Genomic DNA, 115343 nt, shown 5'->3' with positions numbered 1-115343 from the left:
TGAGAGCAGCAACACCAGGGATTTTAACTGCGGTTGTCTTTGGTATGGCACGTGCATTTGGTGAAGCACTCGCGATACAGATGGTTGTCGGTAATGCAGCCATCTTACCAAAAGGGTTGACATCGCCTGCTTCAACTTTGACGTCTGTTTTGACACAAGGTATTGGCAATACAATCATGGGAACAGTTCAAAATAATGTGTTATGGTCATTAGCCCTTATTCTATTATTTATGTCTTTACTATTTAATATCGGTATGCGCGCAATTGCGAAGAGAGGAAAATTATCATGAATCCAAAGAAAGTTGATAAAATTGCAACAAACGTCCTCTACGGCATTTCTGGCATTATCGTTATCATTTTAGCTTCTTTACTACTTTACATTTTACTTAGAGGGTTACCAAACATTTCTTGGCATTTCCTAACTAGCCCTGCAAAAGCATATGAAGTGGGTGGTGGGATAGGTATTCAACTGTTTAATAGTATTTTCCTATTAATCGTAACGATGGTTATCTCTTTTCCACTTTCGCTTGGTGCAGGTATCTACTTATCTGAGTATGCCAATCAAAATTCATGGTTAACTAATCTGGTTAGAACATCTATTGAAATATTGAGTTCACTCCCTTCAGTTGTTGTTGTTTTGTTTGGATTTCTAATTTTTGTTGTACAATTTGGCTACGGATTTTCAATTATCTCAGGTGCTTTAGCCTTAACAGTGTTTAACTTACCGTTAATGACGCGTAATGTTGAGGAATCTTTAAGAGCTGTACATCACACACAACGTGAAGGTGGACTAGCACTTGGGTTATCACGCTGGGAAACTGTTTTACACGTTATCGTCCCAGAAGCATTACCTGGTATCATCACAGGTGTGGTATTATCATCAGGTCGTATCTTTGGTGAAGCTGCCGCACTTATCTATACAGCCGGACAATCAGCACCAGCTCTTAACTGGTCAAACTGGAATCCGATGTCTGTCAGCTCACCCATCTCTATTTTCCGTCAGGCCGAAACATTGGCTGTGCATATCTGGAAAGTAAATGGAGAAGGAACAGTACCAGATGGTGCAGCAGTCTCAGCGGGTGCTAGTGCCGTACTCATTATTTTTGTTCTCTTATTTAATTTTGGTGCTCGCTTTATTGGTAAAAAAATTCATAGTAAGTTGACAGCGTCGTAAGTCCTCTTTGGCAGATTAGGTGTTATCTCTTGATAAAATAAACGATAGTCATCAGATAACGACTAACTTGTAAGTAGTTTAAAGATAGACTTAAAACAGAAAGGAACTGAGTTATACTATGGCAACTTATGATTGGACACAACGTCACATTATTGGCCTTGAAGATAAAGAAATTGCGCTTGAAACAAAAGATTTGCATGTCTATTATGGGACAAATGAATCAATCAAGGGGATTGATATGAAATTTGAAAAGAATAAGATTACTGCTTTGATTGGCCCATCAGGATCTGGTAAATCAACATATTTACGTAGTCTTAACCGAATGAATGATACCATTCCTATCGCTAAAGTGACGGGAGAAATCAGCTACCAAGGTGTTGATGTTAATAAACAAAATGTTAATGTTTATGAGATGCGTAAGCATATCGGCATGGTGTTTCAAAGACCTAACCCATTTTCAAAATCGATTTATCGTAATATTACTTTTGCACTAGAGCGTCAAGGTGTTAAAGATAAGAAAACGTTAGATGAGGTTGTAGAAACAGCGCTACGACAAGCAGCATTATGGGACCAAGTCAAAGATGACTTAAACAAATCTGCTTTAGCATTATCAGGTGGTCAGCAACAACGGTTATGTATCGCTAGAGCGATTGCTGTGAAACCAGATATTTTATTGATGGATGAGCCTGCATCAGCACTTGATCCAATCTCAACAATGCAATTAGAAGAAACGATGATGGAATTGAAAAAAAATTATACCATCATTATCGTCACACACAATATGCAACAAGCAGCTCGTGCTAGTGATTATACTGGTTTCTTTTATTCAGGTGATTTGATAGAGTACGATAAAACTAAAAAAATCTTTACACTACCAGAATTGCAATCTACCGGGGATTATGTCTCAGGTCACTTTGGTTAATATAAAGAGATAACTGCCAACTCCTGTAAAGCAACATGACAGATTTCTGGTTTGACAGTTAGCGAATTGGCGTTAAAAAATTAAGGAAATAATATGACAGAACCTATTTTACAAGTTAAAGATTTGTCACTATTTTATGGCAAGAAACAGTCTTTATTCGATATTAATATGGATTTTTATCCAGGTGAGATTACAGCTTTGATTGGACCATCAGGATCAGGTAAATCAACTTTGGTACGCTCTATTAACCGAATGAATGACTTAGTCTCATCAGCCAAGGTAACAGGGGAAATTTTTTACAAAGGACAAGATATCTATAGCTCAAAAACAGATATGGTTGAGCTTCGTAAAGAAATCGGTATGGTATTTCAACAGCCTAATCCTTTCCCATTTTCTATTTATGAGAATGTTGTTTACGGCTTACGCTTAAAAAGTGTTAGAGATAAGGCGATTTTAGATGAAGCTGTTGAGGAGTCTTTAAAAGCCGCGAATATCTGGGATGAGGTAAAAGATAAGCTACATAGTTCTGCACTTGGTTTATCAGGTGGTCAGCAACAACGTGTTTGTATCGCTCGTGTGTTAGCTGTTAATCCAAAAATTTTGTTACTAGATGAACCTACCTCAGCATTAGATCCAATCTCTTCAGGGAAGATCGAAGCGATGTTACTAGACTTAAAGGAAAAATATACGATATTAATTGTGACGCATTCTATGCAACAAGCCAGTCGTATTTCTGATCGAACAGCTTTCTTTTTAAATGGAGAACTTATCGAGTATGATAAAACTAAGAAAATCTTCTTAGATCCAAAAGAGCAATCAACGTCTGATTATGTGACAGGCAAGTTCGGTTAAGTCACGATAAATAGCTATCAATTATTATTAGCACATTTAGGAAAGGAATCTTATGCTTAGAACACAATTTGAAGAAGAATTAAATAAGTTACATAATCAATTTTATTCTATGGGAACACAAGTTTCAGCACAAGTAAATAAAGCTGTTCGTGCTTTTGTCAGCCACGACCGAGATCTAGCTGAAGAAGTCATAGAAGATGATCAAGAAGTGAATGATCAAGAAACAAAATTAGAGAAAAAATCTCTAGAAATGATCGCGCTTCAGCAACCTGTTTCGCACGATTTGCGTACAATCATTACTGTTTTAAAAGCATCATCTGACTTGGAACGTATGGGAGACCATGCAGTTTCTATCGCCAAAGCAACAATCAACCTTAAAGGTGAAGAGCGTATTCATATTGTGGAATCTGATATTTCATTAATGGGTGAACGCGTTAAAGCAATTGTTGACGCATCTTTGAATGCTTATATTCAAGGTGACGATACACGTGCAAGAGAAATTGCAAGCTGGGATGATACTGTCAACCAAATGTACAGTGAAATTCAAAACAAAACGTTAACAGCTATGGAAGATAACAAAGAAACAATCACGACAGGTAAAGATTATTTGATGACAATCATTTATTTGGAGCGTATCGGTGATTATGCGAAAAACTTATGTGAGTGGATTGTATATCTTAAAACAGGTAAGATTGTAGAATTGTAAGCATCTAAAAAGACGACCAGTATCGCTTGGTCGTCTTTTTTTTATCTACTCTGTATTCAGGTCTGAGTCTTAGTGGTTGATTACTTTTAGACTATATCGTTTTTTGATGGTCTGAGTTGTAGTAACAAAATGACGAAAGTAAGGATGGTAAAGCTGATGTGAAGCCAAAAACCGTATAGATAAACGCCGAAAAAATCGTTATCTAGATATGTCCAGTTAATATAAGTGAGTATAAACTGTAAGTATGCCCCAAACAAAATACCGAGTGATAAATTGATTAACTGTTTCACCTTAAAGTAAGCCAACAATACGAATAAAATAGCTATGACGATAAAAGAGATGGCAGGTAGTTGCGACTTGATAATTTCGAAAAAATTGACGTTGTCTAACTGAAATGTTTGAGGATTTGGTTTTAAAGTAGCTGGTAAAAACAGCGAGAGAAACGAGAGGCTTAAGCATATGTATAATAATAAATATTTTTTCATAATTTTTTCTCCTATTTATACCTATGATAGATGATTTATATGATAATTGGTATTAGGATTATTAAAAGTGGTAATAGAAATAATTAATGACAGTATCGCAAAAAGTTGCCCATATTAAGATAGGATAGGAGTTAAGTTCACTGGCTGCTAGAGAGGTTAATGGTGTATCAATAAGAAAAAACACAGAGGACAGGTTAATGTCCTTTGTGTTTTTCATGCCGCTTTAGTTGTTTCAACTCAAATTTTCTTTGTTTTTGAACATCGCGCTGCTGCTTTGAGATGTGTTTTCGTAACATCTTTTGTTGCTCTTGTTGCAGTTTCAAGGCTTGTTGGGCCTTTTTACCAATACCTGTTTCACTTGCTTGTTTTTTTACCAACCTTTGCAAGCGTTTTGGGTTCAGCTTTTTATGATTAGCTAACTCTGCGGTTATTGGAGGGCTAAAGGTTAGGTGATGGAAATGGGTCAAAATAAAAGAATAAATCTCATCATCTTTAGGTTCCGAGCCAAAAGTTACTTTGGCTACCTCAAGCTTATCATCATACATTCTTTCAAAAATACCTACCCAAAAGGGATGTTCAAATACAATTGTGAGTCTAGCACTAACTCTAGTCACGACAATTCCTCCTATTTTCTTTTAATCAAAGAATGGACAACCTAGGAGGAGGGTTACTTACGATTGCTCGCTCTTGGACTACCAACCAAGACGTGTTTTTATCTTCAAGATAGATTATAACATATCATTAAAAAGAATGCGTCTCCTATTTTAAAACCGTAGTAGCTATCGACTGATGGACTAGATGATGTAAGCAGCAAGGTTTATATGCTATAATAATCATATGGAAAAATTAGAAAAATATGTAGCGTTTGATGTTGAATTCAACACGGTTGATGAGGTAGAACATCTCATCCAAATTTCTGCAGTCACTTTTGAGAATGGTGTTGAAATTGCAGCCTTTGACTCGTTTGTTTACTCAGATATCCCACTAAATTCTTTTGTCGTTGGCTTGACTGGGATTACTCAAGAAAAGGTTTTGACTGCACCAAAAGCATCAGTTGCGCTAGCAGAGTTAAAAGACTTTATCGGTGATCTGCCAGTTATTGGGTATAATTCCCATCAGTCAGACCTGCCCATCTTACTTGAAAACGGGTTAGATCTGTCTAAGGCATATCGATTAGATGTGTATGACATCGCTGATAGTATGCGCGATAATAAACTACACGGTATTAAAAATTTCCAGTTAAAATCGTTAGCCGAGTTTTTCGGTGTAGCAGAAAAAAATGCGCATAATGCTTTGGCAGATGCACGTATGACAGCAAAAATTTATGAAGCCATGAAAGACACGCAAGATGCAGAAGCGCTACTTGTTAAACAAAATGAAAAAATTGATGCTGATGACGATAATCCTTTCGCTAGTTTATCTGGCTTATTTTAACCTGTTTATCATAAGCATTAAAAAACGATCTGTTCAAGCAGATCGTTTTTTTTTTGATCAAATTGCGGTACTATCAGAAATAAAGAGCATATACATCTTAGTGATCTCTTGCGGACTTTCTTGTTTGCCACGTTTAATCCACAGCTGTAACATACCAAATATAGCATGAGACAGATAAGTTGTTCGATAGTCTATATTAACAGTAGACAATGATTTTTTACCATAATGTGGGATGATGACTGTTTCTAAGAATTTTTTTGTTTGCTGAATCAGATAGAGATGTATCTCTCGTGTGCCATTTTCTGAAAGAAAAGCAGATTCAAGTGAGTAGTCTGTTTCCAGTAAAGAAAATATTTCATAGATTGCAGTCGCTAAATCAGTACGATGTGTCTGAAATATGGTTGATATTTTCTTAAAAAAAGCCGATTGATACTCATCAACCAGTTGATACTTATCTTGATAGTGTGTATAGAAATTTGAGCGACTAACGCCAGCACGTTTGACTAATTCTGTCGTCGTAATTAAGTCAAAAGACTTCTCCTGTAGTAACTCAATCATAGCATTTTTAATGGCTTGTTTAGTTTTAATAATACGAATATCTGTCATATGAAACCCCTTTCTAATGCGGTTTATGAACAAAAGTGAACAGAGTGTCCAGTTATGCGTAGAAAAATCTTGAATTATCTTTTACAAGTATTATAATAAAAAAGGTAAACAAAGACAAGGTGTCCAAAAAATAAAAACAAGGAGAAAGTCATGTTCAAAAAAGAGTGGCAAGCAATACTAAAAAATAAATTGTTCATCGGCATTATCATTTCGCTGATGCTGATACCAGCATTATATAATCTTATCTTTTTAAGTTCTATGTGGGATCCATATGGTAAGCTATCAGATTTGTCAGTTGCAGTCGTCAATCAAGATAAATCCGCTCAGCTTAATGGTAAAGCAATTAATCTAGGTAAAGCAGTAACTGATAACATGGTTGAGGGTAAAGCATTAGATTACCATGTTGTGACAGATGATACGGCCCAAAAAGGTTTGAAAAATGGTGACTATTTTATGGTCGTAACTTTCCCTAGTGACTTTTCAGAGAATGCTGGCAGTTTAGTAGGAAATGAACCGAAGAAGACGACCATCCATTATCAAACATCTGTAGGGCATAACTTTATCGCCAGTAAGATGAGTGATTCTGCGATGGAGAAACTCAAACAAAGTGTTGCTAACAATATTACAGAAACCTATACAAAAACGATTTTTAAAAATCTATCTACACTATCGACAGGTGTAGGTAAAGCAGCTGATGGCAGTGGTCAATTGGTTAACGGTAGTAAAGACTTAGCATCAGGCTCAAATGAGATTACGACAAATCTAGCTAAGTTATCAGAGTCAAGTTTAGCCTTTAAAGATGGTGCAGATACACTAAACGTTGGTTTAGGACAATACGTGGCAGGTGTCAATACACTCAAAGCTGGTACAGGTGAGTTTAAAACAGCTGTATCTAGTTATACTGATGGTGCGGCCCAACTTGCTAATGGCACCAACCAACTCGCAACAGGTACAGCAGGTTTAGCAGCAGGTGCTGCAGAGCTGTCAAATGGCGTCTCACGAATCAATGAATTAGTTGATGGTAGTGCTAAACTGAGTAATGGTCTCCAAGAGTTGTCAGGTAATATTGATACCAATAAACTAAATGATTTGAAGAACGGGATTGCACAGCTTCAAACTGGACTTGATGCCTACAATGAAAGTGTACAACATGATCAATCTCCACAAGGACAAGCAATTGTCAATGATCTAAAAGTATTAGTAGTGAATATTGGTACAATACAAGCTCAACAGACAAATAAATTGACACAACTTAAAGCTACAAAAGCCTATCAGGATAATCCAAGTGAGCAAGCAACACTTGAAGGATTGATATCAGTATCTCCAGAACTGATTAATAATCTATCATCAGCAGTAGCAGATATACAAACACAACTGCAACAACTGCAAGATAAGCAAGTTTACAATAAAAGAGTAGTCGCAGACATAACAAATGGAGCAGCAGAAGCTTTAAAAGGTGCTACAGGGACGATTGATGGCTTGACAACGGTTAAAGCAACTCTAGATCAAGCACTCATACCAGGTGCTGGACAATTAGCTTCTGGTATTGCACAACTAAATACTCAGTTAACAACAGGTACAGCACAGTTATCTGCTGGTGCAGCGAAACTAAACGACTCAACTGCCCAGCTTAATACTGGTGCCCAATCACTAGTGAGCCATAATGCAGAGTTGACATCAGGTAGTGCAAAACTAGCAGACGGTGCCAACCAATTAACACAAAATGCTCCTGCATTACTTGGCGGTGTTGGCAAATTAGCGAGTGGTGCAAGTCAACTCTCTGATGGATCAGGGAAACTTGCGACAGGTAGTGGCACATTAACAAGTGGTATCAACTCACTCACAACGGGTGCCACAACGCTTAACAGTGGTCTCCTAGATGCCAAGACAAAACTTGCTGCAAATCAAACAACAGACACAAATGCGGCAAAAATCGCTAGTCCTGTTCAGTTAGCACATACCGATCAGGATAAGTCTGCTAATAATGGGACTGGTATGGCCCCTTATATGATGGCAGTTGCCTTATTTGTTGGTGCGATTAGTACGAATATGATTATCTCAGGCTCTTTATCTGGTGCTTTGCCTAAGAGTCGTAAAGATTATCTATTAGGCAGAATCGGGGTTAATGGCTTAATCTCATTGGGATCAGGTACGCTAGTTTATCTAGCAGTTCATATTCTTGGCTTATCAGCTAATCATGAGGTCATGATGTTTGGTTTTACACTACTCGTCTCATTTTGTTTCATGATGGTTGTCACATTCTTGAATACATGGCTTGGTAAACCAGGCGCATTTCTCACCTTGATCCTCCTTTTGCTACAATTAGGTGCAAGTGCTGGGACATATCCACTCGCCTTAACTAGCAAGTTCTTCCAAGTATTAAATCCTTGGATGCCAATGACATATGCTGTTTCAGGATTTAGAGAGGTCATTTCTCTGACAGGAAAAATCGGTCAAGAAACAACACTCTTACTCGTGTTATCAAGTGTACTTGTTATCTTAATCGGGTTAACAGGATACAAAAAAGCAAAATCTTAAGCAGATTTTGCTTTTTTTATATGATACCTATAACAATAAATTAGCTAATGTTTTCGCGACGCCATCTTCATCATTTGTATACCCGATTTGTTCAGTTGCATGAGGCAGTAGGATATCACTTGCGTTTTTCATCGCATAGCCAGTACCTGCAAATGATAGCATTTCGACATCATTGTGTTCATCACCAAAAGCGATTAGATTTGCAACATCTTGACCAGTCACGTCTAGATAATGTGCTAGGGCGGAAGCTTTTGACACACCTTTAGGCACAATCTCTAAAATACCATTTTCACCACCCCAAGCACTGATGTTGAAGCGATTGTTGAAATAGGCATTAATCTGTTTCGCGAGTGCCAGTTTATCAGTAAAACACGTCTGCAGTAAAATGGCATTTGGATCATCATCAAGCTTTGCGATCTGCATTTGATGGTAGGCTTGAAAACTATCTATTCCAAAAATGCGTGGATTTGCTTTATCAAAAGAATTGATGAAAAACTTACGACGGAATTCTGCAGCTAAAAAATCAAGTCCGAATTTTTCTTGAGCCTTAATCAGCTCAAACACGATGGCTTTATCCACGTGTTTAGCTTGTGCCTCAGGCCATTTTTCACCAGGAATTGAGATCATTGCACCATTAAAATTAATCATGGGTGTTTTGAGCTCTAGCTGATGGTAGATATCCACAGCCATACGATATGGACGACCTGTTGCGATAATAATATCATGACCTTTATCTTGCACTTGTTTAAAAATATGTTTTGTGTAATCAGAGACAGTGACACCATCAGAGTGAAGTGTCGTCCCATCAAGGTCAATTGCGATAATTTTTTTATCTAGCATGTGTTACCACTACATGAATCTAGTATGTCAAAAGATTCAAGCCTTTCTATACCTATGAGGTTGTTTGGTTACATGTTATGTCCACTGTAACACGTCATTTTTCTGTGCTTGAGTGACAAGCTAACAGTATTTATTATAGCATGTTTATGATATATCTTCAGGATATGCAAAAAATAAAGTAACATAGTTATTAAAATCCGAACAATTAACTTTAAATTAATCATCATCTAAGCCAATAGATTGCAACTGTATCAGGTATCTATTAAAATAGTTAAGTAATGAATTATTGAATTTTATTTATAGAAAAGGAATAGTTATGGATAAGTTTTTTAAACTTAAAGAGAATGGTACAACAGTTAGTCGAGAGATTATAGCTGGTATCACAACATTTTTTGCGATGAGCTATATCTTGTTTGTTAACCCATCGATTTTGTCACAGACAGGGATGAACTATCAAGCAGTATTTTTAGCAACAATCATTGCCTCTATCATCGGTACCTTAATCATGGGATTATTTGCCAATGTACCGTATGCACAAGCACCAGGTATGGGCTTAAATGCCTTCTTTACCTTTACAGTTGTATTTGGTCTAGGGTATTCTTGGCAACAAGCGCTTGCCATGGTTTTCATCTGTGGCTTGATTAACATTTTAATTACAGTTACAAAAATTCGTAAATTAATCATCCAATCAATTCCTGAAAGCTTACAACATGCTATCGGTGGTGGTATTGGTGTATTTATCGCCTATATCGGAATTAAATCAGCTGGATTACTACATTTCACGATTGACCCAGGAACATATACGGTTATCGGAAAAGGTGCTGAAAAAGGTAAAGCAACGATTGATGCTGGGGCATCTGCGGTACCTGCCTTGGTTAACTTTAACCAACCAGCAGTTTTGATTGGTATTGTTGGTATCATCATTACAGCTGTGCTAGTTGTCAGAAATTTCAAGGGTGCGATTCTGGTTTCTATCGTTATCACAACAATTTTAGCGATAATTTTTGGTGTTGTAGATCTAGGATCAATTGATTTTAAAGGAAATTCACTTGGTTCTGCGATTAACAGTCTTGGTGATACATTTGGTGCGGCGTTTAGCCATGCTGGTATGGGCTCATTATTCTCAGATTCTGCTAAAATTCCACAAGTCTTGATGACGATTTTAGCTTTCTCACTTTCTGATACATTTGATACAATCGGTACCTTTATCGGAACTGGTCGTCAAACAGGTATTTTCTCTGCAGAAGATGAAAAATCACTTGAAAATGGTTCAGGTTTCTCATCTAAAATGGATAAAGCCTTGTTTGCAGATGCAACAGCTACCTCTATCGGTGCAATCTTTGGGACGTCAAATACAACAACATATGTAGAGTCAGCAGCCGGTATTGGTGCTGGTGGACGTACTGGGTTAACTTCAGTCGTTACAGCGATTTGTTTCTTGTTATCATCTGTTTTCTTACCATTTATCTCTATCGTACCGAACGCTGCGACAGCACCAGTATTAATTGTTGTTGGTGTCATGATGCTTGGGTCATTTAAAGAAATCGATTGGACTAATTTAGAAGATGCGATTCCAGCATTCTTTGCTTCAATCTTTATGGGATTTGCATATAGTATCTCTTACGGTATTGCTGCAGGATTTATCTTCTACACAATCATCAAAGTGGCTAAAGGTAAAATAAAAGAAGTTAGTCCAGTTATCTGGGTGGTAGATGTCTTATTCATCTTAAACTTTATTATCCTGGCAACGATATAATAGCAAGCTAGTATAACTTACCGATATTCATACAATACTTAAAAAACGCACATTTTGTTTATTTAAATTTAAATAGGTGTGTGTTTTTGTATGGGAAAAAATATCCCATTTTTATAAGTGAACATTATTAATAAGAAGCATCTCAGGTATGGAATATCACATAAAATTAACCTTAAGATGGCATTTTCATTGATTGAGTAGAGTTGAGATGTTAGCGAATACTAATAAGAGTCAAAACTATAATGACTCATTGATCTACTAGGTATAATGTATCAATAGTTGATGTAATTGATGATATAATGGTAAAGTATTTAAATTATATAGTGGAGTGTATTATGGGAATCATATTTAAACTGTTGACGAAGAAAATAGCCTTAGGCTGGTTGATCTTAATTGCAATTTTATTTTTGCTTTATCCATCATATTTAGCGTATTCAGTAAAAGAGGGCGAAAAAAGCAAATCTTACTCAATGGTAAAATATCTTGAAGAAGCCAATGAGACTGTCTTTATTAATGTCGGGATACAGTCAATAGAGACTCAGTCGAATAATACGAGTATCCCTTGGACAAAGATTGGTATTCCTTTGACTGAAAAGAAAGCGATTATCATTCTAAACTATCAGGCAAAATTAGGTATTAAAAAACCAGTTAAAATTAAAAAAATCAGTGAAAATAAATATACTATTGTAGTACCTGCTTATGATGTTATAGGTATAGAATTAGATAAAAAAGTTCCTTATCAACTTTATGATATGTCTGGTGATTTGTTAAGTATATCAACTGAAGATATCGATACAGGACAACTAGTGACCAATAAATTGAGTACTAAAAAACAAAAAATGTATCTAACGAAGTATAAGGATCAAATGAATAGTTCAGCAAAGACGTATTATAAAACACTGTTTCAAGGGATTGATAAAAATGCAAAATTAGAATTTACTTTTGAATAAGCCGAATCAATTTTATCATGTTTAAAAATCTAACAATCGGTTATCAACGAGCATCATGTTTTAATTGATTAGCAAGTCTAGATTTTTTTCATTAGTTTTCAATTTTTATTAGCAAATAGTAAAGCACTTGTAAAGTTTTACAGGTGTTTTTTTGATATAATTTAGAAGATAGGAATTGTATTGTTAAATAAAGAAAGTAGGTCAAGTTTTGACTTTAACACATAGAAGAAAAACACGTGCTGTCATGGTCGGCACAGGTGAAAACGCAGTAGTAATCGGTGGACGTAATAAGGTTATCTTACAGTCCATGTGTATGACAAAAACACAAGATGTGGCAGCAACAGTTGAGCAAATTCATCAGCTGGAAGAAGCAGGCTGTCAGATGGTTCGTGTTGCGGTACCTGATATGGAAGCTGCACTTGCGATTAAAGACATTAAAGCACAGATTAATATTCCCTTAGTTGCAGATATTCATTTTGATTATCGCCTAGCCTTACAAGCGATTGAATCTGGTGTGGATAAAATTCGGATTAATCCAGGTAATATAGGTCGTAAAGACCGCGTTGCTAAAGTTGTAGAAGCCTGTAAAGCAAAACAAATTCCGATCAGAATCGGTGTGAATGCTGGATCATTAGAAAAGAAATTCTTACAAAAATATGGCTATCCGACTGCTCAAGGGATGTTAGAATCAGCGATTGAGCATGTAGAGATATTAGAAGAACTAGATTTTCATGATATTATCATCTCGATGAAGGCGTCTAATGTTGAATTAGCATTAGAAGCTTACAAATTAGCAGCAGAACGCTTTGAGTATCCACTTCATCTTGGTATCACAGAAGCAGGACCGTTATTTTCAGGCTCTGTGAAATCAGCTGCGGGTATGGGTGCATTACTCTCTTTAGGGATAGGGGATACCATGCGTATTTCTTTGTCAGCTGATCCTCGTGAAGAGATTAAAGTCGGCCGTGAGGTCCTAAAATCTTTCGGTTTGATTGATAATGCAGCGACACTTGTCTCATGTCCAACTTGTGGTCGTATCGAAATTGATTTAATTCCGATCGCTCAAGAATTAGAAGCGTATATCGAAAATATCAAAGCTCCGATTACAGTTGCGATACTTGGCTGTGGGGTAAATGGTCCTGGTGAAGCGCGTGAAGCAGATATCGGTCTTGCTGGCGGTGCTGGTAAAGGCATGTTGTTTAAAAAAGGTAAAATCATCAAAACAGTCGATGAGGCTGTGATGCTAACAGAATTTAAAGCAGAGATTGATGCCATGTATAAACTATATCAAGAAACTGGTAAACTACATGTAGAGACTGATGAGCCAGTGACATTAGATGAAGATTAATAAAGTGAGTCATCGTGTTCTAGCAGATTAGTTAGTCGAAACAAGGAGGAAAGTTTTGGACCAATTTAATGTCGATAACTTATTTTGGATACGACAACCCCAACAATTTACTATCTCTGATCAGGAAATTACGATAATGAGCGAGCCGCATACAGACTTGTGGCAACGTACCTATTATGGGTTTCAAAATGATAATGCACCCGTTTTACAGCTCAAAACTGAAGAAAAATATTTTTCATTTACTGTCAAAACGGTATTTAACAGTAAACAGCGTTTTGATCAATGTGGCATCGTTATCTATTTAGATGCGGAAAACTGGCTAAAAGCCTCTAGCGAGTATGAAAACGACCAGTTTCAGCGTTTAGGCAGTGTGGTGACAAATCAAGGCTATTCTGATTGGGCAACGCTTGATATCTCTTCTGATATCGATACGGTTTGGTATCGATTAAGTAGGCGAGAGAGTGATTATTGTATCGAATATAGTTTTGATGGGGTGAGTTTCAAACAATTGCGAATTTGTCATCTTGTCAAGGGAAATGCTGAGATCCAGTTTGGTCTTTATGCCTGTAGTCCAGAAGATAGTTCATTTGAAGCTAAATTTTCATCTTTTGATCTTGGTCCTTGTCTATGGGAAGCACACCACTAATATTAGTAAAACACAACAAACCAGCTATGTTTGGGATCAAGTGTCTATCACTTGATCTTTTTTTTTACATATATAGCACCTTTTTTCTAATTAAAAAATAATTAGTTTCTTATAAACTCTGTAGCAACTAGCTATTATACAAACAAAACAAATCATGAGGCTTAGTTAATGATATTAAACCCGAACAATAGGGGGTTGTTGTTGATAAAAATAAAGAAATTAAGTATGTTTCATGAAATGATAAGTGTAAAATAAGAGACATAGACTATTACTAAAGTATACGTTGACATGGTCAAAACATATGATCAAGTATCAGAAAAATAAAAGAATGGTGTAAAATGACTTACGAAGTAAAATCACTTAATGAAGAATGTGGCTTGTTTGGTATCTGGGGACACCCTGATGCTGCAAAACTGACTTATTTTGGCTTACATGCCTTACAACATCGAGGACAAGAAGGCGCAGGAATTATCGCTAATAATGACGGACAGCTTAAAGGACATAGAGATTTAGGGCTTTTATCTGACGTGTTTAAAGATGAGAAACAGTTTGATCGCCTAGCAGGTAAAGCTGCTATAGGGCATGTCAGATATGCAACAGCAGGATCTGCATCAATCGATAACGTACAACCTTTTTTATTCAATTTCCATGATGCTCAGTTTGGCCTTTGTCATAATGGTAATTTAACAAATACCAGAACATTAAAACGTGATTTGGAGTCAAAAGGAGCTATTTTCCATAGTAATTCGGATACTGAAATTCTCATGCATCTGATTCGACGAGGGTATTCAGTAGGCTTGTTGGATAATGTGAAATCAGCATTGAATACAGTTAAAGGTGGCTTTGCTTATCTTTTGATGACTGAGGATAAAATCATCGCTGCCCTAGATCCTAATGGATTTAGACCGCTTGCGATAGGACGTCTTGTCAATGGCGCTTATGTGATTGCTAGTGAAACTTGTGCACTAGATGTTGTTGGGGCAACTTTTGTTCAAGATGTCTTACCGGGTCAAATCGTAATTATAGATGATGCAGGGATTCATATCGATAGCTATACGACAGAGGCTGATCTAAAAATATGTAGTATGGAATTTATCTATTTTGCTCGACCTGATAGTAATATATACGGCGTTAATGTTCATACTGCTCGAAAAAATATGGGACGAATCTTAGCAAAAGAAAATCCAAATATCGAAGCTGATATTGTTGTGGGAGTTCCTAACTCATCATTATCAGCAGCTTCTGGATTTGCTGAAGAATCAGGCTTACCTTATGAAATGGGCCTAGTCAAAAATCAATATATCCAACGTACCTTTATCCAGCCAACACAAGAACTCAGAGAACAGGGCGTTCGAATGAAATTGTCTGGTGTTAGAAGTGTTGTTGCCGGTAAAAGAGTTGTCATGGTTGATGATTCGATCGTACGTGGGACAACCTCTAAACGTATCGTTGCTTTACTTAAAGCTGCGGGTGCAGCAGAAGTGCATGTCGTGATTGCGAGCCCACCACTTGCCTATCCTTGTTTTTATGGGATTGATATCCAGACACGTCAAGAATTGATTGCTGCAAATCACTCTGTATCTGAGATTAATGATATCATCGGATCAGATAGTTTACACTTCTTATCGATAGATGGCTTAAAAGCGGGGATTGGCTTAGGTGATCAAATCTGTACCTCATACTTTGATGGGATTTATCCAACGCCACTGTATGATTATGAAGCAGATTATAATCTTGGGTTAAAAGCAAAAGTATCATTTTATTAAGCGTTTAAAAGCTAGACAACTGCTTGCATCATTCACGCATATAGCTCATAAAAAAAGTTCAGGCTTTGTCTTATCAAGCTGAACTTTTTTAAGTTACGTAAACGGCTGAGAGGATTGCTATTACTGAGTTTGTGTGATAAGGCTATCTGCCTGTGTATGCTATAATAAAGGTATGAAGATTTTTCCAAAAGGCTTTAAGATAGGGGCTAGAACCATCAAAACTGTGATCGCAGCTAGCCTGGCTATCATGATTGCAGATATGCTCGGGTTACAATATGCAACAGCGGCAGGGATCATCGCTATTTTAAGTGTAGGAAACACTAAAAAATCGACTTATCAACTTGGTAAAAACCGCTTGTTGAATTTCCTCTTTGCCATGGTCTTTGCAACGATTCTGTTTAACCTTTTAGGCCATCATGTCCTAGTGTTTGCCTTATTTCTGTTGTTCTTTATTCCTTGTTCAGCTGCTTGGGGTATAGCGGAAGGCATTGCACCAAATGCAGTTTTGGTGACACATTTATTGGTTGCGCGAGATATTACACCTGATCTGTTACTCAACGAATTTTTACTGAATTTTATCGCGATTTCACTTGCTTTTTTAGTGAATTGGAAGATGCCTAATTTTCAAAATGAATTGACGATTAGAGAAAGACGAATTGAACATCATTTTCAAGATTTATTCAAACGGTTAAGTTTTATTTTGGATAAGCAGACAGAAAAAGAACACTTTCTACATAAAGTAGAAGATCTTGAAACCTATATCGCTGATAGTTTGGCACTCGCTAGAACACATATGGATAATAATCTGGTTGATCATGCCAGTCATAGTTATGATTATCTGACGATGCGAGCAAGACAAGTTGAGCTCTTTCGTGAATTAACTGAACTGCTTGTAGAGATTGATTTGCAGAGTCAGGCACAAACATTTGAGAAATTAAAAGGGTTATTGCTGGCTATCGGAGAAAATTATGGGCGAGACAACAATGCAAAGGCCTTGACGTCTCAGGCACAGGAAGTGCTTGCTTATTATCGTGCTAGTGACTTACCTAAAACACGACATGAATTCGAAGTACGCGCCCAACTGTTTCAGATACTACAACTGATTCAGTCCTTTATCCAAATCAAGTATGATTATGTTTTAGAGACGAGAGCGTGAAAGCTCTCATTTTATAGCTATACACATCAGATACTCATGAGTTTAGGTAATAGCTATTTTTGAATTTAGGGATAGAGATAGTCGCTAAGTTGTGAGGAGAGCATCACTCGAGGGAATGAATAAGTGCTTGAAAATGTCCCAGTTATCTGATAGAAGGAGACGAGACAAGATGTACGACTATGTTAATATGGCTTACCAGATCGCAAAAGCAGCACATAAAAATCAAGTCGATAAAGCAGGTGTTGCTTACATTCATCACCCAGAAACAGTTGCTGATCTTGTGACTGGAGATGCAGAAAAAGCAACAGCATATTTACATGATGTTTTAGAGGATACAAGCGTGACAGCGGATCAACTAAGAGAAGCAGGTATACCAGATGAAGTGATTTCAGCTGTAATTATCTTGACTAAACAAGCAGGTCAACATTATTTTGACTATTTGAAACAAGTAAAGGCTAATCAAATTGCCAGAGTTGTAAAAATCGCTGATTTGACACATAATAGTGATGTAGCTAGATTATCTAGCATGTCTGAGCAAGATAGGACTAGATTAGACAAGTATCGACAAGCACTCGTATTTTTAAAGCAAGTATGAGGCTATGAAGCAGTGTAGCTGTGTTGAGATAATCGCTATTGTTTAAGATAACAAAAAAAAGCGCTGGATAGCGCTTTTTGTTATTTCACAAACATGGCATCGCCAAAACTGAAAAATCGATAGTGTTCATCTATAGCATGTTGGTAGGCATCTAACACAAATTCCCGCCCTGCAAATGCTGAAACTAGCATGACAAGTGTCGATTTGGGCAGATGGAAATTAGTAGAGAATGCATCGACAACTTGAAATGTATAGCCAGGTTTAATAAAGATTTTTGTCCAATCACTATCAGCTTTAACTTGTCCATCAAATTTTTGTGCGACGGATTCAAGTGTACGGATAGATGTTGTACCAACGGCAATAACGCGTTTACCAGCTTTTTTAGTTGCATTAATCACATCAGCTGTTTCCTGTGGGAGGATATAGAACTCACTATGCATATCATGCTCTTCTATATTATCTACACTGACTGGACGAAAAGTGCCAAGTCCGACATGTAGCGTTACCCATGCAATATTAACACCTTTAGCTTTGATTTTATCAAGTAGGTCATCAGTAAAATGTAGGCCAGCAGTTGGTGCAGCAGCAGAGCCATTTTCCTTGGCATAGACGGTTTGATAGCGACCTTGATCAGCTAGTTTCTCATGGATATAAGGTGGCAGAGGCATCTCTCCTAAACTCTCAAGGACCTCCAAGAAAATACCATCATAATTAAATGTCACAATGCGACCACCATGGTCTAGCGAATCATCTATGACAGTAGCTGTCAGCCTACCATCCCCAAATTTTATAACTGTACCGTTCTTAAGTTTTTTTGCAGGTTTTGCAAGGACTTCCCAAGTATCATCGACTTTATTTTTTAATAGTAATAGCTCGATATGCCCACCTGTATCTGCTTTTTCTCCGTGAAGTCTAGCAGGGAGTACACGAGTATTATTTAGCACAAGTGTATCACCAGTGTGCAACTCATCGACAATATCAAAAAAGTGTTTATCTGCCATCGTATGTGTCGCTTTATCGATGACCAGTAACCGACTTTCAGAGCGATGTTCAAGAGGTGTTTGGGCGATTAGCGCCTCAGGTAAATCAAAATCAAATGCTTCAATATTCATAGTTTAAATTATATCATTTTTGATAAGTTAATGCTTGACAAATCACTAAAAAAGGTATATTATTGGTCTATACCAATAAACAATGTCAATTTATTAAGGAGACGATCATGAAAGTTATTAAAGTAGCGAACCAACTTGAGGGTGCTAAATTAGGATTAGAAATTTTGACTGAAAAAATAGCAGCAGGTGCGAAAACTTTTGGTTTAGCAACTGGCTCTACACCAGTAGAATTTTACAACCAAATCATTAATAGTGATCTTGATTTTACGGATAAAACGTCAATTAACTTAGATGAATATGTTGGGCTTGATGGATCAGATGAACAATCTTATCGCTATTTCATGAGTCAACATCTGTTTAATGAAAAACCTTTTAAAGAAAATTTCTTACCAAATGGTAAAGCTAAAGATTTGGATGCTGAGGTGAAAGCATACGATGACATTATTGCGACACATCCGATTGATTTACAAATTCTTGGGATTGGTCAAAATGGGCACATCGGCTTTAACGAACCTGGTACACCATTTGATGTGACAACACATGTTGTGGATTTAACTGAAAGTACAATTAAAGCAAATTCACGTTACTTTGAGAACGAAGATGAGGTACCAAGACAAGCAGTCTCAATGGGAATTGCAAGTATTCTTAAATCTAAAACATTGATTTTGATGGCATGGGGAGAAGCTAAAGCTGAAGCAATTAAAGGCATGATTGAAGGTGAAGTGACTGAAAGCTTACCAGCATCAGTCTTACAACAACACGATGATGTGATTGTGATTATTGATGAAGCAGCAGCTAGTTTATTAAACTAAAAAAAAAACCTTGATCATCATGATCAAGGTTTTTTTTGTTAGACATTTAAGACTTTCTCTAAGAAATCTTTCAAACGAGGATGTTTTGGATTACCAAATAGTTCCTCAGGTGTACTATCTTCTAAGATTTGTCCGCCGTCAGTAAAGATAACACGGTTGGCAACTTTACGTGCAAATCCCATCTCATGTGTGACGATTAACATTGTCATACCTTCTTTTGCAAGATCTTGCATCACTTCTAATACATCACCAACCATCTCAGGGTCTAACGCTGAAGTTGGTTCATCAAATAACATTAGATCAGGATCCATAGCTAATGCACGAGCAATGGCAACACGTTGTTTTTGACCACCAGATAGCATTTCTGGCATGGCATCTGCTTTATCAGATAACCCAACTTTTTCAAGTAGATCAAGTGCTTTAGCTTTAGCTTCAGCTTTGTTCATTTTTTTAAGTTCAAGTGGTGCATAAGTGATATTATCAATAACAGTCATGTTCGGGAACAAGTTGAATTGTTGGAACACCATACCGACTTCTTGACGCACTTGATTGAGGTTAGTGTTTTTATCTGATAAATCATACCCATCTACGATAACAGAACCAGATGTGATAACTTCTAACCCATTAAGTGTTCTAAGAAAAGTTGATTTACCTGAACCTGAAGGGCCAATGATACAAACAACATCACCTTCATTAAATTTAGTTGTAATGCCTTTAAGCACTTCATTGCTACCAAAAGACTTATGTAAGTCATTAATATCTATTTTTAATTTTGCCATTATTTCATATTCCTTTCAAGTCGACGTGCAAAGATTGTCAAAGCGAGAATAACAATGAGATAGATAATCGCAATCAATCCGTATACTTTAAACGATTGGAAGTTTCTGGCAACGATAATTTTACCAGTTTGTAAGAGTTCAATTAAGCCGATAGCTGAGATAATCGTTGTATCTTTCAACGAGATGATGAATTGATTGACCAAACTAGGAATCGTAATTTTAACTGCTTGTGGCAAGATGACACGTTGCATCGTTTTAACATATGACACACCAAGTGAGCGTGATGCTTCCATTTGACCAGTTGGTACTGAGTTAACACCACCACGAACGATTTCAGCGATATAAGCTGAAGCATTCAGTGTTAAGGCAATGACACCAGCAGCAAAGTCATTTAGTGGGCTAGTATGACCAGTAATTGACTCGATCAGATTAGGAATACCATAGAAGATAAAGATGGCTAAAACCATTAGTGGTACACCACGAACAAGGTCTACGTATACTTTAGTGAAGCCACGCAAGAATTTGCTAGGAGAGACACTGAATAAACCAAAGATAATCCCAACGATTAAAGCTAAAACAAATGAAATTAGTGTTAATGCAATTGTGTATCCAAGTCCTGATGCTAACTGTTCCCAGTTATTTTTGATAATACCTATCATAGTTGATTCATCAACTTTTTTATCATCAGATGCTTCATTACCCATATATTTGGCAACGATTTTATCATACTTGCCGTTTGCTTTAATTTTAGCTAAGCCGGCGTTGAACATAGAAATAAGTTCAGGATTTGTTCCTTTTTTAACTGCGAATCCATACTCACCAATTTTTTCAGGTTTAATCGGTGTTTCGAATTTTTGGCCTTGGAGAATTGCGTATTTAACAACGGGTTCATCATCCATGAAGGCATCGATAGAGCCTGTACCTAAACTAGCATACATCGTATCTGCTGCATCAAAGACTTTCACTTTGTAACCATATTTATCTTTGTTTTTAGTGATAAATTCTTGAGAAGCAGTACCGTTTTTTACACCAACTGTTTTATCTTTTAAAGACTTGTAAGAGGTGATATTTTTTGTGCCTTTTTTGACTGCAATTGTCGCATTTGCTGTAAAGTAAGGATCAGAGAAGTCAAAGACATTTTTACGTTCATCAGTAATTGACATCCCAGCGATCATCCCATCAGCATGACCAGCTTGTGTTTGGTCTACAGCTGTTTGGAAGCCAACGAAGTCCATAGAGATATTAAACTTTTCAGTTTTAGCAATCGCGTTTAATAAATCAACATCAATTCCGACGTATTTTTTTTCTGAGTTTTGAAACTCAAAAGGGGCAAATAGAGAATCAGAAGCGATTCTATAGTTGTTTTTAACGGGTTTATCGTCGGCTTTCACGCTAGTTATCGTAAAGAGTGCGATAAACAAGGTGAATAGCATCAATAAATTCTTTTTCATAAGTTGTTACCTTTCAATATTATTCTTTTCAATTCTACCATAAAATCTCTATAAAACAAACATAATTAGTGTTATGTTAGGTTTTATTACATAAATAGATGGTTTATATCAGCTATCACATAAAAAAATCAAGTATTCGTACTTGATTTCAAAAGTTTATATTTTGGTGGTTACATCTTTTTCAGTTGTGTTTTTATGTGTTGCTTGGAGGTTAATAGCTATAAATGATAGAGTTGAGATTAATATAGGAGTAGGTCTTTGGGTGTTTGTGTGAAGGATTTTGCACCTGTCTCAGTGACATAAAGACAATCTTCTATTCTGACACCAACTTTGTTTGGGATATAAATCCCTGGTTCGATAGAAAAACACATGCCTTTTTCTATCGTAATATCTTCACTACCACCTATAGAAGGAAATTCATGAACATCCATCCCAATACCGTGTCCCGTTCTATGTGTGAAATACTCACCATATCCAGCTTTAGTAATGATATCACGTGCAACTTGATCGATTTCGAAGGCAGTGACACCAGGTTTAACAAAGTCAAATGCTGCTTGTTGTGCCTCTCTTGTGATGTCATAAATTTTGCGATCAAAATCAGAAGGTTGACCAATGGAGATCGTTCTAGAGGCATCTGATGCATAGCCTTGTGACATTACTCCCAAATCAAACAATAGTAGCTTGTTTGGTTGGATGTCAACAGGTTCTGGTACACCATGAGGATTTGCTGCTCTAGCGCCTGTCAGGACCATCGTCTCAAAACTCATCTCAGAAATGCCCTGACGTTTCATCTCAAATTCGATTTTTGCCACTACATCCATCTCAGTGATATGTTGTTGAGACGCAGCAAATTCAAATCCAATGTCAAAACATCTATCAGCATATTGTCCTGCTTTAATCATTTTTTGAATCTCGTCATCAGATTTGATGAGTCGCAATTGGTTAATATACGGACTCAAGTTAGTAAAGGTGCTGTCGCTAACTACTGATTTAAGGCCATCTGATTTGCTTAGGATCAAGTGATCAAATTCTACAGCTATCGTCTTTATGTTTTGATGACTGAGTTGTGCATGAATTTTGATCCAAGGATTCTCACTGTCAGCATAGCCAATAACATCAAAATCGACAAAAGTTTTTGATTTTTCAACTTCAAGTTCAGGCGTAAACAAAAGTGGTGCCCGATCAGGGAAAATCATCAAGCCCATAATTCGTTCATGAGGGTCCATAGCAAAGCCAGTTAGGTAATTTACAGTGGTAGGATTTGTGATAAAGGTCATATCCCATTTTTTTTCAGTTAGATATTGGGCAATTTTTTTTAATTTAGTCATACTTCTATTTTGCCACTTTGCAATCAAAATAGCCATCTTTAAGGTAGATAATATTCAGCTATAAAACTCTAAAATGTATAATATGTTTTACAGTTGTGGTATACTTTAACTATGATGACAAGTTAACTTTATAGCATCATAAATAGAAACAAAAGAAAAAGGAGTGCCTATGAGCCAAATTACAACGACACTTAAAGCGTTACAAGATAGCATTCATGCAAAAGATGCGAATCAACCTGAGTTTTTACAGGCTATCGATGAATTTTTTGCCACCCTCTCTCCTTTCTTAGAGAAAAACCCAGATGTGTTGACGCACAATATTTTAGATATGCTGACAGAACCTGAGCGTATTATTCAGTTTCGAGTACCATGGCAAGATGATGCTGGGAATTTCCGAGTAAATCGCGGTTTTCGTGTCCAGTTTAATTCGGCTGTAGGCCCATATAAAGGTGGCTTAAGATTTCATCCTTCTGTCAATCTCTCTATTTTGAAGTTTTTAGGATTTGAACAAATTTTCAAAAATGCCTTAACTGGTCTACCGATTGGTGGTGGTAAGGGTGGGTCAGACTTTGATCCTAAAGGCAAGTCTGATCATGAAATTATGCGGTTCTGTCAAAGCTTTATGCTTGAATTACAAAGACATATCGGTCCAAACATCGATGTACCAGCTGGCGATATCGGTGTTGGTGGTCGTGAGATTGGCTATTTATATGGGCAATACAAACGCCTATGTGGGAATGATCAAGGCGTATTAACTGGTAAAGGGTTAACGTTTGGTGGCTCTTTAGCCCGAACTGAGGCGACAGGCTATGGGTTGGTTTATTTTGTAAAGCATCTCTTAGCAGATCAGCAAGATGACTTTAAAGATAAAAAAGTATTGGTTTCAGGCAGTGGAAATGTCGCAATTTACGCGATTGAAAAGGTGCATGAGCTAGGTGGTCGTGTGCTCACTGTTTCTGATTCTTCTGGCTATATCTATGATCCACAAGGCATTGATTTAGCGCTGTTAAAAGACATCAAAGAAGTTAAAAGACAACGTTTGACTGAATATGCTAAAGCTAGACCATCAGCTGAGTATGTCGCAGATCAATCTGTATGGACACATGAAGTTGCTGCTGATATTGCCTTGCCATGTGCCACACAAAATGAGATTTCAGAATCTCATGCGCAACTTTTGATTTCAAATGGCGTCAAGATTGTGGCAGAAGGGGCAAATATGCCAACCACTTTAGAAGCTGTTGCTGTATTAGAAAAAGCTCAAGTGACATATTGTCCTGGTAAAGCAGCAAATGCTGGCGGTGTAGCTGTTTCAGCATTAGAGATGAGTCAAAATTCAGAGCGTGCCGCTTGGTCTTTTGAAACAGTAGATAAAACCTTAGATACAATCATGCAGACAATTTATGAAACTTGTCGTGATACTGCTGAGGAATTTGGGTTTGAAAATAATTTATTAGCTGGTGCAAATATTGCTGGGTTAAAAAAAGTTTCCCAAGCCATGTTGGCGCAAGGTCTCGTATAATCATCTAAACACATTGAAGGGTATTAAGTCAAAGTTGAAGCGATTTTCAGCGCAAAAGACTTGATAACGACAATGTGTTTTTTTTGATTGTCTAAAGTTTAGAAGAACTTGTGTTTACTTAGGATGTTCGGGTAGTTTTGTTTTTGAAAAAAACAATCAAAACTATTGAAAACCTTTTCATAACATGATAAAATAGAACGATGAAATGAAAAAGTTATTTTCATGAAAAGAGATGTAACAAAGGAGTGGATTAAAAATGGATAATGAAACAATTACTATATATGACGTAGCACGCGAAGCTGGTGTCTCGATGGCGACAGTTAGTCGTGTTGTCAACGGCAATCAAAACGTTAAAGAAACAACACGCCGTAAAGTACTAGATGTCATCGAACGTTTAGATTATAGACCAAATGCTGTAGCACGTGGTTTAGCGTCTAAAAAAACGACAACAGTTGGTGTCGTGATCCCAGATATTGCCAATAGCTACTTTGCTAGTCTTGCGAGAGGGATTGATGATATCGCGACCATGTACAAATATAACATTGTCATCGCAAACTCTGATGGTGATGATAATAAAGAGATTAATGTTGTCAATACATTATTAGCTAAACAGGTCGATGGCTTGGTATTTTTAGGTCATGATTTATCTGACAAAATCCGAGCTGAATTTTCTCGTACTCGCACGCCTATCGTGCTTGCTGGTGCAGTAGATCATGAAAATCAGATTCCTTCTGTAAACATCGACTATAATAAAGCAACGAAGGAAGCAACGTTAGTCCTTGGGAAACATAGCCAAAAAATCGCACTCATCTCTGGACCGATGGTCAATGCAATTAATGGTAAAGAGCGGTTAGTTGGGTATCAAGCTGCACTGAAAGAGCTTAATCAAACTTTTTCAGAAGGCTTAGTATTTGAAACAAATTATAGCTTTAATGATGGTGTAAAACTAGCAGAACGTGTTAAAATCTCTGGTGCGACAGCAGCAATTGTCTCAGATGATGAAGTGGCTGTTGGCTTACTAAATGGCCTTGTAGATAGAGGCGTTAAAATTCCTGAAGAGTTTGAAATTATCACAGCCAACGATTCCGTTATTACAGAGTTTACACGACCTACTTTAAGTTCAATAGAACAGCCCTTGTATGATCTTGGTGCAGTATCGATGCGACTGTTAACTAAAATGATGCATAAAGAAGAAGTGAGTGAAAAATCTATTATCTTACCTCATGGTATCGTGATGAGAGGCTCTACAAAATAGTTAAGGTATCTCAAAATGACCTAGCAGTTAAGATATTCATATTTTAGCTAGGTTTTTTTTATTCATGCGTGTCAATACCCTTAATAACACAAAGTAAAGGTGGTCACTATGTCTAAAAGACTGACAATTTCAGCTATTGTCTTGTTAAATTTTATCATTTATATTTCGCTTGGCTTACCTGATTCAATTCTCGGCAGTGCTTGGCCTAGTATGCGCCAAAGCTATGGGATGGCAGCTGATCAGGTAAGCTATTTGACAACAATCATGTTACTTTTTTCTTTCTTATCTAGTATGCTCTATACTAAGATCTCAAAGTATTTGACAGTTGCCAAAGTTATTGTTATCAGTATGGTCTTCGTGATTATCGGCTTGATTTTGATGATGATAACCTCAAATCCAGTCATCCTTTTCTTGACTACACCTTTTTTAGGCATTGGCCAGGGTGCTATAGATGTAACGGTTAATCACTTTGCTGCAAAACACCTACCTAGCGCGTTGATGAGTTTATTACATGGGTTTTACGGCTTAGGCGTTAGTTTAAGTGCTGCCATTTTGACTTTTTTCTTGTCGACATTTGCGAGTTGGCGGTTAGCTATTTTAGCTATTGCTGTGATTGAAGTCTTGATTTTGCTCTTAATCGTCATATATCGTGATCAGTTTGCTGAGCGTGATACGTCTCATCAAGCAAATAAGGCTACAGATGCTTTATCACGAGATAGCAGATTTAACCTACGTCATTTACTTCATCCTATTTTCTACTTTTTTTATGCCATTGAAGGGATTGTGGGGATTTATATGGCTACTTACTATGTAGAAAACTTTCACGTCAAACCAGCCCAGGCTGCGTTCTATACGACATTATTTTGGTTAGGCTTGATGTTTGGTCGTTTTTTGACAGGTGCTTTAACACGGGTTCTGTCTGATAAAAAGATTTTATGTGCGCATCTGGTTTTATTATTAATCATGTCTGCGTTACTAGGGTTACCACCAAGTGCTTATACCAGTCTCATGATCTTTATATTTGGCTTATCGCTGTCACCGCTATATCCTTTGATGATGATGCTACCAAATCAACTCTATCCAGAAATAATCGCTAAGCGCGTCATTTCCTATAATGTTGGCTTTTGTTTACTTGGCATTCTTGTGTTTCCACTTATTTTTGGTGAAGTATTTAATCAGGTTGGTTTTGCAATCTTTCCGATATTAATTTTAGGGATTGCCCTTATTTTACTAGGGCTGGCTCTGCTTATTTTTAACCAAAAAACAGTAGATAAGTGATGGTCTTTCATCTACTTTGTTGCTATGTTCAATGTTAGAAAATGTTTCGTAACATAAATTTAATTGGGCTACATTAAGTAAATCGGTAATGGTATTACATTGCCGATTTTTTATATATCCAAAATATAATTATTCTTATTTTTATATTTGACACAATACTATTTTTCATATAATATAATACTATATACAAAATAGTATTGAAGGAGAAATAGTATGAGTATTCAGGTGCCGACACTTTTATTAGACGGTAGTGTCCTTGCAATTCTGGAAAAACAGGATATGTATGGCTATCTCTTAACAAAAGAAACACAAAAATATGTCCATGTTTCAGAATCGACCATGTATCCAGTTCTCAGAAGGTTACAAAAAAGTGGTGATTTAATCACATATGATGAGGCATTTGAAGGTCGTATGAGGCGCTATTATCAGATTACGCCTCTAGGTCTTAAGCATTTAGACGAGATTAAAGATGAATGGCAAAAATTTGCAACAAAAATAACAACACTTTTAGGAGGGATTTCATGAACTACATAGAAGATTTAGCAGAAAATCTAATTGGTTTACCAGAAGAAGAAAGACAAGAAGCATTGTTTTATTATGAAGCTTATATCTACGAGGGACATTTAACAGATGCACAAGCAGTTGCTGAGTTAGGTACACCTAAAAATTTGGCAAGAAGACTATTAGCTGATTATTATGTAGGCGATGAAAAAGAGGTAAGCTTTGAAAATACAAAATCACCTTTTAAACTTGCTCGGGTCATTATTCAGGCAGTGTTTGCCTCGCCTATTTTAATTCCAGTGATGATTGCTTTTTTAGCCGTCATATTTGCAGTTTTGATAATCTTTATAACACTTGTCTTAACAGTGTTAATTTTTATAGGAGCCATAGGTATTGCAGGAGTTATCAGCAGTATAGGTGGTATTTTAATATTAACTCAGTCAGTATTAGGAGGTCTGTTTTATATTTCCTGTGGTATCACCTTGATCGGCTTGGTAATGATTTTATCACCAATTAGTTTGATCGTCATTAACTGGTTAAAACTTATGTTTAATCTTGTCATAAAGTGGATAGGTAAAAAAATGGTCAATAAAAAAGGAGTGAGACATGAATCGTAAAAGCATATTGATAGTAGGCGTCATATTATTAATTATTGGTAGCGTAAGTGCTTATGAAATTTGGAAAGTTCACAAACCTAGTAGCTTATTCTGGCATAATGGGTTCAAGTATGCTCAAGCCAATACAATAAACCTCAACAGCACCATGAAAGCGTTTCCATCGGATGAATCAAAAGTTAACGCAATTCATATTGATGCGACTAATTCTGATATTGTTGTAACGACAGGAGCTAAATTTGAGATTAACCTAACCTATTATAGCCCTAAACAATCAGAAAAAGTCTTATCTGTATCGTTTAAATCGGATACACTAACGATCAAACAAAACAATACTGTAAATGATCAAACGATTTTTAGTTTAGGTGAACCGGCATCAAAAATTACCATAGTCATACCCGATAAGTCTCCTATTAAGTCAGTTTATGCTAGTAATCAATATGGTAACCTAACTTTTAAAAATCTGAATCAGATCCCATCAATTTCAGCAAATAATGAAAATGGTATCATTACATTTAATACAGTTTCAGCAACAAGTGCTAATATATCAGCACAAAATGAAGATATGTTAATGTATCGTGTGACGTTTGATCAAGCAACTTTTCAAAATATAAGCGGAGATATTGAAGTTGAAGACAGTAAGATCTTACTAGGTGGTAAAATCATTAACCAAACTGGTGATATTTATATTAAAGATACAGGTTTGCCACCATACTATTTGATGACGACCAATGGCGATAAAGAGATATCTCGGGAACAAATTGCGAACAAGACGACTAAGGCAAGAGCCGATTTATGCATTAGAAATGAAACTGGTGATATTTCTATAAATTAAAAAATATACAGCTTATCTGAGTTTTTAGGTAAGCTGTTTAATTTATCAATAAAAATAGAAACGTTTCCAAAAAAGTGTTGACACCCATTTATTCTTATGATAATATTAATTTATAGATGAAAGCGCATACAAATGAGCTATTTTGGAAACGTTTCCGTTAGAAGGAGAATGATATGAAAAACAATTTGGTGGAAAAATACCACTATGTCAAGAACAACTATATGTTATATTTACTAGTTGCTCCTGCAGTAATTTTGACGATTGTCTTTAAATATGTCCCGATCTATGGGCTTTTGATAGCCTTTAAAAATTATAATCCGCTCAATGGAATTATGGGAAGTGAGTGGGTTGGGTTAGAACATTTTAGTCGCTTTATCTCATCCCCAAATTTTCCTATTTTACTAGGGAATACCCTAAAGCTAAGTGTTTACGGATTATTATTAGGATTTTTCCCACCTATTATTCTCGCATTATCATTTAATTTGATTGCAAGTGATAAATTAAAGAAGAAATTACAACTGATTTTGTACGCACCTAATTTTATTTCTGTTGTCATTATTGCCGGGATGTTATTCTTGTTTTTTGCAAATAAAGGGCCTATAAACCATATCATTCAAAGTTTGACTGGTAAAACTTTACCATTTATGACGAGTGCAAATTATTTTAGACCACTATATATCTTTTCTGGCATATGGCAAGGCATTGGGTGGTCTTCAATACTATATACGGCAACATTAGCGAATGTCTCTCCAGAACTAGTTGAGGCGGCAGAAATTGATGGTGCTAATATTTTTCAAAGAATTTGGCATATTGATTTACCGGCACTAAAACCTGTCATGACAATTAGTTTTATACTCGCAGCTGGTGGCATTATGAGTATTGGATATGAAAAGGCATATTTACTACAAACAACGATGAATTTACCGAGTTCAGAAATTATAGCAACTTATGTGTATAAAGTAGGGTTGCAGTCTGGCGATTATAGCTATTCTACAGCAGTTGGCTTATTTAATTCAGTCATTAATCTTATCTTACTTGTCAGCGTAAATCAGGTCGTTAAAAAGTTAAATGATGGAGAGGGGTTGTAAACATGAATAAACATTATACTGCTTTTGATAAGCGAGTCCTTGTCGTTAATAAAATCCTCTTGTTTTTATTAGTGACCATCACTGTTGTGCCACTCTTATACGTATTAGCAGCGAGTTTTCAGTCACCAGATAGTTTGATGAGTAAAGGAATCAGTTTTCACTTAAGTGATTGGACGTTGAGTGGCTATAAAAAAGTATTAGCCAATGGCTCGATATTAAGAGGATTTATCAATTCACTACTTTATTCATTTGGGTTTGCCTTCTTCTCTACCGCTGTAACCATGCTATGTGCCTATCCGCTGTCTAAACCTGACTTTGTGGGTAGAAGAGTTATTACTTATTTATTTCTGATTACCATGTTTTTTGGAGGCGGTTTAATTCCGACATATTTAGTTGTTAAAGATCTAGGTATGCTTGATACTGCATGGGCAATTATCGTACCCGGTGCAATCAATGTTTGGAATATTATTTTAGCTAAAACTTATTTTCAAGGACTTCCCAATGAGATTGAGGAGGCAGCAGTAATTGATGGCGCAAATCAAATGCAAATTTTTTGGAAAATTATGCTGCCATTAGCTAAACCAATCATGTTTGTCTTGTTTCTATATGCGTTTGTCGGTCAGTGGAATGGCTACTTTGATGCCATGATCTATATTAAAAATACTGATTTACAGCCATTACAGCTCGTGCTACGTAATATTTTAATACAAAATCAGATTGATACAAATATGGTTGGGGCTCAAGCTGCTATGGCAGAAATGGAAAAAGTTGCTCAATTAATTAAATATGCAACAATCATTATATCGAGTTTACCACTTGTTGTCATGTATCCATTTTTCCAAAAATATTTTGATAAAGGCGTTATGGTTGGTTCGCTCAAAGGTTAACCAATTGAAATCATTAAAAACATTGAGACAATTTATAAAGGAGAATTTAGATGAAAAAATTACTTACAGCTAGTATTGTACTAATCTCAGCCGTTGCTTTAGTGGGGTGTGGGAGTAAGGCAAAAAAAGAGACAGCTTCTGAAGATTATGGGTTAAAAAATATTAGTTTTCCACTTAAGAAAAGCGTATCTTTGAATATACTGACATCGGAAAATCAGGTTGCGCCAAAAGATCCAAATGATATGACTATTTTTAAGAGAATTGAAAAACAAAGTAACGTTAAAGTGAATTGGACTAATTATCCAAATGACTTCGCTGAAAAACGTAATCTTGATATTGCCTCAGGAGCGCTACCTGATGCGATATTCAATGCACAAGCTAGTGAGCAAGATTTACTAACTTGGGCAAAAAATGGTGTGATTGTGCCACTTGAAGAGGCGATTGAAAAATATATGCCTAACTTACAAGCGGTTTTTAAAGCCTCTCCAGAGTATAAAAAAATGTTAACAGCACCAGATGGGCATATCTATTCTTTACCATGGATTGAAGAGTTAGGAAAAGGCAAGGAATCTATTCATACCGTAAATTCCCTGGGCTGGATTAATCAAAAATGGTTGAATAAATTAGGGTTATCACAGCCTAAAACTGCTAAAGACTTATACGACGTTCTAAAAGCTTTCAAAGAAAAAGATCCAAACGGCAATGGTAAGAAAGATGAAATTCCATTGAGCTTTATGTCAAGTGATGATGGGAATGATTTGAAAATGTTATTTGCAGCATTTGGAGATGGTAGTGGGGATAATGGACAGCATCTGATTGTTAATAACGATGGAAAAGTTCAATTTACAGCCAACACTAATGCTTATAAAGAAGCTATAAAATATTTGAACAAATGTTATAGTGAAGGCTTGATTGATACGGAAAGTTTTGAACAAGATTGGTCTAGATATGTTGCTAAAGGTGCTGATGAAAAATATGGTTTATACTTTACCTGGGATCCACATAATGTGACAGGACCTGGAGATGATTATGTCATGTATCAACCACTAGCAAGAGAAGATGGTAAAATTAACGTGACCAGAACAAATAACTTTGGATTTTCCCGAGATCGATTTGTGGTGACTTCTGCTAATAAAAATATGGAATTAACAGCAAAATGGATTGATCAAATGTATGCACCAGTGCAATCTATTCAAAATAACTGGGGAACTTATGGCGAAAAAGGTCAAAATATCTTTAAATATGATCAAGCAGCCAATAAATTAACACATGAGCCATTAGGCGGAACATCACCAGTTGAACTACGTCAAAAAACATCTGTAGGTGGCCCATTAGCCGTTCTAAATGCTTATTATGGTAAATATACTACCATGCCTGATGATGCTAAATGGCGCTTAGATTTGATGTCAAAATATATCTTCCCACATGTCAATAATGAATTCAATTATCCTAATATCTTCATGAGTAAACAGGACACAAAGAGAATTGCTGATATTGATGCCGATATGCAAGACTATATCACACAAAAACGTGATGAATGGATTACAAAGGGAACTATAGACCAAGAGTGGGATGTTTATATCAAACAGCTTAAAGCTTACGGTTTAGATGAATGGCTAAAAATAAAACAAACTAATTATGATAATTATATTAAATAAAAGGAAGTGTCTATGACAGTTAATGAGTGGATTGACAAACATCAAGGGGATGTGACGCAACGTTATAAATCAAAAATACATTTTTCAGCACCAATTGGGTGGATAAATGATCCAAATGGCTTTGTTTACTATAAAGGTGCTTATCACCTTTTCTATCAGTATCACCCTTATAGTGCAAAATGGGGACCAATGCATTGGGGACATGCAAAAAGTCATGATTTGATTCATTGGGAGCATTTACCTGTGGCATTGATACCGGATCAAGCATATGATAAAGACGGTTGTTTTTCTGGAACAGCTTTGGTTATTGATGATGAATTAGTACTGATGTATACAGGACATGTGGACAATGATGGTGAAATACGTCAAGTCCAATGTCTGGCAAAAAGTCAGGATGGTATTCACTTTAAAAAATTTAAAAATAATCCTGTCATTGATGAGAGACAAGTGGACAATACTAGAGATTTTAGAGATCCTAAACTTTTTAAACATGGGGAATTATATTATTCACTTGTTGCCTCAACAGAGAATAATGTCGGTAATGTGCTGTTGTTTGAAAGTGCTGATTTGGAAAATTGGACTTTTAAATCAAAATTTTTGGAGGCAAAAAAGGGTCAAGGCTTAATCTGGGAATGCCCTGATTTGTTTTCACTTGGTGATAAGGATGTTTTAATTGTTTCCCCCATTGGATTTGAAGCTGATGACTTTCGTTTTACCAACGTCAATAGTTCAGTCTGGTTTATCGGAAAAGTAGATTGGGAAACAGGACAATTCGTTACTGAATCTGTAGAGGAAATAGATGGTGGGTTAGATTTTTATGCACCACAAACGCTGTTAGATGATAAGAATCGGCGCATTATGATAGCGTGGGAGCAGATGTGGGGCAGAAATATACCGACTGATGATCTGGGGCATCTATGGGCTGGTTCTATGACTATCCCGAAAGTTTTAAACCTTCAGGATGGTATCATGAAACAAGATTATATCAGCGAATTTTATGATCTATTTAAAGAAGTAACCCATTACGATCATCAGACGCATTTTGAAACTGAACTAGTACCTTTGTTAACAGGGGAATTTAATCAAGAGTTTACAATTAAGATTGGTACGAAAGACGAGTATGTTAAGATAACATACTTGGACCAACTATTAACGTTTGATAGAAGTCAGATAGGAAATAAGATTAAAGATTCAGCAAATGATAAAAGTATTAGACAATGTCGTATACCCTGTGATAAAATCAAACTAACACTTGTGGTAGATGTTTCAAGTATTGAGCTGATCATCAATAATGAATACGTTTTTTCAAATACTTATTATCCAAAATCAGAAAATGGAAAAATACAAATCCAATCAGAATCTTTCCAAGTGTCAATATATAAATAGCATAAAAGTCTATTAGATAGCAGGGTATGACATGAAAAAAGCAACGATGAAAGATGTGGCCAATTTAGCTGGTGTAGGGGTAGGTACAGTTTCTAGAATGATCAATGGCACTAAAGTTAAGCAGTCTACTTATGAAAAAGTGACGCAAGCGATTCAAGCCTTAGATTTTATTCCTGATGAGACAGCAAGAGGACTCAAACGCGCAATGACTCATACAGTTGCGCTGATTGTACCAACTATTTGGCATCCCTTTTTTTCAGAATTTGCTTATCATGTTGAAAAATTTTTATCTCAACATGATTATAAGCTCTATCTTTGTAATAGCGATGGACAATCTGAAAAAGAGGTTGAGTATGTTAAATTAGTTGATCAAAATCGGTGTGATGGGATTATTGCGATTACCTATACTGATATTGAAAATTATATCAGTGATGGCATTCCATTTGTCAGTATTGATCGACTTTTTACACAAGATGTTGCCTATGTAGCCAGTGATAACAAAAGAATTGGACAATTAGCTTTTGAAGTCTTGGTAGGCAGTGAAGCAACCCACCTTGCTTATATCGGGTCGCATAACCTAATCAAAAATAGGACAATGGAGCGTGGTGAAAGTTTTGAAGGCGAAGCTAAAAAAGCAAATGTACGCTTTTCAAAACTTGATATGCTAGAACCTGTATTAGACAACAAATCGCAAATAAAACAATTTTTGATTGCACACCCAACCATTAATGGTATATTTGCAATCAATGACTACGAAGCGCTTGATGTATTAACAGTTTTGGATGAATTGGGGAGAAAAGTTCCTGAAGATGTGCAACTGATAGGCTGTGATGGCATCAAAATGAGTGCTGAACGTGATTATGTTGTCTCTACTATTAAGCAGCCCACTGAAGAAATGGCTAAATGTGCTGTAGATATGGTGATATCGTTAGCTAAGGGAGAAGAAATCCAAAAGGAACAGCTACTTGATGTGACATTTATTCAGCGTGGCACGACAAGATGAAAAAAGCCTTTGGCATTGTCCAAGGGCTTTTTTTCTTATGCTATATGTTAAACATCCTGTGTTGCTCGAGTATCAAAACGTCATCACAGATTGTTGACATCATATTGATTTCAGTTTATAAAAAAGCGTGCCAAATCATTTATAATGACGTAATAAAAGTCAATATCCCAAGAATAACACCTAACGTGTTGGGTACGATCAAAATATAATCTCTTTTAGGCTCGTTTGTGAGACCGTACAGTACCCAGATAAAACAAGAAATACCAGCGATTAGTGGTTGCCAAGGTTGGCTTTTGTCGCCTTGTAGATTAGAGATGATTTGTGGGATGTAAGCTAAAAATACTAATAAACCAATCGTTGCGCCTATTGAACCGACTAATGTGTGTAATTTTGATTTCATGAATTCTCCTTTTGATAAACACGGTTTCGTGTCATATATCACGACATCTATATGATGCGTGTATTAAATAATAAATAGAAAGTGTAACTATATTAGTTGCTTTCTAAAAGCCTATCAATTATTTTTGAACAGATACTTGTGATGATGGCATAGCACAAGTATAAAATAGGTAGCTGAGTATGTGAAAAGTGATGAAAGATGAGATAAGCAGCTGTAAAGATTACGATTTCTATAAAGCATTTTAGCAACATGCTTAGCACAACCTTTGCTTTTGGTGAGACAAACAAACCCCATATGACCAATAAACAAGCAGGTAGTAGTAAGCCTATTAATACATTCAACGGGAAAGCAAAACGGAGGCCGTAAGTGATAAGAATAATCAGAGTCATTACTTCCGCTATAAAGCGCAAAGCATTTACGATATAAAATGCGGTTTTCATTGTATCCATTTCTGTTTGGAAGTTGTTTTTAGTAAGTGATTGTTCAAAATATGAACAGTTTGAAGGCAAAATGATTAACCATCCATGCACACGTGATACGATAACGTATAGTAGCAAGTTATGATATATAAGCCTTGAATTAATAAAATGATATTTTCATGAGAATTACCAAATCTATTTAATTATAGCATGGAAATAAGTTTTTATCGTAAAAAAATGTCAGTTAAGTTATGATGCTTATTTTATTTTCAATGGAATAGATCTCTACTTAGCGATTGTATCTAGCAATATGCATGTGATATCATCAATAAAACACTAGGTAAAACAACACAGAGTGAAATACCTACCAAAAGTAACAGTTTATACGCTTGTAACGTTCTCTGTTGCGGTTTGATAAGGTTACATGGTATAATGTCTCTATGATTATCACGATTTTAATATTATTAATGTTAGTTTGGGCATTTTTTGTTGGCCGTTCAAGAGGTCTTGCGCTACAAACTTACTATACGATAGGATCCTTGGTTGCTATAGGTCTTGCACTTCAGAATTATAAAGCGCTAAGTGAAAAAATCACATTATGGATTCCTTTTGCTTCAGCAACAGCTAATAGTCAATTATCTTTTTATCCTGCAAAACTTCTTTTTGAAATAGACCATGTTTTTTATGCTGTTTTTGCATTCTTAGTGATTTATTTGGTCGTTTACGGGATTGTTAGATTTATTGGGATATTTTTAGGGGCACTCGAAAATAAGACGCTTTTTGGCTCATATGGTGATACTGTAGCAGGTGTTTTATCTATTTGCTCGGCTTATTTTGTTTTATCCTTGATGATGATGGTAGTGTCTACTGTTCCTGTTGCAACAGTTCAAAACCACTTATACGCGAGTGGTCTTGTGCGATTTATGTTGAACCAAACACCAATTTTTTCAAGTTGGTTACAAGAAACATTTATTAAACAGATCACCAATATCACGATATAGAAATTTAAATGAATAAAAAAATTCTCCATATATTAGAGTTTGACCAGATCAAGGAAAAAATTGCGCAAGCATTAGCCACTTCTCAAGGTCAAGCTGAATTACAACACTTAGGACCTGTTACCGATAAGGCAAGAATTCAAAAATGGTTCGATGAACTATCTGAATTTGGTCATATCGTTCAAGAAAATGGTCCTGTACCGCTCTCAAATACAGCAGATTTAACTGAAATTCTTCGTAGAATTGAGTTAGATGCCAGTTTGAGTAGCCAAGAATTTGCTAAAATAAAAAAAGTTCTGCGTTTAGTTAATGAAACGCGGCGTTTTTTTGAGCAAGCTGTTAATGTCAGCTTTCCTGTTTTATCACAAACAATAGATAAATTTGTAGATGTTGGGTATTTGTTAGGTTTGCTGCAAGTCATTGATTCAGCAGGTGCTTTATCTGATACTGCATCAGATAAGCTATTTAGTCTGAGACAAGGCATTAAAAAAAGTGATGCTGATGTCAAGAAAATCTTATCAGAAATTTTAGCTAAATCTCAGTCTAGTTTGACAGATAGTATTATCACGATACGCCAGGATCGACCGGTTTTAGCAGTCAGAAGTGATAGTAAAAATAAAGTACCTGGTGTCGTCCATGACATGAGTGCATCTGGTCAGACGTTTTATATTGAACCCAACCGTGTTGTGCAACTGAATAATGATATTGCACAAAAGAAAATAGAAGAAAAAAATGAGGTTGCACGTATTTTACGTGCGCTTGCTGAGGCAATCAAACCGCATATCGAGGATATTCGTCAAAATACGTGGTTGATTGGTCAGATTGATGTACTTAATGCCAAATATCGTTACCAGATTATGGCAAAAGCAACTGTCCCAAGTCTTTCAGAACATAAAGCTATTAAACTCTATAGTGCAAGGCATCCGTTAATTGACCCTAAAGTTGTCGTGTCAAATGATCTATTTTTTGATCAAACACTAGACACGATCGTGATTACTGGCCCCAATACTGGTGGTAAGACAATTACGTTAAAAACACTAGGTGTCGCACAGCTGATGGCTCAATCAGGTCTCCCAATTCTTGCAGAAATAGGTAGTCAAGTCGGTATTTTTACTGAAATTTTTGCTGATATAGGTGATGAGCAGTCTATCGCACAGAGTTTGTCTACGTTTTCGAGTCATATGACCAATATCGTGAGTATCTTAAATCAGGTTGATCATAAGAGTCTGGTCTTATTTGATGAGCTTGGGGCTGGTACTGATCCTAAAGAGGGTGCGGCACTGGCTATCTCGATTCTTGATTTTTTGAAATCAAAACATGCTAAAACACTTGCGACGACACATTATCCTGAGCTTAAGGCTTATGGTGTTGAGTCTGAGGGTGTCGAAAATGCATCTATGGCATTTGATTTAGAACAGTTTCGCCCAACCTATCGCTTAGTCCAAGGTGTACCTGGTAGATCCAATGCACTAGAAATTTCGAAACGGTTAGGATTGGATAGTACGATACTGACTGAAGCGCGTGGGTTATTAACTGAAGATGAGCATGATGTGAATGTCATGATTGCGTCCTTAGAACAAAAGAATCAAACCCTAACAGAATCAGTTAATCGGATTAAAGTACTTGAAAAAGAAAATAATCTCTTGCACCAAGACTTGACCAAGTCTTTTGATAGTTTTAAACGCGATAGAGAAAAAGAATTAAACAAAGCACGTCAAGAAGCTCAAGACATCGTTAAGGTAGCCATTAGTGAAGCTGATGATATTCTGAAAAATTTACAAGAAAAATCATTGCTAAAACCACATGAAGTGATAGATGCCAAGCATCAATTAGGTGAGTTAGCGCCTGATATTGTAGATTTGTCAAAAAATAAAGTCTTAAAAAAAGCAAAAGCGAAACGTGGCTTAAAACCAGGCGTAGAAGTGCTGGTCTTATCTTACAACCAACGTGGTAACTTGGTTAGACTAGCAAAAGATGGTCGTTGGGAAGTTCAGATGGGCTTGATTACCACAAAGCTTAGTGAAGACGAGTTTGAGCCGATCGAGTCAGAAAAAGAAAAGCAAAAAACAAAGACTCGAGCAGTTAAGAAGACAGTCACATCAAACGTCAAAGCACAACTCGATCTGCGTGGCACACGCTACGAAGAAGCTGAAAAAATGCTAGATGATTATATCGATCAAGCCTTACTGGCTAACTTACATCAAATTACCATCGTCCACGGTATCGGTACAGGTGTGATCCGAGAAATGGTCAGAAGCTATCTACAACGCTCACGTCACGTCAAATCTTATGCCTATGCCCCTCAAAACGCAGGTGGTAGCGGTGCGACTATTGTGACACTAAAATAATGATGCAAAAAACACTGAGAGTTCAGAGTTTTTTTGCATCATATTTTAATCATTAAATTTCTGTAATATTTATACAATTTACGTGTTTTAGTCTACTAACTTAAATAGTAAATGGTATACTTGAGGTGAGTAATGTAATTTTTAATTTTTGGAGGTATAAAGCAGATGAAGAAAGCGTATACAATTGGATTGGATATCGGGACGAACCCCATGATCTCAGTGAGTCTTTCGTATGAATAATTTTTGGGCAAAGAAAATAGAAAAAGATGGTAGATTATTTTGGTTACCACTCAATCAGCATCTTGAAGATACGGCTAATGTAATTGGACTATTGTGGGAACATTGGTTAAGTCAGGGGCAAAAAAACCTGATTATTAAAGATGTAGGTGATGACGAGAATGCTAAGAGGTTTACACAATTATTAGGATATTATCATGATATCGGCAAAGCAACACCTGCTTTTCAAACTAAAAAAAGCTACTATCAGTCGGATGAGTTGGATTTAAGTTTGATAGAAAAATTAGAGAAAGATGAGTTTAGTGATATTTCCTTACTAAATTTGACGCATCCTAATCGATCTTTACATGCATTAGCAGGTCAAGCTTTATTAGAGTCATACGGTGTAAATCAAAGTCTATCATCAATTGTTGGTGGGCATCATGGTAAACCAGTAGATGATGCATCATCTGTCGTAATGCAATTAAAGAGCTATAGAGCAAATTATTTTCAGGAAGAAAGAGAAAATCAGCCTGTACATCAGAAATGGAAAAAGTATCAAAAAGAGATTTTTGATACTGGATTAACTAAATTTGAATTTAATGATGTCAACGAGTTACCAGAGATCTCTCAAAGTAGTTGTATTATATTATCAGGTTTATTGATTATGGCAGATTGGATTGCTAGCAATGAGTCTTATTTCCCATTGATTAATCTTGAAGATGATGGTCTAGATATTGATCAAGAAACTAGATTAATGAACGGTTTTACGTCTTGGTTTAAAACATTTTTATGGGAACCTGAATCTATATTGGATGTTAGTACAACGTATCAGAAAAGATTTTCATTTTCTCCTAGAGAAGTTCAAGAAAAACTTGCATCTGCAATATCAAGCAGTAAGAAACCTGGAATTTTTATAGTTGAAGCACCTATGGGTGTGGGAAAAACAGAAGCAGCTTTAGTAGCAGTTGAACAATTATCTGCTAAAACGGGTCGTTCAGGTATGTTTTTTGGTTTACCGACACAAGCAACTTCAAATGGCGTTTTTTCTAGAGTGAAAAGCTGGTTAGATAGTATCACAAATGATACTAGACAAAATCAGTCTTTAAAATTACTACATGGTAAAGCAGCACTGAATGATGAGAGCAGTAATATACCAAGAGCTACAGGAATAGACATAGATGAAGAAATAGATGGGAGCGTTGTGGCTAATGATTGGTTTCAAGGTAGAAAAACAGGAATTTTAGATGATTTTATTGTTGGGACGATTGATCAATTCTTGCTAAGTGCATTGAAGCAAAAACATTTAGCATTACGACATCTTGGTCTAAGTAAAAAAGTAGTGATTATAGACGAAGTTCATGCTTATGATGCTTATATGGGACAATATTTATATCAAGCGCTTCGGTGGATGGGTGTATATGGAGTTCCAGTTATTATTTTATCTGCTACACTCCCTGGGAAACGTCGAGAAGAGTTGATTAAAAACTATATCTTGGGAAGTGGAAAAAAATGGCGTGATACGATAAAGCCTGACAATTTGACGACTCAAGAAACGTATCCACTTATTACATATAATGATGACGGTGTCGTGAAACAAGTGAGTGATTTTGAAAAAAAAGAAAACAAGTATGTCACTGTTCATAGATTAGAGGATGAATCATTGTTAACGGTTTTATTAACCTCTTTATCAGACGGAGGTGTTGCAGGTATAATCGTAAATACTGTAAAACGTGCACAAAAATTATATCAACTCATTAGTAAAAAAATTGGTGATAAAAACGTTGAATTACTTCATTCAAGCTTTATAGCAACTCATCGCATAAAAAAGGAAAAACAACTCATGGCTGAAGTAGGAAAAGGAGGGACTAGGCCAATTAAAAAAGTTATCATTGGGACACAAGTTATTGAGCAGTCTTTGGATATTGACTTTGATATATTATTCAGTGATTTAGCACCGATGGATTTACTGATTCAAAGAATTGGTCGACTACATCGTCACGATATTCACCGACCTCACAAATTACAAAAACCTCACATCTATGTACTTGGTACAAGTGAAGATTATGAGTTTGAAGATGGTGCGAAAGCTGTTTATGGAGAGTTTCTATTAATAAGAACGCAATATTTTTTACCAAATAAAATCAGTATTCCTTTAGATATTTCAACTCTTGTTCAGCAAGTCTATAAAGAAGATGATCTGGTTTTAGGTGAAGTATACCAAAGAGCAAAAGAAAAACAAAGGAAATTGTTATTAAAAAAAGAATGTCAAGCAAATACATATAGACTTGAAAACCCCAATACGCGTAGTCAAAAAAATATGATTGGTTGGCTAAAGGATTCAACTGTACATAATACTGAAGAATATGGTAGCGCTCAAGTACGTGATGGTGCTGATAGTATAGAGGTTATTGTTGTAAAAAAACAATTGAATGGTATCTCATTAATTCACGAAGACGTAAGTCTAGATATATCTGCAAAAGCAAAACAAATAGCGAGAGAAACTTTGAGGTTGCCTCTTGCGTTATCTGCTAAATGGACGATAGAAGATACAATAAAAGAGTTGGAAAAATACAATATGAAGTATTTGGCTAGTTGGCAAGAAGAACCTTGGTTAAAAGGAACACTGGCGATTGTTCTTGATGATAATAAACAGTTTACTTTAAATGGTTTTTTATTGACTTATGATGAACAGCTTGGTTTAATGTACGAAAAAGGAGGTAAAAATGGCTGAATTTAATCTAATAGATGAGCCATGGCTTATTGTCATGACTGATAAAAAAGGAACTACTCAAGAGGTTTCACTTAAAGATATATTTGAGAATGCACATGATTACAAGTGCTTAGCTGGTGAAACCGCTATGCAGGATTTTGCTATATTACGTCTACTACTTTCAATTTTGCATACTGTTTTCTCAAGATTTGATGCAAATGGTAATCCGTATGGTTATTTTGAATTGGATGAACAGTATCAACAGATTTCACCAGTTGATCAAGATGATGATATCGATGACTACCAAGAAGATTTATTTGCAACTTGGAAATCTCTGTGGCAAGCAAAAGTATTCCCCGAAATTATAGGAGAGTATCTAGAGAAATGGCGAGATCAGTTTTATCTATTTGGAGGTTCTACTCCATTTTATCAAGTAAGTAAAGATACTCTAGAATTAACTGGTAACAAGATTGATAAAGCAAAACCTAATCAAGTTTATGGAAAAACGGTTAACCGAACGCTTTCTGAAAGTGAAAATAAAGTTATCCTTTTTTCTCCACAGCATGATTCAATTAAAAATAAATTGAGTAAAAGTGAGATAGCTAGATGGCTTGTTTTATATCAAGGTGTGACCGGAACGGGTGATAAAGTAAAATTTGCTAATCAAGAAACAGATCAAAAGTTGAGTAAAGGGTGGTTATATGATCTTGGAGGCTTGTATCCATCAGGTGAAAATTTATTTGATACGCTACTATTAAATTTAGCATTAGTGCATCCGAAAAAAGAGTATATAAAAATGCAGACGCCAATTTGGGAAGTAGCAACAAATAAGGATCAGTTAGAAAAGTTTAGAACAAATGAAATTGTTGATAATTTGGCTTCACTCTATACCAACTGGAGTCGTGCCATAAATCTTCAAGACAATTGTAGTGATGAGACAGACTTTAGTATATCAATAATCAAACTTCCTGAGGTTGAACATCCAAATAATTTTCTAGAATTAATGACAGAATGGCGCTTTAATAAAAACGGAGATAATAAAGGGAAGTTTACTCCTAAAAAACATAACTTAAATGAACAATTGTGGCGCTCGTTTGGTTTGACTTTTATGCCAGGTACCGATGTCCATCAAAGGCCAGGGATTGTGAATTGGATTAATGAACTAGAAACTCAAAATGTTAGGTTAGGATCTTTAAAATTTAATGCGGTAAGTATGGTAGATGATGGGAATGCAACCTCATGGAATCCGATTAATGAAATATTTGATCAACTCGTCTTCGAAAATATTCTATCGGATGCAGATGATAGCTGGATACCACGGATTTCCGACGAAGTTGTTTTAACTAAAATGTTAATTGATAATGTATTAGGGTCATTTGCAAACAGTTTAAAAATGATCAGAAATTTGAATTCAAGTGAATTTGTAAATCGTGTTAAACAAGAAGCCTATTATCAAGTTGATGTACCATTTCGTGAGTGGTTAGCAAGTATTAAACCATTTGATGAAAAAGAGGTTAAAATAAAAGAATGGAAATATAAATTACATAAGGTTATAGAGTCTGAAGCACAAAAATTAATTGACCTATCTTGTAAAAGAGATATTTTAGGAGTCAAAGATGGAGGAAATATGAAAAATATTTTTACTGCATATAACCGTTTTAACTGGAAACTCAATGAACATTTGTCTAAAGAATAGGAGGGAAATATAAATGACAGATACAGTATTTAAAGTTACAGCTCGTATCATAAAACGATTATCGAGTATTGCCCAAACAAGTTCAGGTAAAGCTACTTTAGCTAAGCTACGTAACTCTATTGGTAGGAACTTGGCACAGACAGCAGAGGTATGGCCTGATGTTTTTGCTGAATTACCAGAAAGTTTTTTGAGTAAGACTGGTGAACCCACAAAAGAAGAGTTATCTATCTTTACAAGTCTACAATTATATGCACTTCAGCAACAAGGTAAGAGTGAATCTATTGAAAGCTTTGATGGAAAAGATAACATTGGAGAGGCTTTGAAATCATTACGCAACGCGGAGGATTCAAACGCAATTGATCGTCGATTTAATGTCATGATTACGGCCACTACATTTAATGAGTTAACAACACATCTTAGATATTTGATTAAGCTATTGAGAAAAGGGAATACCAAAGTTTCTTATGCAAAGTTAGCTGACGACCTATTTTGGTATCAAAACGGTTTTGAAGACCGAGTGAAATTACGTTGGGGACAAAGCTATTATACATATGCTGCTAAAACTAAAGAAAACACAGACAAATAAAGGAGAAATACTATGACAAAAACTAACTTATTTTTAGATATCCATGTGATCCAAACTCTGCCTCCTGCAAATATTAATCGTGATGATACGGGGAGTCCTAAAACAGCACAGTATGGTGGAGTTACTCGGGCTCGTGTAAGTTCTCAAAGTTGGAAAAAAGCTATGAGAGATTATTTTATTAGTAATGGTGTTGGTGCAAATGTTGGTACTAGATCTCTAGACATTGTTAACTATCTAGCGACTAAAATTCAAGCACTAGATGACGAATTAACAGATGAAAAGGCTTTGCAATCAGCTAATGAGACGTTGAATGCTGCAAAAATAAAAACAAAAGATAACCGTTTAAAAGCATTATTCTTCTTGGGATCATCTCAAGCGGAAAAATTAGCCCAAGCTGCTATTGATAAAGTAACAGATACGAAAACATTGCAATCTATTTTAAAAGAGAATCCAGATATTGATATTGCTTTATTTGGGCGTATGGTTGCAGATGATCCATTTTTAAATGAGGATGCGTCTGCTCAAGTTGCACATGCCATCTCTACACATGCTGTACAAACCGAATTTGACTTTTTTACAGCAACGGATGATTTAGCTGCAGAAGATAATGCTGGTGCAGGTATGTTGGGAACAATAGAATACAATTCATCAACTTTATATCGCTATGCAAATGTAGCTAGTCATGAATTGCTTAGACAACTGGGTGATAAAACAACAACAATTAATGCACTAAAATTATTTGTTGAGTCCTTTGTCAAATCAATGCCAACTGGTAAGATTAATACATTTGCTAATCAAACTTTGCCAAGTGCGGTCGTTGTTTGTTTGCGTAGTGATAGACCTGTTAATGTTGTCAATGCTTTTGAAAATCCTATCAAACCAGATGGGGGCTATGTTGATAATTCAATTAAACAGCTTGAAAATGGTTTAAAAGCAACGGACTGTTTCCTTGAAACTCCATTAACAACGTTAACCCTAGGGATGACTGAACATAATCAACCTAATTTTGATGCTTTATTATCAGAACTAGATAAAGTTTTAGCAGATATTTTGTAAATGGAGGAAGAGTATGACGACAATATTATTAAAGTTATCTGGTCCATTACAGTCATACGGTAATGATTCTCACTTTGAAACTAGACAAACTGCTCGGTACCCTACTAAAAGTGCAATAATTGGCATGATAGCAGCTAGTATGGGATTGAATAGAAATCAGGATCAGGAAGTTCAAGAATTGAATGAAATTGATTTAGCAGTGAGAGTAGATCAATCTGGAGAACTATTACGTGATTTTCATATGGCTCATGCAATAAAAAAAGATGGTAAACCAAAAAGAGCATATGTTACAAATCGTTACTATCTACAAGATGCAGTCTTTGTGGTAGCGATTAGCGCTAATGATGTGCTCATAAAAGAAATTACTAAGGCACTGAAATCTCCTTATTTTCAACCGTTTATGGGAAGGCGTTCACTACCTTTGATGAGTGATTTTTTCTTAAAAGTAGTTGACCAAAAACCAATTGTCGCATTACAGAACTTACCATGGCAAGCTTCAAATTGGTACCAGAAAAAAAATAAGACAATAACAAGATTAGACGTATATGCAGATGCTGATTTATTAAACTGTGATAGCTATGTTATGTCAAGAGAACGTGTCTTATCATTTTCTCAACAAAAAAGAGAACATGGATTTAGGCCTGTTAAACATAGTTATGTTTCAGTAATAAAGAGGGAATCAGCAACTGACCATGATATATTTTCTGTTATAGAAGGAGTTTTATGATGTATTTATCTCGAGTTTTAATTGATATTAATAACCGTAAAAAAATGAAGGATCTGACACACGTAGGTGCTTACCATGCCTGGGTAGAAAGTAGCTTTCCGAATCAAACACTTAATTCTGAAGGTCTATTTCCGCGTAAATTATGGCGTATTGACAAACTTAATGGTAATAGATATCTCCTTTTAATCAGTGAAGATAAGCCTGATCTCAAGCAATTAGAGAAATATGGCATTCATAACAGTGCTCAGTCAAAAGAATATCAATCATTTATTGATCGCTTGAAAATAGGAGATTACTTACGTTTTAGACTTGTTGCTAATCCGGTTATATCAAAACCAAATTCAGGGATACGTGGAAGGGTGTTACCCCATGTTACAAGTGAGTATCAAGAAAAGTTTTTGATGGATCGTTCAGAAAAAAATGGCTTTCTACTTAACCCTGATGAGTTTGCAGTATCAGAACATGAATTTGTAAACTTCAAACATAAAGGTAGTAAAACGCCTAGATTAAGTAAAGTGACTTACGAAGGTAAATTGACTATTTCTGATCTTGATAAATTTAAAAATCTACTATTGAAAGGGATGGGTAAGAAAAAAGCATATGGCTTCGGCATGATGACGGTTATTCCGATCGGAGAGTAAATGAAAAAACAAGTTGGTGCAAAGAAAACAAGTTTACAAGAATTGCCACGTGTCAAAGATCGTGTCAGTTTCATATATATCGAACATGCTAAAGTTAATAAGCAAGATTCTGCTATTACAGTTTCAGATGTAAAAGGCATTGTAAGAATACCAGCGGCTATGATAAGTGTTATCTTAGTTGGACCTGGTACTGATATTACACATCGTGCAATGGAATTAATGGGTGATACAGGGACAAGTGTTGTATGGGTTGGTGAACATGGTGTGCGTCAATATGCACATGGTCGTGCACTTTCTCACTCTAGTCGTTTTTTAGAAAAACAAGCAAAACTGTTTGGTAATACACGTTCTAAGTTAAAAGTTGCTAAAAAAATGTATCAGATGCGCTTTCCAAATGAAGAGGTTACTCACTTAACATTGCAACAGTTACGTGGAAGAGAAGGGGCACGGATTAGAACTATTTATCGTGAGTGTTCCAAAAAATATAATGTGACTTGGACCGGACGGGACTATAATCCAGAAAATTTTACAGATGGGACAGTCATTAATCAAGCGTTAAGTGCTGGACATGTTGCGTTGTATGGTTTGTGTTATAGTGTTATAGTTGCTTTAGGTATCTCACCTGGCCTTGGTTTTGTGCATATAGGTCATGATTTGTCATTTGTTTATGATATTGCAGATTTATATAAAGCTAAAACTACTATCCCAATTGCTTTTGAAGTTGCTCAAGAATATGAAACATCAGATGATATTGGTACGATTACAAGAAGGCGAGTCAGAGATGCATTTGTAGATGGTAAACTAATACAGCAAATTGTTAAAGATCTGCAATACTTACTAGATGTTGCAGAAGTGGAAGCGTTTGATGTAGATATTATTAATCTTTGGGATGACAAAAAAGAGAATGTAAAATATGGTATTAATTATAGTGAGGAATAATCTTTATGCCTATGACAGTTATCACAATAACGAAAGCACCTGCAAAATTACGTGGTGACTTAACAAAATGGATGCAAGAAATAGCTACAGGTGTATATGTTGGCAATGTAAATTCTAGAATAAGAGAGAAGTTATGGGATAGAGTGGAGGAGTCTATAGGAAATGGTCAAGCGACGATGAGTTTTGCGAGTCGTAATGAAATTGGTTATGATTTTAAAACACTTTATACAAGCCGAAAAAGTGTTGATTACGATGGGATACCTCTGGTATTTTTGCCAAAGGTTATTGATGAAGAACAACAATTAAACACTGGATTTAGTGATGCTTCAAGATTTAATAAAATAAAAAAATTTTCTAAAAATAAGACACTAAGCGACGAAGCAATACAGTCTTATGTTGTATTTGATATTGAAACAACTGGACTTAATACAGAAATAGATGAAATAATTGAAATTGGTGCAGTACGCGTTACAGGTAGTCAGCTTTTGGAATTTCATGTATTGATAAAATGTGATAAAAATGTTCCTGCATTTATAACTGATTTAACAGGGATAGATAATGATCTCCTATTAAAATATGGTATTGAGGTAAAAGATGCTATTACATCTTTTATGGATTTCGTAAAAGATTCTCCCCTAGTAGGTTACAAAGTTGATTTTGATAGAACTTTTTTACAAACTATGACAAAAATATACTGCTTACCGAAATTTGATAACCAGTTTATAGATTTATTGACTTTTGTAAAGAAAGAAAAACTGTTTTTAACAAATTATAAGCTTCAAACGGTACTAAAAGCGTATGGTATACTAGATAAAGTTCCTCATAGGGCATTATCAGATGCGAAGCTATCAGCACAATTAGCAAGTAAAGTGAATGGATTTTTGATTAGTATGAGAAAGAAACGTTGATTTTTAGGGGTTTTTTTAGTCTTTTACCCGCACCTGCGGGGGTGATCCCGGAAAAAAACCGCATTATGTAAGGAATGATAGCTTTTACCCGCACCTGCGGGGGTGATCCTTGTGCGACTTTATTGAATTTGATAGAGAGTATCTTTTACCCGCACCTGCGGGGGTGATCCAGGTCTAGTGCCTTTTTTTTGTTTAATGCCACACTTTTACCCGCACCTGCGGGGGTGATCCTATCTGCGTTAGCTGACACTACTTCTTTAGCTACTTTTACCCGCACCTGCGGGGGTGATCCTCATGCGTATCATATCCGCAACGCTTGCAGTATCTTTTACCCGCACCTGCGGGGGTGATCCCAGTCGCTGCGGTTTGTGGATTGCTTATAGATTCTTTTACCCGCACCTGCGGGGGTGATCCTCCACGTGACGTAATTAAATTTTAAGGAGAATACTTTTACCCGCACCTGCGGGGGTGATCCTGACAAGAAGACGCTAGCACTGTATGACAAGCTCTTTTACCCGCACCTGCGGGGGTGATCCTGTACGGCACTCTGATTGGAATTCTCCAATCTGCTTTTACCCGCACCTGCGGGGGTGATCCTGTTGACATAAGCGATACAGCACCGAACAAACACTTTTACCCGCACCTGCGGGGGTGATCCCACGCTTGAACAATCTATCTATGAGCAAATGAACTTTTACCCGCACCTGCGGGGGTGATCCCCGAAGAAAAAGCTCGTAAGCAAGCCAGTGAAACTTTTACCCGCACCTGCGGGGGTGATCCTATACCCAAAGACAAAATTTATAGAAATAATGTCTTTTACCCGCACCTGCGGGGGTGATCCCTGGCACAAGTTCGATAAGTGGGTTTATCCATTCTTTTACCCGCACCTGCGGGGGTGATCCTAGAAGTGTACAAAGTATACATTCATTTGTTGGCTTTTACCCGCACCTGCGGGGGTGATCCCTAAAGCCATATTCATCCATCCTCAACTGGCACCTTTTACCCGCACCTGCGGGGGTGATCCTACACCAAAACTAAGTTAGCTAAATTAATCTGTCTTTTACCCGCACCTGCGGGGGTGATCCTAACTTGATTAAGATTAGTCGTGTTTGTGGGTCCTTTTACCCGCACCTGCGGGGGTGATCCTGGTGTTGTCGAGCCGACGCAGGACGAGATCGACTTTTACCCGCACCTGCGGGGGTGATCCTTCTTGTTGTGAATTTTTCGTCTAAAATTGAATCTTTTACCCGCACCTGCGGGGGTGATCCTACAGCATCAATGCTGTTTGGTTTAGTTGGTGGCTTTTACCCGCACCTGCGGGGGTGATCCCGGTAGCACCGATGTTAATTGGGATGATAACGGCTTTTACCCGCACCTGCGGGGGTGATCCCGCTGCATCATCCTCTGGTGTGACCTTTGCTTTCTTTTACCCGCACCTGCGGGGGTGATCCTGGATCTTCTGTAAAGTAGGATGTTGAACCTGACTTTTACCCGCACCTGCGGGGGTGATCCTGGCTATACTCGTATCTCAGAAAACCAATCATGCTTTTACCCGCACCTGCGGGGGTGATCCCGGCATCTGGCAGTTTGTGAGCTATCAACTAAACTTTTACCCGCACCTGCGGGGGTGATCCCTGATACTAATCAATGAAAGCGAAGTACACAATCTTTTACCCGCACCTGCGGGGGTGATCCTGTACATTGACGGCTTTCAATCAACTCACGATTCTTTTACCCGCACCTGCGGGGGTGATCCCAAGTACATCTAATAACGGCTTTAACCCTGTAGCTTTTACCCGCACCTGCGGGGGTGATCCTAATCTCTTGGTGGCTTACCTTCATCAGTTCCTCTTTTACCCGCACCTGCGGGGGTGATCCTAAAAGTGTTGACAATATTAAACTTAAGTTGTACTTTTACCCGCACCTGCGGGGGTGATCCTTGATAACAATGAAGCTATTTCATGGTTCGATACTTTTACCCGCACCTGCGGGGGTGATCCTATCCGCTTCAGATATATCTACATCTTTGTCTACTTTTACCCGCACCTGCGGGGGTGATCCTAGTCGTATTGTTTGACACGTGCGCCAGAACTGCTTTTACCCGCACCTGCGGGGGTGATCCTAATCTAAACCTTTGACTGTATCTTTGTAGCCGCTTTTACCCGCACCTGCGGGGGTGATCCCATCTCGGCCAAGCTTTCAAACTCTGGCAGGTCCTTTTACCCGCACCTGCGGGGGTGATCCATGACTTTAGCGAAGTCGAAACAAGAGAAACGACTTTTACCCGCACCTGCGGGGGTGATCCTAATTGAGCCAAACGGCCTTCATTGTTAACACCCTTTTACCCGCACCTGCGGGGGTGATCCAAATTGCCGCTTAAGGCATCTGCAAGCGATATCCTTTTACCCGCACCTGCGGGGGTGATCCTAGCACCCCAAGGTGTCGTTTTGGTTTCGTCTGCTTTTACCCGCACCTGCGGGGGTGATCCTATGATTTGTCTTCTGTCAATAATTGATGCAAACTTTTACCCGCACCTGCGGGGGTGATCCTGAAGAATGGAGAACCTTACGAGGAACAGTTGACTTTTACCCGCACCTGCGGGGGTGATCCTAATATATAAAGGTCAAAATTACTAGTTTTTATCTTTTACCCGCACCTGCGGGGGTGATCCTCAACGGTTGGGATAATCCAGAAGGCTATCAAGCTTTTACCCGCACCTGCGGGGGTGATCCTAGCAATGTTAAAGCCAAGTCTGAATGGCTAAGCTTTTACCCGCACCTGCGGGGGTGATCCTTCAGGCTTAAGAGATAACTCGAAACTTAGGTACTTTTACCCGCACCTGCGGGGGTGATCCTCTAAGTAATATTATTTTCTTTGAGCCAGTTTGCTTTTACCCGCACCTGCGGGGGTGATCCTGCAAGACTTGACAGACAAGGACAAACAGAGTCCTTTTACCCGCACCTGCGGGGGTGATCCTATTAAAGGTAAAAATGGTGTAAAGTCTTGCGGCTTTTACCCGCACCTGCGGGGGTGATCCCAAAGGACACTAAAGTTATAAAAATATACAAATCTTTTACCCGCACCTGCGGGGGTGATCCTTGATAGCGACGCCTGAGTTTGCTAAGTTTGTACTTTTACCCGCACCTGCGGGGGTGATCCCTTTTTATCATTAACAATATTGAATATCCGTTCCTTTTACCCGCACCTGCGGGGGTGATCCTAGATTGATTTTTCCAAGTTTTACTTCTAGAACCTTTTACCCGCACCTGCGGGGGTGATCCTACCGTTAAACCAACATCAGATCACGATTCCGACTTTTACCCGCACCTGCGGGGGTGATCCTGGATTTACTCGTATATCAGAAAATCAGGACTGCTTTTACCCGCACCTGCGGGGGTGATCCCTGAGCGCTCGGTTTCTGGTATAGTAGAAACAACTTTTACCCGCACCTGCGGGGGTGATCCCATCTTAGCGTAGTTACTTGTTTCGAATTGTGTCTTTTACCCGCACCTGCGGGGGTGATCCTGTTGTAGCTGAACAAATTCATCAACAATCAGACTTTTACCCGCACCTGCGGGGGTGATCCCGACATCAAACAAGCGCTAGATGAAAAGAGGGACTTTTACCCGCACCTGCGGGGGTGATCCTCTAGATAGTCATTAACATTTTTCCAGAAAATCCTTTTACCCGCACCTGCGGGGGTGATCCTTGAAATGATTCAGCATCTTGCCATATGTTATCCTTTTACCCGCACCTGCGGGGGTGATCCTGATCTTCTACATAAGCAACGCAACTTAAACTTCTTTTACCCGCACCTGCGGGGGTGATCCTTAGCTGATGTACTAGCTTTAGGTAATGCGAGTCTTTTACCCGCACCTGCGGGGGTGATCCCGAACGCATCGAAGAAATCATGGAAGAAGCAGTCTTTTACCCGCACCTGCGGGGGTGATCCCTAGATGATGAAGCTAAACGATCACTAATTAAACTTTTACCCGCACCTGCGGGGGTGATCCTACACTTATGAGACTTTACCAACTCAGGAGATTCTTTTACCCGCACCTGCGGGGGTGATCCTTTGGTACGTTTCTTGTGTTTGTAAATCGTAGACTTTTACCCGCACCTGCGGGGGTGATCCTAATCTTGAACAGTAAAGAGTGGGGCAGATACCCTTTTACCCGCACCTGCGGGGGTGATCCCTTGACTGTATCGCCTATTTGCGTGTCTTTGTCCTTTTACCCGCACCTGCGGGGGTGATCCTATCGTGCCTTTCAACGTGAAGTAGTCGCAACCCTTTTACCCGCACCTGCGGGGGTGATCCCCACACCGTCTGTCATATCTTCGATAAAGTCATCTTTTACCCGCACCTGCGGGGGTGATCCTGGATTGAAAGATATTGGAAAACAATCTAATTCCTTTTACCCGCACCTGCGGGGGTGATCCTGGAGATGGCTAACAAAGAAGGTTGGACAACTACTTTTACCCGCACCTGCGGGGGTGATCCCCAATTCTTCGCCAGTTCCGTAAAAGCATCCTACTTTTACCCGCACCTGCGGGGGTGATCCTGCAATCGTTGAAGATTTTGTACCATCAAGCTCCTTTTACCCGCACCTGCGGGGGTGATCCTTGATAAAATATCCGCTTAGCTTGCTTCTGAGACTTTTACCCGCACCTGCGGGGGTGATCCCCCAATCTATGTTAGCTGCTACCTTTTGCTCTACTTTTACCCGCACCTGCGGGGGTGATCCTCGTGTCAACGCCCATAGGAGTGCCTATAACGACTTTTACCCGCACCTGCGGGGGTGATCCATAGCTTTAGCTTTAGGCACTTCGACTATATAAGCTTTTACCCGCACCTGCGGGGGTGATCCTAACTTCTCGCCATCTCCATCTTCAAGTGTAAACTTTTACCCGCACCTGCGGGGGTGATCCCGCCTAAGATTGCTTGGGAGTTTGAAAACATAGCTTTTACCCGCACCTGCGGGGGTGATCCTGAATTATCGTGCAGATAGGATTCACGTTAAAACTTTTACCCGCACCTGCGGGGGTGATCCTATAACTTTGTCCGTCCCAATCAACGGCATAAACTTTTACCCGCACCTGCGGGGGTGATCCTTGGTAAACAATCAACGATGGTAATAGATATCTCTTTTACCCGCACCTGCGGGGGTGATCCCAGTAAATAAAGATTGGTTCATTGCATTGCTTCACTTTTACCCGCACCTGCGGGGGTGATCCTTTATTTTACAGCATGATTCATAGCTGACTGATCTTTTACCCGCACCTGCGGGGGTGATCCTACTAGAAGAGCTTGGGATAACGTATCCGAAAACTTTTACCCGCACCTGCGGGGGTGATCCCGTCCAAGACTTTCTCTGTCTCATCATCGATGACTTTTACCCGCACCTGCGGGGGTGATCCTATGCGCACAGTAAACACGCAGAACGGACAAAACTTTTACCCGCACCTGCGGGGGTGATCCCCGATAACTTCGCTTAACGCATACTTCCAAGCGCTTTTACCCGCACCTGCGGGGGTGATCCTACATCCGTCATAATCAAATGGGCAAGCTTTAACTTTTACCCGCACCTGCGGGGGTGATCCATTTTATTTCTTGGATTGTACGCACGCTTCTTTTCTTTTACCCGCACCTGCGGGGGTGATCCTTTCTTAGTCGTCTAATTCTATCCAACGAAAAGCTTTTACCCGCACCTGCGGGGGTGATCCTTTGCACACTTAAAATCGCTCATTCTTCCACCTCTTTTACCCGCACCTGCGGGGGTGATCCTAGTATTATGATGATTGCATAAAATATCAACTTCTTTTACCCGCACCTGCGGGGGTGATCCTAGGAGCTTAAGGAGTTGCTACCTTAAGTAGAGCTTTTACCCGCACCTGCGGGGGTGATCCTTGGAGAAAAACGCTTATTCGCTTGGCTTAGAGCTTTTACCCGCACCTGCGGGGGTGATCCCTTGCATGAGTATGCCTAAATCCGTGAATTGTGCTTTTACCCGCACCTGCGGGGGTGATCCTAAACTTCCAGACATTTTTCCTCCTTTTAAATACTTTTACCCGCACCTGCGGGGGTGATCCCTTCCACCGCCAAATACACTTCTAGGGTCAGAGCTTTTACCCGCACCTGCGGGGGTGATCCCTGTCGCTATTGAACTAGTAGCGTTAGATACTTCTTTTACCCGCACCTGCGGGGGTGATCCTTGAATTCGCCCCTATCCTACCAGCACTTAGTGCTTTTACCCGCACCTGCGGGGGTGATCCCAGATATTTTGCAGAAGCTAATAACAGTGCAATCTTTTACCCGCACCTGCGGGGGTGATCCTGGTATAGATATGAGAGGTAGTAATATAATCGACTTTTACCCGCACCTGCGGGGGTGATCCTGTTCTCTTCTTGTTTTTCCTTACTTTGTAAGTCTTTTACCCGCACCTGCGGGGGTGATCCTTAGCCCATCTTCGCCTATGTTTTTGTAAGGAACTTTTACCCGCACCTGCGGGGGTGATCCCCTGCTTCAAGTTCGTTCATGTTGTCATGTTTACTTTTACCCGCACCTGCGGGGGTGATCCTCGCGTCAACTTATTATGGTCGCGGACGTTACACTTTTACCCGCACCTGCGGGGGTGATCCTTAGCTAGTTCTATAATCTCCGATATGGTAACACTTTTACCCGCACCTGCGGGGGTGATCCTAGTTATTTACAAAATTTTCAAATTGTGAACCTCTTTTACCCGCACCTGCGGGGGTGATCCTGCGAACACAGCAGAAGTATTAAAAATGTTAAACTTTTACCCGCACCTGCGGGGGTGATCCTAATTCCAAGGGAGTATTTACCAAAAGATTTAACTTTTACCCGCACCTGCGGGGGTGATCCTGAATTCGACTAGGGTTATTAATGTTTGTGAAACTTTTACCCGCACCTGCGGGGGTGATCCTGAACACAATAAAATGCTTGAATATCTTGAACTCTTTTACCCGCACCTGCGGGGGTGATCCACATCTCATCTAGTAGAAAAGGCGACGGCACTAGCTTTTACCCGCACCTGCGGGGGTGATCCTATCTTATCATTTGCTCTCTATCATTTTGAGAGCTTTTACCCGCACCTGCGGGGGTGATCCTTGCTTGATCTAAAGATTCTAAAACAGCTTGATCTTTTACCCGCACCTGCGGGGGTGATCCTGTTGTCATGAAATTTTTTCTCTTTCTTTATTCCTTTTACCCGCACCTGCGGGGGTGATCCTTCGCTAGAAGATCGGGCATACCTCCAACTACTCTTTTACCCGCACCTACGGGGGTGATCCTGTCTTTAAACGTCCGTTCTAGGCCGTATCGGTCTTTTACCCGCACCTGCGGGGGTGATCCTTGCTTTTCTGACTAGTCCAATAGGTTTAGTTACTTTTACCCGCACCTGCGGGGGTGATCCTTTATACAAATAAATTTATAGTAAAACAAGATACTTTTACCCGCACCTGCGGGGGTGATCCCCCGCTGAGTAAGCTTTATTAAAATGTTGGAATACTTTTACCCGCACCTGCGGGGGTGATCCCATCAATGCATCAAATATAACTACAGGTATATTCTTTTACCCGCACCTGCGGGGGTGATCCCATCAATGCATCAAATATAACTACAGGTATATTCTTTTACCCGCACCTGCGGGGGTGATCCCATCAATGCATCAAATATAACTACAGGTATATTCTTTTACCCGCACCTGCGGGGGTGATCCCATCAATGCATCAAATATAACTACAGGTATATTCTTTTACCCGCACCTGCGGGGGTGATCCCATCAATGCATCAAATATAACTACAGGTATATTCTTTTACCCGCACCTGCGGGGGTGATCCTAAAGCACTACGTGAAAAAATTCAATCTTTAGACTTTTACCCGCACCTGCGGGGGTGATCCCGTCCATCGCATTAACATCATTCTGAACAGTTGCTTTTACCCGCACTTGCGGGGGGTGATCCCGAAGCAAAGAAACGCAGTGCAGTAGCTTATATCTTTTACCCGCACCTGCGGAGGTGATCCTGAATTTGATTTATACGACGCAAAAGGCTTTAACTTTTCTCCGCAAATACAGAATAGACAAGTTCTCGCCTATTTTCAAGATAGTAGATTCATTTTTATGTCTATTAGCAGAATGAGTCAGTGTCACTAATTTTGAAATAACAAATTAAATCACAAAAGATAAAAAGACTGTGTGTACAAACATGACACGCAGTCCTTTTTTATTGCCGTAAATTTTGTTAAACTATAGAAAGTGATGATAAAAAAAGCGGAGAATAAGGAATAGATGAGTATCTTAACAGTACAAAAATTAAGTCATGGCTTCGGAGATCGAGCTATTTTCGATGATGTTAACTTTCGATTATTAAAAGGCGAACATATTGGCTTTGTCGGTGCAAATGGTGAAGGTAAATCTACTTTCATGAATATCATAACAGGTGCATTGCAACCAGATGAAGGAAAAATTACTTGGTCGACTAAGCATCGTGTGGGCTATATGGACCAACACGCTGCGCTTGGAAAAGGCAAGACAACACGCCAAGCCTTGTCAGAAGCTTTCCAGTATCTACTAGATTCTGAAGCTGAGATGAATGATATTTATGCCCGCATGGGAGAGATGTCGGATGAAGAGATGACACAGGCGCTTGAAAAAGCAGCAGAACTTCAAGATACATTGGATAATTCCGATTTTTATTTGATAGATGCCAAAGTTGATGAAATCGCACGTGGTCTAGGGTTGGGTGATTTTCTTGAGAAAGATGTCGCTGATTTATCAGGTGGTCAACGTACCAAGATTTTACTGGGTAAGCTATTGCTTGAGAAACCAGATATTCTACTTTTAGATGAGCCGACTAACTATCTAGACGAAGATCATATTAACTGGCTAAGAACCTATCTACAAAATTATGAAAATGCCTTTATACTCATTTCCCATGATGTTGACTTTATGAATGATGTCATCAATATCATCTATCATGTGAATCAGCAAAAAATTGATCGATATGTTGGCGATTATCATAATTTTGAACGCTTATTTGAAGAAAAGAAAAAACAGCTTGCCTCACTCGCAGATGCACAGCAAGCAGAAGCAGCTAAGTTAAAAGAGTTTATCGCTAAGAAAAAAGCCAATGTTGCAACATCAGGTCAAGCCAAAGCGAGACAAAAGAAATTAGATAAGATGACGTTTGTCGAAACGATTCAAGAAAAAGCCAAGCCAAGTTTTGAGTTCAAACTCGCTAGAACGTCTAGTAAGTTAATTTTTGAGGCAACTGACATGGTTTTAGGGTATGATTCAGCTGAACCGCTATCAAGTCCGATTAATCTAACTGTAGAACGTGGGCAAAAGATTGCGTTCACAGGGTCAAACGGTATCGGTAAATCGACCTTGCTAAAATCACTCTTGGGCGAAATAAAACCATTATCAGGTACAGTCGTTCAGGGAGAATTCCAAGTCATCGGCTATTTTGCCCAAGAAGATAAACACCCAAGTCAGAAAACAGTTTTAGATGAGTATTGGGATGAGTTTTCGACTCTAAATCAAGCTGAAGTCCGTGCAGCATTAGCGCGATGTGGACTAGGCACTAAACAGATTGAGAGTCGCGTTTATGTGCTATCTGGTGGTGAGCAGGCTAAATTACGTTTAGGTAAAATCATGAATCACGAATCTAATATTCTAGTCATGGATGAGCCGACCAATCACTTAGATGTTGATGCAAAAGATGAACTAAAACGTGCCATACAAGCTTATAAGGGAACGGTGTTGATGGTCAGTCATGAACCTGAATTTTATCAAGATATCGTGACAGAAATTGTTGATTGCGAAGCTTGGACAACAAAAGTTGTATAATACTGATAATAAGACGAAAGTCTTATTTTTTTGCAAAAAAAGTCCCGATGGCAGGACATCCTCATCAAGAGATGGATACGCACTGACCCTCAAACCATAAGGTGAATGTCCCGCTTATTTTAACTTCGCTGTGTTGAATTGAATGCCTTCAACACCGTCATTATCTCGTCTTAGGAACTAAGAAAGTTGATATTGTTGATGGCTAGTGCGCAACATAAGTCAATAAGTGATACATAAGGGCATCACTATAGACCTCTAGGTCACATCTGTGTGCAAATTAAGAGACAAACATAAAACTTTAAGGTAAAATGGTGTTAGTAAAACAAATAGAGGTGATAATATGACAACAGTAGTAACGGATGCAACTTTCGAAGCAGAAACTAAAGATGGGATTGTGTTGGTAGATTTTTGGGCAGAATGGTGTGGACCATGTAGAATGCAAGGGCCAATTCTTGATCAACTTTCTGAAGAATTGGATGAGAGTGAGCTTAAAATCGTTAAGCTTGATGTGGATGAAAATCCTGCAACCTCACAAGCATTTGGTGTGATGAGTATCCCAACTTTGCTATTTAAAAAAGATGGTGAAGTGGTTAAACAAGTTGCAGGTGTACACACAAAAGATCAAATTAAACATATTTTAGCAGAATTAACTGCCTAAGTTTCAAAAGTCTAAGAGATTATCTTCGATCACTTAGACTTTTTTTGGTATTAGATGGCAGTATAGCTTCATTCTATTTTAGCGTATATGTGTATGCCTTGAAAAAATAACTAATATCCTATATAATAGTCCTATGAGTAAGAAAAAAGAGACAGAAATTCAAATTTCTGATAGTAAAGACGGTGTGCTATTAACTGTCGGAAAAAAAACAGTTGCTGAAATTAAAAATACAGCTGATGATTCCTTTGATATTTTTGTTAATGGTAAGTTAATTAAAACATCAAAGCAGTATGCAGATGCGTTAGAAGAAGCGATTAAACATTATAATCTTAGCTTGTAACAGCTAGATTGATAGCTATTTTTTCATCAATTTAGTCAACTGACCTAGTCAGTTGTTTTAGTTATACTAAGCAGCAAAAGCGACAACAGTTCGCTTTTATTTTAGAAAGTTTTGAAATAAAATGGTAAAAAGAGACTTATATCGAAATATTATCATCACATTAATCGTTGTCGCAATCTTACTTGTTTTAAGATTTTTTGTCTTAGAGCCTGTTCGTATCCATAATAACAATATGTCGCCAATTTTACCCAATAAAACACAAGTTTTTGCGATGAAGGCGACCAAACTTGAGAATCTAGATCTGGTTGCTTATCGTCATAATGGTAAAAAATATGTTGGTCGTATTATTGGGACACCAGGTCAGAGCGTTGTCTCGCTGGATAATGTTGTTTATGTTAACCAAACGGTTTTAAAAGAACCTTATATTACGAGCAACCAAAAAAATTATCTCAAGACGCATGATGACGATTTTACAACTGATTTTAGACAAGATAAATTAGCTGACAAAACGTATTGGATTTTAAATGATGCTAGAAATATCAAAGAGGATAGCAGAACCTTTGGTGCGATCAAGAAAAAGGATATTTTAGGTGAATTAAAATTCAAATATGCACCAATTAGTGATTTTGGCTTTATTGAAAATGATGAAGCAAAACTAGAAAATGGCTTCGAACCAAAATAAATAGACGACTGATGAGATAGTGATGGATGCATTATCTCACCAGTCGTATTTTTTTTGCTGTATGCTATAATAGAAAGAGCAATGATAATAGTATAAGTAGTCAGAATACAGCGCTAGGAGAACTTAACATGAGAATGGTCGATATTATCCAAAAAAAACGTGATAATGGTGTACTTACCAAGTCTGAAACAACTTGGATGATAGAGGGTTATGCTAAGGGAGAAATTCCAGATTATCAGATGGCTGCTTGGGCGATGGCTGTTTATTTTCAAGGCATGGAGATGCAAGAAATTGCTGATTTAACGATGGCAATGGTCGAAACAGGACACCAAATAGATTTGTCGTCTATCCCAGGTATCAAAGTCGATAAACACTCAACTGGTGGTGTTGGCGATAAGGTTACGTTGATTTTAGCGCCTTTAGTAGCTAGTTTTGGTGTACCAGTAGCTAAGATGAGCGGTCGAGGACTTGGTCACACGGGTGGTACGATCGATAAGTTGGAAAGTATACACGGCTATCAAGTTGAACGCACACAAGCAGCATTTGTCAGCCAAGTAAAAGAGATTGGTATCTCTGTCATTGGTCAGTCAGATGAGTTAGTTAAAGCAGACAAGTTATTATATGCTTTGCGTGATGTCACAGCGACCGTTGATATTATTCCTTTGATTGCGAGTTCAATCATGTCTAAAAAAATCGCTGCGGGTAGTGACGCGATTTTACTCGATGTCACAGTGGGCACTGGTGCCTTTATGAAAAACATAGCTGATGCGCGTGTATTGGCTAAAACGATGGTTGAGTTAGGGAATGCGGTAGGGCGTAAAACTGTTGCTGTCATCACAGATATGCGACAACCTCTTGGGGAAACGATCGGTAATCGCCTAGAAATCGCTGAAAGCTTATCAGTCCTACAAGGTGGTGGCCGAGATGATCTTAAAGTGTTTATCGCCGAGTTAGCACAGATTATGCTGTCACTAGGTGGTGTGACTAAAACAATCGATGAGATATTAGCACATTTATCAAATGGAGCAGCTCTCGAAAAATTTAAAGAAATGATCCAATCGCAAGATGGCGATTTTGACGAGCTTGTGGCACATCCTATTCATCCTACAGCCTTTTCAAAAACTGTTTTAAGCCCTAAAACTGGTTATATTAAGTCTTTTGATGCGCTAGTAGCAGGACATCTTGCCATGCGAGCAGGAGCAGGACGTTCAGTTAAATCAGATGTTTTAGACTTAGATGCTGGCGTTAGACTCTTTAAAAAAATAGGTGATCAAGTTAGTGAAGGAGAACCACTTTTTGAGATTGTCTATAATAAAGCATCTTTTGATGTCACAACAGAAATTAATGTGATGCTTGGCGCGATTGAGATCACAGAAGAGAAAATTAGTATTAAAGAAATAGTGGAGATTATAAAATGACTTTAAATAAATATATTGACCATACTGTCTTAAAAGCAGATACGACACAAGAAAAAGTACAACAAATCATCGATGAAGCAATTCAATATGACTTTATGAGTGTGTGTATTAACCCGACATGGGTAGCTTATGCAGCACAAAAACTAGCTGATAATGATGTTAAAGTGTGTACTGTTATTGGCTTTCCTCTAGGTGCTAATACATCAGTTGTAAAAGCATACGAAGCTAGTGAAGCCATTAAAAATGGTGCAGATGAAGTCGATATGGTGATCAACATCGGCGCAGCAAAAGCTGGTAATTGGGATTTAGTAGCCTCAGATATCGCAGCAGTTGTCGCAGCAGCAGATGGTGTGACGACTAAAGTGATTATAGAAACTTCTCTACTAACTGACGAAGAAAAAGTACAAGCTTGTCAATCAGCAGTAAAAGCGGGTGCAGATTTTGTCAAAACATCTACAGGGTTTTCTACTGCTGGTGCAACGATTGATGATATTAAACTAATGCGTAAAACTGTTGGGCCAGATATGGGTGTTAAAGCATCTGGTGGTGTTCGCTCGATTGCGGATGCAGAAGCAATGATTGCGGCTGGTGCAACACGACTTGGTACGTCTAATGGTGTAGATATTATGAAAGGAAACATAGCTGATGCTGGAGGATACTGAACTTTTTAAACAGGCTAGAGAGGCTTCTGCTACTGCCTATGTCCCTTACTCAAACTTTCCAGTAGGTGCTGCTTTGGTCACTAAAAATGGCCAAGTTTTTCAAGGCTGTAATATCGAAAATGCTAGTTTTGGTTTAACTAACTGTGCAGAACGTACAGCTATCTTTAATGCGGTTTCTAGCGGTGTTAAAACATTTGAAATGATTGGTATTTATGGTGAAACAGATGAGCCGATATCACCGTGTGGTGCTTGCCGTCAGGTTCTGACAGAGTTTTGTCCTGATGAGATGCCAGTTTGGTTATTTTCGAAAACTGGTGATGTTAAAAAGACAACTGTTGGGGAGTTATTACCTTATCACTTTAAAAATTTGACGTGATTGAAAAAAAGCTACAAGTGATTGTGGCTTTTTTTTCGTATTAAAAAGAGAGAGGATGGTACCATGACTAATTTTGACTTATTTCGATTGAAGCAAGCAGGGATGAGTAATCTCTTTATCAACCGGTTCTTGGTTTTTATTTTGGTAAATAAAACGGAGTTTTCATCTGAAAATCTATTACTGCTGTTACCAAAGTTTATCAGACAAGCTAATATGCGACATAAAGCATTATTTTGGGAGAAGTTTCGCCAACTAGATTTAAAGCATACTCGCAAGTGTTTTTTACAATTCCCATCAATTTCTATCTTAGATCTTCACTATCCCACGTATCTAAAAGAAAGTTATAATCCCCCTGTCTTGCTGTTTTACCAAGGTGATATCAGTCTTTTGAGGTATGAAAAATTAGGATTTGTAGGCAGTCGTTCTTGCAGTATGACTGGTATCTCAAGTGTCCAAAAAGTGATTAAAGAATTAAACAATAAATTTGTCATTATTAGTGGATTAGCCAGAGGCATTGATACGGCGTGTCATGTTTCTGCTATTAAAAATGGTGGGAAAACGATCGCTGTGATAGGTACAGGGCTTGATGTACACTACCCTAAAGAAAATAAACAACTACAAACATATATCAGCAAAAATCATCTGGTTCTGAGTGAATATAGCTCTGGTGAACAAGCACTCAAATATCATTTTCCTGAAAGAAATCGTGTGATTGCTGGGTTATCTAGAGGTGTTGTCGTGACTGAAGCTAAGATCAGATCAGGAAGTTTGATAACTTGTGAATATGCCGTGGCAGAAGGGCGAGATGTTTTTGCTATTCCAGGTGACATCACTGACGGACGATCTGATGGTTGTCATCGTTTGATTCAACAAGGTGCTAAACTCGTCTATCAAGGTCAAGATATATTAACAGAATATCTGTGAGGCTGGCATGTCCTGATGCGTTATCTACTTGAAGTGTTAACATGAGTCGTGAATTGATACGATAAAAACCGAACGTTTAATGTGTAAACTAGGTTTTTTGTTTGGTATTCTATCGTCTTGTTTTGAAATAATGATAGAATAAAACAAAATAGTATAAAGAGGATAACAAATTGAAATTACTTGTAATAGGGTCTGGTGGGCGAGAACATGCCATCGCAAAGAAACTTCTTGAAAGCAGTGACGTCACGACAGTTTATGCAGCACCAGGTAATCCAGGGATGGAACTCGATGGCATCGACACAGTTGAGATTAGCATTTCAGAACACGACGCTTTGATTAACTTTGCCAAAGAACAGGAGATAACCTATACATTTGTTGGTCCAGATGATGCGTTGGCGGCAGGGATTGTGGATGCATTCCAAGCAGCTGGTCTACTCATTTTTGGTCCAACTCAGGCTGCAGCAGAATTAGAGTGGTCAAAAGATTACGCTAAATCTATCATGAATCGGTATCAAGTACCGACTGCTGAGCATCAAACATTTAGTGATATTGATGAAGCTGTTAGCTACATCGCCTCAAAAAGTGCCCCTATTGTCATCAAAGCTGATGGACTAGCACTAGGAAAAGGTGTATTAGTTGCCGAAACAGTTGATGAGGCGATTGACTTTACTCGAGATATCTTAACTAATAACAAGTTTGGGAAATCTCGCGTGATTGTAGAAGAATTTCTTGACGGCGAGGAGTTTTCTTTATTTGCCTTTGTCAAAGATGATAAGTTTTATATTATGCCGACAGCTCAAGATCACAAGCGAGCTTACGATGGAGATAAAGGACCGAATACAGGTGGAATGGGTGCATACTCTCCAGTACCTCATCTCGCTCAATCTATGGTAGATGAGGCAGTTGAGACAATCATAAAACCAGTTGTTAATGGGATGATCAAAGAAGGCCGCCCCTACACAGGTATCCTTTATGCTGGGTTGATTTTAACAAAAGATGGCCCAAAAGTGATTGAGTTTAATGCTAGGTTTGGTGATCCAGAAACGCAAGTCATTCTCCCACGATTGACCTCTGATTTTGCTGTTAATATGCTTGAATTGTTAACTGATAAAGTCCCTAACTTTACCTGGTTGACGAGCGGTGTTACTTTAGGTGTGGTCGTGGCATCAGAAGGCTATCCTGGAGACTATGCTAAAGGTGCTCGTATCCCTTCAAAAACAAGTGGTGAGATGATCACTTATTACGCAGGTGTCGCAACAGATAATGAGAACCAACTTGTCACAAGTGGCGGTCGTGTATATCTACTTGCAACAACTGCTGATACAGTAAGCAAAGCCCAAGAAGCGATCTATACAACATTAGCAACACAAGAGACAACAGGACTTTTTTATAGGAACGATATAGGAGATAAAGCACATGTTTAACCAAGCTAAAGTAGCAATCGTCATGGGAAGTAAATCTGACTGGGAAACGATGAAACGTGCGGCAGATGTCCTAGACTTATTTGGGATGCCTTATGAGAAAAAAGTAGTTTCTGCACATAGAACACCAGATTTGATGTTTAAATTTGCAGAAGAAGCACGCGCACGAGGCATTCAAGTCATTATTGCTGGTGCTGGTGGTGCAGCACATCTACCCGGGATGATTGCAGCCAAAACAACTTTACCTGTGATCGGTGTACCTGTTAAATCACGGACATTAAACGGTGTAGATTCGCTGCTATCTATCGTGCAGATGCCTGGTGGTGTACCAGTTGCGACCATGTCTATAGGTGAGGCTGGCGCACAGAATGCTGGCTTGTATGCTTTACAAATATTAACGCTTTCAGATGAAGCGTTAACACAACGTTTAGAGAAATTTCGAGAAGAACAAGCACGCATAGCGATAGAAAGTAGTGATCAACTTGACTGAGAAATTATCAGATATCAAAACGATAGGGATTATAGGTGGTGGTCAACTAGGACAGATGATGGCAATTTCTGCTATTTATATGGGATATAAAGTCATTGTCCTTGATCCTGATGAAACTTGTCCAGCATCACACGTTGCCAAACAGATTGTCGCTAAATATGATGATCAACAAGCAATTGCTGAACTGGTGGAACAGGCAGATATTTTAACTTATGAATTTGAAAATGTTTCAGCTGATGCTTTAGCACCTTATGAAGCTAAATTACCTCAGGGCCTAGATTTATTGCGCATTTCACAAAATCGTATTTTAGAAAAAGCATTTCTAGTAGAAGCTGGCATTAAAGTTGCGCCTTATATTGTGGTGAACACACCGGAAGATTTAGAGGCACTTGATTTGTCAATTAAGCATGTGGTTAAAACAGCAACAGGTGGCTATGATGGTCATGGTCAGGTCGTTGTTGAGAAAGCAGCAGATTTGACTGCCGCACGCGAGCTTTCAGCGGCTCATGCCTGTGTTGCTGAATCGTATGTTGACTATCTAAAAGAAATTTCGGTGATTGTATCTGGAAACGGGACAGCATTTTCTGTATTTCCAACTTGTGAAAATCAACATAAAAATAATATCTTGGATAAGACGATCATGCCTGCAAGGATTTCACCTTATCTAGAGAAAGAAGCGCGTCAAATTGCATTAACGATTGCTGAAAAAATGAAATTAGCAGGTACCATGTGTATCGAAATGTTTGTCACGCAGCATGATATTTTAGTGAATGAGATAGCTCCAAGACCACATAACTCAGGGCATGCCACGATTGAAGCTTGTGATTTTTCTCAATTTGACTTGCATATCCGTGGTGTTTTGGGACAAGACTTACCCAAAGTAGTCTTACAATCACCTGCAATCATGCTTCAAGTGTTGGGACAAGATATGGCAGCCGCTGCTAAATTTGCACAAGATAACACCAGCACACATCTACATTTATATGGTAAAATTGAAGCAAAGGAAAATCGTAAAATGGGTCATGTGACAGTTTTGACAGATGATTATACGATTAGTTTATGAGTATGATAAACTAAGCTCCTTACGTTAGAAGATGACGACAAGTAACTGACAAATGTTAATGTCATCTGATCACTTGCTATTGAGGGCTAAACCTGTGTTCAATGAACAATTTTAAAAAAGAAAAGGAATAAATTAAACATGTTAGAACGTTATTCGCGTCCAGAAATGTCTGCTATTTGGACTGAAGAAAACAAGTATCAAGCTTGGTTAGAAGTTGAAATATTAGCTGATGAAGCATGGGCTGAACTCGGTGAAATTCCTAAAGAAGATGTGGCATTAATTCGTGAGCATGCAACGTTTGATGTTGCGCGTATTTTAGAAATCGAAAAAGAAACACGTCATGATGTAGTTGCTTTTACAAGATCTGTATCTGAAAGTCTTGGCGAAGAACGCAAATGGGTACATTATGGATTAACATCTACCGATGTTGTAGATACAGCCTATGGTTATTTGTTTAAACAAGCTAACGACATTTTGCGTGAAGATTTAGCTAGATTCACAGACATTATAGCTGATAAAGCACGTGAACATAAGTTTACGATTATGATGGGACGTACACATGGTGTTCATGCTGAGCCGACTACTTTTGGATTAAAACTTGCGACTTGGTACTCTGAAATGAAGCGTAATATCGAGCGTTTCGAACACGCTGCTAAAGGTGTAGAAGCAGGTAAAATTTCAGGTGCTGTTGGTAATTTTGCCAATATTCCCCCCTTTGTTGAAGCCTATGTAACTGAAAAACTAGGCATCAGAGCGCAAGAAATTTCAACGCAAGTGTTACCAAGAGATTTGCATGCTGAATATTTTTCAACTTTAGCAATTATTGCAACCTCTATCGAGCGTATGGCAACAGAAATTCGCGGTCTTCAAAAATCTGAGCAAAGAGAAGTAGAAGAATTCTTTGCAAAAGGTCAAAAAGGAAGCTCTGCTATGCCACATAAACGTAATCCAATCGGTTCTGAAAATATGACTGGATTAGCGCGTGTCGTTCGTGGTCATGCAGTAACTGCATTTGAAAATATTGCATTGTGGCATGAACGTGATATCTCACATAGTTCTGCTGAGCGTATCATCACACCTGATACGACGATTTTACTGAACTACATGTTAAATCGTTTTGGTAACATTGTTAAGAATTTGACTGTTTTCCCTGAAAATATGGTGCGTAACATGAATAGTACATTTGGTCTGATTTATAGCCAACGTGTGATGTTAACCTTGATTGAAAAAGGCATGACAAGAGAAGAAGCCTATGATTTGGTGCAACCTAAGACTGCTTATTCTTGGGATAATCAAGTAGATTTTAAACCACAACTATTGTCTGATGACAAAGTGATGTCAGTTTTATCAGAAGCAGAAATCGATGAGTTATTTGATCCGACTTATTATGCAAGTCGTGTTGATGAAGTATTTGATCGTATTGGTTTATAAGTGATCAACCAATGAGTTAGTCAGGCGTTAAATGCTGCTAACATTAGGTGATAATAAATAAATGACTAATATCTGAAATTTTTCAGAAAATTAGTGAAAAAGTATAAAAAAAGAGAAAAATATTAGTTTTTTTCTTGACAAGGACTAAGTATACTGTTAAAATAACGCTATCGAGTAAGTATAAGGGTGTAAAAACGCTTTTATTACCGAACTTAAGGGAGTAGCAGGTCGTATACGACTGGATAAATCAACATGCTGTGATTGAGACTATCATCACTGGTTTATCCTTAATTTGCAAGACTTAGGTGTTCTATATTTCATCAAGCAAAGAAATGGTAGAAACATTTAAGTCTTTTTTTGTGCGCAATTTTCGAAAGAAAGTAAGGAATAGTAATGAAACAAAGTAAAAAATGGTCGAGTGCAGGACTTTTGATTGCCATGGGGATTGTATACGGAGATATCGGTACGAGTCCCCTCTACGTCATGAAAGGGCTGATTGAGGGTAATCACGGACGTGTGAATGAGTCTTTCTTAATTGGTAGTATCTCATTGATTTTTTGGACCATTACCTTATTGACGACGGTCAAATATGTGATGATTGCATTACAAGCAGATAATAATGGTGAGGGTGGCATCTTCTCTCTTTATACGCTTGTCCGACCTATTGGTAAATTTTTAGTTGTCCCAGCCATTATCGGTGGTGCGGCATTGTTAGCAGATGGTGTATTAACACCAGCAGTAACTGTGACGAGTGCGGTAGAGGGGCTTAGGACACTACCGATTTTTACGGAACTGTTTGGGTATTCTCAAGATGTTATCGTGATTATCACGCTAGTCATATTACTGATTTTATTTAGTTTTCAGAGATTTGGGACAGATACCGTAGGGAAATTATTTGGTCCGATCATGTTCATGTGGTTCACTTTCTTATTATTGTCAGGATTTGCCAATATGTTACAAGATTTGAGTGTCTTAAGAGCATTGAATCCAATTTATGGGCTTAAGCTACTTGCCAGTCCAGATAATCATTTAGGGTTATTTATTCTTGGTAATGTCTTTCTTGCCACAACAGGTGCAGAAGCACTTTATAGCGATTTGGGACACGTAGGAAAAGCTAATATTCATCTTAGTTGGCCTTATGTCAAACTGAGTCTTATTGTCAACTACTTTGGTCAAGTTGCTTATCTGCTTAAAACAGATATCCGACAATTCCCTGAAATGAATCCATTTTTCCAAATGATTGCAAATCCCTTGATGCCTTTAGCGATTGTATTTGCGACACTTGCGGCTATTATTGCATCTCAAGCGTTGATTACAGGATCGTTCACCTTAGTCAGTGAAGCGATGCGCTTGAAGATTTTGCCTCGTTTACATGTCCTCTATCCAGGGACAACACGTAATCAACAGTACATTCCAGTGGTTAATTTCATCTTATGGATTGCAACCTCTATTGTTGTCTTAGTCTTTCAATCATCGACAAAAATGGAGGCTGCTTATGGGCTATCGATAACTGTTACGATGCTGATGACGACCTTCTTATTACATTATTATCTTCGTCAAAAAAAATACAATCCTTTATTTTCTATGGGAGTACCTTTATTTTTCACAGTTATTGAGGTCATTTTCTTACTATCTAGTTTAGTTAAGTTTATTCATGGTGGGTATGTCGCGGTGATCCTTGCGCTTTTGATTATTGCAATCATGTATATCTGGTATAAGGGTAGTCAAATAACAGATGGACTAGTGGAACATTTATCATTACGTCAGTATCTACCGCAGTTAGATAGGCTTAGACATGATATTAGTTTCCCACTTTTACAAACAAATGTCGTTTATTTGAGTAAATACATGGCTGAAGATGAGATAGATGCACCGATCTTATATTCTATTTTGGATAAAAATCCAAAACGTGCACATGTGTATTGGTTTGTGAATGTGTCTGTCACTGATGAACCGTTTACTAAGGAATATGAAGTTGATACGCTAGGGACTGATTACGTTGTAATGGTCAAACTCTATCTTGGGTTTAGGATCAGTCAGGAAGTGAATGTCTTCTTACGCCAAATCGTCTCAGATTTGATGAGCAGTGGTGAAATTGAAAAACAAGTGCAAATCTACTCTGTCTCTGAAAATAGAGAAGTTGGTGATTTTAGATTTGTCATGTTAAACGAAGAATTATCACATTCTGCTCAAATATCAGCTTGGTCAAAATTTATTATGCAGACAAAGTTTGCAATCAGACAAATTACTGTCACACCTGCAAAATGGTTTGGTCTTCAATTTAGCGAGGTATTAGTTGAACGAACACCACTTGTGATAGGAGATTGCAGACGAGTACCAATCAAACGACTGGATGTCACCGAAATAGATGCGTGATCTGTTTATAAGATATAAGTCAAGCCCATCTTATAGGGTAAAACGTGATCAGGCGACTAACAGACTTAATAGCTGTCGGTATTTACCACTATAAAAATAAAAGCTCCACTACAAGTATCAGTTTGTAGTGGAGCTTTTATTAGTTATTATCTTTAACGCTATACAACAAACGAGCTGACAGTGATTGATCGCGTTTATTTTTTTAAAGTAATTGGTAAAATATAATCTGCTTTAGCTTTGAAGTTAGGATCATCTATTTTTTTGAGAAGGATATCAACCATTAGCACGGCGAGCTCCTCTATCGGTTGCACAATTGTTGAGAGGCTAGGTATAAATGTTTGTATCACTTGCGTGCCATCATAGCCGATGACTTTGATGTTATCAAGTTTCAAATCTAGTGCGATATCCTTGACCATCACTGCAGTGAGATCGTCTGTGCAAAAAACGCCATCGGGTTGTTGCGTGACCAAGAAGTCCCGGATACTTTGACGTTTTTGATTCATACTACTTTCTCGACGTAAGTAGTGAATTAATGTGGGTATTTTGAGTTCTGATAGCATGTCTCGATAACCTAAAAGCCTATTTTGTGTTGGACTTTTGGTATCAGAGGACCCAGCAATCATAGCAATCGTTTGACATCCCTGGGCATAAAGATGTGACGTTGCCAAGCGACCACCAACTAGATTATCAGATGACACGATGGGGATACCATCAGCTAAATAACGGTCAAAGGCAACGATTGCTAATGTATTGTTTTCATATTCTTTTATCTGTTTATTATGGGAACTTGTGATGATGCCATCCACTTGGTTTGCCATCAACATCGTCAGGTATTCTCGTTCTTTAATTGGATCGTTCTCACTATCGCATAGAATTGCTTTATAGCCATGCGAAAAGAGTTTAGACTCAATCGCATGAATCATCTCGCCATAAAAGGGATTGGCTACAGATGGGAAGATCAATCCGATTAACTGGGATTTCTTGCCTTGCAGGGAGCGTGCCATAGCATTGGGCTGATAGTTTAATTCTCGCATAGCAGCATGTACACGATCAATCGTTTTTTGAGATAGTGATCCTCGCATATTAATGACGCGAGAAACAGTTGTTGGTGTCACACCGGCTATTTTTGCAACATCCTTTAAATTGGCCATTTGCTTTATCTCTTGAGTCAATGTAGCTCTCAAGTTATCCTTACTTTATTTATTAGTCAGTAAAAAGGGATATGAGTTGTTCAAAACTAAAATCCTATAATGATTATATTTTATCATTTTTAACGATAATTAACAGCTATAGAGGAGGCTTATTGAGTTAACAGACATTAGCAAGTGAACTTGTGTTGCGAGTATTGAGAGCAAGAAATTGTTGGGAAAATTCCCATGACGTGACACTTGGGTTTAATAATTGGATATGAGAACAAGATGTGATAAATATATTGTAAGGGCTTGCATTTACGAGTATAATCATGAGTGTAAAGGCTTACAAATAAGAAAGAAAAGAGAGATATAATGAAAAAATTTGTAGTTGCTAGTCATGCAAAACTAGCTACTGGATTCCAGTCGACAATAGAATTATTTGCTGGAAGTGACCATGATATTACGTATATAAGTGCCTATGTTGATGACGTAGATTTAGATATGGAAGTCCAGACATTTATATCAAGTTTAGCAGATGATGATCAAGCGGTTATTTTTACAGATATGTTTGGTGGATCTGTCAATCAAAAATTTGTTATAGCAGCGCAAAATAAACCTAATGTTTTTGTCGTTGCAGGCATGAATTTACCGGTTATCTTAGAAATTATACTAAGTTCTGAACCTTATACGACAGCAGTCATTGACCGTTTGATTGATAATGGTCGTACGGCCATGCAACAAGTTTATTTAACAAATGATACATCACAAAATGTAGTAGATGAATCAGCAAATGACTCATCAAAACAAGCACCTCAAGCAATAGAAACAGATCAATTAATTAATGAGAATACTGGACAAATCGATGCCTTAAGAGTTGATGAACGATTAATTCATGGTCAGATTGCCATGGTTTGGAGTCGAGCACTAAATCTTGATGGTATTGTTGTGGCAAATGATGAAGCAGCAGGAAATGAATTACAGCAGAAAGCTTTGAAAATGGCTGTTCCTAACGGTATCAAAGTCATTATCAAGACAATGGATGGTGCAATACGGTTATTGAAAGATAAAAGAGCCGCAACTATGCACCTACTTGTATTGGTCAGAACAGTGGGCGATGCATTAATCTTATCTCAGCAGCTTGACAATATTCAATACGTCAATATTGGTAATGTCGGAAAATCTGTGACTGGTGAGAAAAAAACATTAACCAAATTTGTCATGTTAACAGATGAAGAATTGAACAATCTCAAAGCTTTAGTAGACGTGTATCCCGAAACAGCGTTTCAAAATTTACCTAGTGATACAAAAGAACTTGCAAGTCGTTATGTATAAGAAAAGAGGAATGATATGTTTGAAGCAATTATTGTTGCATTAGTTGTATTTTTAACTGTCGGAGGCCAGGAATTATTAGGGTTTACGATGATAGGCAGACCTATTGTGATTGCACCATTGATTGGGCTATTACTTGGGGATTTACATACAGGATTGTTAGTTGGGGCTGCTTTAGAAACTGTCTTTATGGGGGTAGTTAATATAGGAGGTGCCTCAAGTGCTGAGCCAGGACTTGCTGCAGCACTAGCAACGGCATTTGCTATTCAAATGGGTGGCCGAATAGAAGTTGCGATTGCGTTAGCTGTACCACTTGGGATTATTGGTCTCCAAATCAAAACGATTTTATATGTATTAGTTGTTGGTCCTTTTGCTGCAAGATTTGACCGATTAGCTGAACAAGGCGATGCCAATGGTATTAAAAATTTGCATTTTGGCCTATGGGGCTTACAGTGGTTCTTATATTCATTAATTCCATTTTTTGCACTTTTAGTAGGGTCAAAAGCGACGCAACGCGTATTAGAAATGATCCCAGATGTTATTTTACATGGTCTTTCAATTGCAGGGGGGTTATTACCAGCAGTTGGTATGGCAATGTTGATGAAAATTTTGTGGGACAATAATATTTCAGTTTATTACTTCCTTGGATTTTTAATTATTGCTTATTTCAAAGTCCCTTTAATTGCAGTAGCAGTGATGGCAGTTATCATCGCGGTAGTTGTTGCACAAGGAGATATCTCTAAAATGAAATTAGAAAAAGAAATTGCAAAGAAAGCAACAGGAAATCATACGATAGACACAAGTAATCTGACTGCTGAGCAACTTGAAAACGAAGCATTCTTTAGTTAAGAAAGGAATAAACATGGCCATCAATTATAAATCACTTCCAAAAGAAGAAAAAAATTAATTCATTCAATGTTTTGGCGTTCATTTACGCTCTATAGTGCTGTGACACCGGCTAAACAAGGTGCATCTGGGGTTTCTTATACGATGCAACCTTTCATAGATAGATTCTATAAAAATAGAGAAGCTGATCGAAAATCAGCTATGGTAAGACACATGTCTTACTTTAATACGAATGTTGCGATGTTTCCGTTCATCATGGGGATTACAGCATCCATGGAAAAAGAAAACTCGCAAAAAGCCGATTTTAATGCAGAATCAATCAACGCAATCAAAACGTCATTAATCGGGCCTTTGGCAGGGATTGGAGATTCTGTATTTTGGGGTGTACTACGCGTGATAGCAGCTGGTATAGGGGTATCATTAGCACAAGCCAATAACTTTTTAGCACCGATCATCTTTTTAATCCTATTTAATCTACCAGTACAGTTTGTACGGTGGCAAGGTGCAAAACTAGGCTATACTTTGGGAGCAAGCTATATTTCTGATTTGTATGAGTCAGGCATGATTAACGTACTAACAAAAGGAGCAACGATTGTTGGATTAGCCATGGTTGGTGCGATGACATCTAATATGGTCTCATTACAATTAAAGTGGAACATGGTACTTGATGGTAAGACGATCATGAAATCTCAAGAAATGCTAAATCAAATTTTTGTTGGATTGATTCCATTATCGATTACATTAATCTGTTTCTGGCTTTTAAAGAAAAAAAATATGTCTATCAATATTTTGATTTTCAGCATTATTGGTCTAGGAATCGTGTTATCACTATTAGGTATTGCATGATCAGATTGTTCATTCCGAATATGCTATCTGTATATTTATAAAAAGTCAGATAACACCTTAGGAAGATAGTTAGAGATAGAAAGTTAATATAAAAATGTATAAAGATGATAAGTTAACCGATAAATGGTGGAAAAATGCAGTCATTTACCAAATATATCCCAAAAGTTTTAAGGACACAAATGGTGATGGGATAGGAGACATTCCAGGTATTATTGAAAAAATACCTTATCTTAAATCATTAGGTGTTGATGGATTATGGATTAGCCCACTTTACTTGAGTCCACAGGTCGATAATGGGTATGATATTACTGATTATCGGATGATAGATCCGATGTTTGGCACAAATGAAGAGATGTATGCATTAATTCATGAGGCACATGCTGCAGGTATCAAAATTATTATGGATTTTGTTGCAAACCATACCTCAGATCAAGCTTTATGGTTTCAAGAGTCACGTAAAAGTAAGACTAATTTCTTCTCAGATTTTTATATCTGGAAAGATCCAAAACCCGATGGGTCTGAGCCTAATAATTGGGGATCAAATTTTGGGGGTTCTGCATGGACATTTGATGCAGGTAGACAACAGTATTATTTGCACTACTATGCAGCTGAACAACCAGATTTAAACTGGGAAAATGAAACGGTACGTCAGTATATTTACGATATGATGCGGTTTTGGAAATCTAAAGGCGTTGATGGCTGGCGCATGGATGTTGTGACATCTATTTCAAAAAATTTAGATTTTCCAGATAATGACAGGGATTTGGTAACGTCTAATCAGCAAAATGGCCCTCGTATGCATGAATTTATCCATGAAATGAATCAAGAAGTATTGACTCCTTGTGACATGATGTCTGTAGGAGAATCACCTGCTGCTAAGGCATCAGATGCACACCTTTTAGTTAGCCCAGAGCGCGAAGAATTAGATATGATCTTCACTTTTGAACATATGCATATAGATCGAAAGCAAGGTGATATAAACGGTCGTTGGGCATTACAGAATCGAGATCTAGTTAGCTTGAAACGTATTTTATCTGATTGGCAGATGGCATTACGTGATAACGGCTGGAATGCTTTATATTTTGAGAATCATGATCGCGCTCGTGTGATTTCTAGATGGGGCAATGATACAACCTATCGCTATGAATGTGCAACAGCTTTTGCGACCGTATTACATGGCTTACAAGGCACACCCTATATCTATCAAGGTGAAGAAATCGGGATGGTTAATGCAGACTATGACCTCTCAGATTATAATGATATAGAGTTGCATGGTAATTATGATCATTATGTCCGTCGTAAGCAATCTATTTCCCATGATGAGTTCATGCGAGCTGCTTATAAAGTCAGTCGTGATCACGCTAGAACACCAATGCAGTGGTCAAATGATAAAAATGCAGGCTTTTCTGATGGTAAGCCTTGGCTAAAAATTAACCCACGATTTTCAGAAATTAATGCTAAAGCTGATATGGCAAGTGAACGCTCTATTTTTAAGTATTATCAAACCTTAATCCAATTACGTAAAAACAATAAGATATTTTTAGAGGGTAGCTATGAGCTACTGTTTCCTGATGATGAGCATTTATTTATCTATAAAAGAACATTGCATGGCGAGACCTGGCTGATTGTTGCTAATCTTTCTGAAACCATGATTGACTCTCCATTTGAAAATGAAAAAGCAGAAATGATGATAACTAACATGGGTCGTCGTACGCTTTCTGAACAATTAAGGCCTTATGAAGCTTTCATCGCTAGGGTTTAGTTATGTTTATCGAGTGATTTTGGTATAATAAAACTATGAATCTTGAAATACTTATCACGCAATCACAAAAAAACCTTAGCGAAATGGATTTGGACATCTTGACCTATGTTGTAAAACACCAAAAAGAAGTACAAAATGCCAATATTATAGCATTGGCCAATGCTGTTCACGTTAGCAAGTCTTCGGTTTTAAGAATGACAAAAAAACTTGGTTTTTCAGGCTATACAGAGTTTAAATACTTTTTAAAGCAGTCTAACTATGATGATAAAAAGGCGCAAACAACAGATTTGTTAGCATTGCAAGAAAAAGATATAGAAAGTACATATCAATATCTCAAGGCCATCAATTTTGACCCATTATGTGAGAAGATATTTGAAGCAAAAGCTATCTTCTTTTTTGGTACAGGTTATGCACCCCAACTACAATTACAAGAATTTTGTAAATCACTATCTCTTGTAGGGAAGCGCGTGATTTTTGTACCCACCAAGGCAGAACTTGATTATGTGATGCTGACGATGAGTAAACAAGATTTATTTTTGATTGCATCTTTAAGTGGTGAAACTGAGAATTTAAAAGAGAACTTTGCTTGGATGAATGCTGCCAAAGTTCCGATATGTACAATAACGGCTTTTAGTGCTAACTATATGTCAGCTTTAGCCCAGTATGCTTATCATTATTATTTAACGCCTTTTTATGTTGGGACGCATCATTTTACACATAAATCTTATGTTGCACTAGATCTGGTTTTGGATAGAATTTATAGAGAATACTTAATATTTTTAAGCTTATGAGGTTTATATATATCATTAGTAATAAAAAACCTTCACAAAAATGTGAAGGTTTTTTATTACTAATGATGTCTACTAAGCGACTATCATAGGATGTACGTAGCGGTATCGCTTATTTTTTTAATGTCCACAATGATGCTTTGACTGCACCATCAGAGAATAAATGCGTATGATCTGGTGCAGTGAATATTCTACTAGACATCACTTTTTCACCGTCATTTACAAAAATTTCTAGTGATGAGGTATCAGCAAATATATTTAATTTAAGTGTTTCCTTTTGTGTATCAAAATAAGTCGAACGCGTAAAGCCATACTCTTCGGCCCAGCTGACTGGTAGATTTTCTCTATCCAAGGTAATTTTTCCGATGCCCATATCAACGTTTAAGCTTACATATGATGTTTTATCTGCATTGGCAAATAGATAGAGTGTTTGATTTGATGAAAGTTCAACTTCAAGTTCATAGCTATTGGTATGTTGGGTTTCTGGGTCTTGAGTTAATAGCATCTCATGCACATCTTGTCGTAACGATAATGTTTCGCTCACAGGGTACTGATAAAGTTTACCGTCTTTAAGTGTCAACTCTTTAACCAAACTTAAGATACCTTGTACACCATCAGCTTGAGATGGTACATCTATATCTGGCAATCCTAACCAAGATGAGGCTAGCACACGACCATCCGGTGCATTAAAGGCTTGTGTGGCGTAAACTTCAAAACCATCATCTAAACGGTGAAATTCGCTTGGGTTAAGTAATTTTGGCGTTTCTAAGTCTAGACCATCAGCAATCACATACATATTTGGGAAAATATTATCATACTCACAGACGTTCTTGTCAAGGCCTTGTGGGCAAAAGATAAGTACTGGTTTTTGATCAATTAATACGATATTAGGACACTCAACCATATATCCTAATGCTTCATCTGTGAAGTGTAATTCACCTTGATAATGCCATGATGTCAAATCTGCTTTATCTGCTTTTGCTAAAACAACTGTACCTGTTTCATCAGCTCTTTGAGCGCCAATAACAGCATATGCTTGATCATCAACTTTAAAGACCATAGGATCACGAAAATGATTGGTATAACCAGCAGGTGTCGTTAAAAGCGGTTGCTCAAATTTAGTGATTTGGCCATTTTTACCATAAATAGCACCATTTTGATAAGCAGCTCTTGACTGATCTGCACCACGTGTATTACCAGTGTAGAAGATAAATAGCTCATCTTCAGATAAAGGGATAGCGGAACCTGAATAGGCACCACGAGAATCATAAATTGTATCTGGTAAAATCTTCAGTCCTTCATTTTCCCAATGAATTAAGTCAATTGAGGTCATCAAAGCCCAAGACTTGAGGCCATGAACAGGCCCATAAGGGAAGACTTGATAAAATAGATGGTATTTCCCATTAAAATAAGAAAAACCATTTGGGTCATTTAATAGTCCTGTTGCAGGTTCAATATGATAAGTATTGCGGTAGAGCGAAGCGATGACTGCATCTGTTAAGGTTGTGACATAGTCTGTATTATACTCTTTATACGCACGATAGCGTTGTAGCGACGTCCAAGGTTTAGTATAGTCAAATTTTTTTTCCATATCCAAATTATAAATCAAAAAAAAAATATTGTCAAACGCTTGACAACGATAATGAAAGCGGTTATAATAAAAAATGTAAACGGTATCAAACGTTTGACAATAATAGATATCGAAACGAAATTATTTTATTAGCGTTAAGACTCAAATATTGAGGATTAGATGGAGGAGCTTATGAACCATAAAGAAGTAGCAAACCGAGTTGCCAAAGCACTTGGTGAGGATAACCTCGTTGCAGCAGCACATTGTGCGACACGGTTACGACTTGTTGTAAAAGATACAGCAAAAATTGATCAAGTAGCTTTGGATGATGATCCAGATTTGAAAGGTACTTTTGAGGCGAACGGTCAGTATCAAATTATTGTTGGACCTGGTGATGTTAACACTGTTTATAAAGAATTAGTTGCAATCACTGGCGTTGGTGAAGTATCAAAAGATGAGCTTAAAGAAGTTGCTGGTAAAGAAACAAATCCAGTGATGAAGTTAATCAAAGTCTTATCAGATATTTTTGTACCGCTAATTCCTGCCTTGGTTGCAGGTGGTCTATTAATGGCCTTAAACAATGTCTTAACAGGTGCAGGACTTTTTGGACCTCAATCAGTAGTTGAGATGTACCCAGGTATTAAAGGGTTTGCTGAAATCGTCAACCTAATGGCATCTGCACCATTTGCTTTCTTACCTATTTTGATTGGTTTTTCTGCAACAAAACGTTTTGGTGGTAATCCATATTTAGGTGCTGCAGCAGGGATGATGTTAGTTATGCCCAGCTTAGTAAATGGATATGGCGTTGCAGAAGCTTTAGCTAGCCATAAAATGCCTTATTGGGATGTATTTGGATTTAAAATTGCACAAGCTGGTTACCAAGGTCAAGTTTTACCAGTTATCGGGGTTGCTTGGATTTTAGCAACACTTGAGAAATTCTTCCACAAACATTTAAAAAATGCTATCGACTTCACTTTTACACCAATGCTTGCAGTCATCATTACTGGATTCGTAACATTTGCAATTGTTGGCCCAGTCCTTAGAGCAGTCTCTAATGGGATGACAGATGGTCTTGTTTGGTTAGTTAATACACTTGGTGGATTTGGTTATGGTATTTTTGGTGGCGTATACTCAGCAATTGTATTGACTGGTTTGCACCAATCTTTCCCCGCTATTGAAACAACACTCTTAGCAGATATTGCAAAAACAGGTGGCGATTTTATCTTCCCTATTGCTGCTGCTGCTAACGTGGCACAAGGTGCAGCAACATTTGCAATCTTCTTCTTAACTAAAAATGACAAACAAAAAGCATTAGCATCATCTTCAGCATTCTCAGCGATGTTAGGGATTACTGAACCTGCTATGTTTGGGGTCAACTTAAAATTAAAATTCCCATTCTTTATCGCTTTAGGATCTGCAGGGATTGCATCAGCATTCATGGGATTCTTAGGTGTTCGTGGTGCATCACTTGGCCCTGCTGGAGTTATCGGATTTATTGCGATTAAAGCTGGTAGCCACATGATGTTCATGGTAGGTATCCTAATTAGTTTTGTGCTTGCCTTTGTAGTCACTTATATTTACGGTAAAAACCGTATGGCTGTTCCAGCTAATGCTGAAACACAAGATACAACAGCTCAAGACATTAATACTGTTCAAGAACATGCAGGTATTTCAGATGAAGAATTAGTTGCACCAGTTGCAGGAGCAGCTATCCAACTTTCAGAAACAAAAGACCCAGTATTTTCATCAGGATTGATGGGAAATGGTATAGCGATAGAACCAACAGTAGGTAAGATTTATGCACCAGCTGATGGTACATTAACTGTCACAAACAACAGTAAGCATGCCTATGGTCTATTAACGAATAAAGGTGCTGAAGTATTACTTCATATTGGGATTGATACAGTTCAAATGGACGGTGATGGCTTTGAAACAAGTGTTAATCAAGGACAAGTTGTGAAAAAAGGTGACTTATTGGGTACATTTGATATTCAAAAAATCAAAGACAGAGGCTATGAAGCAACTGTTATGGTCATTGTCACTAACACGACATCTTTTGCACAAGTACAAGGTATTGATAATCAAGATGTAGTCGTTGGTCAAACAATTATCGGTACAACTGCACCAACTGGCGAGAACGCATAAAAAAATATTCTGGAAAAAATAACCAAATAAAGCGGTTATTTTTTTCAAGTTATGATACACTAGACGTAATGTGTTACAGTAATAGAAGGGATGAGTTGTTAAACAGCTCAAAAGGAAAAATGAGTAAATTATTTGGTAGTATAGAAGCAGGTGGCACGAAGTTCGTATGTGCAGTTGGTAATGAGTCTTTGATGATTCTTGAAAGTGCAACGTTTCCAACAGATAAACCAGAAGAAACGTTACAAAAAGCAGTTGATTTCTTTAAGCAATTTGAAGGATCTCTTGTTGCGATAGCAGTTGGGAGTTTCGGCCCAATTGATGTTGATATCAATTCTGATACATATGGATTTGTGACGACGACGCCTAAACCTAACTGGGGAAATTTCGATATGATTGGCTTTTTGAAAGCACAATTGAATCTGCCTATGTTCTTTACGACCGATGTTAATTCATCAGCTTTTGGTGAAAAAATACTAGCTCCTTCACTTAACAGTCTTGTTTACTTCACAATTGGGACAGGTATCGGCGCTGGTGCTATCCAAGGTGATACGTTTATTGGTGGTACATCACATGCTGAGATGGGACATATGTTTGTGAAACGTCATCCTGAAGATCTTGATTTTGCAGGGAGTTGTCCGTTTCATGGTGACTGTTTAGAAGGTGTGGCAGCTGGTCCATCACTTGAAGCGCGTACAGGTGTTCGTGGTGAACATATCAGTCTAGAGTCAAATGTATGGGACATCCAAGCTTACTATATTGCGCAAGCCGCTGTTTCAGCGACTTTAACACTAAGACCTGAAAAGATTATTTTCGGAGGCGGTGTTATGGCGCAAGAACACATGATGAATCGTGTACGTAAGCAATTTTCTGAACTACTCAATGATTATGTACCAGTACCTGATTTAACACAGTATCTGCAAATACCATCAATTGAAAACAACGCTTCAGCAACTGTAGGTAACTTTGCCTTAGCAAAACGTCAGTATGAAATCAATAGATAACCATAAAAACAGTCAGAAATTAATTTTCTGACTGTTTTTATGGTTTTTAAGATAATAAAAAAGACATCAGTCATCTGAGTCTTATTTTAATTGCCGATAGCGATCGTACCAAATAGCAACGTACTCTTTAGAAAATGGTCCTTTACCCTCATTAATCCAATCAACTAAAATCTTGACATTCTCTTTTAAGATAAAATCAATATCATCTGGATAAGACATTTGCCGTTTATGTCTTTCATATTCTTCGACATCTAGCAATTTTTTTTCACCGTCAGCAAAGACTTTGATATCAAGATCATAATCAATGTATTTTAATGCTTCATTATCAAGCAAGTAAGGGCTAGCTAAGTTACAGTAGTAGCTCACACCATTTTCGCGAATCATAGCGATAATATTGAACCAAAATTTCTTATGAAAATAAACAATAGCAGGTTCGCGGGTCACCCAGCGTCTACCATCACTTTCAGTCACAAGTGTGTGGTCGTTTACGCCAATAATCGAGTTTTCGTTTGTCTTTAGCACCATCGTATCACGCCAAGTACGATGCAAGCTTCCGTCGTGTTTATAGCTTTGAATCGTAATAAAGTCGCCTTCTTTGGGGATTTTCATCATCCTACCAACTTTCTAACAATCAAAGTTCTCAAGAAGTATTATACCACTTTTATTGAAAAATGTCAGACTTGGAAATTCAAAAATGTTAGAGAGTGAAAATTGTTAGAGATTTTTTTAGTTCATTTGAAAAGTTGTCAAGGAGATACTGATCAAATTCATCAGTTTGTTTGATCAAATTATAGCGACGATGTAGGTTATAAGAGTTGAGATGTTGGTATTTTGGATACTTTTGAAAATAGTCATGTGTGATGAGCCACTCACGTTTGTAGCCAAGAGGATGCGAATGATAATGAATGCCATCAACATATCGGTCAAATGAGCGATGATGGTGACCGAAGACAACATCTTTTATGCCATGTGCTAGAAAGAGCTCATGGAAACGTTGCGAGCCTAAAAAAGCATTAAACTTTACAAACTTAGGATGGTTCATCAAAAAAGCCTGTTCAGGGACAAAGTGCATTGCGATGATGAGCGTTTCTTTTTCGGCTGAAGTTAATGCTGTTAAAACATCATTCAGCTGGGATAAACTTTGTTGCGTCAGGCTAGGATCGTCTAATCCTCGTTTTATTTTTCGGTCAAACCAAAGTGTATTTTTGGTGCGTAAGTTTTGCTGATAACTCGTATCTGGTGTGAAAGAATAGTCATACCATCCTGCAAAGCTTAATAAGTGTTTGCTGCCTATTGGTCTCATTTTAAAATCGTGTGTTACGATATCATCTGCTGTCATGCCTAACATATCATGATTGCCAAGATTGTAAGATACTGTAAAATAACGCGAGAGACGCGTCAAAAATGGTTTAGAAATCTCTTCGAAATGATTTGAAATATCGCCTGCAATATGGACATCTGTTATCGACTCAGCTAACAATGTTTGGATTAAAATGGCTTCATATTTTGCATCAAATTGATTCACATCTAGATGTAAATCAGATAATATGGCTAAGGTTTTCATGACATTATTATAGCATAGGGTTATGATGATTGTGTCATGACTTGTCTTTTATGACATTAACTGATTGATAGACAGCAGATTGAAGCAGACCAAAGTGGCTATGAAAGTAAGCTAAACAGTTTACGATAAGTGTCAAGTTAGTTGACAGCTGCCTGATAAATCCACTTATACCAGCATGCAAGAGATATTTGCTAGACTTTAATAAACTTTTAATATAAGATAATGGGGTAAGAAAGGAGAAAACATGGAGCTGGCCACTATTTTAGTAACGGAGCGTAAGAAAAAAGGAGAGACCCAACAAAAAGTTGCGGATGCTCTCTATATTTCTAGGCAGTCCTTGTCAAATTGGGAAAACGGAAAAAATTTCCCTGATATTCCTATGCTAATCACATTGAGTATCTATTATGACTTTTCACTTGATATGATTAAAGGAGATGAACAGTTTATGAAACAAGTCAAGAAAGATTATGAGCTCATTAATACAAAAAAGGCGAACAAGCAGTACGCTGTAGTACTTACTATATTACTTGTACTCATGTTATTGATTGCTGTAGTTGTGATGCCATTAGTAATGCATAACGCGATGTTATTCAAGTGCATCACAGTGATAACTTTACTATTATGTATCATCATCCTACATGTATCGATTGGGTTCACTAAAATTGCATATCAACAATATGACGGTATGCCAGATGCTCCATTTTGGGTACCACGAACTTTGGGGATTGGTGTGAGCATTAATCCTTATAACAAGGTTGGTAAAATCGTCACAATTTCCATTTTAGTTATTTTTGATCTTTTCTTTATTGGGATGAGTATTGCAATTTTATTTTTTGGATTGCCTGCTAGCTCAATAGTCCACTATTGAGCATCGTAAAGGCTTGATAGCTTGTTTATCTTGAGTAGCTAACGCATCTATATAAGCTTCTCCCCACACCACCATCGCATCGATGACTGGCGACAGACTTAGCCCAATTTTTGAAAGTCAATCATCACTTTTTACAGGAACAGTGACATACCGATGTTTGATAAAGATAACGTCAGTTTCTAGTTCTGCTACTTGTTTAGTAAGCATGCGCTTTGAACCGTAAGGTAATTTTGTTTGAAGTTCTGAAAAAGCGGAGTACTCGATCTTGTAATAAGTGATAAAGGATGACACTTTTTGCATTTACCTGCGATAAATTGTAACATATTTTTACTGGACAACCTAAATCGCAAGCATATAATTGTCTATGTATGTTAGTCTGCTTAGAAAAATAAAAAATGTTCGGTTAAGTTTGTTAGTGCATACTAGGTGAATTAAAATTCACTTATTTACATTATGCTAATTAAGTATATAATGAATGGTATTAGGGGGCAAATGATATGACAAAGAAAATTAAAGCAGTTGGATTTATGAAACATCTTCCGATTACAGAAAAAGACAGTTTTATAGATATCGAAATTGATCAACCAGTAGCTAAAGATCATGAACTGTTAGTTGAGATAGACGGCATTTCAGTTAATCCTGTTGATACTTTTGTTCGTAGAGATGGTCAAGACGACGCATCATTATCACCTAAAATAATTGGCTGGGATGCTGTTGGTCGAGTTATCGGCAAAGGAGATGAAGTTAGGTTATTTGATATCGGTGATCGTGTGTGGTATGCAGGAGATTTTACAAAATCAGGTAGTAATGCAGCACAACAAGTCATTGATGAGAGACTGGTCGGACTCGCACCGAGTAATTTATCACCCTCACAAGCTGCAGCTATCCCTTTGGTAGGTCTTACAGCATATGAGGCTTTGTTTGAACAAATGAGGCTACCACTAAAGAGAAATGATGGCAAAGTATTATTGATTATTAATGGTGCGGGTGGAGTAGGGTCTATTGCCATACAGCTAGCCAAACTAGCTGGTTTGACTATTATTGCGACTGCCTCAAAGCCTGCATCAATTTCGTGGGTTAAGCAACTTGGTGCTGATCATATTATTGATCACCACCAAGATGTTGTCCGTCAAGTTCGAGATCTAGGGTATCAATATGTAGATTTTTGTCTGAATTTGAATAGCTTGGATCTACATTTTCAAGCTATATCTGAGTTGATTAAGCCAGATGGTCATATCGTGGCCATAGGTGAAAATAAAAACCCAATCGATTTGCAGCTATTAAAACGCAAACGTGCGAGTTTTTCTTGGGAGTGGATGTTTAGTAAATCTTACTATCAAACAGATGAGATGGTTACCCAACATGGGATTTTGACACACTTGTCTGACTTATACCAAGCAGACAAATTACAAGTTATCACGCAAAAAACGTATTCACCTATTAATGCGCAAACTATGCGTCAAGCCCATGCAGATATAGAATCTGGTCATACAGTAGGGAAAATAACGCTAATAGGTTGGGATGAAAAGTGAAGTATTGCTAGCGATATATATGAGAGTTGTCAGGTGTATAAAAAGTAAAGACTATCAAGTTTTTGAACTGGTGGTTTTTTAATGTATTTTTTGTTATTATGTAATGAATCAAATAGATGAAAAAAGTGATAACATATTCAACTGTAGTGTATGATATAGCATACACCTATGTGTTATAATGAGAGTATGACTGACTTGAAACAACAAATCATCTCGATTGCTAAATCGGTAGGCATTTCAAAGATTGGCTTTACAACTGCGGATAATTTTGACTATCTCAAAGCATCTTTGATCCAATCTCAAGAAGATGGGACAAACTCTGGATTTGAGCATAAAAATATTGATGAGCGCGTGACGCCTAAGTTATTACTAGATAATGCAAAAACCATCATCTCTATAGCTGTTGCCTATCCAAATAAGTTACCTGATATGCCGAAAAAATCAACTTATAAAAGAGGTAAGTTTTCTCCGTCTAGTTGGGGGATTGACTATCATGATATCCTAACGGAGAAGATGTCGAAATTAGCGCAAGGTATCTCAGAATTAACGGATGAGTTTGACCACAAAGCGATGGTAGATACAGGCGCATTAGTGGATACTGCAGTAGCCAGACGCGCTGGCATTGGCTTTATCGGCAAGAGTGGTCTGGTCATTTCTAAAGAATTTGGCTCTTACATGTTTTTAGGTGAGTTGATCACCAATCTTGATATTGAACCTGATGAGCCGGTGGATTATGGCTGCGGGGATTGTGATCGATGTGTGACATTTTGTCCTACTGAAGCACTAAACGGTGATACAACGATGAATGCCAAACGTTGTTTAAGTTTTCAGACGCAGACAACAGGGATGATCGATGAAGAATTTAGAATAAAAACAAAATCGATTTTGTATGGTTGTGATATCTGTCAAATTGTTTGTCCTTATAACAAGGGGATAGAAAATACCCCTCAGACACCTATTGATCCAGAATTAGCCTATCCAGAATTACAGCCTTTTATCAGACTCACTAACAAGGAATTTAAGGAAAAGTTTGGTGAAATTGCAGGATCTTGGCGTGGGAAAAATGTCTTGCAACGTAACGCCATCTATGTATTAGCTAATCTAAATGATAAAACAGCTATTCCTTTATTAGAGGAAATTGCTGCTAATCCTCAAAATGCCGTGCACCAAGAAGCTGCACAATGGGCATTAGAGAAATTGTCTCGTCGTGATAAACAGAATCGTCCTTTGAAAAAAAGACATAAACATGGTAAACTTAAATAATATGGAAATTAGTGAAATTCGCAATAAAATTGCCCAAAGTACTGAAAAAATCGCTTCATTTCGAGATAATCTTGATTTGGATCGCTTAGAAGAAGAAATCGCTCTACTTGATAATGATATGTCAGATCCTAGTTTTTGGGATGATAATATCGCTGCACAAAAAGTAGTTGAACAGTCTAACCAGCTAAAAGCTAAGTATGATACATTTATGGAGATGCAGGCCATGCTTGAAGATCAAGAGGTCATGCTTGAAATGTTAGCAGAAGATGATGACGATGAGATGCGTGAGGAGTTAAGTTTAGAGCTTGATAAACTAGATGCTAAGATGCAAGCTTATGAACTTGAGATGCTCTTAAATCAACCTTATGATCATTTTAATGCACTATTAGAGATACATCCAGGTTCTGGTGGTACAGAGTCACAAGACTGGGGTAGTATGCTCATGCGAATGTATGAACGTTGGGGAAATGCGCATAACTTTAAAGTTGAGGTAGTAGATTATCAAGACGGTGATGTCGCTGGTCTTAAATCTGCTACGCTTAAATTTACTGGAAAAAATGCGTATGGTTTTCTGCGCTCTGAAAAAGGTGTACATCGTTTAGTACGGGTTTCACCTTTTGATTCTCAAAATCGCAGACATACATCATTTACCTCTGTAGATGTTATGCCAGAATTAGATGATTCTATAGAAGTTGAAGTTCGAGATGCTGACGTTAAAATGGATACGTTTCGTTCCGGCGGTGCTGGTGGACAAAATGTCAATAAAGTCTCAACTGGTGTTAGACTGACACATTTACCTACTGGTATCGTTGTATCTTCTACTATGGACAGAACACAGTATGGCAATAAAGATTTAGCCATGAAAATGCTAAAATCAAAACTTTATCAGTTAGAAGTAGACAAAAAACAAGCCGAAGTAGATGAACTCAAAGGTGATCAAGCTGATATTTCATGGGGCTCTCAGATCCGCTCATATGTTTTTATGCCATATCAGTTGGTCAAGGATACACGCTCAAATTATGAAACAAGCCAAATTGATAATGTCATGGATGGAGACTTAGATGGTTTCATAGATGCCTACTTGAAATGGAAAATGTTGTAAGGCTGTAATAAAATAGCACATTATTTTTTGTTATAATGAAGTTATTAAAAATAGAAACAGAAAGAATAAACTATTATGAGTTCAATTATTAAATTAAGTAATGCGACTAAAAAATATAATAATGGTACAACTGCATTGCGTAATATCTCCGTGGATATTGAGGCAGGTGAGTTTGCTTATGTCGTCGGTCCGTCTGGTGCGGGGAAATCTACTTTTATCAGATTGTTATATAGAGAAGTCAAACTTGATAAGGGTGATGGTGTCGTAGCCGGATATAATCTTGCTAGCATCAAAAAACGTGATGTCCCGTTGTTACGTCGTTCAGTTGGGGTTGTATTCCAAGACTATAAATTATTACAACATAAAACAGTCTATGAAAATATTGCCTATGCGATGGAAGTTATCGGTAAAAAACCGCGTGAGATTAAAAAGCGCGTGATGGAAGTATTAGATCTTGTTGGTTTAAAACACAAAGTTAGATCTTTTCCAAATGAATTATCCGGTGGTGAACAGCAACGCGTTGCGATTGCACGTTCAATCACGAATTCGCCAAAAGTACTGATTGCAGATGAACCAACAGGAAATTTAGATCCTGAAAATTCATGGGAAATCATGAATTTATTGGAAAAAATCAATATTCAAGGCACAACAATCTTAATGGCAACACATAACTCACAAATTGTGAATACCTTACGTCATCGTGTTATCGCGATTGAGAACGGTCGTATTGTCCGAGATCAAATAGAAGGAGAATACGGTTACGATGATTAGAACATTTTTCAAACACTTATGGCAATCGATTAAAAATCTTCGCCGAAATGGCTGGATGACGATTGCAGCAGTTTCATCTGTTACCATTACACTAATTTTGGTCGGTGTTTTCTTAGCTGTTATCTTAAATACGACAAAATTAGCGTCAGATTTAGAAAATAATGTCCGTGTGTCAACCTTCCTAAAATTAGGTGTTCACGACGATAGTAAAGAAATCGTTGATCCTAAAGATAACTCTAAAAAGATTACTAATCCTGATTATCAAAAGCTTGCAAAAGAAATTAAAGCAGTACCGCATGTTAGCAAAGTGACATATTCTAGTAAAGAAAATGAATTAGATAAATTAACTAAGTCACTTGGTAGCACATGGAATATGTTTAAAGGCGACAGTAATCCACTTTATGATGTTTATATCGTGGAAGCTGATAAACCAGAAAACGTGACTAAGGTTGCTAAAGAGATTGGTAAGCTTGATGGTGTTGATCGTGCCGATTATGGTGGTGCGAATACTAAAAAGATTTTTGGCTTATCAAAAGTCATTCAGACATGGGGATTTGCTGCAGCAGGATTATTACTATTAGTTGCTGTATTCTTGATTTCAAATACGATTCGAATGACAATTTTATCTCGCCAAAGAGAAATTCAAATCATGCGTTTAGTAGGTGCCAAAAATGGCTATATTCGTTGGCCGTTCTTCCTTGAAGGTGCATGGGTAGGCGTGCTTGGTGCAATCATTCCAAGTCTACTGATTGGATTTTTATACAGAATTGGTTATATAGGCTTACAAAAATCACTCGCACAAGAAGGACTATATCTTTTAAGTCCAAATACTTTCGTACCGCAATTGATTTTATTCATGGTTGTGGTTGGTGTCGTTATCGGATCAATCGGATCGATTGTGTCTATGAGACGCTTCCTTAAGATTTAATTAACACAGTAAAATACACAAAAATACACTCAAACTGTTGATAATTATCAATGATTAGAGGTATTTTTTTATCAAATAGAATGGTTAGGTACAATGGGGAACATAATATTTAGGGAAGTTGAGACACAAACTGATTTAGCTATATTACATGATGCGATTAAAGTGATATGGCCTGAAGTGTTTACTAGTATCCTTGGTGAAGAAGAAGTCACTTACATGGTGAAAAATTATCAATCAATTGACAAAATCAGAACTGAGATAGCTGATGGCGCAAAGTATTATTTAGTAGAATTAGGTGGTGAAGTGATTGGCTACACTGCCTATGTTATTGAAACAGATGCAGTATATATCAGCAAATTTTATTTATTAGCCAGTGTACGCGGACAAGGTATATCAAGAAAAATGTTTTCATGGTTAATGGATATCGCCAAAGTGAACGGTAAACAAAAATTGTCTTTACGCGTTAATAGAGGTAATGCCAGAGCAATTTCTGTTTATCAACACTTTGATTTTGAAATCATCAAAAAGATTGATACGCCATTTGGTGACTTTTCATTGAACGATTACTTAATGGAGAAACAATTAACTGTTTAAATACGCAAAAAACACACATCAACTGATGTGTGTTTTGCTTATCATTTGATTGCAGTGTAGCTATCTAAGGTAAGTCCTGATTTATCTTTGAGAATCAGCCAAGAGTTAGTACCAGCAAAATATAGAAAATGACCGACTTCATTCACAGATTTTAGGTGAATATCAGCTGTTGTAATAAACGCTTCGTTAATACTAGCGCTATGCTCTTGCCGTAATGTCATCGCAAATTTTTGAGAAAAGCCGATTGTACCATCTTTATTTAACGGTATATCTGCTTTTAATTTTGCTCCTTTTTTGATGAGTACATCGTTACGTTTTAGCCAATAAATTTCAGCAGTAGCGCCTTCATACGCAACAAAAAATGGGATGTCAATCAGTGATTTTGAGAATCGATGCTGAGTTTTAGATGCTTTATCACCTCGTCTTGTAGTAGTGAAACTATAGCCAAGTTTATCTAAAAAAGGTGTAATTTTACTGATATAGCTTTGTGTTAAAGTATCTTGTGCTTCACTTATTGATCCAGAGAGAAGCTGTTTGTCAAATTCAGACGGATCAATAGTTTCAGGCAAATGAAAGATTAACACGCGATCAGCCTGTTTTTCCCCAGCTACCAGTACATTCCCCTTAAAGTAGAGCGGTACTAGTTGCGCTAGTGGGTCAAAATCATCTGATAGCTCTCTAATTTCTAGAGATCCCAAATTATCTGGAAAAGTAAGGGTGAGTCTGTTATGATTAAAAGATATCTGCATTATTTGATTACGTCAACGCCACCTAAGTAAGGGCGAAGTACTTCTGGTATCGTAACAGAGCCATCTGCATTTTGATAATTTTCAAGAATAGCAGCAACTGTTCGACCAATAGCTAAACCAGATCCGTTTAGTGTATGCAGGAGTTGTGTTTTACCTGCGTCATTTCGGTAACGAATTTGTGCACGACGTGCTTGGAAATCTTCAGTATTTGAACAGCTTGAAATTTCACGATACGTATTTTGAGCTGGAATCCATACTTCTAAATCATATGTTTTTGCAGCTGAGAAGCCCATATCTCCAGTAGATAAAGCAACAACACGATAAGCTAATCCAAGTTTTTCAAGGATATTACCAGCATCAGCTACCATTTTTTCAAGTTCTTGGTATGAGTTTTCAGGTTTTGAGAACTTGACCATTTCTACTTTATGGAATTGATGTAGACGGATAAGACCTCGGGTATCACGACCAGCAGAGCCAGCTTCAGAACGAAAAGAAGGACTCATTGCAGTGAAATAGATTGGTAACTCATTACCATCTATAATTTCATCACGATAGTAGTTAGTTAAAGGTACTTCGGCAGTTGGAATCAGCACATAGTCACTGTCAGCTAACTCAAAAGTGTCCTCTTTAAATTTAGGATATTGGCCAGTACCATACATAGAGTCATGATTCACCATATAAGGTGTGATCATTTCTGTATATCCTTCTTTAGCATGCTCATCCAACATGAAGTTATAAAGCGCACGTTCTAAGCGAGCACCCAATCCTTTGTAGAATAAAAAGCGTGACCCTGTGACTTTAGCACCGCGTTCCCAATCTAAGATGCCTAACTTTTCACCTAAATCCCAGTGAGCTTGAGGCTCAAAATCAAATGTTGGTACGGTACCAACACGTTTCACTTCGACATTATCATCTTCGTCTGCACCTACAGGTACATCGTCGGCTGGGATATTTGGCAAAAGTTCAATGATCTCAGTGACTCTGGTATCAAAAAGAGATAATTCAGCATCAAGGGCTTTAATGTTGCTAGATACTTCTTGCATTTTAGTAATTGCTGCGCTAGCATCTTCTTTTTGTCTTTTTGCAAGACCGATTGCTTCTGACGCTTCATTACGTTGTTTTTTAAGGTCTTCAGTTTCGATGATTAAGGCACGTCTTTTAGCATCCAAATCTTTTAATTCATAAAGTTTATCGGCTGAAATACCTCTAGTTTTTAATTTTGCCTCAACGTGGTCAAAATCGGTGCGAATTTGTTTGATATCTAACATATAATCCTCCAAAAAAATACCGTCAAAGTAGTAGTAGGGCGCATGATGCACGGTTCCACCTACTTTACCTGACGGTATCTCAATTATTTTTTACAAAAGTTAAACACGGTAGAATTTCAGACTAATTAAAGGATTGCTTACAACACCCGCAATCTTTCTAGACAGTAACTAGTCTTACTTATCCGTTAACTTAATTATAGCAAGGTGTTTAATAATAATCAACCTTTTCTTTTGCTAAATAGATTTAATAGTTTGTCTATGACAGTTGGCAGTTTAACGACTTTATCATTACCTATTTCTTGTCGGACTAATTTTAGAATTGTCCCTGAACATTTTGACGAGAATCTTAGGTGATTATAGCGTTTGCTACGACCTTGTGGTTTTAAGACGATGACAATTTGTCGACCTATTTTATGATCTCTAGTGATGATCCCTTCGACATGGTCGATCGTATCCCAAGGAATTTGGATAGCATCTTCAACATTTGCCTCGTTGAAGAATTCAAAGGCTTTGTCGCCAACCAACACGTTACCATAGATACTGCCAAGACCAACGTATGCGATAGCAGGAAATGCTTGAGACGTTTTTGTATTTAGTGATTGTACCATGAATTTATTATACCAATTTTCTAAGAAAAAAGCCTGTCAAAACGACAAGCTTTTTTTAGCGTTGCTTAACTTACATAACGTGTAAGACGTGCATCACAACACCAAAGATGAACAATCCAAGGATGATGATAATTGGAGAAACTTTTTTCTTAAGTAACCACATGCAAAGGAAAGTTAATAGTAAGCCAGCTAGACCAGGAATCAAGCCATCTAAGTTATTTTGTAAAGTTGTGACTTTTTCAGGTGTTTGAGAAAGTCCTGCACCTACTTGAGCAAAGGCTTCTTGAATACCTTTAGTACCGCTAGAGAGTTTATCCCATTCGATATAAGCACCTTGAGATAATTTTACTCTAGACACTTCTAGTACAAATTTGATAGATACCCAACGTTCAACTAAAACGGCTAGGATAAACATCCCAAGGATAGAAGCACCTTTGGTAATATCTTGAAGCACACCACCTGATAAGTCTTTAGTGATAGAAGAACCAGCTTTGTAACCAAATTCTTGTGAATACCAGATGAATGACCAACGAATGGCGTTCCAAAGTACAAAGAATAGAATTGGTCCAACAATGTTACCAGTCAAAGCAAGAGAAGCACCAATGGCACCAAGGATAGGACGGACTGTAAACCAGAATACTGGATCACCGATACCGGCAAGAGGTCCCATCATACCAATCTTCACACCTTGAATAGCTACGTCATCGATAGGTGCACCATTCGCGCGTTCTTCTTCAAGAGCAAGGGTAACACCAAGAATTGGGCTGGCAACATATGGATGTGTATTAAAGAACTCCATGTGACGTGTTAATGCAGCAGCACGATCTTCTTTAGTTGTATATAATTTTTTAATAGCTGGGATTAAAGAGAAAGCCCAACCTAAGTTTTGCATCCGTTCATAGTTCCAAGAACCTTGGAGGAAAGTAGAACGCCAAGCAACGGCTAAACGGTCATTTTTTGAAAGTTTAATTTTTTCACTCATAATAGTCTTGTCGTCCTTTCTAGTACTCATTTAAGATATCGCCGATTGGATCTTTACTGCCAGCATTACCGCCAGATCCGTTACCGTTGCCACCCATTTTAGAAAGATTGATGTAGATGAGGGCAAGTGATACACCGATTGCACCAAGTGCGATAAGTGTTAAGTTAGTTACCGCAGCAAGTGCGAAACCGATAGCGAAGAAAGGCCATACTTCACGTGAAGCCATCATGTTGATAACAAGGGCATAACCTACGGCAACTACCATACCACCACCGATAGCCATACCATCTGTTAGCCATGCTGGCATCGCATTAAGTGCGTCTTGTACTGATTGAGTAGGAACCAAGATCAAGGCTAGTGCAGGAATCACGATACGGATACCTTGTAAGAAAAGTGCGATAAAGTGGAAAAGTTCAAGTCCGGCAAAGTTACCTTTTTGAGCTTCAGCATCCGCACCATGAACAAGACCAACTGAGATTGTACGAACGATCATTGTTAGGAAAAGTCCAGCAACTGAAAGTGGGATTGCTGTAGAAAATGCTACAGTAATTCCTTTTGTATCAAAGTTACCTGATTGGACCATGATAATCGCAGCAGCGACACCAGCAAGTGCAGCATCAGGTGCAACAGCTGCACCGATGTTTGCCCAACCAAGCGCCATCATTTGAATTGTACCACCAAGAATAATACCAGCTGTGAGATGACCAGTTACAAGACCGATCAACGTACATGAAATGATAGGCTGATGAAGTTGAAATTGGTCCAAGATGCCTTCAAGTCCTGCAAAGAAAGCAATGATGAGAACCAAAATAATAGATATAATTGACATATATAGTTCCTTTCGCTATTTATTTAACGTTAGCTTTTTTGATCAAGTCGAACAAATTAGCTTTTGAGTCATTTGGTACTTTACGCACATCAAATGTCACACCAAGATCACGAAGCTTTTCAAAAGTTTCGACATCTTTTTTATCCATAGACAATACTTTGTTGACCATTGTTTTACCAGTTGAATGTGCCATAGACCCCACATTAAGTGTTGTAATTGGTACACCAGCTTCAACGACTGTCAATACATCTTCTGGATTTTCAAATAAAAGTAGTGCATGTGTGTTACCAAAGCGTGGATCTTTAGCAACCTCAATCATTTTAGCAAGTGGAATAACATTTGCTTTAACACCATTTGGTGCTGCTTGACCGATCAATTGCTTACGCATATCATCTTTAGCAACTGCATCTGATACAACGATGATGCGGTCGGCTTTAGAGTCTGGTGTCCAAGCTGTTGCAACTTGACCATGTAACAAACGAGTGTCAACACGTGCAAGATTAATTTTAATCTTGCCATCTCCGATAACTGTGCCTTCTGGAATAGCAGATGATAAAGTTGGTGCAGCAACTCCACTAGCAACTGTTTCCTCTGGTTGAAGCGTTTCAGGCAAGACTTTAATGCCATCTTTTGCTTCTTTCATGATGTTTGCAACAACCTTGTCTACACCAGCAGCTGCATCCATCATCCGTTCTGTGTAAGCTTGAATTAACATCGGTAAATTCAAACCAGTGATGATTGCGATTTTTCTGTCAGGGTTCTCACCTATGACAGCACTTGCTTGGTTGAATGGTGAACCACTCCACAAATCAGCAAGCACCAAAATCTCATCATCAGCATCAAATGTAGCGATTGCAGCGTCAAGTTTGGCGCGCAAATCATCAGGACCTTCGCTGGGCATAAAAGTGACAGTTTGCACTTTTTCTTGCTCACCGAAAATCATTGAGCCTGATTGGTGGATGCCTTCAGCAAATTCGCCATGGCTCGCAATTACGATTCCGATACTCAAATTGAGTTCCTCCTTATAAAATAGTAAGAATAATTATTACACTCTCATTGTACACCTTTATGAATAATAAAACAACTAAAAACTAAAACGATTTCAGAAAGCGTTTACTAATTTTATTTTTAACAAAACTATTAATACTCTTATTCTTAGCTATTTTACGAATAATGTTATAAAATATAACTATAACTAATACATAAAATATAGTTATAGTTACCATAAGGAAGGCATTAAAAAAAACTATGAGGATTCAGCAATTAAAGTATATTATTAAAATCGTTGAGACAGGTTCAATGAATGAAGCATCTAAACATCTATTTGTGACACAACCCTCTCTATCAAATGCAGTGCGGGAACTAGAAGAAGAGATGAATATAAAAATTTTCACACGATCTACTCGTGGGATAACTTTAACGTCAGATGGTGCAGAATTTCTTTCTTATGCAAGACAAATAGTAGAACAAACTGAACTATTAGAAGAAAGATACAAATATAACCGAGAAAAAAAGGAATTATTTGCTGTTTCAGCACAGCATTATGCCTTTGTAGTCGAAAGTTTTGCTCGGATTTTACATGAAAGTGATATGAGGAATTATGAACTCATTTTACGTGAGACAAGGACACATGAGGTAGTGGGTGATGTTCGAGATTTTCGATCGGAGATTGGTGTTTTATATTTAAATGATTTTAATCGAGATGTGTTAACAAAACTGATCGCAGATAGTAATCTTGAGTTTACTTCACTATTTAAGACTGCCCCACATGTGTTTGTTTCCAAACGTCATCCCTTAGCAGAAAAGAAATCCGTGACACTTGAGGAAATGGCAGAATATCCTTATTTAAGTTATGAACAAGGGGAGCGCAACTCATTCTTTTTCTCTGAAGAAATTTTATCAACAGCCAGACATGATAAATCAATCGTTGTCTCAGATCGAGCGACATTATTTAATCTTTTAATCGGTCTTGATGGCTACACGATATCAACTGGTGTGTTAAACAGTGATTTAAATGGCGATGATATTGTTAGTGTCTTGTTAGATATTGATGAGACAATTGAAATTGGCTATATTATTCATAAAAAAGGACTATTATCTGATCTTGGTCAGCGTTTTTTAACAGAACTTAAAGAAAAAGTAAAAAAATGAGGTCAATATTCATTAATTATGAAATTAAAACGTTATTTAAATGTTAAAATAACGAGATTAATGATGTTAAAACAAGGAAAACTATATTATTATGGTTTATTTTAGAAAATATGATAAAATTAAGATATAATACATTAGAAGAATAGAGGTAATTTAGCTGTGATTAAAGTATTTGGAAAGTTGAGATATCATTGGCAGCCCGAGTTATCTTTTACAATGATCTACTGGTGCCTTTCGGTTACCCCAATTTTCATCAGTCTAGCACTTTTATATGAAAATACTAGTATTTCAACCTCATCTTTTGTACTATTTATTATTTTTGTCTTATTAGTATGGATAGGATTTCAACGTTATTTTGAAATTTCTGAAGATGAAGACATGCTCTTTTCAAGAGGTCTTGTACCTGGTTATGCGGGTAAAACAGTCATTTCTACTATTTCAAAAATTCAAGTCAGTAAGCGTGCTATTATTATTTTTAGTGACAAATCGCCTAAAGGAAAAATCTTTTATATGAGAAAATGGCCCAAAAAATATTTTGTGGATAGTCTAGTTAAAAATGATTATTTCAAAGGGGAACTAGAGCTGATTGGTAAGACGGATCATTACTTTAATACTTACCAAGATGACAAAAAAAAATAAGCTTAACATGTTTTAAGTATTGTAAGCTCCCTGTACGAAATGCACTAAAGTCAAAAATGCCTGCTTTGAAGGCAGGCATTAAGTGCTAATTTTGATTGCATGTGTTGGGCATTCTTTCTCAGCTTGCATAAAGCTAGAATCTGCTGGTATAGTTAAGCGTGTCTCATCATTATTAAAGCAAACTAAACCATCTATATCATAGTCGAAAGCTTCGTTATAGGTGCGACAAAGACCACATGCGATACAACGTTCGGGAAAAATTTCAATTATCATACTATTAGTATAACAGAGAAAGGACATCATGGCTAAAAAAAACGAACCCTGGAATAACGAAATATATGGGGCCATGCAAGAATCAAGAGAAGAGCTACCAAAAAAACGTAAAGATAAAAAAAATGAAGCATCAACCAGCTTTTTGACATTTTTAGTGATTTTATTAGTTGTGATTATTGGCGGTATTGTGACGATCATCATTTGGAACAATCGCTTGGTTGATAATACAAAGATATCATCTAGCTTTTATACCAGTAAATCGTCTGCTTCTGACTCACAAGCATCAAGTAGTGTAGCTAGCTCATCTAGTACACCACCGTCATCTTCATCTTCATCTGAAACGCAACCGTCTAGTTCTGCTGCCCAAGGAGATACGACGACAGTTTTAGCTGGTGAAGGGATTTATTCTATAGCAGCGAGAACTGGTGTTCCAGCAGAAACCATTGCGGCAGCCAACGGTAAAACTGTATCAAGTTGGTATGCAAATCCGGGAGATGTCATAAAATTAAAATGAATTTAAAAGAGATTAGAATTGCGATCGATGGACCAGCCTCTAGTGGTAAATCAACAGTCGCTAAAATTATTGCTAAAGATTTTGGTATCATCTATCTTGATACTGGTGCAATGTATCGTGTGGCTACTTATGTTTCACTATGTAATAATTTAGGAACAGATAGTACGAAAATTATTAACTTGCTAAAAGAGAATCCGATCTCATTTGGCAGTTCCAAAGAAGGTCAATTGGTATATTGTGGTGAAGTAGATGTAACACATGCCATTCGACAAAATGATGTAACAAATGCAGTCTCTAAGATTTCAGCTATTCCTGAAATCCGTTCCTACTTAGTGGATGTACAACGTGATATTGCCAGTCATGGTGGTATCGTGATGGATGGTCGAGATATTGGGACTGTTGTGTTACCTGATGCAGAACTAAAGATTTTTCTTGTCGCATCAGTTGATGAGCGTGCAGATAGACGATACAAAGAGAACTTATCACGCGGTATAACAACAGACCTTGACCTATTGAAATTTGAAATTTCTGAGAGAGATCGTAAAGATTCAACTCGCGAAGTTAGTCCACTAAAACAAGCAGATGATGCGATTCTTTTGGATACTACTGGCATAGGAATTTCAGAAGTTGTCGAAATAATTGAAAATTATGCTAAAGAACTGTGATTTTGTCCAGTTTTTTTTTACTTTTTGTAATAATTCTGTTAAAATGTAGAAATGGACCCACGAATAAAATTAAGAATAGAATATCTACGTGCAAATCTTAAATATTTAAATGATGCAGAATTAGAAGAGTATAACCGGTTGACAGGACAGCGATTAGTTCGACAAGATCGTAATAGTCAGCAAAATCATACGCCTTATCAAAACACAACTCGAGATAACTATTATGCTCAGTCACAAAGACATGATGGCCAAAGTTACGATCAGTATAATAATCAAGCGACTGATGGACTAAATAGTCAACAATCTTTTAAACAACCTAAGAAACCTAAGACAAAAAAGAAACGCAAAAAAGTAAGTTTGTTCAAAAAAATACGACGTCTTTTATTGTTGTTGATTATTCTAATGATTGGCTTTTTCATCTATGGCTATCATCATGGTAAGAGTAAAAAGCCTGAGGGCTTGAAGACTGAGAAATTTTCTGGTCAAAAGGCTGCATCTGGTGCAACTAACATTCTCATATTAGGGACAGACCAACGTGATTTTCAAAATACTGGTGATGCACGAAGTGACTCGATCATGGTCATGCAAATCAACAGTAAGGACCATAAGATAAAATTGGTCAGCTTTATGCGTGATACCTTGGTATACCAACCAGGTGTTAGTCAGTATGGTGCAGATACTAAAATAAACGTTGCGTATAACATTGGTGAGCAAGATCATAATCAAGGTGCTGAATATATGCGAGAAGTATTGAAAAAGAATTTTAATATTGATATTCAGTATTATGCCTTAGTCAACTTTAATAGTTTTGCGACGGTTATAGACTCCCTATATCCATTTGGTGTGAAAATTGATGCTCAGTTTTCAACGATAGATCAGCAAAAAGTTGATTCAGTCAAAGTACCTGACGATTTAAATTGGACACCCCAAAAGCAAGACCCTGTCCAAGTGATTAAAACTGGTGTTCAAAAAATGGATGGTAGAACCTTACTGAATTATGCACGGTTCAGAAAAGATGATGAAGGTGATTTCGGGCGAACTAAGCGCCAACAGCAAGTCATGAAAGCAATTATGTCTGGTGTTAAAAATCCGTTAACATTGTTTACAGGCAGCTCAGCCTTAGGCACGATAAGAGGTGTAACCTCTACAGATGTCAGCAATCTATTCATGCTGACCCATGCACCTAGGATTCTCTTTGATGCTAGTAAGGGAATTGAAAGTTATACAGTACCTGAAAATGGTGATTGGACTGATCAAATGGACCAATATGGCGGTGCTGGTTTACTAATAGATTTTGATAAATATAATGCTAAATTAAAAGATTTATTGGGTTAAAGCTAGATGTAAAAACTGATTTGATATTCAAATCAGTTTTTTTTTCTTGAAAATTTCTCAAATAACCTTGATAAGAAATATAAAAAAATGGTAAAATTAGCATTAATGTTAAAAAGAGCGTATATTAGAAAACGAGTCAAACAAAATACAGTGTTTGTTATTAGCACTAGATAGGTGAAGCATATGGTATCCATAAAAGAAATCGCAAAATATACTGGTGCTAGTCCAACGACAGTATCTAATGTCATCCATGGTAGAACTAATAAAGTCTCAAAAGAAAAATTTAAACAAATTCAAGCAGCACTAGAAAAGTTCAATTATAGTGAACAAATGGCAGGTCGTATCCTTGCTAATAATGGCTCACGTATTATTGGTTTTATTATACAAGATAATGTTGGCTTAGAAAGTAGAGAATTTTCTAATCCTTATATTGGTGAATTAACACAGGCGATTGAATATTATGTGCGTCAACGAGGCTATTATCTGATTTATCACCGTTCTAAATCTTTTGATGAGAGCTTAAGAGTGATGCAATCATGGCAGATGGAAGGTGTTGTTTTATCTGGTGTGCAACCTAATGAATTGGTTGCTTGGCATCAATATCTGAATACGCCTGCTGTATTTTTAGATGCATTTGAAGATCAAGCATCAGATATGAGAGGTAAAATAAAAAATGTAGGGTTAGATGATCGTGCTGAAGCAAAAAAAATGACGGAATTTTTGATTGATGCTGGACATAGCGACATCGCATTTTTATCACGTGGGACTGTTAACAGTTGGCAAGGTGTAGATGCCATCAGGCGAGACGGTGTAATAGCAGCCTTAAAACAACATCATTTACCTATTGAGACGGCTATCATCGGCTTACCAGTTTTTATGACTGAGTTTGATGAGTGGTTAGTACAGTTTATCAAACAAAAATTCAATGGTAAATCTGCACTTTTCTTTTCATCAGATTTACTAGCATCCTACGCTTTATCTCGCATTCAAAGTGCAGGTGTTCGGATTCCAGATGATATTTCTGTCGTTGGGTTCGATGGTAATATTCTGAGTCAAGTATCTTTTCCAAAATTGACAACTATTTTTCAAGATTTAAATCTAAAAGCTGATCAGGCGATTAACTTGTTATTTAAACAAATTAATCAAGAAGAAATACTTGAGAATAACATACTGATTGAAGGAAAATTGTTGGAAAGAGACAGTGTTAAATACAACTAGTAATGGTATTTAATATATTAATTAATGAAAACGCTTGCAATAACAAAAGAGATATGCTAATATTAGTTTAGTGCTACGGAACACCTAATTGAGTATAGCGATGTTAGCCTAACATGGCTGATCCATTTAACGCAACGTACTTAAGTTAATCTCTTTTATTTTTTGATAATTAGTGTTACGAAACACCTAGCTATTGTTTATTGATGATTACTAAAATTTTACTTGAAAAAGGAGAAATTCAAGATGGCAAATTTTAAGACAAAAATGATTTCAGGCATGATGTTGGGAGCTGCAGTTCTCGCTCTCGCTGCTTGTGGTAAAAGTGATGAGAAGGCTACAACAACTAAAGATGGCCGAACAATTATCACATTAGGTCGTCAGACAGCCGCTGATCCAAAGTTACCTAAAGGCGATACCTATGAAAATAATGCGTACACACGTGCTGTTGATAAAAAGTTCCATGTCAAATTAAAAGATAAATTTCAAGCAGCTGACGGGGCCGGATATAGTCGTCAAGTTTCACTTGCTATCGCATCAGGTGATATGCCAGATATGATGGTTGTCTCTCGGGATGAGATGAAAGAATTGTACGAAAATGACCTAATTGAAGATTTAACATCTGTCTATAATAAAGATGCAAGTAGTCATATCAAATCTGCTTATGAATCTTATAAAAATCGACCAATTCAAGATGGCACATTTGATAAAAAAATCATGGGTCTGCCGGCCACTGCGGGAGATTTAGGACCATCACTATTCTGGGTTCGTGATGATTGGGCACAAAAACTTGGCATTAAACTTGACCAGGATGGCAATGGTGCCATTACGATCAATGAATTACATGATTTAGCTAAAGCATTTGCTGACAAAAATCCTGGTGGAACAGCTAAAAATACAGCGCTTGCGATTGCACCATCTATCATTTCAGGTAGTTATGGTAGCTCAGGCTACTCAGCAATGGGTATTGGAGATGCATTAGGCTCTCATCCAGGTTTCTGGATTAAAGGATCTGATGGCAAAATTGTGAATGGGACGGTGACAAAAGAAACTAAGGATACATTATCATTACTAAATAGTTGGTATAAAGAAGGAATCTTAGATAAACAGTTCGGTACAAGAACATGGGATGATATCTCTGCAATGATGGTTAACGGTGAAACTGGTATTGTCTCTGGCCCATGGCATATTCCAGATTGGCAATTATTCCAAGCTAAAGAAAAAAATAAAGAGGTTAGCTTTAAAGGCTACGCATTAGAAAATGCACAAGGTAAGGTCGAAACCGTTCAAAATAATCCTACTGGTAATTTTGTTGTTGTGCGTAAAGGATTCAAAAAACCAGAACTAGCTATGAAAATCATCAACTTCCTTTATGATGAAACACGTAACGATGCGCAAACGATAAAAGATTATCCTGAAATTGCAAAATATCGTGAAACAGCTGTTGATGGGTCAACCCGTCCATTCAATATTGAAATTAATCCATCAACTGAACTTTTAGACACTGTATCAGATGCCAAAGCAGTACTTGATGGTCAAAAATCTGAAAATGATGTGAAATATCCAGATACACGTATTCTCATCAAAACACTTAGAGGGTATCTTGCAAATCCAGCAGCAGCTAAAGCACCAGATTGGGCAACTTACACATCACGGATTTATGGTGTCAATGACGTATTAGTTAAAGTACGTAATGAGGGTCTACTTACAGAAATCGAATCACCTTACTTTGGTACAACAAAAACACTTGAAGAAAAAGGTGCTGATATGGATAAACTTCGTGAAGAAACATTCATGAAGATGGTGACAGGTGCTAAACCACTTTCTGATTTTGACAAATTTGTGACGCAATGGAATAAACAAGGAGGTACTGCAGTAACACAAGAAGTGCAAAAAGAAGTGGATAAGAAATAATTAGTCTGATTATTAGATTGGAGGAAAAATGGCTACACAAAAGAATATGCAGATAAATACTAGCCAAGCACCAAAAAAAAGAGATAAATCTACGCGAGAACGCAAAAATCAGTTGATATTTCATTTGATGATGATACCTGGGATCTTATTTCTAATTATCTTTACCTATGTCCCTATGGTTGGGATCATCATGGCGTTTCAAAATTATATTCCTGCAAAAGGGTTAATGGGCTCTGCATGGGTTGGGTTTACGCATTTTCAACGGTTATTTTCACTCCCAGATATTGGCCTATTGTTTAGGAATACAATCGTTATAGCGCTTGGTAAAATTATTATTGGAACATTTCTCTCTATAGTATTTGCCATCTTGCTTAATGAGATTAGAGTCATGTTCCTCAAAAAATCAGTGCAGACAATTGTATATCTTCCCCATTTTCTGTCATGGGTTGTATTATCTGCAGTTGTGTTGAATATGTTTAATCTAGATGGCTCTATTACACAAATTTTAAATGCTATCGGGCTTAAAAATTTGAATTTTCTAGGATCAAATAAACTGTTCCAACCTTTACTAATCGGAACGGATGTATGGAAAGAATTTGGGTATAGTTCAGTTGTCTATTTAGCAGCGATTACCTCAATAGATCCTGGTTTGTATGAAGCCGCTTCTATAGATGGTGCGACTTGGTTTAAAAAAGTCTGGCATGTCACACTACCTGGCATGATGACAATCATTTTGTTACTTGCCATCATGAATTTACCTAACATCTTAAATGCTGGGTTTGATCAAGTCTACAATCTTTATTCACCTATGGTTTATGAGTCTGGTGATATCTTAGATACCTATGTATATCGTGTCGGCTTGATCGGACGTCAATATTCATTTGGTACAGCTGTCGGTCTATTTAAAGCACTTATCGGTGCAGTCTTGATGATTGGTGCTAATGAAATTGCGGGCCGTTTTACAGACCGCAAAATGTTTTAGAGTAGGAGGAGAACATGAAAGAAAAATTAAATGCGCGAATCGTCATCATCTATCTTATCGTAATTGCGCTTGGCTTGGTATGTCTCTTACCACTATGGAATATTGTTGCGATTTCACTATCTGGCTCGGCTGCAGTAGCGGGAAATAAAGTTGGTTTACTGCCTGTAGATTTAACTTTTGGTGCATATGAAAAAATTATGGGAGATAGCCAATTTTGGAGATCATTTGGGATTTCAGTTTTACGGGTAGTGTTGACACTGGCCTTAAACTTAGTCTTGATTGTGCTAATGGCGTATCCTTTAGCAAAAAGTAAACGTGTCTTTAGAGGCCGTACCCTTTATATGAATTTGATGATCTTTGCCATGTTATTTAATGGTGGAATGATCCCAACTTACTTGGTTGTTAAACAATTAGGCTTACTTAATACCATATGGGCATTAATCTTACCCGGTGCTGTGCCAATCTTCTCTGTCATCTTAGTGATGAATTTCTTCAGAGGTATTCCAAAAGCCTTAGAAGAAGCGGCGATTATCGATGGGGCAACACCCTTACAAGTTTTATTTCAAGTATTTATCCCGATTTCATTACCCTCTCTTGCCACAGTATCTCTGTTTTCAATCGTAGGGACATGGAATGATTTTATGGGAGGCTTGATCTATATTACAAAAGCAAAAGATTACCCACTCATGACATATATCCAAGCTTTAAATGTTAATATCGCAGATGCTATTAAAAATAATGCGTCAGCAGAACAGATCGCCAATCTAGCTCAACTTTCAGATAAAAATCTGAACGCAGCAAAAATTATGGTAGCGATTATCCCACTATTGATGATTTATCCATTGTTACAAAAATATTTTGTGACAGGGATGGTAGTAGGCTCAGTAAAAGAATAAACCCAATAGCGAATTACGAATGAAAGGAGTAGGCTATGACTAATCTGTTTTCCTACGATGGTGTCGTTTATAAAACAGGAACAAAATTGTTCCAGCTTTTAGTATTAAATGTCCTGTACTTGATCACTTGTTTACCACTACTAACGATTGGTGCAGCAAATACAGCACTCGCTTGTGCAACTATGAAAATGATTGAAGGAAAAGAAGGTAATGTCGCTGTAGACTACCTAAGATCTTTCAAAAGTAATTTTAAAATGGCAACTTACTTCAATTTCATATTTGGTGTCATTAATGGCTTAATCTTACTCAACTATTTGTTTGCAGGGACTGTCACACCACTGTTAAGAGGATTCGTCTATGCTGCTCTAGGACTAGCTGGCATCATCAGTATCATTGGGATGACATTTATCTATCCTTATATAGCACGTTTTGACGATGATATGCTAACAACCACTAAAAATACTGGTTTACTCATTTTAAAACATGGCCGCCTATCATTTTTGATCTTGATGATAGCAGTGATTCCTGTAGTCGTAGCCTGTTTATCACCACTCTTAATGGTATTTGCGATTTATATCTCAGCTTTTATCGGATTTTCGTTAACTACCTACCTCAGAAGTTTGCTGCTATTGTCAATCTATAAACACTATTAACGGTTTGACTGTGAGATAATCATGTTAAAACGCTTTGAATACACCTATTTTCAGCCTAGAAAGAGAGAATTATTAATATGACATTTGAAAAAAAATGGTGGCAAACAGTCGTTGCTTACCAAATCTACCCACGCAGCTACCAAGATAGTAATGGGGATGGGATAGGTGATATTAAGGGGATTACCAGTCGACTTGATTATTTAGCAAAACTTGGCATCAACGCAATTTGGTTAAGTCCTGTCTACGCTAGTCCTATGGATGATAATGGCTATGATATCTCTGATTATGAAGCAATCGCTGAAGTTTTTGGTGATATGACTGCTATGGATGAATTATTAGCTCAAGCAAATCAGCGCGGTATCAAAATTATCATGGATTTGGTTGTGAATCATACCTCAGACGAACATCCCTGGTTTGTGGAAGCTAAAAAATCTAAAGATAACGCATATAGAGAGTACTATGTTTGGCGTGATCAACCAAATGACTTAACGTCAACTTTTTCAGGATCAGCTTGGCAGTTAGATGAAGCAAGTGGCCAATACTACTTACATTTGTTTTCTAAAAAACAACCTGATTTGAATTGGGAAAATGAAAAAGTACGTCATGCGATTTATGATATGATGAATTTCTGGATTGATAAAGGTGTTGGCGGCTTTCGGATGGATGTGATTGACTTGATCGGTAAACTACCTGATCAAGAAATCACAGCTAATGGGCCAAAACTTCATGAGTATCTTCGGGAAATGAATCAAGCAACCTTTGGTGATAAAGACTTGCTGACTGTTGGGGAAACGTGGGGAGCAACACCTGAGATTGCTAAATTATACTCCGCACCAGAACGTCAAGAGCTATCTATGGTATTTCAGTTTGAACATGTCGGATTATCACATAAACCCGAAGATCCAAAGTGGGATGTTATCGCATTAGATAAAACAAAGTTTAAATCAGTTATTTCAAAATGGCAGCTTGATTTAGCTGTTGGAGAGGGATGGAACTCAATTTTCTGGAATAATCATGATTTACCACGTGCTTTATCGATTTGGGGGAATGATACGCTATATCGTGTACAAAGTGCCAAAGCAATGGCGATTTTATTTCATTTGATGCGTGGGACGCCTTTCATTTATCAGGGTGAAGAGATTGGTATGACAAACTATCCGTTTGAAACAATTGATCAGATAAAAGATATTGAGTCACTAAATATGTATCAAGAGCGGATAGCACTGGGCTATAAACCTGAAGCTATTATGGCAAGTATTCGCGCGATTGGTCGCGATAATGCACGCACACCGATGCAATGGGATACAAGCCATGCAGCAGGGTTTACAATAGGGACACCTTGGTTAGCGGTAAACGATAATTATGAAGCTATTAATGTGGCAGATGCGCTTGATGATCCAAATTCAATTTTTTACACCTATCAAAAACTAATTAGCTTGCGCAAAGCACATGAGTGGATTGTATACGGTGATTATGAGTTACTAGAGACAAGTGAAAATGTCTTTGCATACCTTAGAAAATATGCAGGGGAAACCTATCTAGTTGTCGTTAATTTTTCTGATGAACATGAGGAATTTAGCTCAGAATTTGTAAAATCAAGTGAGATTATTGCAAATGTTGCGTTTCCAGAAACGCTTACTCATGTCAAATTAGCACCTTGGGACGCCTTTGTCGTAGGTGTTTCATAACTATAGAAACCGAGTAATCGGTTTTTATTTTACCAAATTAGCTATTATGGCTACACGCTGCTTTAAGGTATAACGACTTTATTTATGGTTACCTTAAGTCTTTTGTTATAAAATAGTGTAAAATAAGAATCAAGAAACCAGTTGGTCGTGTTTAAGTTCATATAAAGGAAGACGAGACAATGATAAAAATTTTATTAGTAGAAGATGATTTATCCCTATCTAATTCAGTTTATGATTTTTTAGAGAATTTTGCGGATGTTGTCCAAGTATTCGATGGTGATGAAGGCTTATATGAGGCAGAGATGAATATCTATGATATTATTTTATTAGATCTCATGTTACCTGAAAAAAATGGCTTTGAAGTGCTTTCAGAATTAAGAGAAAAGGGCAATAAAACGCCCGTTTTAATTATGACAGCTAAAGAAAGTATCGATGATAAAATTCATGGCTTTAATATTGGTGCAGACGATTATCTGACAAAACCATTTTATTTAGATGAATTGAAAGCTAGAATTCAAGTATTATTGAAACGATATGGTAAAATTGAAGATACATCGTTGATAAAATATGATGATACATTAGTTGTGAATACAGCTAATAATGCTGTGTTACTGTCAGGAGAACCTGTTGAAATACTGGGAAAAGAGTTTGATCTTTTGCTTTATTTTTTACAAAACCGAAATGTGATCCTACCTAAGGAACAAATTTTTGATCGTATTTGGGGGTTTGATAGTGATACGACAATTACAGTAGTAGAAGTTTATATGTCGAAATTACGTAAGAAATTAAAGGGAAGTCAGTTTGCTGATAACTTGTCTACATTAAGGAATGTGGGATATATTTTAAGATAAGGATTAATAGTAGGTGAAAAATCTGATAAATTGGCTAAAACAATGCAAACTTAAACTTAGAGTTTATTTTAGGTTTAATCTAAAGCATTTTTTTTATTTTGGACTTGTCTTTACGATCATATTTGCAACCTTAACCTTGATTATTTTGCAAACTTTAACAATGGGTATCTATAAGACTACAGATGAAAAAATTGATCGGTTAACCAATGATCATATCAGTCTTGTCAGTCTAGCTTACCGTGGTAATACTGATAGTTCCATACAATATCAACAAAATGACACACCAGATGGTGGCTTATCAGAGACAGTACAAGTATCACCCAATCAGACTGTTATTTTGTACGATAAGAACGGTACTGTTTTGAATCCTAGTTCAGATATACCATCTGCTACCATAGCAGCTGATCTTAAATTTACAACTAAAAATATATCAAAAATTGAGACGGTTTCTATCCGTGCTAATTCTGGTGAAACACTACTGTATCGAACAATAATTGTGAAAGCTAATTTTGATAAACATATCAAGACAAATATTGGATATATTCGCTTACTTGTTAATGTGAATCAACTATCTGAAAGTCTTTCACGGAGTCAGGTGATTATCATCACGACCATGGTTAGCTTTTGGCTGATCTCGTTATTTGCCAGTATCTATCTATCAAACTGGTATCAAAGACCAATTATTGATGCCTATGAAAAACAGAAAAATTTTGTAGAAAATGCTAGTCATGAGTTGAGAACACCTTTGGCCATTTTACAAAATAGATTAGAATTGCTATTTCAGCGACCAACAGCAACGATAATAGATGAGAGCGAAAATATCTCACAAAGTTTGACAGAAGTGCGTAATATGAGGATTCTGACCAGTAATTTACTAAATTTAGCCAAACGAGACGGGGGACTTAAGGTAGAATTTAGTGAAGTAGATGCTAGCTATTTTGAAAAGATTTTTAAGAATTATGAGTTACTCGCTGAAAATTCACAACGGCATTTTTCAAGTACAGTGACTGTTAAAGGGCCTATCAAAATAGATGAGAGTCTGATAAGACAGGTATTGACTATCTTGTTTGATAATGCCATTAAATATTCAGAGCCAAATAGCAAGATTAAGATCCAAGTTGATAAACAAGGCCAGATGCTAACCATCAAAACCTTAGATGAAGGATTTGGTATTGCTGATGCTGATAAGAGAAAGATTTTTGATCGCTTTTATCGTGTTGATAAAGCACGTACTAGACAAAAAGGTGGGTTTGGTTTAGGGCTATCATTAGCCAAACAAATTATTGATGCTTGTGGTGGTAGGATAGAGGTGCAAGATAACCAACCTCAGGGGACGGTATTCATAATCAAATTAAAAGTTTGAGTAACCTAAACTTGATAAAAGTAAAAAAGAGGGAGTGTGTCTGGTGTTTAAAAAAATTGTGAAACAGATACTTATTGCACCAGTGAGAGTCTATCAGATCGCGATTTCACCTTTGTTACCTGGTGCTTGTCGCTATCATCCTACTTGTTCTAATTATATGATTACAGCTATCCAAAAACATGGTGTCCTTGGTGTGATGATGGGAACTGCTCGTATTTTAAGGTGCAATCCATTCGTTAAAGGTGGTATAGACTACGTGCCAGATCATTTTTCTTTAAAAAGAAATCCTGTTAATCCTTATAATGAAAAACTTAAACATGAGGATAGATAAGATTATTTTGCGATAAATGGCAGTAACTCATTAAGGTATCTAAGACACGAAAACATTTTGATTAATTGATCTCTGAGCGATTGGCACAGGGATTTTTTTTGACCAATAAATCATAAGTTTTATACCGATAAAAATTGTATTTTTTTGTTATAATTTGTTTAGCTATTTTTATATTTTTTCTTATTATTTGAAAAAATATTTAGTGAAAAAACGTTATAATAGCGATTATAAGTCTAGTTTATGAGTAATTATTCAGGAGGATAAAACATGTTTTTAGCATTGAATGAAATTCGGCATTCAAAATTAAGGTATGCACTTGTGATAGGTGTGACATTTTTGATTGCCTACTTAGTATTTTTCTTATCAGGCCTTGCCTATGGCTTAGCTCAACAATATCAACTAGCTGTTAATAAATGGGATGCAACAGATATCTTATTATCTGATAAGGCAAATGATACACTTGCTATGTCGATGATTGATCTTGATGCGATTAATCAAGTTAATGCTAAAGATAAAGCGGTCTTAGCCCAAACACCCGGTATTATTCTAAATGTCAAAAAAACAGATGATAAACAAAATGTCAGTTTCTTTGGGATTAAAAAAGATGAGTTCTTAAAGCCTAATATCACAGAAGGTAAACTATTTTCTAAAACTGGGGAAGTTGTTGCTGATAATAGTTTAAAAACGCGTTATCACTATAAACTTGGCGATAAAGTTAAGTTAGCGACAAATGATCAGGAATTAACTATCGTTGGCTTTACTGATAATGCAAAATTCAGTGTGTCTCCTGTTTTATATTCGTCATTAAATACCTTTAAAATGATTCGTTATGGTAAAAGTGCCAGTCAACAAACACTAACAGTTAATGCGATTGTGACAAAAGGTAAGCTGACTGATAAGCCTGCTGGTTTAAAGAAATTATCAATTCCAGAATTTATTAATGTGCAACCCGGCTATCATGCACAAGTTTTAACTTTTAGCTTTATGATTGGCTTTCTTGTGGTGATTGCAGCGGTTGTCATTGGTATTTTTATCTATGTATTGACGATGCAAAAAATAGCTATTTTTGGTGTTATGAAAGCACAAGGCATCTCAAGTAGCTATATCGCAAAATCTGTTATCGCACAAACTATTCTGCTTTCTGCTGGTGGTGTCATCGCTGGTTTAATCTTGACTTTACTATCTTCTTTAGCGCTGCCAGACGCTGTCCCATTCCAAAATAATCCTATGTTTCTAGCAGGTATCGGGATTTTGATTATTTTAGTGGCAATCTTAGGGGCATTATTCTCAGTCCGCTCGATTGTTAAAATTGATCCTTTGAAAGCAATAGGATAGGAGGTAGAAATAATGAATGCAATTGAACTAAAAAATGTCACTAAATATTTTAAAGATGGTGATGACAAAATAGAAGCATTGAAGGAAACTAACTTTTCTGTCGAAAAAGGTGAGTTCGTGGCGATTATCGGGCCATCTGGATCAGGTAAAAGTACACTACTAACCATCGCTGGTGGCTTACAAAGTCCCTCAGAAGGAGAAGTGCTGGTTAATGGCACGAGTTTTAGTGGTAAAAAAGAGAAAGCGCGCGCTAAATTACGATTTGAAGAGATAGGTTTTATTTTACAAGCTTCAAACCTAGTCCCATTTTTAACAGTTAAAAAACAGCTACAGTTAGTTGATAAAATTACCAAAAGTAAAGCGTCTAAAAAAGGCACTGAACTCCTTGAACAGTTAGGTGTCGATACACTAGTGAATAAATATCCTGACGAATTATCAGGAGGGGAAAGACAACGTGTCGCGATTGTGCGTGCTTTATATAATGATCCGACAATTATCTTAGCAGACGAGCCAACAGCGAGCCTTGATACTGATAAAGCTTTCGAGGTTGTTAAAATATTAGCTAAAGAAACAAAAGAAAAAAATAAAGCGACAATCATGGTCACACATGATTTACGTCTGGTGAAATACTGTGATAAAGTCTATATGATGGAAGATGGTCAACTGACTGAAAAGCAGGTTGATTAGGATTAGGTGTTTGTATCAGATGTGGTAGATAGTGTTTAGCCATATAAATGAAAAAAAATGATAAGCATCGGCTTATCATTTTTTGTTTTGTGTTAAAGGTATAAAAAAGGCACTTACTGTTTTGACAAGTAAGTGCTATGATAAAGGCGGATAAAGTGCCATTATGATTTTTCCTTTTTAGATAATTGATTTTAAATTAGCTATTGCTTCTTCAAGTGTTACGCCTGAAGCAAAAATGGTATTATCTTCACTTAAATAAGCCTGAAATCTGTCTTGTACAGTATCCAGAGATACGCTATATTTAAAGTCTTCGTTTGTATATGTGAATGTCATCGTTTACATTCCCCTTTCTTAAATCTCGACGAAAGGATACTATAACGAAGATAACGAAATTCTATATTGATTCTATCACAGTCTAGACAAAAGGTCAAGTTTTAAAATTAGATAGGTTATCATTTTCATTTTTCTCTAGATAGGATTATAATAGTATTAGAAGGTGAGGTATCATAATGAGAGAACAATACAAAAATGTACTAGTCGCAGTAGATGGATCAGATCAAGCTTATCATGCAGTTCAAGAAGCAATCGAAATCGTTAAAAGAAACGATGGTAAGTTATGGGTATTAACTGTGAAAGAGACAAATCGTTATTATGATACGCTAGATATGTCGGTAGTTGGCACAACTGAACTAGACAAGATGGGTAGTGATATCCTTGCAAAAGTGAAAGAACTAGTGAATGGACAAGTTGAACTTGATGCAACAGATCTTTATGATAATAATGCTAAACGTAAAATTGTCCAGTACGCAGCAGATAATGGGATTGATTTAATCGTTATCGGCTCGACTGGTACAGGCATGATCGATAAACTCTTTATCGGCTCAACAACACAATACGTGGTGAATCACGCACCATGTAATGTGATGGTTATTAAATAAAAGTAGATAGTTTAAAAAAGTGACAATCGTTTGTTACTAATTATGAAAAATCCCCAACGTTTTATAGCGTTAGGGATTTTTTTGACCTCATCTAGAGTTACTTGTTACTTAAGTACTACAGTAGCTTAGGAGATGGTAAAGTTCCTTAAATCAGGCATCTTTTATCGTTTTAAATGAGTTCAAACTAGCTAATTGTTGTGCTTGTGCATCAAAATTGCTAGGGTGTAACCATTTTTGGAACATAGCTTTTATTGCCGGCCATTCTTGATCTATAATAGAAAAGAACTGACTATCTCTAGACCTGTTTTTATAGACGACAGCATTTCTAAGACACCCTTCATAAGTAAAGCCTAACCTGATTGCTGCATGATAAGAGGGTTGATTGAAACGATCACATTTCCATTGGTATCTTCTGTAAGCTAAGTGCTCAAAACTATATTGCATCACCAAAAATTGTGCTTCAGTTGCGATACGATGCTGTTTGAGTTTATCAGAATAGATAACCCATCCCATTTCTAACGCTCTATTAGCAGTGTCGATATTTAGTAAAGCAAACAACCCTAATGCCTTTCCAGTTTCTTTATCCATAATGGCTAGATAATAAGGATCGTTTGAAGTTTCTAAAGTTTTGATATAGGCGGTATAGTCGCTAAAGTTCTGGAAAGGGTTAATCGGTAGATAAGTAAAATCTTTGTCATTAGCTTCTGGTCCCAAGACCGCATATAAATCTTCTCCATGTTTAGCTAGTGATAGTTTTTCAACCCTAGCATAAGTTCCGATTAATTGGTCAATTTCAGGTAACTCACCAGCATGATAGTCGACTAAGTGATCGCCTATAGGTTGTTGATATTGATTTAGCATGATTCCTACCTCTATTCTCATTTTATGCTAATGCTACTTAAATAATACTACCATGCATTTTCTTACTTGTAAATGAATAGCAAAATAAAGTTGCACGTTGATGTGATCTCACTATGTTATAATGAAGCAATATGACTCGCTATCAAACATAGTCAGTTGATGACTGATCATATGAAGAGATGACGTAACTAAATGAGAATGATAAAGAGATGACGTAAGATGATAAAAAAGATAAGTCAGATGACTCATACGCAATTAGATAGACTCATGGTTATCTGGTTAAACAGTAACTCTGATGCACATGAGTTTATAGGCCAAGATTACTGGAAAAGCCATGAAGTAGAAGTGAGAGCAGCATTGCCAAATGCTGAGATATATGTCTATGAAACAGAAGATGAGATTTTGGGATTTATCGGTTTAATCGATAACTATATAGCTGGTCTATTTGTGGATAAAGCCTATAGAGGATTAGGGATAGGTCGACAGTTGTTAGCTGAAGCGAAAAAAGAAAAAGATGATCTCCAATTACAAGTCTTTGTCAAAAATACTCAGGCAGTTACGTTTTATCAGTCACAAGACTTCGCAATTTTAACGACACAACTAGACGAGAAAACTAATGAAACAGAACTCGTGATGACATGGGTCAAAAAATAACTTTATCATTAACAGACCTTCTATTTTAACGAATAGCAGGTTTTTTTATTAGCACTATTTTTTGTCATGCACTTTAAACAGAACCTGTGGCAGATAAAGATTATAGCAATTCATCATGTCAATATGAGTCTAGTCAGATATATGAGTAAATACTAGCACCATATATAATTTAATTTTATTGTAAAATTAAAAACCATATGTTATACTGTAGGCTAGATGAGAATTATGGAAATATTAGAAAAGAGACTAATGACTAAACTAAAGCATAAAAAAATAATAGGC

At 37.2% G+C, this 115343-nt stretch carries 104 protein-coding genes, 2 pseudogenes and 1 CRISPR repeat array (1 of these 107 running past the window's edge); of the genes and pseudogenes, 82 read left to right on the top strand and 24 right to left on the bottom strand.

Annotated elements, in window-relative coordinates:
* From pstC to phoU, 5 genes are all read left to right on the top strand, one after another.
* Window positions 1-290, top strand: partial view of a phosphate ABC transporter permease subunit PstC gene (gene pstC / locus RU87_RS03400; protein ID WP_068160896.1) — the final stretch only. 637 nt of this gene lie to the left of the window's left edge; the window shows 290 of its 927 coding nt (coding positions 638-927); its start codon lies beyond the left edge, outside the window; the stop codon is at window positions 288-290.
* The gene (gene pstA, locus RU87_RS03395) at window positions 287-1174 is read left to right on the top strand and encodes a phosphate ABC transporter permease PstA (RefSeq protein ID WP_068160892.1); all 888 of its coding nucleotides are present in this window, start codon (window positions 287-289) and stop codon (window positions 1172-1174) included. The genes pstC and pstA overlap by 4 nt, the downstream gene beginning before the upstream one ends.
* Before the next feature lie 118 nt (window positions 1175-1292).
* Complete coding sequence (gene pstB, locus RU87_RS03390; protein ID WP_068160890.1) at window positions 1293-2096, top strand: phosphate ABC transporter ATP-binding protein PstB; 804 nt, start codon at window positions 1293-1295, stop codon at window positions 2094-2096.
* A gap of 93 nt (window positions 2097-2189) precedes the next feature.
* Window positions 2190-2948 carry a phosphate ABC transporter ATP-binding protein PstB gene (pstB, locus tag RU87_RS03385; protein ID WP_068160887.1) on the top strand — a complete coding sequence of 253 codons (759 nt, stop codon included), beginning with the start codon at window positions 2190-2192 and terminating at the stop codon, window positions 2946-2948.
* Between the two features lie 52 nt (window positions 2949-3000).
* Entirely contained in the window at window positions 3001-3654 is a 654-nt protein-coding gene (gene phoU, locus RU87_RS03380) for a phosphate signaling complex protein PhoU (protein WP_068160884.1), read from the top strand.
* Between the two features lie 86 nt (window positions 3655-3740).
* Here phoU and RU87_RS03375 read toward each other — a convergent pair whose 3' ends face one another.
* Entirely contained in the window at window positions 3741-4139 is a 399-nt protein-coding gene (locus tag RU87_RS03375) for a hypothetical protein (RefSeq protein WP_068160881.1), read from the bottom strand.
* 194 nt (window positions 4140-4333) lie between these two features.
* Complete coding sequence (locus RU87_RS03370; protein WP_068160880.1) at window positions 4334-4753, bottom strand: YjdF family protein; 420 nt, start codon at window positions 4751-4753, stop codon at window positions 4334-4336.
* A gap of 223 nt (window positions 4754-4976) precedes the next feature.
* Between RU87_RS03370 and RU87_RS03365 the strand changes: the two genes are divergently transcribed.
* Entirely contained in the window at window positions 4977-5573 is a 597-nt protein-coding gene (locus RU87_RS03365) for a 3'-5' exonuclease (protein WP_068160877.1), read from the top strand.
* 57 nt (window positions 5574-5630) lie between these two features.
* Here the strand turns inward: RU87_RS03365 and RU87_RS03360 are convergent, their stop codons facing one another.
* Window positions 5631-6179, bottom strand: coding sequence for a TetR/AcrR family transcriptional regulator (locus tag RU87_RS03360; protein ID WP_231860427.1), 549 nt, complete (start codon window positions 6177-6179; stop codon window positions 5631-5633).
* A 150-nt stretch (window positions 6180-6329) separates the two neighbouring features.
* Between RU87_RS03360 and RU87_RS03355 the strand changes: the two genes are divergently transcribed.
* Entirely contained in the window at window positions 6330-8717 is a 2388-nt protein-coding gene (locus RU87_RS03355) for a YhgE/Pip domain-containing protein (protein WP_068160874.1), read from the top strand.
* A gap of 27 nt (window positions 8718-8744) precedes the next feature.
* Here RU87_RS03355 and RU87_RS03350 read toward each other — a convergent pair whose 3' ends face one another.
* Window positions 8745-9557 (bottom strand): Cof-type HAD-IIB family hydrolase, encoded by an 813-nt coding sequence (locus RU87_RS03350; protein ID WP_068160873.1) that lies wholly within the window; start codon window positions 9555-9557, stop codon window positions 8745-8747.
* 316 nt (window positions 9558-9873) lie between these two features.
* Between RU87_RS03350 and RU87_RS03345 the strand changes: the two genes are divergently transcribed.
* From RU87_RS03345 to RU87_RS03315, 7 genes are all read left to right on the top strand, one after another.
* Window positions 9874-11313, top strand: a complete 1440-nt coding sequence (locus RU87_RS03345; RefSeq protein ID WP_068160870.1) for an NCS2 family permease — start codon at window positions 9874-9876, stop codon at window positions 11311-11313.
* A gap of 335 nt (window positions 11314-11648) precedes the next feature.
* On the top strand, window positions 11649-12263 hold the full coding sequence (locus RU87_RS03340) for a DUF4230 domain-containing protein (protein ID WP_068160869.1): 615 nt from the start codon (window positions 11649-11651) through the stop codon (window positions 12261-12263).
* A 208-nt stretch (window positions 12264-12471) separates the two neighbouring features.
* On the top strand, window positions 12472-13611 hold the full coding sequence (gene ispG, locus RU87_RS03335) for a flavodoxin-dependent (E)-4-hydroxy-3-methylbut-2-enyl-diphosphate synthase (RefSeq protein WP_082782134.1): 1140 nt from the start codon (window positions 12472-12474) through the stop codon (window positions 13609-13611).
* 55 nt (window positions 13612-13666) lie between these two features.
* On the top strand, window positions 13667-14257 hold the full coding sequence (locus RU87_RS03330; protein ID WP_068160866.1) for a DUF1349 domain-containing protein: 591 nt from the start codon (window positions 13667-13669) through the stop codon (window positions 14255-14257).
* A 338-nt stretch (window positions 14258-14595) separates the two neighbouring features.
* Entirely contained in the window at window positions 14596-16023 is a 1428-nt protein-coding gene (gene purF, locus RU87_RS03325; protein ID WP_068160864.1) for an amidophosphoribosyltransferase, read from the top strand.
* A gap of 172 nt (window positions 16024-16195) precedes the next feature.
* Window positions 16196-17179: an aromatic acid exporter family protein gene (locus tag RU87_RS03320; RefSeq protein WP_068160861.1), complete on the top strand. Its 984-nt coding sequence runs from the start codon at window positions 16196-16198 to the stop codon at window positions 17177-17179.
* A gap of 169 nt (window positions 17180-17348) precedes the next feature.
* Entirely contained in the window at window positions 17349-17774 is a 426-nt protein-coding gene (locus RU87_RS03315; RefSeq protein ID WP_068160855.1) for an HD domain-containing protein, read from the top strand.
* A gap of 80 nt (window positions 17775-17854) precedes the next feature.
* Here RU87_RS03315 and queA read toward each other — a convergent pair whose 3' ends face one another.
* Window positions 17855-18886, bottom strand: coding sequence for a tRNA preQ1(34) S-adenosylmethionine ribosyltransferase-isomerase QueA (queA, locus tag RU87_RS03310; RefSeq protein WP_068160853.1), 1032 nt, complete (start codon window positions 18884-18886; stop codon window positions 17855-17857).
* A 107-nt stretch (window positions 18887-18993) separates the two neighbouring features.
* Here queA and RU87_RS03305 point away from each other — a divergent pair, with 107 nt between their 5' ends.
* The gene (locus tag RU87_RS03305; RefSeq protein WP_068160851.1) at window positions 18994-19698 is read left to right on the top strand and encodes a glucosamine-6-phosphate deaminase; all 705 of its coding nucleotides are present in this window, start codon (window positions 18994-18996) and stop codon (window positions 19696-19698) included.
* A 38-nt stretch (window positions 19699-19736) separates the two neighbouring features.
* Here RU87_RS03305 and RU87_RS03300 read toward each other — a convergent pair whose 3' ends face one another.
* From RU87_RS03300 to RU87_RS03290, 3 genes and pseudogenes are all read right to left on the bottom strand, one after another.
* Window positions 19737-20477, bottom strand: coding sequence for an amino acid ABC transporter ATP-binding protein (locus RU87_RS03300; RefSeq protein ID WP_068160848.1), 741 nt, complete (start codon window positions 20475-20477; stop codon window positions 19737-19739).
* Window positions 20477-21874, bottom strand: a pseudogene (locus RU87_RS03295) (amino acid ABC transporter substrate-binding protein/permease); the annotation flags it as partial. The pseudogene RU87_RS03295 and the gene RU87_RS03300, both read right to left, overlap by 1 nt.
* Window positions 21875-22167: 293 nt before the next feature.
* A complete protein-coding gene (locus RU87_RS03290; protein ID WP_068161067.1) occupies window positions 22168-23256 on the bottom strand; it encodes a M24 family metallopeptidase in 1089 nt (362 codons plus the stop codon).
* Window positions 23257-23425: 169 nt separating this feature from the next.
* Between RU87_RS03290 and gdhA the strand changes: the two genes are divergently transcribed.
* From gdhA to RU87_RS03235, 11 genes are all read left to right on the top strand, one after another.
* Window positions 23426-24775: an NADP-specific glutamate dehydrogenase gene (gene gdhA, locus RU87_RS03285; protein WP_068160845.1), complete on the top strand. Its 1350-nt coding sequence runs from the start codon at window positions 23426-23428 to the stop codon at window positions 24773-24775.
* A 256-nt stretch (window positions 24776-25031) separates the two neighbouring features.
* Window positions 25032-26030, top strand: coding sequence for a catabolite control protein A (gene ccpA / locus RU87_RS03280; protein WP_068160842.1), 999 nt, complete (start codon window positions 25032-25034; stop codon window positions 26028-26030).
* A gap of 108 nt (window positions 26031-26138) precedes the next feature.
* Complete coding sequence (locus RU87_RS03275; protein WP_068160839.1) at window positions 26139-27308, top strand: MFS transporter; 1170 nt, start codon at window positions 26139-26141, stop codon at window positions 27306-27308.
* Between the two features lie 213 nt (window positions 27309-27521).
* Window positions 27522-27833 (top strand): PadR family transcriptional regulator, encoded by a 312-nt coding sequence (locus RU87_RS03270; RefSeq protein WP_068160836.1) that lies wholly within the window; start codon window positions 27522-27524, stop codon window positions 27831-27833.
* Window positions 27830-28426, top strand: a complete 597-nt coding sequence (locus tag RU87_RS03265; RefSeq protein WP_068160832.1) for a DUF1700 domain-containing protein — start codon at window positions 27830-27832, stop codon at window positions 28424-28426. Before RU87_RS03270 ends, RU87_RS03265 begins: the two co-directional genes overlap by 4 nt.
* On the top strand, window positions 28416-29258 hold the full coding sequence (locus tag RU87_RS03260; RefSeq protein WP_068160829.1) for a DUF4097 family beta strand repeat-containing protein: 843 nt from the start codon (window positions 28416-28418) through the stop codon (window positions 29256-29258). Before RU87_RS03265 ends, RU87_RS03260 begins: the two co-directional genes overlap by 11 nt.
* A 221-nt stretch (window positions 29259-29479) precedes the next feature.
* Complete coding sequence (locus tag RU87_RS03255) at window positions 29480-30346, top strand: ABC transporter permease (RefSeq protein WP_425268480.1); 867 nt, start codon at window positions 29480-29482, stop codon at window positions 30344-30346.
* A gap of 2 nt (window positions 30347-30348) precedes the next feature.
* Window positions 30349-31233, top strand: coding sequence for a carbohydrate ABC transporter permease (locus RU87_RS03250; protein WP_068160824.1), 885 nt, complete (start codon window positions 30349-30351; stop codon window positions 31231-31233).
* 50 nt (window positions 31234-31283) lie between these two features.
* On the top strand, window positions 31284-32891 hold the full coding sequence (locus RU87_RS03245; RefSeq protein ID WP_068160822.1) for a type 2 periplasmic-binding domain-containing protein: 1608 nt from the start codon (window positions 31284-31286) through the stop codon (window positions 32889-32891).
* A 12-nt stretch (window positions 32892-32903) separates the two neighbouring features.
* Window positions 32904-34277, top strand: coding sequence for a glycoside hydrolase family 32 protein (locus tag RU87_RS03240; RefSeq protein ID WP_068160819.1), 1374 nt, complete (start codon window positions 32904-32906; stop codon window positions 34275-34277).
* A gap of 31 nt (window positions 34278-34308) precedes the next feature.
* Window positions 34309-35280: a LacI family DNA-binding transcriptional regulator gene (locus RU87_RS03235; RefSeq protein ID WP_068160817.1), complete on the top strand. Its 972-nt coding sequence runs from the start codon at window positions 34309-34311 to the stop codon at window positions 35278-35280.
* A gap of 139 nt (window positions 35281-35419) precedes the next feature.
* On the opposite strand, the gene RU87_RS03230 is transcribed toward RU87_RS03235, so the two are convergent.
* Both RU87_RS03230 and RU87_RS09975 read right to left on the bottom strand, forming a co-directional pair.
* Entirely contained in the window at window positions 35420-35680 is a 261-nt protein-coding gene (locus tag RU87_RS03230; RefSeq protein ID WP_068160815.1) for a SemiSWEET family transporter, read from the bottom strand.
* Between the two features lie 92 nt (window positions 35681-35772).
* The gene (locus RU87_RS09975) at window positions 35773-36120 is read right to left on the bottom strand and encodes a YrdB family protein (RefSeq protein ID WP_167373824.1); all 348 of its coding nucleotides are present in this window, start codon (window positions 36118-36120) and stop codon (window positions 35773-35775) included.
* A 419-nt stretch (window positions 36121-36539) separates the two neighbouring features.
* On the opposite strand from RU87_RS09975, the gene RU87_RS03220 reads away from it, so the two are divergent.
* The 23 genes from RU87_RS03220 (at window position 36540) to RU87_RS03110 (ending at window position 70638) form a co-directional block, all read left to right on the top strand.
* Complete coding sequence (locus RU87_RS03220; protein WP_068160811.1) at window positions 36540-37100, top strand: CvpA family protein; 561 nt, start codon at window positions 36540-36542, stop codon at window positions 37098-37100.
* 8 nt (window positions 37101-37108) lie between these two features.
* Complete coding sequence (locus tag RU87_RS03215; protein WP_068160809.1) at window positions 37109-39445, top strand: endonuclease MutS2; 2337 nt, start codon at window positions 37109-37111, stop codon at window positions 39443-39445.
* Between the two features lie 232 nt (window positions 39446-39677).
* On the top strand, window positions 39678-42395 hold the full coding sequence (locus tag RU87_RS03210; protein WP_068160803.1) for a CRISPR-associated helicase/endonuclease Cas3: 2718 nt from the start codon (window positions 39678-39680) through the stop codon (window positions 42393-42395).
* Window positions 42388-44070 carry a type I-E CRISPR-associated protein Cse1/CasA gene (locus RU87_RS03205; RefSeq protein ID WP_068160799.1) on the top strand — a complete coding sequence of 561 codons (1683 nt, stop codon included), beginning with the start codon at window positions 42388-42390 and terminating at the stop codon, window positions 44068-44070. Before RU87_RS03210 ends, RU87_RS03205 begins: the two co-directional genes overlap by 8 nt.
* 13 nt (window positions 44071-44083) lie before the next feature.
* Window positions 44084-44656 carry a type I-E CRISPR-associated protein Cse2/CasB gene (gene casB / locus RU87_RS03200; RefSeq protein WP_082782130.1) on the top strand — a complete coding sequence of 191 codons (573 nt, stop codon included), beginning with the start codon at window positions 44084-44086 and terminating at the stop codon, window positions 44654-44656.
* A 12-nt stretch (window positions 44657-44668) separates the two neighbouring features.
* Complete coding sequence (gene cas7e, locus RU87_RS03195) at window positions 44669-45712, top strand: type I-E CRISPR-associated protein Cas7/Cse4/CasC (protein WP_068160798.1); 1044 nt, start codon at window positions 44669-44671, stop codon at window positions 45710-45712.
* Window positions 45713-45725: 13 nt separating this feature from the next.
* The gene (cas5e, locus tag RU87_RS03190; protein WP_068160795.1) at window positions 45726-46439 is read left to right on the top strand and encodes a type I-E CRISPR-associated protein Cas5/CasD; all 714 of its coding nucleotides are present in this window, start codon (window positions 45726-45728) and stop codon (window positions 46437-46439) included.
* The gene (gene cas6e, locus RU87_RS03185; RefSeq protein WP_068160791.1) at window positions 46439-47080 is read left to right on the top strand and encodes a type I-E CRISPR-associated protein Cas6/Cse3/CasE; all 642 of its coding nucleotides are present in this window, start codon (window positions 46439-46441) and stop codon (window positions 47078-47080) included. Before cas5e ends, cas6e begins: the two co-directional genes overlap by 1 nt.
* Window positions 47081-48019, top strand: coding sequence for a type I-E CRISPR-associated endonuclease Cas1e (gene cas1e / locus RU87_RS03180; RefSeq protein ID WP_068160787.1), 939 nt, complete (start codon window positions 47081-47083; stop codon window positions 48017-48019).
* An 11-nt stretch (window positions 48020-48030) separates the two neighbouring features.
* Window positions 48031-48927: a type I-E CRISPR-associated endoribonuclease Cas2e gene (cas2e, locus tag RU87_RS03175; protein ID WP_341864809.1), complete on the top strand. Its 897-nt coding sequence runs from the start codon at window positions 48031-48033 to the stop codon at window positions 48925-48927.
* A 20-nt stretch (window positions 48928-48947) separates the two neighbouring features.
* Window positions 48948-56849: a CRISPR direct-repeat array (repeat unit 28 nt; unit sequence CTTTTACCCGCACCTGCGGGGGTGATCC).
* A gap of 388 nt (window positions 56850-57237) precedes the next feature.
* The gene (locus RU87_RS03170; RefSeq protein ID WP_068160780.1) at window positions 57238-58797 is read left to right on the top strand and encodes an ABC-F family ATP-binding cassette domain-containing protein; all 1560 of its coding nucleotides are present in this window, start codon (window positions 57238-57240) and stop codon (window positions 58795-58797) included.
* Between the two features lie 340 nt (window positions 58798-59137).
* Entirely contained in the window at window positions 59138-59455 is a 318-nt protein-coding gene (gene trxA / locus RU87_RS03165) for a thioredoxin (RefSeq protein WP_068160777.1), read from the top strand.
* Between the two features lie 133 nt (window positions 59456-59588).
* Window positions 59589-59795: a DUF2969 family protein gene (locus tag RU87_RS03160; protein WP_068160774.1), complete on the top strand. Its 207-nt coding sequence runs from the start codon at window positions 59589-59591 to the stop codon at window positions 59793-59795.
* 121 nt (window positions 59796-59916) lie between these two features.
* Complete coding sequence (gene lepB / locus RU87_RS03155; protein ID WP_068160769.1) at window positions 59917-60477, top strand: signal peptidase I; 561 nt, start codon at window positions 59917-59919, stop codon at window positions 60475-60477.
* Between the two features lie 128 nt (window positions 60478-60605).
* The gene (locus RU87_RS03150) at window positions 60606-61895 is read left to right on the top strand and encodes a pyrimidine-nucleoside phosphorylase (RefSeq protein WP_068160765.1); all 1290 of its coding nucleotides are present in this window, start codon (window positions 60606-60608) and stop codon (window positions 61893-61895) included.
* On the top strand, window positions 61892-62557 hold the full coding sequence (deoC, locus tag RU87_RS03145; protein WP_068160761.1) for a deoxyribose-phosphate aldolase: 666 nt from the start codon (window positions 61892-61894) through the stop codon (window positions 62555-62557). Before RU87_RS03150 ends, deoC begins: the two co-directional genes overlap by 4 nt.
* Complete coding sequence (locus RU87_RS03140) at window positions 62541-62933, top strand: cytidine deaminase (RefSeq protein WP_068160759.1); 393 nt, start codon at window positions 62541-62543, stop codon at window positions 62931-62933. The genes deoC and RU87_RS03140 overlap by 17 nt, the downstream gene beginning before the upstream one ends.
* Window positions 62934-62996: 63 nt before the next feature.
* On the top strand, window positions 62997-63857 hold the full coding sequence (gene dprA / locus RU87_RS03135; protein ID WP_068160754.1) for a DNA-processing protein DprA: 861 nt from the start codon (window positions 62997-62999) through the stop codon (window positions 63855-63857).
* A gap of 170 nt (window positions 63858-64027) precedes the next feature.
* Window positions 64028-65281, top strand: coding sequence for a phosphoribosylamine--glycine ligase (gene purD, locus RU87_RS03130; RefSeq protein ID WP_068160752.1), 1254 nt, complete (start codon window positions 64028-64030; stop codon window positions 65279-65281).
* Window positions 65274-65768, top strand: a complete 495-nt coding sequence (gene purE, locus RU87_RS03125) for a 5-(carboxyamino)imidazole ribonucleotide mutase (protein ID WP_068160747.1) — start codon at window positions 65274-65276, stop codon at window positions 65766-65768. The genes purD and purE overlap by 8 nt, the downstream gene beginning before the upstream one ends.
* Window positions 65761-66831: a 5-(carboxyamino)imidazole ribonucleotide synthase gene (gene purK, locus RU87_RS03120; protein ID WP_096835803.1), complete on the top strand. Its 1071-nt coding sequence runs from the start codon at window positions 65761-65763 to the stop codon at window positions 66829-66831. The genes purE and purK overlap by 8 nt, the downstream gene beginning before the upstream one ends.
* 138 nt (window positions 66832-66969) lie before the next feature.
* On the top strand, window positions 66970-68262 hold the full coding sequence (purB, locus tag RU87_RS03115) for an adenylosuccinate lyase (protein ID WP_068160745.1): 1293 nt from the start codon (window positions 66970-66972) through the stop codon (window positions 68260-68262).
* A 393-nt stretch (window positions 68263-68655) separates the two neighbouring features.
* Window positions 68656-70638 (top strand): KUP/HAK/KT family potassium transporter, encoded by a 1983-nt coding sequence (locus RU87_RS03110; RefSeq protein ID WP_068160743.1) that lies wholly within the window; start codon window positions 68656-68658, stop codon window positions 70636-70638.
* 194 nt (window positions 70639-70832) lie between these two features.
* Here the strand turns inward: RU87_RS03110 and RU87_RS03105 are convergent, their stop codons facing one another.
* On the bottom strand, window positions 70833-71789 hold the full coding sequence (locus RU87_RS03105; RefSeq protein ID WP_068160741.1) for a LacI family DNA-binding transcriptional regulator: 957 nt from the start codon (window positions 71787-71789) through the stop codon (window positions 70833-70835).
* Window positions 71790-72143: 354 nt separating this feature from the next.
* Between RU87_RS03105 and RU87_RS09925 the strand changes: the two are divergent.
* The 6 genes and pseudogenes from RU87_RS09925 to RU87_RS03080 all read left to right on the top strand — a co-directional run.
* Window positions 72144-72437 (top strand): annotated as a pseudogene (locus RU87_RS09925) (PTS sugar transporter subunit IIA); the annotation flags it as partial.
* A 171-nt stretch (window positions 72438-72608) separates the two neighbouring features.
* On the top strand, window positions 72609-73103 hold the full coding sequence (locus RU87_RS09920) for a PTS sugar transporter subunit IIB (RefSeq protein ID WP_425268479.1): 495 nt from the start codon (window positions 72609-72611) through the stop codon (window positions 73101-73103).
* A 15-nt stretch (window positions 73104-73118) separates the two neighbouring features.
* Complete coding sequence (locus RU87_RS03095; RefSeq protein ID WP_068160739.1) at window positions 73119-73949, top strand: PTS mannose/fructose/sorbose/N-acetylgalactosamine transporter subunit IIC; 831 nt, start codon at window positions 73119-73121, stop codon at window positions 73947-73949.
* Between the two features lie 30 nt (window positions 73950-73979).
* The gene (locus RU87_RS03090; protein WP_269447760.1) at window positions 73980-74792 is read left to right on the top strand and encodes a PTS system mannose/fructose/sorbose family transporter subunit IID; all 813 of its coding nucleotides are present in this window, start codon (window positions 73980-73982) and stop codon (window positions 74790-74792) included.
* Window positions 74793-74886: 94 nt separating this feature from the next.
* Window positions 74887-76554, top strand: coding sequence for a glycoside hydrolase family 13 protein (locus RU87_RS03085; RefSeq protein WP_068160732.1), 1668 nt, complete (start codon window positions 74887-74889; stop codon window positions 76552-76554).
* Window positions 76555-76589: 35 nt separating this feature from the next.
* On the top strand, window positions 76590-77345 hold the full coding sequence (locus tag RU87_RS03080) for a MurR/RpiR family transcriptional regulator (RefSeq protein ID WP_068160730.1): 756 nt from the start codon (window positions 76590-76592) through the stop codon (window positions 77343-77345).
* A gap of 109 nt (window positions 77346-77454) precedes the next feature.
* On the opposite strand, the gene RU87_RS03075 is transcribed toward RU87_RS03080, so the two are convergent.
* Window positions 77455-78933, bottom strand: coding sequence for a sucrose-6-phosphate hydrolase (locus RU87_RS03075; protein WP_068160724.1), 1479 nt, complete (start codon window positions 78931-78933; stop codon window positions 77455-77457).
* Window positions 78934-79104: 171 nt separating this feature from the next.
* Between RU87_RS03075 and RU87_RS03070 the strand changes: the two genes are divergently transcribed.
* Window positions 79105-81057: a sucrose-specific PTS transporter subunit IIBC gene (locus RU87_RS03070; protein ID WP_068160721.1), complete on the top strand. Its 1953-nt coding sequence runs from the start codon at window positions 79105-79107 to the stop codon at window positions 81055-81057.
* A gap of 119 nt (window positions 81058-81176) precedes the next feature.
* On the top strand, window positions 81177-82058 hold the full coding sequence (scrK, locus tag RU87_RS03065; protein WP_068160718.1) for a fructokinase ScrK: 882 nt from the start codon (window positions 81177-81179) through the stop codon (window positions 82056-82058).
* A gap of 81 nt (window positions 82059-82139) precedes the next feature.
* Here scrK and ntdP read toward each other — a convergent pair whose 3' ends face one another.
* A complete protein-coding gene (gene ntdP, locus RU87_RS03060; RefSeq protein WP_068160714.1) occupies window positions 82140-82667 on the bottom strand; it encodes a nucleoside tri-diphosphate phosphatase in 528 nt (175 codons plus the stop codon).
* 88 nt (window positions 82668-82755) lie between these two features.
* Window positions 82756-83622 carry a metallophosphoesterase gene (locus RU87_RS03055; RefSeq protein WP_068160709.1) on the bottom strand — a complete coding sequence of 289 codons (867 nt, stop codon included), beginning with the start codon at window positions 83620-83622 and terminating at the stop codon, window positions 82756-82758.
* A 244-nt stretch (window positions 83623-83866) separates the two neighbouring features.
* Between RU87_RS03055 and RU87_RS03050 the strand changes: the two genes are divergently transcribed.
* Entirely contained in the window at window positions 83867-84490 is a 624-nt protein-coding gene (locus RU87_RS03050) for a helix-turn-helix domain-containing protein (protein ID WP_068160704.1), read from the top strand.
* 117 nt (window positions 84491-84607) lie between these two features.
* On the opposite strand, the gene RU87_RS03045 is transcribed toward RU87_RS03050, so the two are convergent.
* Entirely contained in the window at window positions 84608-84781 is a 174-nt protein-coding gene (locus RU87_RS03045; RefSeq protein ID WP_231860426.1) for a winged helix-turn-helix transcriptional regulator, read from the bottom strand.
* Between the two features lie 206 nt (window positions 84782-84987).
* On the opposite strand from RU87_RS03045, the gene RU87_RS03040 reads away from it, so the two are divergent.
* The 6 genes from RU87_RS03040 (at window position 84988) to RU87_RS03015 (ending at window position 90680) form a co-directional block, all read left to right on the top strand.
* A complete protein-coding gene (locus RU87_RS03040; protein WP_068160700.1) occupies window positions 84988-86022 on the top strand; it encodes a zinc-binding alcohol dehydrogenase family protein in 1035 nt (344 codons plus the stop codon).
* A gap of 186 nt (window positions 86023-86208) precedes the next feature.
* Window positions 86209-87285: a tRNA epoxyqueuosine(34) reductase QueG gene (queG, locus tag RU87_RS03035; RefSeq protein WP_068160697.1), complete on the top strand. Its 1077-nt coding sequence runs from the start codon at window positions 86209-86211 to the stop codon at window positions 87283-87285.
* Window position 87286: 1 nt separating this feature from the next.
* Window positions 87287-88387 (top strand): peptide chain release factor 2, encoded by a 1101-nt coding sequence (gene prfB, locus RU87_RS03030; protein ID WP_068161051.1) that lies wholly within the window; start codon window positions 87287-87289, stop codon window positions 88385-88387.
* A gap of 75 nt (window positions 88388-88462) precedes the next feature.
* Window positions 88463-89158 (top strand): cell division ATP-binding protein FtsE, encoded by a 696-nt coding sequence (gene ftsE / locus RU87_RS03025; RefSeq protein WP_068160694.1) that lies wholly within the window; start codon window positions 88463-88465, stop codon window positions 89156-89158.
* On the top strand, window positions 89151-90086 hold the full coding sequence (ftsX, locus tag RU87_RS03020) for a permease-like cell division protein FtsX (protein WP_068160691.1): 936 nt from the start codon (window positions 89151-89153) through the stop codon (window positions 90084-90086). Before ftsE ends, ftsX begins: the two co-directional genes overlap by 8 nt.
* A gap of 93 nt (window positions 90087-90179) precedes the next feature.
* Entirely contained in the window at window positions 90180-90680 is a 501-nt protein-coding gene (locus RU87_RS03015; protein ID WP_068160688.1) for a GNAT family N-acetyltransferase, read from the top strand.
* A gap of 41 nt (window positions 90681-90721) precedes the next feature.
* Here the strand turns inward: RU87_RS03015 and RU87_RS03010 are convergent, their stop codons facing one another.
* From RU87_RS03010 to RU87_RS02985, 6 genes are all read right to left on the bottom strand, one after another.
* Window positions 90722-91429 (bottom strand): hypothetical protein, encoded by a 708-nt coding sequence (locus RU87_RS03010; RefSeq protein WP_068160685.1) that lies wholly within the window; start codon window positions 91427-91429, stop codon window positions 90722-90724.
* Window positions 91429-92697, bottom strand: coding sequence for a serine--tRNA ligase (gene serS / locus RU87_RS03005; RefSeq protein WP_068160682.1), 1269 nt, complete (start codon window positions 92695-92697; stop codon window positions 91429-91431). Before serS ends, RU87_RS03010 begins: the two co-directional genes overlap by 1 nt.
* 218 nt (window positions 92698-92915) lie before the next feature.
* Window positions 92916-93305 carry a DUF956 family protein gene (locus tag RU87_RS03000; RefSeq protein WP_068160680.1) on the bottom strand — a complete coding sequence of 130 codons (390 nt, stop codon included), beginning with the start codon at window positions 93303-93305 and terminating at the stop codon, window positions 92916-92918.
* A gap of 70 nt (window positions 93306-93375) precedes the next feature.
* The gene (locus RU87_RS02995; protein ID WP_068160677.1) at window positions 93376-94287 is read right to left on the bottom strand and encodes a PTS system mannose/fructose/sorbose family transporter subunit IID; all 912 of its coding nucleotides are present in this window, start codon (window positions 94285-94287) and stop codon (window positions 93376-93378) included.
* A 19-nt stretch (window positions 94288-94306) separates the two neighbouring features.
* On the bottom strand, window positions 94307-95116 hold the full coding sequence (locus RU87_RS02990; RefSeq protein WP_068160674.1) for a PTS mannose/fructose/sorbose transporter subunit IIC: 810 nt from the start codon (window positions 95114-95116) through the stop codon (window positions 94307-94309).
* A gap of 19 nt (window positions 95117-95135) precedes the next feature.
* Complete coding sequence (locus RU87_RS02985) at window positions 95136-96125, bottom strand: PTS sugar transporter subunit IIB (RefSeq protein WP_068160669.1); 990 nt, start codon at window positions 96123-96125, stop codon at window positions 95136-95138.
* 239 nt (window positions 96126-96364) lie between these two features.
* Here RU87_RS02985 and RU87_RS02980 point away from each other — a divergent pair, with 239 nt between their 5' ends.
* Together RU87_RS02980 and RU87_RS02975 are read left to right on the top strand one after the other, a co-directional pair.
* Window positions 96365-97267 (top strand): LysR family transcriptional regulator, encoded by a 903-nt coding sequence (locus RU87_RS02980; protein ID WP_068160666.1) that lies wholly within the window; start codon window positions 96365-96367, stop codon window positions 97265-97267.
* Window positions 97268-97426: 159 nt separating this feature from the next.
* Entirely contained in the window at window positions 97427-97906 is a 480-nt protein-coding gene (locus RU87_RS02975) for an EbsA family protein (protein WP_068160662.1), read from the top strand.
* Window positions 97907-97984: 78 nt separating this feature from the next.
* Here the strand turns inward: RU87_RS02975 and RU87_RS02970 are convergent, their stop codons facing one another.
* Entirely contained in the window at window positions 97985-98179 is a 195-nt protein-coding gene (locus RU87_RS02970; protein WP_082782139.1) for a ferredoxin, read from the bottom strand.
* 28 nt (window positions 98180-98207) lie between these two features.
* Here RU87_RS02970 and RU87_RS02965 point away from each other — a divergent pair, with 28 nt between their 5' ends.
* The 14 genes from RU87_RS02965 to RU87_RS02900 all read left to right on the top strand — a co-directional run bounded on the left by RU87_RS02965 (window position 98208) and on the right by RU87_RS02900 (window position 112608).
* Window positions 98208-98693 carry an SAG1386/EF1546 family surface-associated protein gene (locus RU87_RS02965; protein WP_068160658.1) on the top strand — a complete coding sequence of 162 codons (486 nt, stop codon included), beginning with the start codon at window positions 98208-98210 and terminating at the stop codon, window positions 98691-98693.
* A complete protein-coding gene (gene cmk / locus RU87_RS02960; protein ID WP_068160654.1) occupies window positions 98690-99358 on the top strand; it encodes a (d)CMP kinase in 669 nt (222 codons plus the stop codon). The genes RU87_RS02965 and cmk overlap by 4 nt, the downstream gene beginning before the upstream one ends.
* 51 nt (window positions 99359-99409) lie before the next feature.
* Complete coding sequence (locus tag RU87_RS02955) at window positions 99410-100693, top strand: LCP family protein (protein ID WP_068160643.1); 1284 nt, start codon at window positions 99410-99412, stop codon at window positions 100691-100693.
* 183 nt (window positions 100694-100876) lie between these two features.
* On the top strand, window positions 100877-101911 hold the full coding sequence (locus RU87_RS02950; protein WP_068160641.1) for a LacI family DNA-binding transcriptional regulator: 1035 nt from the start codon (window positions 100877-100879) through the stop codon (window positions 101909-101911).
* A 243-nt stretch (window positions 101912-102154) separates the two neighbouring features.
* Window positions 102155-103822 (top strand): type 2 periplasmic-binding domain-containing protein, encoded by a 1668-nt coding sequence (locus RU87_RS02945; RefSeq protein WP_068160637.1) that lies wholly within the window; start codon window positions 102155-102157, stop codon window positions 103820-103822.
* Between the two features lie 46 nt (window positions 103823-103868).
* Window positions 103869-104804 carry an ABC transporter permease gene (locus RU87_RS02940; RefSeq protein ID WP_068161050.1) on the top strand — a complete coding sequence of 312 codons (936 nt, stop codon included), beginning with the start codon at window positions 103869-103871 and terminating at the stop codon, window positions 104802-104804.
* A gap of 14 nt (window positions 104805-104818) precedes the next feature.
* Window positions 104819-105700 (top strand): carbohydrate ABC transporter permease, encoded by an 882-nt coding sequence (locus tag RU87_RS02935; protein ID WP_068160635.1) that lies wholly within the window; start codon window positions 104819-104821, stop codon window positions 105698-105700.
* 35 nt (window positions 105701-105735) lie between these two features.
* Window positions 105736-106353 (top strand): DUF624 domain-containing protein, encoded by a 618-nt coding sequence (locus tag RU87_RS02930; RefSeq protein ID WP_068160633.1) that lies wholly within the window; start codon window positions 105736-105738, stop codon window positions 106351-106353.
* Window positions 106354-106430: 77 nt separating this feature from the next.
* The gene (locus RU87_RS02925; protein ID WP_068160632.1) at window positions 106431-108041 is read left to right on the top strand and encodes a glycoside hydrolase family 13 protein; all 1611 of its coding nucleotides are present in this window, start codon (window positions 106431-106433) and stop codon (window positions 108039-108041) included.
* A gap of 179 nt (window positions 108042-108220) precedes the next feature.
* Window positions 108221-108892 (top strand): response regulator transcription factor, encoded by a 672-nt coding sequence (locus RU87_RS02920; RefSeq protein WP_068160631.1) that lies wholly within the window; start codon window positions 108221-108223, stop codon window positions 108890-108892.
* A 160-nt stretch (window positions 108893-109052) separates the two neighbouring features.
* On the top strand, window positions 109053-110255 hold the full coding sequence (locus RU87_RS02915) for a sensor histidine kinase (RefSeq protein ID WP_082782138.1): 1203 nt from the start codon (window positions 109053-109055) through the stop codon (window positions 110253-110255).
* A 58-nt stretch (window positions 110256-110313) separates the two neighbouring features.
* Window positions 110314-110586, top strand: coding sequence for a membrane protein insertion efficiency factor YidD (gene yidD, locus RU87_RS02910; protein ID WP_068161042.1), 273 nt, complete (start codon window positions 110314-110316; stop codon window positions 110584-110586).
* Window positions 110587-110853: 267 nt separating this feature from the next.
* Window positions 110854-111921 (top strand): ABC transporter permease, encoded by a 1068-nt coding sequence (locus tag RU87_RS02905; RefSeq protein WP_068160629.1) that lies wholly within the window; start codon window positions 110854-110856, stop codon window positions 111919-111921.
* Between the two features lie 12 nt (window positions 111922-111933).
* Window positions 111934-112608 carry an ABC transporter ATP-binding protein gene (locus RU87_RS02900; protein WP_068160625.1) on the top strand — a complete coding sequence of 225 codons (675 nt, stop codon included), beginning with the start codon at window positions 111934-111936 and terminating at the stop codon, window positions 112606-112608.
* 177 nt (window positions 112609-112785) lie between these two features.
* On the opposite strand, the gene RU87_RS02895 is transcribed toward RU87_RS02900, so the two are convergent.
* The gene (locus tag RU87_RS02895) at window positions 112786-112941 is read right to left on the bottom strand and encodes a hypothetical protein (RefSeq protein ID WP_167373823.1); all 156 of its coding nucleotides are present in this window, start codon (window positions 112939-112941) and stop codon (window positions 112786-112788) included.
* Window positions 112942-113117: 176 nt separating this feature from the next.
* On the opposite strand from RU87_RS02895, the gene RU87_RS02890 reads away from it, so the two are divergent.
* Window positions 113118-113546: a universal stress protein gene (locus RU87_RS02890; RefSeq protein ID WP_068160621.1), complete on the top strand. Its 429-nt coding sequence runs from the start codon at window positions 113118-113120 to the stop codon at window positions 113544-113546.
* 150 nt (window positions 113547-113696) lie between these two features.
* Here RU87_RS02890 and RU87_RS02885 read toward each other — a convergent pair whose 3' ends face one another.
* Window positions 113697-114407: a GNAT family N-acetyltransferase gene (locus RU87_RS02885; protein ID WP_068160618.1), complete on the bottom strand. Its 711-nt coding sequence runs from the start codon at window positions 114405-114407 to the stop codon at window positions 113697-113699.
* 219 nt (window positions 114408-114626) lie between these two features.
* Between RU87_RS02885 and RU87_RS02880 the strand changes: the two genes are divergently transcribed.
* Window positions 114627-115061, top strand: a complete 435-nt coding sequence (locus RU87_RS02880) for a GNAT family N-acetyltransferase (protein ID WP_068160615.1) — start codon at window positions 114627-114629, stop codon at window positions 115059-115061.
* The last annotated feature ends 282 nt before the right edge of the window (window positions 115062-115343 follow it).

The sequence above is a fragment of the Pseudolactococcus plantarum genome, from assembly GCF_002441715.1.
GTDB lineage: Bacteria > Bacillota > Bacilli > Lactobacillales > Streptococcaceae > Pseudolactococcus > Pseudolactococcus plantarum.
This window is presented reverse-complemented; position numbering and strand designations above follow the sequence as displayed.

Bases quoted from the DNA above. Each gene is read 5' to 3' on its own strand.
- pstA (WP_068160892.1), top strand. From the start codon at position 287: ATGAATCCAAAGAAAGTTGATAAAATTGCAACAAACGTCCTCTACGGC.
- pstB (WP_068160890.1), top strand. From the start codon at position 1,293: ATGGCAACTTATGATTGGACACAACGTCACATTATTGGCCTTGAAGAT.
- pstB (WP_068160887.1), top strand. From the start codon at position 2,190: ATGACAGAACCTATTTTACAAGTTAAAGATTTGTCACTATTTTATGGC.
- phoU (WP_068160884.1), top strand. From the start codon at position 3,001: ATGCTTAGAACACAATTTGAAGAAGAATTAAATAAGTTACATAATCAA.
- RU87_RS03375 (WP_068160881.1), bottom strand. From the start codon at position 4,139: ATGAAAAAATATTTATTATTATACATATGCTTAAGCCTCTCGTTTCTC.
- RU87_RS03365 (WP_068160877.1), top strand. From the start codon at position 4,977: ATGGAAAAATTAGAAAAATATGTAGCGTTTGATGTTGAATTCAACACG.
- RU87_RS03360 (WP_231860427.1), bottom strand. From the start codon at position 6,179: ATGACAGATATTCGTATTATTAAAACTAAACAAGCCATTAAAAATGCT.
- RU87_RS03355 (WP_068160874.1), top strand. From the start codon at position 6,330: ATGTTCAAAAAAGAGTGGCAAGCAATACTAAAAAATAAATTGTTCATC.
- RU87_RS03350 (WP_068160873.1), bottom strand. From the start codon at position 9,557: ATGCTAGATAAAAAAATTATCGCAATTGACCTTGATGGGACGACACTT.
- RU87_RS03345 (WP_068160870.1), top strand. From the start codon at position 9,874: ATGGATAAGTTTTTTAAACTTAAAGAGAATGGTACAACAGTTAGTCGA.
- RU87_RS03340 (WP_068160869.1), top strand. From the start codon at position 11,649: ATGGGAATCATATTTAAACTGTTGACGAAGAAAATAGCCTTAGGCTGG.
- purF (WP_068160864.1), top strand. From the start codon at position 14,596: ATGACTTACGAAGTAAAATCACTTAATGAAGAATGTGGCTTGTTTGGT.
- RU87_RS03320 (WP_068160861.1), top strand. From the start codon at position 16,196: ATGAAGATTTTTCCAAAAGGCTTTAAGATAGGGGCTAGAACCATCAAA.
- RU87_RS03315 (WP_068160855.1), top strand. From the start codon at position 17,349: ATGTACGACTATGTTAATATGGCTTACCAGATCGCAAAAGCAGCACAT.
- queA (WP_068160853.1), bottom strand. From the start codon at position 18,886: ATGAATATTGAAGCATTTGATTTTGATTTACCTGAGGCGCTAATCGCC.
- RU87_RS03305 (WP_068160851.1), top strand. From the start codon at position 18,994: ATGAAAGTTATTAAAGTAGCGAACCAACTTGAGGGTGCTAAATTAGGA.
- RU87_RS03300 (WP_068160848.1), bottom strand. From the start codon at position 20,477: ATGGCAAAATTAAAAATAGATATTAATGACTTACATAAGTCTTTTGGT.
- RU87_RS03290 (WP_068161067.1), bottom strand. From the start codon at position 23,256: ATGACTAAATTAAAAAAAATTGCCCAATATCTAACTGAAAAAAAATGG.
- gdhA (WP_068160845.1), top strand. From the start codon at position 23,426: ATGAGCCAAATTACAACGACACTTAAAGCGTTACAAGATAGCATTCAT.
- ccpA (WP_068160842.1), top strand. From the start codon at position 25,032: ATGGATAATGAAACAATTACTATATATGACGTAGCACGCGAAGCTGGT.
- RU87_RS03275 (WP_068160839.1), top strand. From the start codon at position 26,139: ATGTCTAAAAGACTGACAATTTCAGCTATTGTCTTGTTAAATTTTATC.
- RU87_RS03270 (WP_068160836.1), top strand. From the start codon at position 27,522: ATGAGTATTCAGGTGCCGACACTTTTATTAGACGGTAGTGTCCTTGCA.
- RU87_RS03265 (WP_068160832.1), top strand. From the start codon at position 27,830: ATGAACTACATAGAAGATTTAGCAGAAAATCTAATTGGTTTACCAGAA.
- RU87_RS03260 (WP_068160829.1), top strand. From the start codon at position 28,416: ATGAATCGTAAAAGCATATTGATAGTAGGCGTCATATTATTAATTATT.
- RU87_RS03255 (WP_425268480.1), top strand. From the start codon at position 29,480: ATGTTATATTTACTAGTTGCTCCTGCAGTAATTTTGACGATTGTCTTT.
- RU87_RS03250 (WP_068160824.1), top strand. From the start codon at position 30,349: ATGAATAAACATTATACTGCTTTTGATAAGCGAGTCCTTGTCGTTAAT.
- RU87_RS03245 (WP_068160822.1), top strand. From the start codon at position 31,284: ATGAAAAAATTACTTACAGCTAGTATTGTACTAATCTCAGCCGTTGCT.
- RU87_RS03240 (WP_068160819.1), top strand. From the start codon at position 32,904: ATGACAGTTAATGAGTGGATTGACAAACATCAAGGGGATGTGACGCAA.
- RU87_RS03235 (WP_068160817.1), top strand. From the start codon at position 34,309: ATGAAAAAAGCAACGATGAAAGATGTGGCCAATTTAGCTGGTGTAGGG.
- RU87_RS03230 (WP_068160815.1), bottom strand. From the start codon at position 35,680: ATGAAATCAAAATTACACACATTAGTCGGTTCAATAGGCGCAACGATT.
- RU87_RS09975 (WP_167373824.1), bottom strand. From the start codon at position 36,120: ATGAAAACCGCATTTTATATCGTAAATGCTTTGCGCTTTATAGCGGAA.
- RU87_RS03220 (WP_068160811.1), top strand. From the start codon at position 36,540: ATGATTATCACGATTTTAATATTATTAATGTTAGTTTGGGCATTTTTT.
- RU87_RS03215 (WP_068160809.1), top strand. From the start codon at position 37,109: ATGAATAAAAAAATTCTCCATATATTAGAGTTTGACCAGATCAAGGAA.
- RU87_RS03210 (WP_068160803.1), top strand. From the start codon at position 39,678: ATGAATAATTTTTGGGCAAAGAAAATAGAAAAAGATGGTAGATTATTT.
- RU87_RS03205 (WP_068160799.1), top strand. From the start codon at position 42,388: ATGGCTGAATTTAATCTAATAGATGAGCCATGGCTTATTGTCATGACT.
- casB (WP_082782130.1), top strand. From the start codon at position 44,084: ATGACAGATACAGTATTTAAAGTTACAGCTCGTATCATAAAACGATTA.
- cas7e (WP_068160798.1), top strand. From the start codon at position 44,669: ATGACAAAAACTAACTTATTTTTAGATATCCATGTGATCCAAACTCTG.
- cas5e (WP_068160795.1), top strand. From the start codon at position 45,726: ATGACGACAATATTATTAAAGTTATCTGGTCCATTACAGTCATACGGT.
- cas6e (WP_068160791.1), top strand. From the start codon at position 46,439: ATGTATTTATCTCGAGTTTTAATTGATATTAATAACCGTAAAAAAATG.
- cas1e (WP_068160787.1), top strand. From the start codon at position 47,081: ATGAAAAAACAAGTTGGTGCAAAGAAAACAAGTTTACAAGAATTGCCA.
- cas2e (WP_341864809.1), top strand. From the start codon at position 48,031: ATGACAGTTATCACAATAACGAAAGCACCTGCAAAATTACGTGGTGAC.
- RU87_RS03170 (WP_068160780.1), top strand. From the start codon at position 57,238: ATGAGTATCTTAACAGTACAAAAATTAAGTCATGGCTTCGGAGATCGA.
- trxA (WP_068160777.1), top strand. From the start codon at position 59,138: ATGACAACAGTAGTAACGGATGCAACTTTCGAAGCAGAAACTAAAGAT.
- RU87_RS03160 (WP_068160774.1), top strand. From the start codon at position 59,589: ATGAGTAAGAAAAAAGAGACAGAAATTCAAATTTCTGATAGTAAAGAC.
- lepB (WP_068160769.1), top strand. From the start codon at position 59,917: ATGGTAAAAAGAGACTTATATCGAAATATTATCATCACATTAATCGTT.
- RU87_RS03150 (WP_068160765.1), top strand. From the start codon at position 60,606: ATGAGAATGGTCGATATTATCCAAAAAAAACGTGATAATGGTGTACTT.
- deoC (WP_068160761.1), top strand. From the start codon at position 61,892: ATGACTTTAAATAAATATATTGACCATACTGTCTTAAAAGCAGATACG.
- RU87_RS03140 (WP_068160759.1), top strand. From the start codon at position 62,541: ATGCTGGAGGATACTGAACTTTTTAAACAGGCTAGAGAGGCTTCTGCT.
- dprA (WP_068160754.1), top strand. From the start codon at position 62,997: ATGACTAATTTTGACTTATTTCGATTGAAGCAAGCAGGGATGAGTAAT.
- purE (WP_068160747.1), top strand. From the start codon at position 65,274: ATGTTTAACCAAGCTAAAGTAGCAATCGTCATGGGAAGTAAATCTGAC.
- purB (WP_068160745.1), top strand. From the start codon at position 66,970: ATGTTAGAACGTTATTCGCGTCCAGAAATGTCTGCTATTTGGACTGAA.
- RU87_RS03110 (WP_068160743.1), top strand. From the start codon at position 68,656: ATGAAACAAAGTAAAAAATGGTCGAGTGCAGGACTTTTGATTGCCATG.
- RU87_RS03105 (WP_068160741.1), bottom strand. From the start codon at position 71,789: ATGGCCAATTTAAAGGATGTTGCAAAAATAGCCGGTGTGACACCAACA.
- RU87_RS03095 (WP_068160739.1), top strand. From the start codon at position 73,119: ATGTTTGAAGCAATTATTGTTGCATTAGTTGTATTTTTAACTGTCGGA.
- RU87_RS03085 (WP_068160732.1), top strand. From the start codon at position 74,887: ATGTATAAAGATGATAAGTTAACCGATAAATGGTGGAAAAATGCAGTC.
- RU87_RS03080 (WP_068160730.1), top strand. From the start codon at position 76,590: ATGAATCTTGAAATACTTATCACGCAATCACAAAAAAACCTTAGCGAA.
- RU87_RS03075 (WP_068160724.1), bottom strand. From the start codon at position 78,933: ATGGAAAAAAAATTTGACTATACTAAACCTTGGACGTCGCTACAACGC.
- RU87_RS03070 (WP_068160721.1), top strand. From the start codon at position 79,105: ATGAACCATAAAGAAGTAGCAAACCGAGTTGCCAAAGCACTTGGTGAG.
- scrK (WP_068160718.1), top strand. From the start codon at position 81,177: ATGAGTAAATTATTTGGTAGTATAGAAGCAGGTGGCACGAAGTTCGTA.
- ntdP (WP_068160714.1), bottom strand. From the start codon at position 82,667: ATGAAAATCCCCAAAGAAGGCGACTTTATTACGATTCAAAGCTATAAA.
- RU87_RS03055 (WP_068160709.1), bottom strand. From the start codon at position 83,622: ATGAAAACCTTAGCCATATTATCTGATTTACATCTAGATGTGAATCAA.
- RU87_RS03050 (WP_068160704.1), top strand. From the start codon at position 83,867: ATGGAGCTGGCCACTATTTTAGTAACGGAGCGTAAGAAAAAAGGAGAG.
- RU87_RS03040 (WP_068160700.1), top strand. From the start codon at position 84,988: ATGACAAAGAAAATTAAAGCAGTTGGATTTATGAAACATCTTCCGATT.
- queG (WP_068160697.1), top strand. From the start codon at position 86,209: ATGACTGACTTGAAACAACAAATCATCTCGATTGCTAAATCGGTAGGC.
- prfB (WP_068161051.1), top strand. From the start codon at position 87,287: ATGGAAATTAGTGAAATTCGCAATAAAATTGCCCAAAGTACTGAAAAA.
- ftsE (WP_068160694.1), top strand. From the start codon at position 88,463: ATGAGTTCAATTATTAAATTAAGTAATGCGACTAAAAAATATAATAAT.
- ftsX (WP_068160691.1), top strand. From the start codon at position 89,151: ATGATTAGAACATTTTTCAAACACTTATGGCAATCGATTAAAAATCTT.
- RU87_RS03015 (WP_068160688.1), top strand. From the start codon at position 90,180: ATGGGGAACATAATATTTAGGGAAGTTGAGACACAAACTGATTTAGCT.
- RU87_RS03010 (WP_068160685.1), bottom strand. From the start codon at position 91,429: ATGCAGATATCTTTTAATCATAACAGACTCACCCTTACTTTTCCAGAT.
- serS (WP_068160682.1), bottom strand. From the start codon at position 92,697: ATGTTAGATATCAAACAAATTCGCACCGATTTTGACCACGTTGAGGCA.
- RU87_RS03000 (WP_068160680.1), bottom strand. From the start codon at position 93,305: ATGGTACAATCACTAAATACAAAAACGTCTCAAGCATTTCCTGCTATC.
- RU87_RS02995 (WP_068160677.1), bottom strand. From the start codon at position 94,287: ATGAGTGAAAAAATTAAACTTTCAAAAAATGACCGTTTAGCCGTTGCT.
- RU87_RS02990 (WP_068160674.1), bottom strand. From the start codon at position 95,116: ATGTCAATTATATCTATTATTTTGGTTCTCATCATTGCTTTCTTTGCA.
- RU87_RS02980 (WP_068160666.1), top strand. From the start codon at position 96,365: ATGAGGATTCAGCAATTAAAGTATATTATTAAAATCGTTGAGACAGGT.
- RU87_RS02970 (WP_082782139.1), bottom strand. From the start codon at position 98,179: ATGATAATTGAAATTTTTCCCGAACGTTGTATCGCATGTGGTCTTTGT.
- RU87_RS02965 (WP_068160658.1), top strand. From the start codon at position 98,208: ATGGCTAAAAAAAACGAACCCTGGAATAACGAAATATATGGGGCCATG.
- cmk (WP_068160654.1), top strand. From the start codon at position 98,690: ATGAATTTAAAAGAGATTAGAATTGCGATCGATGGACCAGCCTCTAGT.
- RU87_RS02955 (WP_068160643.1), top strand. From the start codon at position 99,410: ATGGACCCACGAATAAAATTAAGAATAGAATATCTACGTGCAAATCTT.
- RU87_RS02950 (WP_068160641.1), top strand. From the start codon at position 100,877: ATGGTATCCATAAAAGAAATCGCAAAATATACTGGTGCTAGTCCAACG.
- RU87_RS02945 (WP_068160637.1), top strand. From the start codon at position 102,155: ATGGCAAATTTTAAGACAAAAATGATTTCAGGCATGATGTTGGGAGCT.
- RU87_RS02940 (WP_068161050.1), top strand. From the start codon at position 103,869: ATGCAGATAAATACTAGCCAAGCACCAAAAAAAAGAGATAAATCTACG.
- RU87_RS02935 (WP_068160635.1), top strand. From the start codon at position 104,819: ATGAAAGAAAAATTAAATGCGCGAATCGTCATCATCTATCTTATCGTA.
- RU87_RS02930 (WP_068160633.1), top strand. From the start codon at position 105,736: ATGACTAATCTGTTTTCCTACGATGGTGTCGTTTATAAAACAGGAACA.
- RU87_RS02925 (WP_068160632.1), top strand. From the start codon at position 106,431: ATGACATTTGAAAAAAAATGGTGGCAAACAGTCGTTGCTTACCAAATC.
- RU87_RS02920 (WP_068160631.1), top strand. From the start codon at position 108,221: ATGATAAAAATTTTATTAGTAGAAGATGATTTATCCCTATCTAATTCA.
- RU87_RS02915 (WP_082782138.1), top strand. From the start codon at position 109,053: ATGGGTATCTATAAGACTACAGATGAAAAAATTGATCGGTTAACCAAT.
- RU87_RS02905 (WP_068160629.1), top strand. From the start codon at position 110,854: ATGTTTTTAGCATTGAATGAAATTCGGCATTCAAAATTAAGGTATGCA.
- RU87_RS02900 (WP_068160625.1), top strand. From the start codon at position 111,934: ATGAATGCAATTGAACTAAAAAATGTCACTAAATATTTTAAAGATGGT.
- RU87_RS02895 (WP_167373823.1), bottom strand. From the start codon at position 112,941: ATGACATTCACATATACAAACGAAGACTTTAAATATAGCGTATCTCTG.
- RU87_RS02890 (WP_068160621.1), top strand. From the start codon at position 113,118: ATGAGAGAACAATACAAAAATGTACTAGTCGCAGTAGATGGATCAGAT.
- RU87_RS02885 (WP_068160618.1), bottom strand. From the start codon at position 114,407: ATGCTAAATCAATATCAACAACCTATAGGCGATCACTTAGTCGACTAT.
- RU87_RS02880 (WP_068160615.1), top strand. From the start codon at position 114,627: ATGATAAAAAAGATAAGTCAGATGACTCATACGCAATTAGATAGACTC.